At 60.6% G+C, this 114,868-nt stretch carries 108 protein-coding genes and 1 pseudogene (1 of these 109 cut by a window edge); 59 read left to right on the top strand and 50 right to left on the bottom strand.

The genetic code is table 11. The features are described from left to right. From FH08_RS0117085 to FH08_RS0117035, 11 genes are all read right to left on the bottom strand, one after another. Nucleotides 1–408: the start of an SMP-30/gluconolactonase/LRE family protein gene (locus tag FH08_RS0117085; RefSeq protein WP_031359491.1), read on the bottom strand. 495 nt of this gene lie to the left of the window's left edge; 408 of the gene's 903 nt are visible here — the first part of the coding sequence; it begins with the start codon at nt 406–408; its stop codon lies beyond the left edge, outside the window. Nucleotides 409–423: 15 nt separating this feature from the next. Beyond that, the gene (locus tag FH08_RS0117080; RefSeq protein WP_031359490.1) at nt 424–1,374 is read right to left on the bottom strand and encodes a 3-hydroxyacyl-CoA dehydrogenase; all 951 of its coding nucleotides are present in this window, start codon (nt 1,372–1,374) and stop codon (nt 424–426) included. A gap of 18 nt (nt 1,375–1,392) precedes the next feature. Continuing rightward, nucleotides 1,393–3,492, bottom strand: coding sequence for an ABC transporter permease subunit (locus tag FH08_RS0117075; RefSeq protein ID WP_031359489.1), 2,100 nt, complete (start codon nt 3,490–3,492; stop codon nt 1,393–1,395). Between the two features lie 39 nt (nt 3,493–3,531). Then, nucleotides 3,532–5,076, bottom strand: a complete 1,545-nt coding sequence (locus tag FH08_RS0117070; RefSeq protein ID WP_051888327.1) for a sugar ABC transporter ATP-binding protein — start codon at nt 5,074–5,076, stop codon at nt 3,532–3,534. Between the two features lie 17 nt (nt 5,077–5,093). Next, nucleotides 5,094–6,221 carry a sugar ABC transporter substrate-binding protein gene (locus FH08_RS0117065; RefSeq protein WP_031359487.1) on the bottom strand — a complete coding sequence of 376 codons (1,128 nt, stop codon included), beginning with the start codon at nt 6,219–6,221 and terminating at the stop codon, nt 5,094–5,096. A 57-nt stretch (nt 6,222–6,278) separates the two neighbouring features. Continuing rightward, the gene (locus tag FH08_RS0117060) at nt 6,279–7,025 is read right to left on the bottom strand and encodes an N-acyl homoserine lactonase family protein (protein ID WP_031359486.1); all 747 of its coding nucleotides are present in this window, start codon (nt 7,023–7,025) and stop codon (nt 6,279–6,281) included. 79 nt (nt 7,026–7,104) lie between these two features. Further along, complete coding sequence (locus FH08_RS0117055; RefSeq protein WP_031359485.1) at nt 7,105–8,037, bottom strand: 3-keto-5-aminohexanoate cleavage protein; 933 nt, start codon at nt 8,035–8,037, stop codon at nt 7,105–7,107. Nucleotides 8,038–8,068: 31 nt separating this feature from the next. Beyond that, complete coding sequence (locus FH08_RS0117050; protein WP_031359484.1) at nt 8,069–8,875, bottom strand: SDR family oxidoreductase; 807 nt, start codon at nt 8,873–8,875, stop codon at nt 8,069–8,071. A 57-nt stretch (nt 8,876–8,932) separates the two neighbouring features. Continuing rightward, a complete protein-coding gene (locus FH08_RS0117045; RefSeq protein WP_051888333.1) occupies nt 8,933–9,583 on the bottom strand; it encodes a GntR family transcriptional regulator in 651 nt (216 codons plus the stop codon). 215 nt (nt 9,584–9,798) lie between these two features. After that, nucleotides 9,799–12,081, bottom strand: a complete 2,283-nt coding sequence (locus FH08_RS0117040; RefSeq protein ID WP_051888326.1) for a xanthine dehydrogenase family protein molybdopterin-binding subunit — start codon at nt 12,079–12,081, stop codon at nt 9,799–9,801. Beyond that, nucleotides 12,078–12,554: a (2Fe-2S)-binding protein gene (locus tag FH08_RS0117035; RefSeq protein WP_031359481.1), complete on the bottom strand. Its 477-nt coding sequence runs from the start codon at nt 12,552–12,554 to the stop codon at nt 12,078–12,080. Before FH08_RS0117035 ends, FH08_RS0117040 begins: the two co-directional genes overlap by 4 nt. A gap of 114 nt (nt 12,555–12,668) precedes the next feature. On the opposite strand from FH08_RS0117035, the gene FH08_RS0117030 reads away from it, so the two are divergent. Further along, nucleotides 12,669–13,562: a LysR substrate-binding domain-containing protein gene (locus FH08_RS0117030; RefSeq protein WP_031359480.1), complete on the top strand. Its 894-nt coding sequence runs from the start codon at nt 12,669–12,671 to the stop codon at nt 13,560–13,562. Here the strand turns inward: FH08_RS0117030 and FH08_RS0117025 are convergent. Then, nucleotides 13,531–14,460 (bottom strand): LysR substrate-binding domain-containing protein, encoded by a 930-nt coding sequence (locus FH08_RS0117025; protein WP_051888325.1) that lies wholly within the window; start codon nt 14,458–14,460, stop codon nt 13,531–13,533. The genes FH08_RS0117030 and FH08_RS0117025 overlap by 32 nt on opposite strands. Before the next feature lie 230 nt (nt 14,461–14,690). Here FH08_RS0117025 and FH08_RS0117020 point away from each other — a divergent pair, with 230 nt between their 5' ends. From FH08_RS0117020 to FH08_RS0116990, 7 genes are all read left to right on the top strand, one after another. Continuing rightward, the gene (locus tag FH08_RS0117020) at nt 14,691–15,611 is read left to right on the top strand and encodes an amidohydrolase family protein (RefSeq protein WP_031359478.1); all 921 of its coding nucleotides are present in this window, start codon (nt 14,691–14,693) and stop codon (nt 15,609–15,611) included. Further along, nucleotides 15,608–16,513, top strand: coding sequence for an amidohydrolase family protein (locus tag FH08_RS0117015; RefSeq protein ID WP_031359477.1), 906 nt, complete (start codon nt 15,608–15,610; stop codon nt 16,511–16,513). The genes FH08_RS0117020 and FH08_RS0117015 overlap by 4 nt, the downstream gene beginning before the upstream one ends. An 81-nt stretch (nt 16,514–16,594) precedes the next feature. Then, nucleotides 16,595–18,001 (top strand): UbiD family decarboxylase, encoded by a 1,407-nt coding sequence (locus tag FH08_RS0117010; protein ID WP_031359476.1) that lies wholly within the window; start codon nt 16,595–16,597, stop codon nt 17,999–18,001. Then, entirely contained in the window at nt 17,998–18,594 is a 597-nt protein-coding gene (locus tag FH08_RS0117005; protein WP_200878758.1) for a UbiX family flavin prenyltransferase, read from the top strand. The genes FH08_RS0117010 and FH08_RS0117005 overlap by 4 nt, the downstream gene beginning before the upstream one ends. A 59-nt stretch (nt 18,595–18,653) precedes the next feature. Next, nucleotides 18,654–19,721, top strand: coding sequence for a CobW family GTP-binding protein (locus FH08_RS0117000; protein ID WP_031359474.1), 1,068 nt, complete (start codon nt 18,654–18,656; stop codon nt 19,719–19,721). Nucleotides 19,722–19,835: 114 nt separating this feature from the next. Continuing rightward, a complete protein-coding gene (locus tag FH08_RS0116995) occupies nt 19,836–21,173 on the top strand; it encodes a nucleobase:cation symporter-2 family protein (RefSeq protein WP_031359473.1) in 1,338 nt (445 codons plus the stop codon). A gap of 70 nt (nt 21,174–21,243) precedes the next feature. Next, nucleotides 21,244–22,626, top strand: a complete 1,383-nt coding sequence (locus FH08_RS0116990) for an amidohydrolase family protein (RefSeq protein ID WP_031359472.1) — start codon at nt 21,244–21,246, stop codon at nt 22,624–22,626. Nucleotides 22,627–22,754: 128 nt separating this feature from the next. On the opposite strand, the gene FH08_RS54400 is transcribed toward FH08_RS0116990, so the two are convergent. From FH08_RS54400 to FH08_RS0116970, 4 genes are all read right to left on the bottom strand, one after another. Beyond that, nucleotides 22,755–23,081, bottom strand: a complete 327-nt coding sequence (locus tag FH08_RS54400) for an FAD-dependent oxidoreductase (protein WP_419178013.1) — start codon at nt 23,079–23,081, stop codon at nt 22,755–22,757. Continuing rightward, on the bottom strand, nt 23,030–23,374 hold the full coding sequence (locus FH08_RS0116980) for a hypothetical protein (protein WP_235210384.1): 345 nt from the start codon (nt 23,372–23,374) through the stop codon (nt 23,030–23,032). The genes FH08_RS54400 and FH08_RS0116980 overlap by 52 nt, the downstream gene beginning before the upstream one ends. 67 nt (nt 23,375–23,441) lie before the next feature. Continuing rightward, nucleotides 23,442–23,858, bottom strand: a complete 417-nt coding sequence (locus tag FH08_RS0116975; RefSeq protein WP_031359469.1) for a universal stress protein — start codon at nt 23,856–23,858, stop codon at nt 23,442–23,444. A gap of 94 nt (nt 23,859–23,952) precedes the next feature. Further along, nucleotides 23,953–24,552 (bottom strand): lytic transglycosylase domain-containing protein, encoded by a 600-nt coding sequence (locus FH08_RS0116970; RefSeq protein WP_235210383.1) that lies wholly within the window; start codon nt 24,550–24,552, stop codon nt 23,953–23,955. A gap of 250 nt (nt 24,553–24,802) precedes the next feature. Between FH08_RS0116970 and FH08_RS48465 the strand changes: the two genes are divergently transcribed. Continuing rightward, nucleotides 24,803–25,024 carry a hypothetical protein gene (locus tag FH08_RS48465; protein ID WP_035566421.1) on the top strand — a complete coding sequence of 74 codons (222 nt, stop codon included), beginning with the start codon at nt 24,803–24,805 and terminating at the stop codon, nt 25,022–25,024. Nucleotides 25,025–25,088: 64 nt separating this feature from the next. Here FH08_RS48465 and kdpE read toward each other — a convergent pair whose 3' ends face one another. The 6 genes from kdpE to FH08_RS48460 form a co-directional block, all read right to left on the bottom strand. After that, the gene (kdpE, locus tag FH08_RS0116960; protein ID WP_031359467.1) at nt 25,089–25,787 is read right to left on the bottom strand and encodes a two-component system response regulator KdpE; all 699 of its coding nucleotides are present in this window, start codon (nt 25,785–25,787) and stop codon (nt 25,089–25,091) included. Then, on the bottom strand, nt 25,784–28,561 hold the full coding sequence (locus tag FH08_RS0116955; protein ID WP_031359466.1) for a sensor histidine kinase: 2,778 nt from the start codon (nt 28,559–28,561) through the stop codon (nt 25,784–25,786). The genes kdpE and FH08_RS0116955 overlap by 4 nt, the downstream gene beginning before the upstream one ends. Next, on the bottom strand, nt 28,561–29,142 hold the full coding sequence (kdpC, locus tag FH08_RS0116950; RefSeq protein ID WP_031359465.1) for a potassium-transporting ATPase subunit KdpC: 582 nt from the start codon (nt 29,140–29,142) through the stop codon (nt 28,561–28,563). Before kdpC ends, FH08_RS0116955 begins: the two co-directional genes overlap by 1 nt. 83 nt (nt 29,143–29,225) lie before the next feature. Beyond that, nucleotides 29,226–31,283 (bottom strand): potassium-transporting ATPase subunit KdpB, encoded by a 2,058-nt coding sequence (gene kdpB, locus FH08_RS0116945; RefSeq protein ID WP_031359464.1) that lies wholly within the window; start codon nt 31,281–31,283, stop codon nt 29,226–29,228. A 129-nt stretch (nt 31,284–31,412) separates the two neighbouring features. Next, complete coding sequence (gene kdpA, locus FH08_RS0116940; RefSeq protein ID WP_031359463.1) at nt 31,413–33,221, bottom strand: potassium-transporting ATPase subunit KdpA; 1,809 nt, start codon at nt 33,219–33,221, stop codon at nt 31,413–31,415. Further along, the gene (locus FH08_RS48460) at nt 33,218–33,313 is read right to left on the bottom strand and encodes a potassium-transporting ATPase subunit F (RefSeq protein WP_035566418.1); all 96 of its coding nucleotides are present in this window, start codon (nt 33,311–33,313) and stop codon (nt 33,218–33,220) included. Before FH08_RS48460 ends, kdpA (FH08_RS0116940) begins: the two co-directional genes overlap by 4 nt. A 401-nt stretch (nt 33,314–33,714) precedes the next feature. On the opposite strand from FH08_RS48460, the gene FH08_RS52960 reads away from it, so the two are divergent. The 5 genes from FH08_RS52960 (at nt 33,715) to FH08_RS0116910 (ending at nt 37,648) form a co-directional block, all read left to right on the top strand. Further along, nucleotides 33,715–33,873: a type II toxin-antitoxin system Phd/YefM family antitoxin gene (locus tag FH08_RS52960; protein WP_200878757.1), complete on the top strand. Its 159-nt coding sequence runs from the start codon at nt 33,715–33,717 to the stop codon at nt 33,871–33,873. 476 nt (nt 33,874–34,349) lie between these two features. Continuing rightward, entirely contained in the window at nt 34,350–35,669 is a 1,320-nt protein-coding gene (locus tag FH08_RS0116925) for an Nramp family divalent metal transporter (protein ID WP_031359460.1), read from the top strand. Nucleotides 35,670–35,860: 191 nt separating this feature from the next. Next, on the top strand, nt 35,861–36,241 hold the full coding sequence (locus tag FH08_RS0116920; protein WP_031359459.1) for a DUF2946 domain-containing protein: 381 nt from the start codon (nt 35,861–35,863) through the stop codon (nt 36,239–36,241). A 109-nt stretch (nt 36,242–36,350) separates the two neighbouring features. Further along, entirely contained in the window at nt 36,351–37,274 is a 924-nt protein-coding gene (locus tag FH08_RS0116915) for a hypothetical protein (protein WP_031359458.1), read from the top strand. An 11-nt stretch (nt 37,275–37,285) separates the two neighbouring features. After that, entirely contained in the window at nt 37,286–37,648 is a 363-nt protein-coding gene (locus FH08_RS0116910; RefSeq protein WP_051888322.1) for a copper resistance CopC family protein, read from the top strand. Between the two features lie 97 nt (nt 37,649–37,745). Here the strand turns inward: FH08_RS0116910 and FH08_RS0116905 are convergent, their stop codons facing one another. Both FH08_RS0116905 and FH08_RS0116900 read right to left on the bottom strand, forming a co-directional pair. Continuing rightward, nucleotides 37,746–38,546: a methyltransferase domain-containing protein gene (locus FH08_RS0116905; protein ID WP_031359456.1), complete on the bottom strand. Its 801-nt coding sequence runs from the start codon at nt 38,544–38,546 to the stop codon at nt 37,746–37,748. 64 nt (nt 38,547–38,610) lie between these two features. Then, nucleotides 38,611–39,459 carry an AraC family transcriptional regulator gene (locus FH08_RS0116900; RefSeq protein WP_031359455.1) on the bottom strand — a complete coding sequence of 283 codons (849 nt, stop codon included), beginning with the start codon at nt 39,457–39,459 and terminating at the stop codon, nt 38,611–38,613. A 304-nt stretch (nt 39,460–39,763) separates the two neighbouring features. Here FH08_RS0116900 and FH08_RS0116895 point away from each other — a divergent pair, with 304 nt between their 5' ends. The 3 genes from FH08_RS0116895 (at nt 39,764) to FH08_RS0116885 (ending at nt 43,632) form a co-directional block, all read left to right on the top strand. Next, nucleotides 39,764–41,383 carry a sugar ABC transporter ATP-binding protein gene (locus FH08_RS0116895; protein WP_035566445.1) on the top strand — a complete coding sequence of 540 codons (1,620 nt, stop codon included), beginning with the start codon at nt 39,764–39,766 and terminating at the stop codon, nt 41,381–41,383. Beyond that, nucleotides 41,380–42,381 (top strand): ABC transporter permease, encoded by a 1,002-nt coding sequence (locus FH08_RS0116890; protein ID WP_031359453.1) that lies wholly within the window; start codon nt 41,380–41,382, stop codon nt 42,379–42,381. Before FH08_RS0116895 ends, FH08_RS0116890 begins: the two co-directional genes overlap by 4 nt. Before the next feature lie 105 nt (nt 42,382–42,486). After that, nucleotides 42,487–43,632 carry a substrate-binding domain-containing protein gene (locus FH08_RS0116885; protein WP_031359452.1) on the top strand — a complete coding sequence of 382 codons (1,146 nt, stop codon included), beginning with the start codon at nt 42,487–42,489 and terminating at the stop codon, nt 43,630–43,632. 150 nt (nt 43,633–43,782) lie between these two features. On the opposite strand, the gene FH08_RS0116880 is transcribed toward FH08_RS0116885, so the two are convergent. From FH08_RS0116880 to FH08_RS0116860, 5 genes are all read right to left on the bottom strand, one after another. Next, nucleotides 43,783–45,027 carry an MFS transporter gene (locus tag FH08_RS0116880; RefSeq protein ID WP_235210389.1) on the bottom strand — a complete coding sequence of 415 codons (1,245 nt, stop codon included), beginning with the start codon at nt 45,025–45,027 and terminating at the stop codon, nt 43,783–43,785. Between the two features lie 287 nt (nt 45,028–45,314). Then, complete coding sequence (gene glyA, locus FH08_RS0116875; protein ID WP_031359450.1) at nt 45,315–46,574, bottom strand: serine hydroxymethyltransferase; 1,260 nt, start codon at nt 46,572–46,574, stop codon at nt 45,315–45,317. A gap of 72 nt (nt 46,575–46,646) precedes the next feature. Further along, nucleotides 46,647–47,858 carry a M24 family metallopeptidase gene (locus tag FH08_RS0116870; protein WP_031359449.1) on the bottom strand — a complete coding sequence of 404 codons (1,212 nt, stop codon included), beginning with the start codon at nt 47,856–47,858 and terminating at the stop codon, nt 46,647–46,649. A 134-nt stretch (nt 47,859–47,992) separates the two neighbouring features. Further along, the gene (locus FH08_RS0116865; RefSeq protein WP_051888331.1) at nt 47,993–49,012 is read right to left on the bottom strand and encodes a GlxA family transcriptional regulator; all 1,020 of its coding nucleotides are present in this window, start codon (nt 49,010–49,012) and stop codon (nt 47,993–47,995) included. 82 nt (nt 49,013–49,094) lie between these two features. Next, nucleotides 49,095–49,520 carry a GNAT family N-acetyltransferase gene (locus FH08_RS0116860; RefSeq protein ID WP_051888321.1) on the bottom strand — a complete coding sequence of 142 codons (426 nt, stop codon included), beginning with the start codon at nt 49,518–49,520 and terminating at the stop codon, nt 49,095–49,097. 267 nt (nt 49,521–49,787) lie between these two features. On the opposite strand from FH08_RS0116860, the gene FH08_RS0116855 reads away from it, so the two are divergent. Beyond that, on the top strand, nt 49,788–50,987 hold the full coding sequence (locus tag FH08_RS0116855; protein ID WP_031359446.1) for a cytochrome P450: 1,200 nt from the start codon (nt 49,788–49,790) through the stop codon (nt 50,985–50,987). Nucleotides 50,988–51,367: 380 nt separating this feature from the next. Here FH08_RS0116855 and FH08_RS0116850 read toward each other — a convergent pair whose 3' ends face one another. Then, a complete protein-coding gene (locus FH08_RS0116850; protein ID WP_031359445.1) occupies nt 51,368–52,258 on the bottom strand; it encodes a LysR substrate-binding domain-containing protein in 891 nt (296 codons plus the stop codon). 182 nt (nt 52,259–52,440) lie between these two features. Between FH08_RS0116850 and FH08_RS0116845 the strand changes: the two genes are divergently transcribed. From FH08_RS0116845 to FH08_RS0116810, 8 genes are all read left to right on the top strand, one after another. After that, nucleotides 52,441–53,304 (top strand): alpha/beta fold hydrolase, encoded by an 864-nt coding sequence (locus FH08_RS0116845; RefSeq protein WP_031359444.1) that lies wholly within the window; start codon nt 52,441–52,443, stop codon nt 53,302–53,304. A 66-nt stretch (nt 53,305–53,370) separates the two neighbouring features. Beyond that, the gene (locus FH08_RS0116840) at nt 53,371–54,117 is read left to right on the top strand and encodes an SDR family NAD(P)-dependent oxidoreductase (RefSeq protein WP_031359443.1); all 747 of its coding nucleotides are present in this window, start codon (nt 53,371–53,373) and stop codon (nt 54,115–54,117) included. Nucleotides 54,118–54,210: 93 nt separating this feature from the next. Continuing rightward, on the top strand, nt 54,211–54,858 hold the full coding sequence (locus FH08_RS0116835; protein WP_031359442.1) for a glutathione S-transferase: 648 nt from the start codon (nt 54,211–54,213) through the stop codon (nt 54,856–54,858). Between the two features lie 70 nt (nt 54,859–54,928). Then, nucleotides 54,929–56,044: an alkene reductase gene (locus tag FH08_RS0116830; RefSeq protein WP_031359441.1), complete on the top strand. Its 1,116-nt coding sequence runs from the start codon at nt 54,929–54,931 to the stop codon at nt 56,042–56,044. Nucleotides 56,045–56,103: 59 nt separating this feature from the next. After that, complete coding sequence (locus tag FH08_RS0116825; RefSeq protein WP_031359440.1) at nt 56,104–57,093, top strand: zinc-dependent alcohol dehydrogenase family protein; 990 nt, start codon at nt 56,104–56,106, stop codon at nt 57,091–57,093. Nucleotides 57,094–57,196: 103 nt separating this feature from the next. Next, nucleotides 57,197–57,946, top strand: a complete 750-nt coding sequence (locus FH08_RS0116820) for an SDR family NAD(P)-dependent oxidoreductase (protein ID WP_031359439.1) — start codon at nt 57,197–57,199, stop codon at nt 57,944–57,946. Between the two features lie 29 nt (nt 57,947–57,975). Continuing rightward, nucleotides 57,976–58,296, top strand: a complete 321-nt coding sequence (locus tag FH08_RS0116815) for an NIPSNAP family protein (RefSeq protein WP_031359438.1) — start codon at nt 57,976–57,978, stop codon at nt 58,294–58,296. Between the two features lie 83 nt (nt 58,297–58,379). Continuing rightward, nucleotides 58,380–58,874: a DUF3237 domain-containing protein gene (locus tag FH08_RS0116810; protein ID WP_051888330.1), complete on the top strand. Its 495-nt coding sequence runs from the start codon at nt 58,380–58,382 to the stop codon at nt 58,872–58,874. 54 nt (nt 58,875–58,928) lie between these two features. On the opposite strand, the gene FH08_RS0116805 is transcribed toward FH08_RS0116810, so the two are convergent. The 4 genes from FH08_RS0116805 to FH08_RS0116790 form a co-directional block, all read right to left on the bottom strand. Then, nucleotides 58,929–59,645 carry a dienelactone hydrolase family protein gene (locus tag FH08_RS0116805; protein WP_031359436.1) on the bottom strand — a complete coding sequence of 239 codons (717 nt, stop codon included), beginning with the start codon at nt 59,643–59,645 and terminating at the stop codon, nt 58,929–58,931. Between the two features lie 348 nt (nt 59,646–59,993). Then, nucleotides 59,994–60,248, bottom strand: coding sequence for a hypothetical protein (locus FH08_RS0116800; RefSeq protein ID WP_031359435.1), 255 nt, complete (start codon nt 60,246–60,248; stop codon nt 59,994–59,996). Nucleotides 60,249–60,301: 53 nt separating this feature from the next. After that, nucleotides 60,302–61,222 (bottom strand): PTS sugar transporter subunit IIA, encoded by a 921-nt coding sequence (locus FH08_RS0116795; RefSeq protein WP_081889497.1) that lies wholly within the window; start codon nt 61,220–61,222, stop codon nt 60,302–60,304. 202 nt (nt 61,223–61,424) lie between these two features. After that, nucleotides 61,425–61,748 (bottom strand): hypothetical protein, encoded by a 324-nt coding sequence (locus FH08_RS0116790; protein ID WP_152602856.1) that lies wholly within the window; start codon nt 61,746–61,748, stop codon nt 61,425–61,427. A gap of 565 nt (nt 61,749–62,313) precedes the next feature. Between FH08_RS0116790 and kdpF the strand changes: the two genes are divergently transcribed. From kdpF to FH08_RS50465, 4 genes are all read left to right on the top strand, one after another. Continuing rightward, on the top strand, nt 62,314–62,394 hold the full coding sequence (gene kdpF, locus FH08_RS54395) for a K(+)-transporting ATPase subunit F (RefSeq protein ID WP_063771206.1): 81 nt from the start codon (nt 62,314–62,316) through the stop codon (nt 62,392–62,394). A 37-nt stretch (nt 62,395–62,431) separates the two neighbouring features. Beyond that, the gene (gene kdpA, locus FH08_RS0116775; protein WP_031359432.1) at nt 62,432–64,234 is read left to right on the top strand and encodes a potassium-transporting ATPase subunit KdpA; all 1,803 of its coding nucleotides are present in this window, start codon (nt 62,432–62,434) and stop codon (nt 64,232–64,234) included. Between the two features lie 65 nt (nt 64,235–64,299). Further along, the gene (gene kdpB / locus FH08_RS0116770) at nt 64,300–66,459 is read left to right on the top strand and encodes a potassium-transporting ATPase subunit KdpB (RefSeq protein ID WP_031359431.1); all 2,160 of its coding nucleotides are present in this window, start codon (nt 64,300–64,302) and stop codon (nt 66,457–66,459) included. 43 nt (nt 66,460–66,502) lie between these two features. Next, nucleotides 66,503–67,519 carry a potassium-transporting ATPase subunit C gene (locus FH08_RS50465; protein WP_031359430.1) on the top strand — a complete coding sequence of 339 codons (1,017 nt, stop codon included), beginning with the start codon at nt 66,503–66,505 and terminating at the stop codon, nt 67,517–67,519. Between the two features lie 50 nt (nt 67,520–67,569). On the opposite strand, the gene FH08_RS0116760 is transcribed toward FH08_RS50465, so the two are convergent. Next, on the bottom strand, nt 67,570–69,540 hold the full coding sequence (locus FH08_RS0116760; RefSeq protein WP_031359429.1) for an APC family permease: 1,971 nt from the start codon (nt 69,538–69,540) through the stop codon (nt 67,570–67,572). Between the two features lie 198 nt (nt 69,541–69,738). Then, nucleotides 69,739–70,629 (bottom strand): LysR family transcriptional regulator, encoded by an 891-nt coding sequence (locus FH08_RS0116755; protein ID WP_031359428.1) that lies wholly within the window; start codon nt 70,627–70,629, stop codon nt 69,739–69,741. A 103-nt stretch (nt 70,630–70,732) separates the two neighbouring features. Here FH08_RS0116755 and FH08_RS0116750 point away from each other — a divergent pair, with 103 nt between their 5' ends. Both FH08_RS0116750 and FH08_RS0116745 read left to right on the top strand, forming a co-directional pair. Then, complete coding sequence (locus FH08_RS0116750; protein WP_031359427.1) at nt 70,733–71,800, top strand: alkene reductase; 1,068 nt, start codon at nt 70,733–70,735, stop codon at nt 71,798–71,800. Further along, complete coding sequence (locus FH08_RS0116745; RefSeq protein WP_031359426.1) at nt 71,797–72,720, top strand: NADP-dependent oxidoreductase; 924 nt, start codon at nt 71,797–71,799, stop codon at nt 72,718–72,720. Before FH08_RS0116750 ends, FH08_RS0116745 begins: the two co-directional genes overlap by 4 nt. An 87-nt stretch (nt 72,721–72,807) precedes the next feature. On the opposite strand, the gene FH08_RS54390 is transcribed toward FH08_RS0116745, so the two are convergent. The 5 genes from FH08_RS54390 to FH08_RS0116720 all read right to left on the bottom strand — a co-directional run bounded on the left by FH08_RS54390 (nt 72,808) and on the right by FH08_RS0116720 (nt 78,613). After that, a complete protein-coding gene (locus FH08_RS54390; RefSeq protein ID WP_031359425.1) occupies nt 72,808–73,263 on the bottom strand; it encodes a DUF2934 domain-containing protein in 456 nt (151 codons plus the stop codon). Nucleotides 73,264–73,529: 266 nt separating this feature from the next. Continuing rightward, nucleotides 73,530–75,011 (bottom strand): amino acid permease, encoded by a 1,482-nt coding sequence (locus tag FH08_RS0116735; RefSeq protein WP_051888320.1) that lies wholly within the window; start codon nt 75,009–75,011, stop codon nt 73,530–73,532. Between the two features lie 54 nt (nt 75,012–75,065). Then, nucleotides 75,066–76,451, bottom strand: coding sequence for a glutamate decarboxylase (locus FH08_RS0116730; protein WP_031359423.1), 1,386 nt, complete (start codon nt 76,449–76,451; stop codon nt 75,066–75,068). Between the two features lie 740 nt (nt 76,452–77,191). Next, the gene (locus FH08_RS0116725; RefSeq protein WP_031359422.1) at nt 77,192–77,869 is read right to left on the bottom strand and encodes a CBS domain-containing protein; all 678 of its coding nucleotides are present in this window, start codon (nt 77,867–77,869) and stop codon (nt 77,192–77,194) included. 129 nt (nt 77,870–77,998) lie between these two features. Next, nucleotides 77,999–78,613: an OmpW family outer membrane protein gene (locus FH08_RS0116720; RefSeq protein ID WP_031359421.1), complete on the bottom strand. Its 615-nt coding sequence runs from the start codon at nt 78,611–78,613 to the stop codon at nt 77,999–78,001. Between the two features lie 319 nt (nt 78,614–78,932). On the opposite strand from FH08_RS0116720, the gene FH08_RS0116715 reads away from it, so the two are divergent. Together FH08_RS0116715 and FH08_RS51905 are read left to right on the top strand one after the other, a co-directional pair. Further along, nucleotides 78,933–80,078, top strand: coding sequence for a PAS domain-containing sensor histidine kinase (locus tag FH08_RS0116715; RefSeq protein ID WP_081889496.1), 1,146 nt, complete (start codon nt 78,933–78,935; stop codon nt 80,076–80,078). 21 nt (nt 80,079–80,099) lie between these two features. After that, nucleotides 80,100–80,369, top strand: coding sequence for a hypothetical protein (locus tag FH08_RS51905; RefSeq protein WP_152602854.1), 270 nt, complete (start codon nt 80,100–80,102; stop codon nt 80,367–80,369). A gap of 78 nt (nt 80,370–80,447) precedes the next feature. Here FH08_RS51905 and FH08_RS0116705 read toward each other — a convergent pair whose 3' ends face one another. Continuing rightward, on the bottom strand, nt 80,448–81,485 hold the full coding sequence (locus tag FH08_RS0116705) for a zinc-dependent alcohol dehydrogenase family protein (RefSeq protein WP_031359418.1): 1,038 nt from the start codon (nt 81,483–81,485) through the stop codon (nt 80,448–80,450). A gap of 332 nt (nt 81,486–81,817) precedes the next feature. On the opposite strand from FH08_RS0116705, the gene FH08_RS0116700 reads away from it, so the two are divergent. Both FH08_RS0116700 and FH08_RS0116695 read left to right on the top strand, forming a co-directional pair. Next, complete coding sequence (locus FH08_RS0116700; protein WP_031359417.1) at nt 81,818–82,657, top strand: universal stress protein; 840 nt, start codon at nt 81,818–81,820, stop codon at nt 82,655–82,657. A gap of 39 nt (nt 82,658–82,696) precedes the next feature. Further along, on the top strand, nt 82,697–83,212 hold the full coding sequence (locus FH08_RS0116695) for a universal stress protein (protein ID WP_063771205.1): 516 nt from the start codon (nt 82,697–82,699) through the stop codon (nt 83,210–83,212). A 65-nt stretch (nt 83,213–83,277) separates the two neighbouring features. Here the strand turns inward: FH08_RS0116695 and FH08_RS0116690 are convergent, their stop codons facing one another. Continuing rightward, nucleotides 83,278–83,754, bottom strand: a complete 477-nt coding sequence (locus FH08_RS0116690; protein ID WP_031359415.1) for a universal stress protein — start codon at nt 83,752–83,754, stop codon at nt 83,278–83,280. Nucleotides 83,755–84,000: 246 nt separating this feature from the next. On the opposite strand from FH08_RS0116690, the pseudogene FH08_RS0116685 reads away from it, so the two are divergent. The 19 genes and pseudogenes from FH08_RS0116685 to FH08_RS0116595 form a co-directional block, all read left to right on the top strand. Next, nucleotides 84,001–85,206: pseudogene (locus FH08_RS0116685) on the top strand (PAS domain-containing sensor histidine kinase); the annotation flags it as partial. Continuing rightward, nucleotides 85,203–85,850: a response regulator transcription factor gene (locus FH08_RS0116680; protein ID WP_031359413.1), complete on the top strand. Its 648-nt coding sequence runs from the start codon at nt 85,203–85,205 to the stop codon at nt 85,848–85,850. The pseudogene FH08_RS0116685 and the gene FH08_RS0116680, both read left to right, overlap by 4 nt. A 153-nt stretch (nt 85,851–86,003) precedes the next feature. After that, a complete protein-coding gene (locus tag FH08_RS0116675) occupies nt 86,004–86,402 on the top strand; it encodes a response regulator (protein WP_031359412.1) in 399 nt (132 codons plus the stop codon). Between the two features lie 84 nt (nt 86,403–86,486). Then, nucleotides 86,487–87,275, top strand: a complete 789-nt coding sequence (fnr, locus tag FH08_RS0116670) for a fumarate/nitrate reduction transcriptional regulator Fnr (protein WP_031359411.1) — start codon at nt 86,487–86,489, stop codon at nt 87,273–87,275. Nucleotides 87,276–87,290: 15 nt separating this feature from the next. After that, on the top strand, nt 87,291–88,040 hold the full coding sequence (locus FH08_RS0116665) for a YoaK family protein (RefSeq protein ID WP_031359410.1): 750 nt from the start codon (nt 87,291–87,293) through the stop codon (nt 88,038–88,040). A gap of 216 nt (nt 88,041–88,256) precedes the next feature. Further along, the gene (gene acs, locus FH08_RS0116660) at nt 88,257–90,233 is read left to right on the top strand and encodes an acetate--CoA ligase (RefSeq protein WP_031359409.1); all 1,977 of its coding nucleotides are present in this window, start codon (nt 88,257–88,259) and stop codon (nt 90,231–90,233) included. Nucleotides 90,234–90,346: 113 nt separating this feature from the next. Continuing rightward, the gene (locus FH08_RS0116655) at nt 90,347–90,958 is read left to right on the top strand and encodes an acetate uptake transporter (protein WP_031359408.1); all 612 of its coding nucleotides are present in this window, start codon (nt 90,347–90,349) and stop codon (nt 90,956–90,958) included. Between the two features lie 314 nt (nt 90,959–91,272). Next, on the top strand, nt 91,273–92,751 hold the full coding sequence (atpD, locus tag FH08_RS0116650; RefSeq protein ID WP_031359407.1) for a F0F1 ATP synthase subunit beta: 1,479 nt from the start codon (nt 91,273–91,275) through the stop codon (nt 92,749–92,751). Then, nucleotides 92,748–93,191, top strand: a complete 444-nt coding sequence (locus FH08_RS0116645) for a F0F1 ATP synthase subunit epsilon (protein WP_031359406.1) — start codon at nt 92,748–92,750, stop codon at nt 93,189–93,191. Before atpD ends, FH08_RS0116645 begins: the two co-directional genes overlap by 4 nt. Nucleotides 93,192–93,238: 47 nt before the next feature. After that, nucleotides 93,239–93,511 carry an AtpZ/AtpI family protein gene (locus FH08_RS0116640; RefSeq protein ID WP_200878759.1) on the top strand — a complete coding sequence of 91 codons (273 nt, stop codon included), beginning with the start codon at nt 93,239–93,241 and terminating at the stop codon, nt 93,509–93,511. Further along, complete coding sequence (locus FH08_RS0116635) at nt 93,508–93,789, top strand: ATP synthase subunit I (protein WP_031359404.1); 282 nt, start codon at nt 93,508–93,510, stop codon at nt 93,787–93,789. Before FH08_RS0116640 ends, FH08_RS0116635 begins: the two co-directional genes overlap by 4 nt. Continuing rightward, nucleotides 93,786–94,484: a F0F1 ATP synthase subunit A gene (locus tag FH08_RS0116630; protein WP_031359403.1), complete on the top strand. Its 699-nt coding sequence runs from the start codon at nt 93,786–93,788 to the stop codon at nt 94,482–94,484. Before FH08_RS0116635 ends, FH08_RS0116630 begins: the two co-directional genes overlap by 4 nt. Next, nucleotides 94,481–94,729: a F0F1 ATP synthase subunit C gene (locus tag FH08_RS0116625; RefSeq protein WP_031359402.1), complete on the top strand. Its 249-nt coding sequence runs from the start codon at nt 94,481–94,483 to the stop codon at nt 94,727–94,729. Before FH08_RS0116630 ends, FH08_RS0116625 begins: the two co-directional genes overlap by 4 nt. Nucleotides 94,730–94,742: 13 nt before the next feature. Continuing rightward, the gene (locus FH08_RS0116620) at nt 94,743–95,477 is read left to right on the top strand and encodes a F0F1 ATP synthase subunit delta (protein ID WP_031359401.1); all 735 of its coding nucleotides are present in this window, start codon (nt 94,743–94,745) and stop codon (nt 95,475–95,477) included. Further along, the gene (locus FH08_RS0116615; protein ID WP_051888318.1) at nt 95,474–97,066 is read left to right on the top strand and encodes a F0F1 ATP synthase subunit alpha; all 1,593 of its coding nucleotides are present in this window, start codon (nt 95,474–95,476) and stop codon (nt 97,064–97,066) included. The genes FH08_RS0116620 and FH08_RS0116615 overlap by 4 nt, the downstream gene beginning before the upstream one ends. Continuing rightward, nucleotides 97,063–98,037 (top strand): F0F1 ATP synthase subunit gamma, encoded by a 975-nt coding sequence (locus FH08_RS0116610; RefSeq protein WP_063771203.1) that lies wholly within the window; start codon nt 97,063–97,065, stop codon nt 98,035–98,037. The genes FH08_RS0116615 and FH08_RS0116610 overlap by 4 nt, the downstream gene beginning before the upstream one ends. Continuing rightward, complete coding sequence (locus FH08_RS0116605) at nt 98,030–99,337, top strand: NRAMP family divalent metal transporter (protein WP_031359398.1); 1,308 nt, start codon at nt 98,030–98,032, stop codon at nt 99,335–99,337. The genes FH08_RS0116610 and FH08_RS0116605 overlap by 8 nt, the downstream gene beginning before the upstream one ends. Nucleotides 99,338–99,563: 226 nt before the next feature. Beyond that, complete coding sequence (locus FH08_RS0116600) at nt 99,564–100,505, top strand: DnaJ C-terminal domain-containing protein (protein WP_031359397.1); 942 nt, start codon at nt 99,564–99,566, stop codon at nt 100,503–100,505. Nucleotides 100,506–100,517: 12 nt separating this feature from the next. Next, nucleotides 100,518–100,841, top strand: a complete 324-nt coding sequence (locus FH08_RS0116595) for a chaperone modulator CbpM (protein ID WP_031359396.1) — start codon at nt 100,518–100,520, stop codon at nt 100,839–100,841. An 86-nt stretch (nt 100,842–100,927) separates the two neighbouring features. Here FH08_RS0116595 and ydiK read toward each other — a convergent pair whose 3' ends face one another. The 3 genes from ydiK to FH08_RS0116580 form a co-directional block, all read right to left on the bottom strand. After that, the gene (ydiK, locus tag FH08_RS0116590; RefSeq protein ID WP_031359395.1) at nt 100,928–102,058 is read right to left on the bottom strand and encodes an AI-2E family transporter YdiK; all 1,131 of its coding nucleotides are present in this window, start codon (nt 102,056–102,058) and stop codon (nt 100,928–100,930) included. A 357-nt stretch (nt 102,059–102,415) separates the two neighbouring features. Further along, on the bottom strand, nt 102,416–102,658 hold the full coding sequence (locus tag FH08_RS0116585; RefSeq protein WP_235210382.1) for a hypothetical protein: 243 nt from the start codon (nt 102,656–102,658) through the stop codon (nt 102,416–102,418). Nucleotides 102,659–102,914: 256 nt separating this feature from the next. Continuing rightward, complete coding sequence (locus FH08_RS0116580) at nt 102,915–104,432, bottom strand: sensor domain-containing diguanylate cyclase (protein ID WP_081889495.1); 1,518 nt, start codon at nt 104,430–104,432, stop codon at nt 102,915–102,917. A 361-nt stretch (nt 104,433–104,793) separates the two neighbouring features. Between FH08_RS0116580 and FH08_RS0116575 the strand changes: the two genes are divergently transcribed. Beyond that, nucleotides 104,794–105,297 carry a hypothetical protein gene (locus FH08_RS0116575; protein WP_152602853.1) on the top strand — a complete coding sequence of 168 codons (504 nt, stop codon included), beginning with the start codon at nt 104,794–104,796 and terminating at the stop codon, nt 105,295–105,297. A gap of 201 nt (nt 105,298–105,498) precedes the next feature. Here the strand turns inward: FH08_RS0116575 and FH08_RS0116570 are convergent, their stop codons facing one another. Then, a complete protein-coding gene (locus FH08_RS0116570; protein WP_031359391.1) occupies nt 105,499–106,398 on the bottom strand; it encodes a LysR family transcriptional regulator in 900 nt (299 codons plus the stop codon). A 125-nt stretch (nt 106,399–106,523) separates the two neighbouring features. Between FH08_RS0116570 and FH08_RS49515 the strand changes: the two genes are divergently transcribed. Together FH08_RS49515 and FH08_RS0116555 are read left to right on the top strand one after the other, a co-directional pair. After that, the gene (locus tag FH08_RS49515) at nt 106,524–106,994 is read left to right on the top strand and encodes a cupin domain-containing protein (protein WP_051888317.1); all 471 of its coding nucleotides are present in this window, start codon (nt 106,524–106,526) and stop codon (nt 106,992–106,994) included. A gap of 490 nt (nt 106,995–107,484) precedes the next feature. Next, nucleotides 107,485–107,994 (top strand): DUF1993 domain-containing protein, encoded by a 510-nt coding sequence (locus FH08_RS0116555; protein ID WP_031359389.1) that lies wholly within the window; start codon nt 107,485–107,487, stop codon nt 107,992–107,994. Nucleotides 107,995–108,116: 122 nt separating this feature from the next. Here the strand turns inward: FH08_RS0116555 and FH08_RS0116550 are convergent, their stop codons facing one another. From FH08_RS0116550 to FH08_RS0116540, 3 genes are all read right to left on the bottom strand, one after another. Beyond that, nucleotides 108,117–109,817, bottom strand: coding sequence for a methyl-accepting chemotaxis protein (locus FH08_RS0116550; RefSeq protein WP_031359388.1), 1,701 nt, complete (start codon nt 109,815–109,817; stop codon nt 108,117–108,119). A gap of 413 nt (nt 109,818–110,230) precedes the next feature. Then, nucleotides 110,231–110,539: a hypothetical protein gene (locus tag FH08_RS0116545; RefSeq protein ID WP_031359387.1), complete on the bottom strand. Its 309-nt coding sequence runs from the start codon at nt 110,537–110,539 to the stop codon at nt 110,231–110,233. A 17-nt stretch (nt 110,540–110,556) separates the two neighbouring features. Next, the gene (locus tag FH08_RS0116540) at nt 110,557–112,002 is read right to left on the bottom strand and encodes a PLP-dependent aminotransferase family protein (protein ID WP_051888316.1); all 1,446 of its coding nucleotides are present in this window, start codon (nt 112,000–112,002) and stop codon (nt 110,557–110,559) included. A 160-nt stretch (nt 112,003–112,162) separates the two neighbouring features. Here FH08_RS0116540 and FH08_RS0116535 point away from each other — a divergent pair, with 160 nt between their 5' ends. Further along, complete coding sequence (locus FH08_RS0116535) at nt 112,163–114,481, top strand: FdhF/YdeP family oxidoreductase (RefSeq protein WP_031359385.1); 2,319 nt, start codon at nt 112,163–112,165, stop codon at nt 114,479–114,481. The last annotated feature ends 387 nt before the right edge of the window (nt 114,482–114,868 follow it).

Genomic DNA, 114,868 nt, shown 5'->3' with positions numbered 1-114,868 from the left:
CCCGCCGCTGCGGGTCGGACGCTGGCCGCGATCGGCGTCGTAACGGTCGAAGTCATACGCCATCGTGCCAGCGATAAACCGCCCTCGCCGGTCCACTTTGCCGTCGTTGAATCGCGTCTCGGGGTCGTCGCTCTCCGGGTCGGCAATGAGCTTGACCGTCTGCGTCTCGAAGTCGTAGAAATGCAGGCCGTTCGCGAGCGCAACCACCGCGCCGCCGCGCTCGCGCAACGCCATCGAACCAATGTGGCGCGGCACGAAATAGCGCCGTATGTCGCTGCCGTCGGCGCGGCAACTGCTGATCTCGGCAGCAGTGCTGTCGATCCAGTAGAGGCGCTGTTCCTTCACATCCCACAGCGGTCCCTCGCCGAGATGATTGTTGGCATCGACGATCAGACGGGTTTCGATCATGGCTGTCTCCGGTTATCAACTCTTGTCGTCATCGGACTTCGACGTTGCGCGGCGATGCGCGAGCAACGCCATCAGCCGCCGGTCGCGCCAGTGGCTACGGTTTTCTATCTCGTCGAGCGGCAACACCTCGCGACGCTCGGCATCGAGTCTTGCGATGCTGTCGGGCGACCAGTCGAACGGCACGCTGTCCTTCGCGAACGAGCGGTACATCGCGCCATAACGCGCGGCATAATCTGTCACGCCGCCGGGCGCGTTCAGGTCGATGGTTTCAAATGGTCCCATGAACGACCAGCGCAGTCCGAGGCCGTCGCGCATCACGGTGTCGAGATCGGCGGCGCTTGCATAACCTCGCGCATAAAGGCTCAATGCTTCGTCGAGAAGCGCCCCTTGCAGGCGGTTCAGCAAGAAACCCGGGATCTCGCGTGCAACGGTCACCGGCCGCTGACCCGCTTCTTCGTACAGCGCACGCGCACGGGCCAGCGTGTCCGGTGACGTCCACGGCGCACCGCATAGCTCGACCAGCGGCACGAGCGAAGGCGGATTCACGGGGTGCGCCACAAGGCACCGTGCGCGGCCCTCCAGCGCCTCGGTGAACGTGGAGGCAGGCAAGCCGGAGGTCGAACTGGCCAGCAGCGTATCGGGGCGTGTCAGCTTGTCCAGTTCGGCAAACAACGTGCGCTTGACCTCCACGATCTCCGCAATGTTCTCCTGCACCAGGTCGACATCGCTCACCGCGACCGCTAGCTGTTCACATGCCGTGACACGCGACACGATCTGCTCTTCCGGCTCGTCGATCAACCCATATTCGGCGAGATCCGACACACTGCGGCGGATAGACGGAATCGCGCCGCCGAGCATCGCGCGGTCGGCATCATGCAGCCTGACCCCGAAACCCGCACGCGCGAACACAATTGCCCACGCGCGGCCTATTCGTCCCGATCCAATCACTGCAACGCGTCTGCGCATGGGTAGCTCCATCGATAATCAAGCTTTTTTATCGCGCAACGTAATCACGGCAGCCAGTACAACAAGGCCGTTGATGATGTCGCGCACGGCCGGCGGCACCGTGGTGCCGGCGAGTAGCGTACCCAGCGCAGTCAGCAGCAACGCGCCGCCGAACACACCGAGATAGTGACCTCGGCCGCCGGTGATCAACGCGCCGCCCACGACCACAACAGCAATGGACGGCAGCAGATACGGATCGCCCATGCCGAGGAACGCCTGGCTGCTGAAGCCTGCAAGCAACAATCCCACCACAGCGGAACACAAACCCGAAAGGCAATATACCGCGATCAGGGTGGCGCCGACACGCACGCCTGACAGCTTCGCCGCGACCTGCGAGTTGCCGACCGCATAGACGCGACGCCCGAAGGCCGTGCGATGGAGCAGCAACAATGCCAATGCAAGGAACAACGGCACGCACCACGCGGCAAGCGACAAGGGACCCACACGCCCGTTTGTGAAATTGCTGATCGCCGACGGCGCCCAGCCTTGCGGCGAACCGTTGCAATAAATCAGCGTAATGCCCTGCAACAAGCCGTTAGCGGCGAGTGTGACCACAATCGGCGGCAAGCCCAGCACCACTACGCCCACGCCATTGAACACGCCTACAGCCAAGCCTGCGCACAGCACCAGCGGCACGGCCCACGCCGCGGCTTCGTTGACGCCATGCGTCAGCCCGGTCAGCAACACGCCCGATAGCGTGATGAGCCAGGGCACGGAAAGATCGAGTCCACCGGTCAGGATCACCGCGCCTTGCCCAAGCCCTAGAACAGCCAGGAACAAGGTCAGCGTCAGCAAGCTCGTATAGAAGTTGGCGCTTACGAGCACGCCCGGGCCATAGACCACGCCGGTAATCGCGATCACCGCAAAGAACAGCAGATACGCCGGCACGATGTACTTGACCCATTCGCGATTGCGTTCGATCCAGTCGCCCAGCACGTGCCCCTTGAGCTCCGTGTTTTCTATCGGACGGAAGTTCTCCACTTCGAACTTCACGCGCCGCGCGCCCTGGTCATTGCGTGCACGCGTTCCGGTGGTCCACGCGGTGAACCATCGTCCGGCGTAGCGCGCGCAATGATGCGCCGCCGACTGCTTGCCGACCGACGACCCGAGCACCGCCAGGATCAGGATCACCGCTTCAGCGATCGTCGTAAAAAACGCGGATACGTTGAGCACCAGCAGGATATTGACTGTGATCATCAGGGTCATCGCAGCGAACACCGTGCCCACGCAGCCGCCTCGTCCGCCGCCTAGCCATGTGCCACCCAGCACGACAGCCGTGAACATGGAGAGCAGCAACGGCCGGCCCACGAGCGGATCAGCGGACCCCGTCTGTGCCGATACATACAAGCCCGCAGCCGCGTAGAACATGCCGGCGAGCGCGTAGGTGGCGATCCGGTAGCCTCTGACAGGCATGCCGTTCGCATAAGCGCCATCGGGATCGCTGCCGAGCGCATACAGGCCCACGCCGAAGCGCGTACGTTTGACGAAGGTCCACACAAGCAGCGCGACGACCAGCACGGCCGCTGACATGGGGACTTTATCGGGCACGAGATCGGAGGTGATGAAAGCGCCGAACTGATCGCCGATGCTGCCGCCCGGTTTGTTCTGGATCAGCAGCGTCAGGCCTTGCACCATGAACATGGTGGCAAGCGTGACCACGATCGACTGGAGCCGGAACCATGCGATCAACGCGCCGTTGACGAGTCCGATGCCTCCGCCAATCGCAAGAATCAACGCGACGCCGCCCCATTGTTCGATCGGCGTGCCCTGCACGAAGCGCACCGCGAGCACGTTGGACAACGACACCACTGCCGATGCGGACAGATCGAAACCACCGCTCAATACAACGATGGTCTGTCCAATCCCGGCGAGCGCAAGCGTCGTGCTGCTGGAGATCACGGAGCCGACGTCGTACAGCCCGACCGGCGTGGCCGATAACGATATCCACGCGATCATCATCGCGAGCAGCGCACCGATCGCGATGATCAAGCCACGATAATGATCCACACGCGCCCGAAAACCGACATGCGCACCGGGTCGGACGACCTCGCTTTCGGGCGGTGCTATTGCAATTTTCATGGTCAACCTCTGATTGCCTGAACGAGCTTCATAAGCCCATCAACTTGAAAGCATCTTGCGCATCACGTTCTCTTCGGTGAGCGTCTCGCCCGCCAGCTCCGCGACATTGCGCCCGCGATACACCACCGACACGCGGTCGCACACATTGACCAGCTCCGGCACGTCGGTGGAATAGAACAGCACTGAGCCGCCGGCCGCCGCGAACGCACGCATCAGCACGAAGATCTGATGCTTGGTTCCCACGTCAACGCCGCGCGTGGGGTCGAACATGAGCCACGCGCGGCTTTGCGTCAGCAGCCATTTCGCCATGGCGATCTTCTGCTGGTTTCCGCCCGAGAAGGAGAGGCATGGCTTGTAGACTGCCCGCGAATTGACTTCCATTTGCGCGAGCGCCCGCTTGATGGCGGCCTGCTCGCGTTTTCTGTCGATCAGGCCGAAGCGCGTGAAGCGCTTGATGACCGGCAGCGAGATGTTCTCCCCACCCGGCAGACGCAAGAACAAACCTTCGGTCTTGCGATCTTCCGGCAGGAAACTCGTCGATACCCCGGCCTTCAGCGAATCGGCGGTCGAGGTCAGCGTGACTCGTTTTCCATCGATCAGGATCTGACCCGCGTCGATAAACTCGGCACCGAACAACGCCTCGAAAATCTCGCGCTGTCCCATGCCTTGCAGCGCTGCGATGCCATGCACTTCGCCTGCCTTCAACGTCAGGTCGAAGTCGTTGACCACGCCATCCACCTTGATGCCGCGCGCTTCCATTGCCGGAGTCTGAAGCGTTGACGGGGTGGCCACTTTAGGCGGATATTTGGCGTCCATCGAACGGCCGATCACGAGACGGATAACTTCGTCGTCCGAGATCGAATCGGTATCGAAAGCACCCACGTCGCGGCCGTTTCTATACACCGTGAGGCTGTCGCAGAACTCGCGCACTTCCTGCATCCGGTGCGTGATGAACACAAAGGTCACCCCACGCGCCTTCAATTCCTCGATCCTTCTCGACAACCACGCAACGTCACGTCCGGAGAGCGCGGACGTAGGTTCGTCGAGTAGCAGCACTTCAGGCTGGCGAACCAGCGCCTTCGCAATCTCGATCTTCTGGCGCACGGGTAGCGCGAGATCGCGGATATAGGCACCCGGGCGGATATCGCCCAGTTCGAGCCGTTCGAGCCATTGCGCGGCCTGCTTTTGTGATTCACGTTGCCGGATCCGGCCAAACCAGCCAGTCGGTTCGTAAGACATCAACAGGTTCTGCGCGACGGTCAAGTCCCGCACCAGGGTCATCTCCTGGAACGCCGTCTGCACGCCTGCACGATGCGCGTCCCTGGGACCGCGCATGTTCACGTTGCGGCCCATGATCGAGATGCTGCCCGCATCCGGCTGCATGAGACCGGACAGCAGCTTGACGGTCGTCGACTTGCCAGCGCCGTTCTCGCCGAGCAACGCATGAACGGCGCCGCGCTTGACGCGGAACGACGCGTTGTCGAGCGCGACAGTAGCGCCGAACCGCTTGGTGACCTTCGAGAGATCGAGCGCCCAACCATTGCTGCCCGCGTTGCTCGTGTTCTCTGTCCCTGCACTCGACATGGCGTATTCCTCGATTCTTAGTCCGGCTTGCCGGTCAGCGCCGCATTGAAACCAACTTCAGTGGTCTCGGCCGAATAAATGTCCGCAAACCAGCCCGGCGGCACCTTGTCCGGCATGAACGCGGTGCATCCGTTCTTCAGTTCCTCGATGGAACCGGTCGCGCACAGTTTCGATTGCGATGTCAGTACCAGCGGCAACTTGAGCGTCACGTGTGCCGGGAAGTCCTTGCCGTCGAGCTTGTCCACGGCCATCTTCAGCGCCAGCGCACCGGAATAAGGCGGCGAGCCATACGAGATGGACCGGTAGCCAATCGAGCGATAGCCACCGTCGCCCTTCACCGTCCCGGGCGGCAGCATCTGCACGCGGTGACCGTTCGACGATTCACCCGCGCACGGCTTGACCTTGTCGTCCGCTATGCCGGCTTCGAGCTGCATGGATGCCGCGGTGAAGCAGCCCACCTGCATCCATAAACCATCGATCTTGTCCCAGCTATTGGTGGCCAGGATCTTCGACAACTCCGTCTTGGCCGTTGCCTGACTCCACATGCCCGTGCCTTCCGCGACGATCTTGATCCCCGGATACTTTGCGAACACGGCCTTCGCAGCCTCGGTGCGCGCACGGTCCACGGACGTGCCCGGCACGCCGTTGATCAGCACGATGTTGCCCTTGCCGTTGATGGTCTTCGCGAGCCATTCCGCGGTGACTGTACCGGCTTGCTTCTGGTCGATCGTCACGTTATGGGCGCAAGGTTCGGTCACTTCGCCGTCATAGGCTGCCACCACCACGCCCTTGGAACAGGCGTTCTTGATGGCGCGATTCAACGCGGTCGGCGAGATCGGATAGATCACGATAGCTTTGGCGCCCGCCTGGACCATCGAGTTGATCTGCTGGATCTGTTTCTGGGCGTCCGTGCCGGCAACCTGTACTTCAAGGTCGACCTTGTCCTTCAGCCCCGGCGTGGCGGCCATCGCCTTCACCATGTTGGCGGCCTCGGTTTGCCAGTCATTGCCGACATAACTCATCGACAGGAAAATCTTGTATTTACCCGCCGCCGAGGCCTGTCCCGAGACGGCCAGCGTCGCGAGAAGCGCGGCGCCCAGCGCAAGCCGGGCCCCCCGACGGATGGTGTTCGTCAGTGCGTTCATGTCTTCCTCCGATTCTGCGTATGGTTATATGATTCGCTTCGTTCAACGCTCGTAGTACTAACCTTCCACGTGCTTCAGTCGTGCACTGGCGGGCAGTTCAATGCCCGCTGAACCCGCCACGACATTGGGGTCGTGGCCCGGAATGACAAAGTCCGCGATCTGCCGGATACGCTTAAGCGATGCCAGCTCGGCGGCCGTCTCGTGGACAATGCCGACCGGCACCAGATCGACAATGTTTTCCATGCAGCTTGCGCAGTCGCCGGCAATCAGGACCACGCCGTCGGCAGTATCAACGGCAACCGATTGATGCCCCGGCGTGTGTCCCGGTGTTGGCACAACCCGCACGCCGGGTGCGATATCGGCGACACCGTGCACGAACTGCCAGCGAAAATAGGCGAGCGGTTCGCGGCCGATCAAGAACTCCTGATAGAACGTGGACTGCGTCGGCAAGGGCCTGCCTGCGTATTCCCACTCGCTTGCCTGGACCACGAAACGTGCGTTCTTGAAGAGCGTATTGCCGCCGGAATGGTCGTAGTGGAGGTGGGTGTTGATGACAATATCCACGTCGTCCGCATTCCAGCCCACATACTCTTTTAGCGCACGTTCAAGCCGCTCTTCCGGCGCCTGTTCGCAGGGACAGACGAAGCTCGACACCCAGCCCGGATCGTGAATCCCCGTATCCACCACAATTTTCTTGTCGCCGCCTACAATCGCCGTCGACCACACCGGGACCTTGATCTGCTGGCCATAGTAGCGGCCATAGATCTGCGATGAACGATCGACAGTCAGCCAGCCCGTAGGCATTGCCACGACCTTGAGTTTCGACACAGCCACGATGGTCTCCACCGTCAAAGGTTGAAGGAGTTGCGTCCTTTAAGACACTTTAGAAATTCGTGTTGTCCGCGCCCTTGAGTCCGAGCATTGCACGTGCCTCATCCGGAGTCGCAATATCCAGCGACAGGCCTTCGATCACCTGCCGAATCTTCACGACCTGTGCGGCGCTGGATTCAGCCAGCTTGCCGGCCTCAATCCACAGCGAATCTTCCAGCCCGACCCGCACGTTCGATCCCTGCGCCACGCCAAGCGTCGCCAGCGGAATCTGGTTACGTCCGGCACCGAGGATCGACCACACATAGTCGCTTCCGAACAGACGGTCGGCCGTGCGGCGCATGTGCATCAGGTCTTCCGGATGGGGTCCGATACCGCCAAGCAGCCCGAACACGCTCTGTACGAAGAACGGCGGTTTCGCGAGACCGCGGTCAACGAAATGTGCGAGGTTGTACAAGTGCGAGATGTCGTAGCACTCGTATTCGAAACGGGTACCGTTCGCGCCGCATGACGTGAGGATGTATTCAATGTCCTTGAACGTGTTCTTGAAGATCAGGTCGCGGCTATTCGCCAGATGCTGGCGCTCCCAGTCGTGCTTGAACTCCTTGAAGCGGTCGAGCATGGGATAGAGGCCGAAATTCATCGAGCCCATGTTCAGCGACGCCACCTCCGGCTTGAAATGGTGAGCCGGTTTTAACCGCTCCTCCACCGTCATGTGTGGACTGCCGCCGCTCGTGATATTGATCACCGCGTCGGTTTCAGCCTTGATACGCGGCAGGAACTGCTGAAACACGGCAGGGTCTTGCGTGGGCCGGCCGTCGTTGGGATCGCGTGCATGCAGATGCAGGATTGCTGCACCTTCTCGCGCGGCAGCGAGTGCTGCATCGCCGATCTCTTGCGGTGTGACCGGCAGATACGGCGACATCGACGGAGTATGAATCGCGCCCGTGGGTGCACAGGTAATAATAACTTTACGCTTCGTTGCCATGCTGTAAGCCCTCGTCGGATAAGAAAAGCGTTCAGAGCACTTCGACGTTCCCGCACACCGAGATCGCCTGCCCCGAGATGCCGCTGCCTCCCGGCGAACACAGGAACAGCGCGGTCGCCGCCACTTCTTCCGGCGTGGTCATGCGGCGCAGGGAGATTTTCGCGAGGTATTCTTTTTCCATCTGTTCGTAGGAAAGACCCAACTGTTCCGCCCGCGCGGAGATCACGCGTTCGATTCGCGGACCCTTCACAATGCCCGGCTGGATGGCATTGACGCGAATGTTGTCCGGTCCCAACTCGATGGCGAGGCTTTTCGTCAGGCCAACGACCGCCCACTTGGTGGCTGAGTACGGTGTACGGTACGCGTAGCCGAGCCGCCCCGCCACCGATGACAACGCAATGATCGACCCGCCGTCGCGGGCCTTGCGCAACATTGGCACCGCGCGACGTGCGAAGTAGAACTGAGCATTGAGGTTCACGTCTACGGTCTGTTCCCAGTCATCCGTGTCCATCTCGTCGATACCGCCCGTGGGACCTGCGATCCCCGCGTTGTTGATCAGCACGTCGAGACCGCCAAGCTGCGCGTCCACATCGTCGAATACACGGTCGACCGCCGCACGGTCCGACACATCCGCGAGCGTGTACGTGATCGCATTCATCTCTGCGCTTTGCTCGGCTTCATTGAGCTCGTCGATAGCTTGCCGGCTCGAGTCGCAGACATGCACGCGCGATCCGGCGTCGACGAAAGCACGCGCGATCACAAGACCAATACCCGACGCGCCGCCCGTGACCAGCACGCGCAACCCCGCGTGTGGCTTCAACATCTGTAGAACTGACATGTTTGTCTCCCTCGTTATTTTTTGGTCCAGCTTACAGGCTAGATTCACAGGCCCAAGTCAGCCTGAGGCCCTGGCCGCTTCCCTGCTCTGCAAGCGTTCCCGCAAGTCCGCCGCGGCGCCGCCGATGTCCTCCTCAATGCCCGCGCGCGCGCCTTCACCGTCACCCTTCCAGAGAGCATCGACAATCTTGCGGTGCGCCGCCATCGACAACCTCATATGCGGGATGTCCGGCGCCACGAGGTTCAGGAACGGGCCAATGCGCATCCAAAGATTCTGGATGGTCGCGAGCGTCAGGTCGCTTGCGCCATGCGTATAGATTGCTATATGGAATTCGAAGTTACTGCGCAGGTATGCGGGGACATCGCCGGCTTCCACGTGCGCATCCATGGTGTCGAACACGGCTTGCAGTACGTTCAAATGTTCCTTGGTCATCCGCGATGCCGCCCGCTTTGCCACGCAGCCTTCAAGGGCAATCCGCACGTCGCGCAATTCTTCGAGCAGGTCCAGCGTCATGGGCGGCACCATCAGTGCGCGGCCCGGACCGTCGATCAACGCGCCTTCAGCTTGCAGGCGCGTGAGCGCGGCGCGCACCGGCATGGTCGATGAGCCGACTGCTTCGGCCACCCCGCGCAAGCTCAGCGCCTGACCGGGTGCAAAGCGCCCCGTCATGATCGCCTCGCGCAACTGGGCATAGACTCGCCCCGCCATGGTTTCGCGCGCCACCAGCTCAAGCGGCAGCGCGTCCGCGCTCGTTTCACGTGTCGGCAATTAAACAACTCCTTACGAGATATGTGACCTGTGATCACACTACGGGAAGAAGTTTGGTGCTGTTGCGGTCCTGAGTCAACCTTCAAGTCATAGGGGAAAACGCGACTGCCGTGGGATCGTTAGGGCAAACGCGTCGCCCTCCCCACCGGCGGTCCTCATGCGGTTTTTTTGTCGTGGCCCCGGGGCTGCATATCGCGCAGATCGAACGGAGTCGACCGCTTGCGTTCCCCGGTCAGACGATAAATGGCATTGGCAATAGCGGGCGTCACCGCCGGGCTCGACAGCTCGCCTACGCCACCCGGTTTGGCGAGATCCCCCTGCACGATGTCGATATCGACGGCCGGCATGTCGCTCATCCGCGCCACCCGATAGGTATCGAAGTTGTGTTGCACGACGTGGCCGTTACGGATGTCGATCTGGTCGAAGCTCGCGTGTCCGAGGCCCCACATCAAGCCACCATAGAGTTGCTCCTCCACGCCACCAGGCGAAACCGCCAGACCGCAATCCGCCACGCAGGTGAGCTTCTCTATGACGATCGCTCCATCCTTCTTCACAACACGCGCGACGACCGCGACATAACTGCCGTATGCCTGATTGGTGGCAATGCCCAACGCCGCGCCTGCGGGCAGCGGGTCATGCCATCCTGCGCGCTCCGCGGCTCGCCTCACGACCGCCGCATGGCGAGGCTGGTCATGCATGTTCGCCAGCCGGAACAGCAACGGGTCGAGCTTCCCGAGGTGGGCCGCTTCATCGATGATCGACTCGACCGCGAACACATTGGAGATATAGCTGACCGCTCTGTACCATCCTGTCGGGACACCCGTTTCATGACGCACCCAGCCAATGTCCAGATGCGGGGCACGGTACGTGAACTCGCGTGCGTTGATCGCCTCGGTAGTGCTGTAGTCCATGCGATCCGCGCGATCGAAATAACCCGGCTCCCATTGCTCCGGCGAAGCCGGCGAGACAGCGCGCAGTTGCAACGCGGACAAGCGGCCGTGCTCGTCGAGCGCCGCCTTCGCGCGATGGTACGTCGCCGCGTGATGAAACAGCGCGCCCATCTCGGTCTCGCGGCTGTTCATCAGCTTGACCGGTTTGCCGGTCTTTATCGCGAGGTAGGTGGCTTCGAGCAGCCAGTATTTGGATTCGCGCGCGCCGAAGCTGCCGCCCGATACGAGCTCCTGCACCGTGACCTGATCTGCCTTGAATCCGCCGATCACTTCGGCGGCCTCCTGCGCCGTGGAAGGGACTTGGATACCTCCCCAGTAGGCTATGGCGTCCTTCGTTGCCCATGCGGTGACGTTGACAGGTTCCATCGGGTTCTGGGCTTTGTACGGCATCGAATACGATGCTTCTATCACGCGTGCCGGATGCGTCCACGCGACCTTTGCATCGCCGGATTGAATGGTCGGCACCACATGCGCCGCCGGGCTGTCGAGCCACGCGGCCTGATGGCCTGCGAGCGCGTCGCTGTTAAAACTTCCGAAGGGGCTGTCGTCCCACTCGATCTGCAACGCCGCCTGTCCCTGATGCGCCGACCAGTAGTCATCCGCAAGAATCGCTACGCCCGCCTGATTGCCGCCCAGCACATCCGGCCGCCCCGGAATCTCGATCACACTGCGCACGCCCGGCAGCTTAAGTGCGTTGGTTGCATCGATGCTGCGCACGCGCGCGTCGATCACCGGCGCGCGCGTGATCACGGCGACCAGCATGCCGGGCAGATCGACGTCGATGCTGTATTGAAACGTCCCTGCGACCTTCTGCGCCGCCCCGCGCTTTTTTTGCAGCTTGCCGATGTACTTGAACTGCGCGGGATCCTTGAGGGCGACATCCTTCGGCGCGGGCTCGCGTGCGGCGGCGTCGGCAAGCGAACCGTAGTTCGCACGGCGGCCGCTCGCCGCGTGCTCGACATAACCGTTCGCAGTCGAGCACGCTGCAGCCGGCACGTTCCACTGGTTCGCGGCCGCAGCCACAAGCATCGCTCTTGCGGTTGCGCCAGCCAGTCGAAGTCGATCGTATTCAAGCGAAACGCTGGTGCTGCCACCGGTTGAAAACACCTTCCACAATGGATGAATGTAGACCATGTAGAACGGATTCTCGGGCGTGATCACGTCGACCGCGAACGGATCGACATCGAGCTCCTCCGCCACGATCGCTGCCAGCGCGGTCCGCGTTCCCGTGCCCGAATCATGTTTGTGGACCACGAGCTTGATCGTGTCGTCGGGCAATACACGGACCCATGCGTTGGGTTCGAATTCGTTGGCCGCGCTCGTTGACGCAGCGGCGCCCAATGCTTCATTCGCCCGTGCGTCTGGCAGACGAAAGCCGACTGCAACACCCGCGGCGAACAACGCCGAACCCTGCTTAAGGAAACGCCGGCGGGAGACCTCACGAGACTCGACCAGCGCCACGGCCGGTTTGCTTGCATCGCGCATCATGCCTCCTTCTCTGGCGACAAGAGTTCGGGAGCGGCGCGTTTGATCGCCCTTCGAATGCGCGCATAAGTGCCGCAGCGGCACACGTTGCCCGACATGGCTGCCGTGATCGTTCCGTCGTTGACTTCAGGTTTGCCGTTGAGGAATGCTGCCGCCGACATCAACTGCCCGGGCTGGCAATAACCGCATTGCGGCACGTCTTCTTCAACCCATGCACGCTGCAACGGATGCTCGCCGGTCTTCGACAAACCCTCGATGGTCGTAATGCGATGCCCCGCTACCGCCCCCACCGGCAGCACGCAAGAGCGCATCGCGTTACCGTCGAGGTGCACGGTGCATGCGCCGCAAAAACCGCCGCCGCAACCGAACTTCGTGCCGGTGAGTTTCAGGCGGTCGCGCAACACCCACAACAGCGGCATGTCTTCCGGTACATTGTCGAGCGTATGCCGCTCGTCGTTGACGATGATCTCGATCATGGGTGTCTCCCTTCGCTTGTCGCTTGTTGTCCAGCCGTCGGCCGATTATTGAAAGCCGTTAAATCCCGCGCCAGCGACAATTTCTTCCAACGGCTGTCAGTCCGGCTAACAGGCATGTTCAAACGCTACCCTTCCATCCAGTCGATGCAGGCCTTTCTCAACGCGGCGCGCGGCGGCAGCTTCTCGAGCGCAGCAAGGCAGCTCGACCTCACGCATAGCGCGATCAGCCAGCAAATCCGGACGCTGGAGGAATTCGTCGGGCAACCGTTGTTCGAACGCAAGAATGGGCGCGTCATGCTTAACGACGCCGGCGTGCTCTTCGCCAACCTGCTTGGCGACGGCTTCGAGCAGATCGACCGTGCGCTGTCTTCCGTGCAGGAGCGGCTCGTCGCCCACTCCCTGACGCTCGACGTCGATCCAGAGTTGTCGCAGCACTGGCTTAGCTCCCGCCTGGCAGGGCTGATCGAAGCGTTGGACGGACGTGCGCTGACTGTACTGTCCACGCCTCGCCACGAGCGCACGGCATTCGAACGCGTCGATATAGCGTTGCGATACGGCTATGGCGAATGGGAGGGCTATGAAAACAAGCTGATGTGCAGCGACCGGCTGACGGTGATGGCCTCACCGGCGCTGGTGCAAAAATTCGGTCTGAGTTTTCCGCTCGCGCCCGAAGCGGTGCTCGAGTTGCCGCTGCTCGGCTACACGAAGCGATCATGGATTCCGTGGCTCGAGGCGGCCGGCTTGGCGGCGCTCGAACCTTCGAACGTGCTAGCCGTTTTCGACAACGCGGCGAGCCTGATTGAAGCCATGGCAGCCGGCGTAGGCGTCGGGCTCGCACGGGGTTTGCTCGCGGCGGATGCGCTACGTGCAGGGCAACTGGTGGTGTTGACCGAGATCGCCATTCCAACGCATTACAACTTGTACGCGGTGTGGCCGCAAGGCAAACGCGAGAAGGTGGCGGACGTGGTGGAGACGCTCAAGGCGCTGGTTGCGCAGAGCCTTGAGTAAGACGTGCTTCAAGAACAGGCGCTTCGGCGCACTGGCGCACGGTATCAAGAAACAGCCGTAGCACCGGCGACGTATCGCCTGTCCGATAACGCGCATAGAGCGACACCTCCGGCGGTTGTCCGCTCAACGGCTTGAAGACCACACCGCCGGTCGTCAACTGCTGCGACGAGGACGGCACAAGCGCCACGCCGAGCCCTTGCCTCACCAGGCACAGCAACGTCTGCACTTCGACCACCTCCTGCTCGATCTTTGGCGTAAACCCGGCTTCAATACAACAGTCCCGTAAGTACCTCGCAAGCTTTGACTGCGTCAGGCCAAACGACACGAAGCGCTCCGCGTGCAACTCCTTTAACGCTATCTCCTGTCTCTGTGCGAACCGGTGTCCCGGCGGCAGCACGGCCATTGCACATTCCCGCACGACCACCTCGCTCTGGATCTCGGGGTCGTCATGGGTCATACGAAAGAAACACACGTCCAGGCGGTGCTCCTTGAGCGCTTGTATCTGCGCGGCGGGCGTCATTTCGTGCAGCGTCCAGCGTACGGCCGGATAACGCTCATCGAACGCGCGCAGCGCGAGAGGAATGGCGTCGACCATCGCGGAACTGATGATGCCTATCTCGAGGTTCCCTACTTCTCCTCGTCCCGCGCAACGCGCCAGATCGATCGCCCGTTCGAACTGCGCGAACACCAGGGGCACCTGTTCCTTCAGTGTTTTCCCTGCCTCCGTGAGTTCCACACGATGTTGCGAGCGCGTGAAAAGAGCCGTGCCCAGCTCCTCTTCAAGCAGCCTGATCTGCTGGCTCAAAGGGGGCTGGGAAATGTGCAGGCGCGCGGCTGCGCGGCCGAAATGCAACTCGTCGGCAAGCACCGCGAAGTAACGCAACAGCCGGATGTCCATATCGCCTACGTATCAAGAGTCACGTTAAAAAATATTGTACAGAGCGCTTCGCTTTGAAGAGACTGCGAATCAAGCAGCAGTGCACATCAGTGTGACACTCGATGCCGGCGAGGGGAAAGCGCTAAAAAAATAGTGCTTTGCAAAGGGCCGCAATGCACATCCGCAGATGCGCCTGCCAGCGATCCGGCAACTGGTTAATGCCAGTTCCTCTGTTATGGGAGATCGAGTACATGATCATCGACACAAGCTGTTACCCGACCAACCTGGTCGACCTCGCCTGGCGCCACGACGGCGAGCCGTTCACGGGCGAACGCCTGCTCAAGACGCTCGACGGGCCATACGTCATTAACGGCAAACCGCGCCGCATCGACAAGGCTTTTATCCAGCCGCCCCAGGGCAACACCATCTATACGTGGACCGACGGCGAGCGTTCCGGCCGTGAATCGATCGACGACTACATGGCCTACACCGTCGAGCTGGTTCAACGCTACCCCGACCGACTGCTCGGCTGCTTCGTCTACAACCCGCGTTGCGGTCCTGAGAACGGGGCCAAGGCTATCGAGTTCTATGCGAAGGAACACGGCTTCAAGATGGTCCAGTTGCAGGCCAATATGCACGCCTACCGGCCGGACCGCGCGCTCGACTGGTTGCGCCCGGCCTTGCGCAAATGCGCCGAGCTTGGCTTGCTCGTCAAGCTTCATACCGGCGATGGTCCATACAGCATTCCGACCGAGTGGTATCCGTTGATCCGCGAGTTTCCATCGGTGAATTTCATCATGGCGCACTTCGGCGTGCAGACCGGTGGCGTGTATTGCTTCGAGCCGTTCCAGATGGCGATGGATACCCCCAACGTCTATTGCGAGTCGAGCTGGTGCCTGCAATCGCGCATTGTCGAATTTGCGAAGGTGCTGCCCACGCACAAGATCCTGTATGGCTCCGACACGCCGCCGAACGAACCGGGCATGTGGCTGCGCCTGCTCGAAGTCCTGTGCCACGAGCCGCCGCAGGGTCTCAATCTCGACGAGGACACGCTCGAGGATTACCTCGGCAACAACCTCGCGCGAATGATCGGCCTCGAACCGAGTCCGCCGCCGCGCAGTGTGGAGCAAGCACACGATTATTTGAACCAGTTTGCCGGAGTCCGCGCATGATCATCGATACCCATCTGCACCCGACCAATCTCGTCGACGAAGCCTGGCGTCATACCGGCGAGCCGTTCACCGGCGAGCGCCTGCTCAAGATGATGGACGGCCCGTACATGATCAACGGCAAGCCGCGCCGTATCGACATGGGGTTCATCCAGCCGCCGCCCGGCAACACGGGTTATCGCGACGGTAACCGGCGTGGCCGCGAAGGTATTCGCGACTACATGGCGTACATCGCCGAACTAACGCAGAAATACCCCGACAGGTTCATCGGCAACTTCACGTACAACCCGCGCTGGGGCCCGGAAAACGGCGCGGCCGAACTCGAGTTCCATGTGAAGGAGTACGGCTTCAAGATGTTGAAGCTGCACGCCAACATGCATGGCTACCGGCCTGATCGTGCGCTCGACTGGTTGCGTCCCGCCATGAAGAAATGCGCGGAATTGGGCGTGGTCGTGTTGATTCATACCGGCGACGGACCGTACACCATCCCGACGCAGTTTTATCCGATCATCCGCGAATTTCCGATGGTGAACTTCATCATCGGCCACTTCGGGATTCAGACCGGCGGCAATTATTCATTCGAATCCTTCTGGATGGCGATGGACACGCCGAACGTGTATTGCGAGTCGGGCTGGTGTTATCAGTCGCGCATTGTTGAGTTCGCGAAAGAGTTGCCGCGCGACAAGATCGTGTTCGGCACGGACTCGCCCCCGAACGAGCCGGGCATGTGGTTGCGTGAACTCGAGATGCTGTGTTCGCCCGCGCCGCAAGGCATGGACCTGGACGAAGACGGACTCGAAGACTACATGGGCAACAACATAGCGAGGTTGGTCGGCATCGAGCCGAGCAAACCGCCGAAAGATCTGGCCGAGGCTGAGAAGCGCCTCAAGGCGAGCTATGTGTAGTTGATGGGGGACCGCGGGCGCCGTATCCGTATCTGCGCCCGTGGTCGTCTCACCTCTCTTGTTCACACGCCGGAGCCCACCATGGCCGATGCACGCTTGCACGAACTCGCGGGTACGCAGGACTTTCACGCGTTCGTGTCCACCTATCGCGACCTCTTTCCCGATGACGTGCTGACGATCAGGCAGCCGTTGTCCGCCGATCAGCATGTGACTGCGCTGGTCGCGGAACTCGCGGCGCGAGGCCGGCACGAGATGCTGGTTTGCGAGCAGGTCGATGGTTTGGACACGCCGCTGGTCACTAACGTCTTTGCGTCGCGCAGTCGCATTGCGCGGTTGTTCGGTGTTGAACCGCCGCAGTTGTTTGAAGCCTATCAACGCCGTGCGAATGCGCCGCTTGCGCCGCGTTTCGTAGCGAATGGCCCAGTGCTCGATCAGGTAACCGAAGGCGATGCAGTCGACCTCGATCACCTGCCAATGATCCGGCATTTCGATACCGACCGCGGCCCCTACATTACCAACGCGGTGATCGTAGCCGAAGATCCGGTGACGGGCATCGCCAACCTGAGTTACCACCGTTCCATGCGCCACGCGCGCAGTGCACTCGCCACCAGCCTGCATTCACGCGGCCACCTCTGGCGGATGCTGCAAAGCGCGCAGCAACGCGGCGACGTGCTCCGCGTTGCAATGGTGATCGGTGCTCATCCGCTCTTCATGCTGGCAGCTTCCGCGCGGGTACCGTTCGGCACTGACGAGCGTTCGATTGCCGGGGGCCTGTTTAACGCGCCGCTTGAACTCGTGCGTACACCGCGTTACGGCATAGGCGTACCCGCTGCTGCCGAGTTCGTGCTCGAAGGCACGATCGATCCGGCCGAGCGCGCCGAAGAAGGTCCGTTCGGGGAATTCTCCGGTTATTCGTCGGACCGCTCGACCAACAATGTGCTGCGCGTCGACACCATGATGCGCCGTCGCAATGCATGGCTTGTCGATGTGGTCGGCGGTCCGTATGCCGAGCACCTGACGCTCGCGCGTTTGCCGCGGGAGGCGGAAATGAGCGAGAAGTTGATGGCGCGTTTTCCATCCGTGACAGCGCTTCACTACCCGAATTCCGGCACGCACTTCCATTGCTATGTCGCACTGAACCAGTCGCGCGACGGTGAAGCGCGCCAGATCATGCTCGCATTGCTCGGCTGGGACCCTTATCTGAAGAACGTGATCGCGGTGGACAGCGACATCGACATCAGCGACGACACACAAGTGTTATGGGCGGTCGCCACGCATTTCCAGCCGCATCGCGACCTGTTCATCATCGACGGCTTGCCGGGCAGCCCGCTCGATCCTTCTTCGTCAGCTTCAGGCACGACCTCGCGCATGGGTATTGATGCGACTCGCGGGTCCACGTTCGATGGCGTTCGCGCACGCATTGGCGAACGTGCGATCGATCATGCGCGTTCATTGCTTGCCGGTATCGAACACGGAGTACAGGCATGACGATCGATAAAAAACGCCGCATGGTGGTCGGCATCAGCGGTGCATCGGGATTCATCTACGGCGTGCGCTTGCTTGAATTGCTGCGAGAACTGGATGTGGAAACGCATCTGATCATCTCTCGCGCTGCCCTGCTTACGATGACGCACGAGACCGATTACAAACTCGCCGACGTCAGCGCGCTCGCTACCAGGACACATCGTTGCGACGATCTCGCAGCAAGCATCGCAAGCGGCTCGTTCCGCACGATGGGGATGATTGTCGCCCCCTGCTCGATGAAGACCCTTGCCGAAATTGCTAACGGCATGTCGCTCGGCCTCATTTCAAGAGCAGCCGACGTGACGCTGAAAGAACGCCGGCCGCTTGTCCTGCTCGCGCGCGAGACACCGCTCACGCTGGCGCATCTGCGCAACATGACCGCCGTCACCGAGATGGGCGCCATCGTGGCACCGCCCGTTCCCGCGTTCTACACCCGGCCGCAATCGCTCGAACAGGTGATAGATCACACGCTCGGCCGTGTGCTCGATTTGTTCGGGCTCGAGACCGGCACCGTTACCCGCTGGCGGGAAGCCGTCGAAGAACCGCTTACTGCATGAGGTTCCGCATGAAGGCTAGCCAGGCATCAGCAGTCAATACGACCACCAGGAGACGATCGATGAACACCATCCACATGACCCATCACGAAGCCGAAAAAATTCCGGTCACCATTTTGGCCGGCTTCCTTGGCGCAGGCAAAACAACGCTGTTGAACTACATCCTGCGCGAAAACCACGGCCGCAAGATTGCCGTGATCGAAAACGAGTTCGGCGAAATAGGCATCGACGGCGGTCTGGTGCTTGAATCGACCGAAGAAATCTACGAGATGACGAACGGCTGTGTCTGCTGTGTCGGCGCGGTGCGCGAAGATCTGGTGCGCATCGTACGCACACTGGTCGAGAGGCCCGAGCGGCTCGACCACATTATTGTGGAGACGAGCGGTCTTGCCGATCCGTATCCGGTCGCGCAAACCTTCTTCCTCGACGATCCAATCGCGAAACAGGTCACGCTTGACGCAGTCGTGACAATGGTTGACGCCAAGCATATTGCGGCGCATCTGGACGACATCCTCCTCGACGGTTCTGACAATCAGGCAGTAGACCAGATCGTGTGCGCGGACCGTATTGTGATCAACAAGGTAGATCTTGTGAGCGAGCAGGAAGTTGCCGCCCTGACCGCCCGGATTCGTGGATTGAACGCCACCGCCGACATCGTCCCGTCAAGCTATGCGCTGATCGACCTGGGGAAGATCCTTGGCGTGGGCGCCTCCGAGTTCTCACAGCAGTTGGTCGAAACGGGGGGACTTTCCGAGCATGAGCACGGGCATGAGAATCACGAGCACAACGAGCACGCAGATGAGCACGAACACGAACACGACGCCAGTGTCTCGTCGGTCTGTATCGAGGTATCCGCCGAGGTCGATCTCGATGCATTGCAGGACTGGCTTGCTCAACTACGCTCGTCGGATGCGAGCCAGCTGTTTCGCATGAAGGGAATCCTTGCCGTGCGAGGGCAACCCTGCCGCTACGTGCTTCAGGGCGTGCACAACGTTATTGAGCTGCGCGCGGCGCAGGCCTGGGGGTGCGAGCCACGGACCAGCCGCATTGTTTTTATCGGCCGCAATCTCGATCGTGCCGATCTGACCGACCGCTTCCATGCCTGTCTCGGCGCACCTATAACGGCCTGACGGGTTGAATAGCCGGCCCGCGGATTACTCGTGGCGCGACTGCTGCCAAAACAGCGCGTGCACACGTGCCGCGGGCCGCGTGCTGGTCAATAACGAAAATTCAGGAGACATTCGATGAACACCGCCCCACACCCTGTCGATCAGCGCCTGCCGAAGCGCCAGTTGATTACGCTCGGACTTCAGCACATGCTGGTTGCTTATATCGGCGCGATTGCGGTGCCGCTCATCGTCGCGTCGGCGCTCAAGATGTCGTCCGCCGACACGACCATCCTGATCAGCACCGCGCTTTTTTGCTCGGGTATCTCGACACTGCTGCAAACCATAGGCTTCTGGAAATTCGGCGTGCGTTTGCCGATCCTCCAAGGCGTTGCGTTCAGCAGTGTCGGACCGGTGATCGCCATTGGCTCGAATCCGAATGTCGGCTTCGCGGGCGTGTGCGGCGCCGTGATCGGGGCGGGTTTGTTCACTCTGTTCGCAGCACCCCTGGTCGGCCGGCTGCGACGCTTCTTTCCTCCCGTCGTGACCGGTTGCATCGTGACCGTGATCGGCTTGCAATTGTTTCCGGTGGCCTACGAGTGGGCAGCAGGCGGACGGCAGAACCCCCAATTCGGCGCATCGCCGTTCCTGATGGTCGCGCTGTTCGTCGCCCTCGTGATACTCGCGGTCAATCGGTTCGGCTCGCCGTTCCTGCGCAATCTTTCAGTGTTGATCGGGCTCATTGCCGGCGGGATTGTCGCGTGCCTGCTCGGGATGGGGAACTACAGCGGCGTCAGGAGCGCGCCGTGGTTCACAGTACCCTATCCTTTCCACTTCGGCACGCCGGTATTCGCCGTCGTACCGGTGCTGACCATGATCGTTGTCATGGTCGTGCAGATGGTCGAGTCAATGGGGCTCTTCATCGCGATCGGCGGCATTGTCGACAAGCAGGTCACCGAAGAGGAAGTTGTGCGCGGCCTGCGCGCCAACGGCCTTGCCAGCGCCATCGCCGGAATGTTCGCGGCGTTTCCGTTTATCGCGTTCATGGAGAATGTCGGGCTCGTGATCCTCACCGGTGTGCGAAGCCGCTGGGTAGTTGCCACCAGCGGTGCGCTGATGTGCGTCGTGGCCCTGGTGCCGAAGATAGGCGCGGTCGTCGCAGCGACGCCTGCCGCCGCGCTCGGCGGAGCTGGGATCGCGATGTTCGGCGTCGTCGTCGCAGCAGGCGTGCAGACGCTCTCAAAGGTCGACTTCGAAAGCAACCGATACAACGTGTTGATCGTGGGCTTCACGATCGCGACAGCGCTGATTCCCGTGATGGCCCCCGAGGTATTCAGGCAGATGCCCGAGTGGACCCAGCCGTTCCTGCACAGCGGCGTCGTGCTCGCCTGTCTCGTCTCCGTGGCCCTCAATGCGGTGCTTAACGGCGCGCACGAGGAGGTCGTGGTCGAGGCACATCAACTGGTCCGGGAATAAACCAGACCGAATCGTGTGGCGGCCGTCTCTGCGCCACCGCACAGCATAAGCGTTGCAAGGAGAGACAAAAGTGAGTACCCGAAACGAAGCCCTGTTGATCAGGAATCCTATCGCTGTCATGAGCGGCCTGCGCGGCGAACACGCCCGTCTCGGTCAAGTCGACCTGCGCATTCGTGCGGGACGAATCGAGGAGATCGGTCCGCAACTCGTGGCGAGAGAAGATGAAAGAGTGATCGACGCCAGTTCCTGCGTCGCCTATCCCGGGTGGGTCAACACGCATCATCACCTGTTCCAGAACTTGTTGAAGGCGGTCCCCGCCGGTATAAACGCCGATCTTCAGGAATGGCTTGCTGCGGTGCCGTACCCTCGCCTCGCGCGCTTTACACCCGACCTGGCTCGCATCGCCGCCCGTCTGGGGCTGGCGGAACTGCTGCTCTCCGGTGTGACGACCTGCGCCGATCACCATTATCTTTACCACGCAAAAGGCACGACTGAAACCGGCGACCTGCTGTTCGAGGAAGCCGCCGCGTTCGGCATGCGCTTCGTGCTGTGCCGCGGTGGCGCTCTTCAGGCGGCGGGGGACCATCCGGGGTTTGCGAACAGCGTGTTGCGGCCGGAGTCACTTGACCAGATGCTCGGCGATATCGAGCGCCTGAAGTCCCGCTATCACGATGCCCGCCCTGACTCCATGCGCCGGGTCGTGGTCGCGCCCACCACGCCGACCTTTTCGTTGCCGCCCGAGCTGTTACCGGAAATCGCACGCGCAGCGCGCGGCATGGGCTTGCGTCTGCACACGCACCTGTCCGAGACGCGTCGTTACGTCGACTTCTGCCGGGAGAAATTCGGCATGCTGCCCGTCGAGTTTGTCGCTGAGCATGAATGGCTTGGGCCAGATGTATGGTTCGCCCATCTGGTTCATCTGGAACCCGGCGAGATCGCCATGCTCGCGCAAACACGGTCCGGTTGCTCGCATTGCCCGGTCAGCAATGCGCGGCTTGGCAGCGGTATTGCGCCGGCGCCGCAGATGGCGGCAGCAGGCGTGCCCATGTCATTGGGCGTGGACGGCGTGGCCTCGAACGAGTCCGGGAGCATGACCAACGAAGCGCATTTCGCATGGTTATTGCACCGTGCTGCGCAACAGGCATCCGCCACTACCGTGGAAGAAACCATTCACTGGGGGACGGCCGGCGGCGCAGGCGTACTCGGTCTGGATGCGGTTGGCACGCTGCAAGTGGGCAAGGCGGCAGACCTGGTGCTGTACGACGTCGACGCGCTGCGTTTCAACGGCTTTCACGATATGGCGATCGCGCCCGTGGCGGCCGGCGAGCCAACAAAAGTTCGATACAGCATCGCGAATGGCCGCGTTGTTGTCGACGACGGAGAGATCCCCGGGCTGGATCTGGATAAGCTCCGGCGGGACGCCAGAGAGGGAGTAAAGCGTCTGCTCGGATAGGCTGGAGCGGGTATGAAAGGTGTGTCCCTGGCTGCGTTCACTTGCGCTCTTTTAACGCGCAAGTGAACGCGGCCACGGCAACGAGTCTGGCTTTACGGGCCGCTGAAGTAGCGTCGGAGGTCACGTTTTCAGCATTTCATAGGGTTGAACTCGAACAATTTTCGGGCACTCCGCTCAGAGGCATCATTCGCCTCGGTTGCCCTGACCCGCATGTCAACTTCATAGCTTGATATGACGCCACCCAACGGCTTTCGTTGGGCGACGACATCAGTCAGGAGGGTCGCCAGCACGGCCGCATCTTGCAGCGCCGTATTCGCCCCCAGGCCGCCCGCCGGGCTCATTGCGTGAACGGCATCGCCAAGTATCGTAACGGGCCCCGCCTTCCAGCTTTCAGCCCAGCCGCTCAAAGCCCCACCGCAGCCGGATTCATTTCGATGTGCAGCACCACCAGCCACAACTTCGGACAATCAGGCGCGATCTTGAGCGCCGGGTTGGTCTTGTCCACGGGCGTGATACAGCCCTTCTCGCGCGCCAGCAAATACGCGCGCCGTGCATCTGACTGCAGCCATATGCTCACGAGACCGCACGTCAGGAAACTGAAAATGGTCGTGATGATAGTGGGTGCACTCGGGTCCAACTGCTGCACCACATAGGCAAACAGGGTAGTCAGCACCTGGTTCGCCACGATAGCGACGCATACCACCTTCGCCGTGCCTCTGATCCGCATGGCCGTATGAAGCTTCAACACGATTTGTGTACTCTTGACTGAACGCTGGTAAATGTTAGTTGATTGTCGTGCTTATGGTCGTCTTTACCTAGTGAACCATCGTCACCGGTGTTTGCATGCTCCGCCACAACTTGTTCATCACCCACCATCGGGTAAGAAAGCTGAGGTGACTGGCATCGACTAAGACAATGTCCGAGCGTTTTTCAGCCGCACCCGCTGCGATCGTTCGCGCCATAGGCCCGAATACCCGTGACCAATGATACGGAACGCCCGCATCGTCCAGGATCGCGCGGGTCTGGCTGAGCGCGCTCAGCATTGCGCGCTTTTCCTGCAAGCGCAACGCACCACGGGAATGAAACGCACTGGCGCGCCCCTGGTCCGGAGGCTCGAGCACCTCCATCAACTCGACCTCGGACACGCAGTGCTCGGCGAAAAGAAATGCAGCATGCCGTGCGGCCTGAAGCGCGCCTTCCTTGCTTATCACCGGTATCAGTACCCGTAACATGAGCATCCCCGTTTAAGCTGTCACTACACCTTGATTACAGCAGGTCCCGTGTTAAACCCGAGCAGAGTTTCGCGCCCGCCGTGTAAAAATTGTGTCAAGGCGACCCTGCAAGCGCAACCCTGGCTGCATCGTCCGATGGCGTGTGCAGACTGGCCGAGAACTCCTTCATGCGAAAAACCACGCGTTGGGCGTATCCCTTGCCGCCGCCGCTGTAGCGTTTGAGCGCGACGCCCAAGTCGCCGCCCGACGCATCGAGGTACTCACGCAGGATCGAAGAACCTATCCGCACATTCTCGGCGGGCTCGGTCATATCGTTGCCCGATGCAAATACCTGCGGATGAGCAGCCGGGAGGATCTGCATCAGCCCCTGTGCGCCGGCAACGCTGACCGCCTGCCGGTCGAACCCTGACTCGGTTGCAATGACCGCGAGCAATAGTGCAGGCGACATTGCATATTCGTTTGCCGCGCTGATGACCGCGCGCGCAATCAGCGTGGCCTCCTGCCGGGCCACTCGGAACTGCCGCCATAACACGGCCGCTACATCTGCAACCTGCGGCGATTCGCCGGATGAGGATTCGATACTCACCGGCACTTGCCCGTCAGGCACTGACCGGTCATTGGTTGCATTGGTTGCATCGGATGCGTATGCCGCGCTTGCGGCCATGAATGAAAATGCGCAGAGGGCAAGTTTCACCCGCAAGATTCGCCTTGATTCCTTTAACTGGTTCTCATGCATCACGGTCCCTTCTCGTTTGCTTCCGGGAAGGCTACGCCGCACGGCGTATCGATCGGGATAAAAACCGACGATGCCGTATCAAGAACGCGTCAAGACGTGATCGCTCAGCACCGATTTGATGAAAGCTATACGCTCTCCTACGCTATTTAAACGCGGTCATTGCGCAAGTAAAGCGACACTTTTGGTCTTCTTCAAAAGAGTCGACAACATGCACGCCCTGATGTTCTGGAAGCGCACTCCCAGACAAAACGAGCCGGACAATAAACGCACACGATCGAACATCGCTGGACAACAGACGCGTCGGCGAACGCTGCTTGCCGTATCGCTGGGCGGTACGGTGGTTGCAGCGATCGCCATAACCTTGGGACTGCCCGCGACCGGTCTGGCGGTTTATATCGCGGCTACGCTGCCGTTTGCGCTTTTCCCTTGACCAGCGTTTGCGTCGCCAGCGGTGCGCGATGCGAGAGCATCACTAAATACTCGTAAACAAAGCGCTACTGCGCACCCACAAGCCGGTAGCCCACCCCGGTCTCCGTCAATATATGAACCGGCTGCGCAGGATCAAGCTCCAGCTTATGGCGCAGGTGACCCATATAAACCCGCAAGTAGTGCTGGTTCTCCACATAAGCCGGTCCCCATACTTCGCGCAGCAATTGCTGATGCGTGATCACTCGCCCGGCATGACGTACTAGCGTAGTCAGCAGCCTGTATTCAATCGGCGTGAGATGAATCACTGCACCGTCACGCGTGACACGCCTCTCCGACAGATCCACCGATACCGGCCCAAACCGAACCTGCGGTGTCTCCTGCTGCCCGCCGCGGTTACGCCGCCTTAGTTGCGCACGGATTCGCGCGAGCAGCTCCGACACACCGAAGGGCTTCGTCAGATAGTCGTCGGCTCCCGCATCCAGCGCCGCCACCTTCGCGTCTTCGTGGGTGCGTGCCGAGAGCACGATCAACGGTTGTTCGGTCCAGGTACGCAGTTCGCGAATCACATCGATACCGTCGGTGTCTGGCAAACCCAGGTCAATAACGATTAGATCGGGCAAGCGAAAGGCCGCTTCGCGCAAACCCTGTTGCCCGGTTTCTGCTTCGAACACAGTCATGCCCTGCGCTTCAAGCGTGCTTCTTACGAAACGACGAATCTGCTTGTCGTCTTCTATGACGACAATGGTCAACGTAGGCTCGCTCATGGCGTATCCGTATGCACGTCGCCATCTTCCTCAGGAAGCGCCTCGAAGGGCGGCGTCTGATCGGCCGGCAACGTGAACCAGAACCTTGCGCCCAACACCTTCCCTTCACCATCCACCCTGTTCTCAGCGCCTATCTTTCCGCCATGCGCTTCCACGATCGCCCGGCAGATTGCCAGACCCAGACCAATCCCCGGCATGGCGGATTCCTTCTCTCCACGGGTAAATTTATCGAAGAGCGTTTGCTGTATTCCTGGAGGCAGACCCGGGCCGTTATCGTCGACGCAGACCCTCACGTAGCGCTCGCCCGATTGCTGCTCGACCGCTGCGTGAATCGACAGCGATGAATCGCGCGGCGTGTATTTCGCGGCGTTCTCGAACAGGTTGGCGAGCAGCCGTTCCATCAGAACCGCGTCCAGCTGGATCAACGGAAGATCGGGTGGAACGCGAACCTGCACCGTGTGCCCGGCGAGCGTGCGGCGGCATACGGCCAGCGCCGCGCCAACCACCTCTTCCAGCATCAACCACTGCCGGTTCAAACGGATGCTGCCCGCCTGGAGCCGGGCCATGTCGAGCAGATTCGTCACCAGCCCGCTCATGCGCAGTGCTTCCTCGTGGATCGCGTGAACCAGGTCGCGTGCACTGTCGGCCGAACCATTGGGAATGCGCTGCTGCTCCTCCAGCACCGAAGCGAATCCGACGATCGAGGTCAGCGGCGTGCGCAGGTCGTGCGAGATGGCGGATAACAGCGAGTTGCGCATGCGCTCCGACTCCATGTTGACCAACGCATCCTGCGCGATCTCGACGTAGTGGACACGTTCAAGCGCAAGCGCGATCTGAGAAGCGAACGTGTCGATCATTCGTTGCTGTTCAGGGACCGCTAGCTCGGCTGCATGAGCAGTGATGATGGCCAAGACACCGCGTGTTCGCATCGGTGCCTTAAGCGGAAGATAAAGCGCATTGCTGGCCGGCAGCGTGTCCGTGCCGCGTCCCGCAGGCTTTTGTTGGTCGTATACCCATTGGCCGATGTCGAGGTCGAGATTGGCGGCATCGAGCGTGAATTGCGGATTGGGATCGTCGACCTTCTGGCGGATCTTTTCCGCGCTATCAGGCAGCAGGATCGCGACCTTGGCCTGGAAGATTTCCCCCACGTGGCGCGTCCCTATTTCGATGATCTGTTCGGTCATCAACGCGCCGCCCAGTTCACGCGTCATGGCATACATCGCGCCCGTGCGCCGCTCGCGTAACGAGGCTACACGCGCCTGACGCCGAAGATTCGAAGTCAGGTGGCTGATCGTGAGTGAAGTCAGCAACATCACGAAGAAAGTCAGCAGGTACTGCGTATCTGAAACAGAAAAGGAAAATTGTGGCGGCACAAAGAAGAAGTCAAACGCCGCGACGCTCAGGAATGAGAGAAGGACGCCGGGACCCCGTCCGAGTCGAACCGCGGCAAAGACGACGCCCAGCAGGTACAACATCACGAGGTTCGTGAGGTCGATATGGCGCGACAGCAGGCTCGCGAGCACTGTGATCGCAACGCCGATTGCAGCCGCGTAAAAGTAGGCGTTGGGCGAGGAGCGGGCCTCGTTGCGGACAGCGGCGAACACCGGGGTGCTTGCATCGCGCTCGCGGCCTTCCTTTGCCGCTTTCACGCCCACCAGCGTCACGTCGATATCGTGTGCATGGTGCACCAGTGCTTCAGCCACGGGGCGGTCAAACACACGTCGCCAGCCGGGCGCGTCCGACGCCCCCGCCACGATCTTGGACACATTGCGCATGCGCGCGTACGCGACCAGCGTGGCGGCCGCGTCGGCGCCGTCAAGGGTAACTGTCTCGGCGCCCAGCTCGGACGCGAGCTTGAGCGCATCCAGCGTGCGTTTGCGCCATGCGTCAGGCAGGCGCTGCAGCTTCGGCGTTTCAACATAAACCGCGAGCCAGTCCGCCTTGAGGCTTGCAGCGAGACGCGCGGCCGAGCGCACCAGCGTGGCGCTTTCAGGCCCGGGCCCGATGCAGGCGATGAGTCGCTCGCGGGCCTGCCAGATCCGGCTAATGGACTGATCGGCACGATACTCACGCATCTGCGCATCCACGCGGTCGGCCGTTCGACGCAGCGCCAGTTCGCGCAACGCAATCAGGTTGCCTTTTCGGAAAAAATTCTTGACCGCGTTTGCCGCTTGCTGCGGCATATAAACTTTTCCGTCCCTCAACCGGTCGAGCAATTCTTCGGCCGGCAGGTCCACGAGCGTGACTTCATCGGCGAGATCGAACACGCGGTCAGGCACGGTTTCCCATACGCGAATACCCGTGATCTGCCCGACGATATCGTTCAGGCTCTCAAGATGCTGGACGTTGACGGTGGTGTACACGTCGATACCGGCATCGAGCAACTCGTACACGTCCTGCCACCGTTTAAGGTGACGTGCGCCCTGCACGTTCGAATGCGCGAGTTCGTCGACGAGGATCAGTTGCGGCTTGCGTGCAAGCGCTGCGTCGAGGTCGAATTCGGGCAGCTTGCGGCCGCGGTATTCATACAGCGTCAGCGGGACGGCGTCCAGCCCCTCCACCAGCGCAAGCGTCTCCTTGCGGCCATGTGTCTCGACAATCCCGACGACCGTATCGATCCCTTCCTCACGGCGACGGTGCCCAGCCTGCAACATGGCATAGGTCTTCCCCACACCAGCCGATGCGCCGAAGAAAATCTTCAGCCTGCCACGCTGCTTTTTCTCTTCGTCACGCTGGATCTTGTCGAGCAGCTCGTCGGGATCGGGCCGGTCCATCAGCTTGCTGGCTTCATATTATCTAGCGCCAGGTTCAGCTTCAGCACGTTCACGCGCGGCTCGCCAAGGATACCGAACTGACGGCCGACCGTTGCTTGTTGAACCAGTGCATCGACATCGTTGTGCGACAGCTTGCGGGCCTTTGCAACGCGGTCGATCTGATAGGCGGCGGCAGCCGGGCTGATCTCGGGGTCCAGTCCACTGCCTGACGATGTGACGAGGTCAACCGGGATCGGCGCCGTATTCGTCGGGTCCGCATCGTGCAAGGCGCTGATGCGTCCTTTCACTTCATCTGCGAGCGCCGGGTTCGTCGGGCCAAGATTCGAAGCACCCGAACCTTGCGGGTTATACGGGTTCGGCGACGTGGCCGAGAGACGGCCCCAGAAATAGCCGGGGGCATCGAATTGCTGGCCCAGCAGTTCCGAGCCGACCAGCTTGCCGTTCTTCTCGATCAGGCTGCCGTTTGCCTGGCTCGCAAAGGCGGCATGCGAGACCGCGGTGACCACGATCGGATAAACCAGTCCGGTCGCGACCGTCAATGCCGTGAACAACACGAGCACAGGGCGAAGGATATTTTTCATGATGATTCAATCCAGTAAGATTGTATTGAGGCCCAGGGTGGCCGGGTATGCATCTCGCATACCCGGCGCACGCTCCGTGCAGGTCAGGCCCAGCCGCATGCCGTCAGAATCATGTCGATGATCTTGATGAACGGGAACGGCAGCAAGATCCCGCCAAGGCCGTATACCAGCAGATTGCGACGCAACAGCGAAGCAGCGCCCAGCGGCCGATACTTCACGCCCTTCAGTGCCAGCGGGATCAGGAACACGATGATCAACGCGTTAAAGATCACGGCGGACAAGATGGCGGACGAAGGCGACGTCAGATGCATGATGTCGAGCACACGCAATTGCGGGTACGTCGACGCGAACGCGGCCGGAATAATGGCGAAGTACTTGGCCACGTCGTTGGCGATCGAGAACGTCGTCAGCGAGCCGCGCGTCATCAGCATCTGTTTGCCGATCTCGACAATCTCGATCAGCTTGGTCGGATTCGAATCGAGGTCGACCATGTTGCCGGCTTCCTTCGCCGCCTGCGTGCCGGTGTTCATTGCCACCGCTACGTCGGCCTGCGCCAGCGCCGGTGCGTCGTTGGTGCCGTCGCCGGTCATCGCTACCAGCCGTCCTTCCGCCTGATAACCGCGGATGGTCGCCAGCTTCGCTTCAGGCGTAGCTTCCGCGAGGAAGTCGTCAACCCCCGCTTCAGCCGCAATCGCCGCAGCGGTCAGGCGGTTATCGCCCGTCACCATCACGGTCTTGATACCCATCTTGCGCAGCTCGGCAAAGCGCTCCTTGATACCGCCCTTGACGATGTCCTTCAGCTCGATCACACCCAGGACACGCGCACCTTCTTCGCGCCGGTCGGCAACCACCAGCGGCGTGCTGCCGCGACGGGCGATTTCATCGACCGCATTCGATACTTCCTGCGGATAACGGCCGCCATGACGCTCAACGTAGGACTTGACCGCGTCGGCCGCACCCTTTCGAATCTCACGATCGGGCAAGTCGACGCCGCTCATGCGCGTCTGTGCAGTAAAGCCCAGGAAGGTCGCATGGAGCGTTGCCATCTCGCGTTGGCGAATGTTGAAGCGCTGCTTGGCGAGCACGACGATACTGCGCCCTTCAGGCGTTTCGTCGGCCAGCGACGAAAGCTGGGCAGCGTCGGCCAGGTCCTGCTCCGAGAGACCCGGAGCGGGTACGAAGCTGGATGCCTGACGGTTGCCCAGCGTGATCGTGCCGGTCTTGTCGAGCAACAGCACGTCGACGTCACCCGCTGCTTCCACAGCACGGCCGGAAGTCGCGATCACGTTGGCCTGCATCATCCGGCTCATACCGGCCACACCGATAGCCGACAACAGTCCGCCGATGGTCGTCGGGATCAGGCAAACCAGCAAGGCGGCGAGCGCGGTAATCGTCACCACGTGACCCGCCTTCATTGCACCGACCGAGAAGATCGAGAACGGCAGCAGCGTGGCAGTCGCGAACAACAGCACCAGGCTCAGTGCCACGAGCAAGATGGTCAACGCGATTTCGTTAGGCGTTTTTTGACGCTTGGCGCCTTCCACCATCGCGATCATGCGGTCGAGGAACGCCTCGCCCGGATTGACCGTCACGCGCACCACGATCCAGTCCGACAGCACGCGGGTACCACCGGTCACCGCAGTAAAGTCGCCGCCCGATTCGCGGATCACCGGGGCGGATTCGCCCGTGATCGCGGACTCGTCGACTGAAGCTACGCCGTCGATTACCTCACCGTCCGCCGGGATCACGTCACCCGTTTCGATCAGCACGATATCGCCCTTACGCAGCTCCGTTGCCGTTGTAATGCGCAACGACGACTTCGGATTCGCGTTTTCCAGCTTCTTCGCCATCACGTCGCGCTTGGCGCTGCGCAGCGACGCTGCTTGCGCCTTCGAACGACCCTCGGCCAGTGCCTCGGCGAAGTTCGCGAACAGCACCGTGAACCACAGCCACAGCGAGACCGCGAGAATAAATCCCGCCGGTGCTTCAGCCTGGCCCGAGAGGGCCGCGAGCCACAACACCGTGGTCAAAATACTGCCGATGTAGACGCAGAACATCACCGGGTTACGCAACTGCGTACGCGGGCCCAGTTTCCTGAACGAGTCCGCAATCGCCGGCATGACGATGGCGGGGTCGAACATCGAACGGGCTGCCGAACGTGAATGGCCGCCCGAACCACTCGGCTCCGGTGTTTTCTCCGGTGCCTTGTTCGGCGTTTTCACTGGCGGTTTGACAATTGTGTTCATACTTTCCTCTGTATCAGTGACCGCTTATTTGCCCGAGAGCATCATCAGATGCTCGACCACGGGACCCAGCGCGAGCGCGGGTACATATGTCAGCGCGCCGACCAGGACGACTGTGCCGAGCAGCAACACGACAAACAGCGGACCGTGAGTCGGCAAACTGCCGGCCGTGGTGGCAATACGCTTTTTAGCGGCAAGCGCACCGGCAATGGCCAGCACCGGGATGATCGAACCAAAGCGGCCGAACCACATGGCAATGCCGGTCGTGATGTTGTAGAACGGCGTGCTGACCGTGAGGCCCGCGAAGGCGCTGCCGTTGTTGTTGGCGGCAGAGCTATAGGCGTAGAGAATCTCGGAGAAGCCGTGTGGCCCGGGGTTCGATATGCCCGCCTGGCCCGCTGCCGTCAGCACACCGATCGACGCACCGAGCAGCACCAGGAACGGCGTCAGCAACACGACGATCGCCACCATCTTCATCTCGTACGACTCGATCTTCTTGCCGATGTATTCAGGCGTGCGACCGATCATCAGGCCGGCGACGAACACCGCGAGCATGGCGAAGACCAGCATGCCGTATAAGCCCGAACCCACACCACCGAAGATCACCTCACCGAGCTGGATCAACAACAGGGGGACGAAGCCGCCCATTGGCGTCAGCGAGTCATGCGCGTTGTTTACAGCACCGCACGATGCAGCCGTAGTGGCGACCGTGAAGATGCCCGACTGCGCAATACCAAAGCGTGTTTCCTTGCCCTCGGTGTTGCCGCCTGACTGCATCGCGGAAGCGCTTTGGTCCACATGCAGCGACGCGAACAGCGGGTTGCCTGCCTGCTCGAATGAGATCTCACCCCAGCACGCGATGGTGAACGCTATGGTCATCGCAGCGAGGATTGCGTAGCCCTGCCGCTTGTCGCCCACCGTTCGCCCGAACACCACGCACAGCGCCGCCGGAATGACGAGCATGGCAAGCATCTGGACGAAGTTAGAGAACGGCGTTGGGTTTTCATACGGATGCGCGGAGTTGGCGTTAAAGAATCCGCCGCCGTTCGTGCCGAGCATCTTGATTGCTTCTTGCGAGGCAACCGGGCCCATCGCGATGGTCTGCTTGTCGGCCTTGTTGTCCACCATCACCGGATTGCCCTTGGCATCCTTGACCGCATTACCCTGCGCGTCGGTCTTCGGCGTCTGATAGGTCGTCACTTGAAGCGTGCCGACATCCTGGTACGACTGGAAGTTCTGGATCGCGCCCTGGCTCACGAACACCAGTGCGATCACCGTTGCCAGCGGCGCAAGGATATACAGAGTGATACGCGTCAGGTCGACCCAGAAGTTGCCGATGGTCGTGGCGGTATGACGTGCGAAGCCGCGAATCAGCGCGACGACAACGGCAATGCCGGTAGCAGCCGACAAGAAGTTCTGCACGGTCAGGCCGACCATCTGCGAGAGATAGCTGGCGGTCGACTCAGGCGTGTAGTCTTGCCAGTTCGTGTTGGTCACGAAGCTGACGGCCGTGTTGAACGCGGCGTCCGGAGTCATGGGACCGAAGGCCTGCGGATTGGACGGCAGCCATTGTTGCAAGCGCAGGAACCCGAACACGACGAGCGCGCCGAGTGCGTTGAATGCAAGCACGGCGAATGCGTAGTGCTTCCACGACATTTCCGACTTTTCGTCTACGCCGGCAAGCTTGTAAAGCAGCGCTTCGACTGGACGGCCGATGCGTCTAACAACTACTGACGAACCATCGAGCACGGAGGTCATGTATCGGCCGAGCGGAATCGCGAGCGCGATCAGCACGACGATAAAAAGACCCGTTTGAAATACGGTATTGGCGTTCATTCCAGATCCTCCGCACGCAGTAGTGCGTACACGAGGTACACGAACAAGAGCAGAGTCGAAGCACCTGCCAGCAACAGCATCCAGGTGGTCATGGGCGACCTCCCGGGGCGCGACGCAGCTTGTCGCAACCGATGGCAAGAACCGCGCACACTGCCCAGAAGGCGATGATGCCGGCGATATATAACAGGTCCATTGTTTTGATCTCCCGTAGCGGATTCGGACGTGCTGAAGGTTAGTTGATCGCGCGTAAACGGCCGGAAAAGAGAACTGCCAGGGATATAAAGAAAGTGTAAAGACGCGGGGAGAGACAGGTGGGGCGCGGGGGTATGTGAAGGGCTTGCGGGTCTGTCGGCGCGTGGAGTCGCGTTTGGCTGGCAGCGCTCTTGTCAGGCGCGGCATGACCGATGAAGGCGCAATAGAGGAATAAGACCGGCGTGGTAACTTACGCGTCGATAACCGTGTATGACCAGGGCGTCAGCCCATTGGGAGCAGTATGCAAACCGTCAATATTCACGACGCCAGGACGCATTTTTCGATGCTTGTCGATGCCGCGGCAAACGGTGAAGAAATTACCATTACGAAGGCCGGCAAGCCCGTCGCCAGGCTGGGCCCATTCAGGGTGACCGGGCTCCGCGCCGTTTTGGTGGTTTGAAAGGAAGGCTGAGTGTTCGCAGCCGGCTTAACCGGCTGCCCTTCGATCAGGAAGAACTGGCGCCATCTGAAAATAAGCCAAGCCGAATTAGAGCGCCTGGCATGGTCAGTCTGGATTCGGTGCGTACACCGGCGCTTTTAACCCTCGCCGCTGTGCGAATCGACAAAGATCAGATCATTTGATACCGAGTCGGCGACAGCCTGACTGTCGGGACGTCCGCCGTATCCGCTAGCGCCACGCCAAGAAGAGCAGGCCAACAACAGCCATTCCCGAAAGGCTTCTGATTGCAGCGGTAAGCAAATTGAAAGAAATTAACAACGAGAATACCCAAAAAAACCAAAACTGTGCTTTGATTGCTTAACGCGTTAATCTGCCGCCGAGTAAAGCAATTAATGCATTGCACGCGACGCCGCCATGGCGACCGCAATCCGGTCCGCGCAAAGCGATCCATTTTCTCTAACGTATTGAGCCAAGCAATGGATGACCGCGTCCGCCCGGAAACCAGCCGATCAATGAGCGACAGTACGACTCTCGCCATGCGTGATGTGCTGGAAGGCCGCCGCACCGGCTGGTCGGTGCTCCTGCCCTTTGCCGGACCCGCAGTGGTGGTTTCTGTCGCTTATATGGACCCGGGCAATTTCGCGACCAATATCCAGGCCGGCGCGCGATATGGGTATGGATTATTGTGGGTTGTGCTGCTGGCTAACATCATTGCGATGTTATTCCAGTCACTTTCCGCAAAACTGGGAATTGTCACCGGGCGCAATCTCGCTGAGCTATGCCGGGATCATTTGCCCAAGCCGCTCGTTTATGTCATGTGGGGAGTCAGCGAAGTTGCGGCCATGGCCACCGACCTGGCCGAATTCCTCGGCGGTGCGATCGGCCTGAGTCTGCTTTTTCACATGCCATTGTTGATCGGCATGATCGTCACGGCAGTCGTGACCTACGGCTTGCTGTTCTTCGAGAAAGCAGGATACCGGCCCCTGGAGCTGATTATTGGCGCACTGGTCGGGATCATCGGCTTGTCTTACCTCGCGGAGCTGTTCATTGCGCCGGTAGCCTGGGCGCAGGTCGGACTGCATCTGTTCAAGCCGGACTTGCCCGATGCGCAAGCGGTGACCATCGCGGTGGGTATCGTCGGGGCGACGGTCATGCCGCACGCACTCTTTCTTCATTCGGGACTCACCCAGGGCCGCCATCCCCCCAAGACTGAGGGCGAACGCAAAAGGCTGCTCACGTTCTCTAACCTGGAAGTGATCATTGCGCTGACCATTGCAGGCCTGATCAACATGGCCATGGTCATCATGGCGTCGGGAGCCTTTCACTCGGGTCATCCGGAAGTGGCCGAGATTGAAACCGCCTATCACACGCTTGCGCCGCTGCTGGGCATTGCCGCTGCGGGCATTTTCCTGCTGTCGCTGATCGCATCGGGCATTTCCAGTTCGGTCGTGGGAACCATGGCCGGTCAAATGATCATGCAGGGGTTTGTCGGATTCCGCATCCCGCTATGGCTGCGTCGCGCAATTACGATGGTGCCGAGTTTCGTCGTGGTCTGGCTGGGTGTGAATGCTACGCAAGCGCTGGTCATGAGTCAGGTCGTGCTCAGTCTTGCGCTGCCGTTTCCGATGGCTGCGCTCGTTTGGTTCACCTGTCGGACGGACGTCATGGGTTCATACAAGAACAAGACGCTGGTGAAAGCCTTGGCCATTGTTGCGGCCTTCGCTGTGCTGACCCTCAACGCGATCCTCTTGCTGCAAACATTCGGCGTAGACATTCCTGGCCTACCGAGCGCTTGAGCGGCTAACGCCTCGCGTGGGGCAATACCCCTGCGCCTAAACCCGTAGTACGACCGCACACGGTCACTTCGGACAGATTTTCAAGCAGCTCGATGGCGCATGACGAGTATTGCGTTTTGAAGTGATTAACAAGCTATAAACGCGTGGCATAATCGGCGCCATATCATCGACTGCCCGGTGTTGATCACAGCATGTTCCGCCGTCGTTTACTGAAGATCGGAAGTATCCTGGGATTGCTAGCAATCCTGATGACTTCTATCGCGCCGACGGTCTCGCATGCGCTAGCCTCGCATGACCGGCTAGGCCAAGCGCTCAGCACCTATTGCTCGGCTGACCCGGCCTTTAGCGAAACGGGCAACGGCGACTCCTCCTCGCACTCCGGTGCACTGCATTCTCAGGCTTGCGCTTATTGCGGCCTGCTCGCTCATTTCCCCATCCTGACCGGTTCGTCAGTGGCCTTTGCCGCCGCTGTGTCGGTGACCAGTGCTCCCCTTCCCGTGGTACGCGCAGCCGTTCGCGCGGTGCCGCGTTTCATTGCTGCCCAGCCTCGCGCGCCTCCCGTCGTTTCCTGACCCTTTCGTCTCTATTGCTTGCACCGCTGACAGCGGCGCGGTGCCGTCACGTACCAGACACGACGGCGTGCAATAGCGCGCTCACAACGATCATGACAAAGGAAACACAATGCGTACGCTTCTTAAGCGGCACGCGGCGCCTGCACGCGCCGCGCTTATGTGGGCGGCTGGCGCCGCCTGCCTGACCGGATCATCACTTGCATGGGCGCATGCGGTGGTCGGCGACCGGGTCTTCCCCGCGACAATGGCCGTGGACGATCCCGGCGTCGGCGATGAATTCGACTTCCAGTACGGCCACATCAAAAGCCCGACTGACGATGGCGACAACATGAACGTCAATACCGCCTCGTTCGAATGGGACAAGCTGATTACGTCGAATCTGGCGTTCAGTATTGGCAGCGCCTACGTCACACAAAATGCACCCAACGGCGGCTCCGCGAAGGGCTTCGACAACGTCACGCTCGGCCTGAAGTATCTGGCTTACTCCAACGCTCGCCATGAGTTCATGGCATCGGTCGGCGTAAATACTGAACTGGGCGGCACAGGCGCTCGCGCGATTGGCGATTCGTCGTCCACCATCACGCCGACGGTCTATTTCGGCAAGGGCTTCGGCGACCTTCCTGAGAGCCTCGGCTTCTTGAAACCATTCGCGATCACGGGTGAAATCGGACCTAACCTGACGACGTCCCGATCATCACCGAACTCACTCGACTGGGGCACGACGCTGCAGTACAGCATTCCATATCTGCAGCAGCAAGTGAAGGACCTCGGCTTGCCGCAGCCGCTCGCCAACCTGATTCCGGTGGTCGAGTTCCCGATGAACACCTGCACCGCGGGTCCGTGTTCCGGCCATACAACCGGGACCATCAACCCCGGTTTTATCTGGCTCAACCGCTATGGTCAGCTAGGTATTGAAGCGCAGATTCCGGTCAATCGCGCGACGGGCAGCCATGTCGGCATCCTGCTTCAGGCGCACCTTTATTTCGACGATATCCTCCCTAATTCTGTCGGCAAGCCACTCTTCAAGCCATGAAAATCGCCCTTATGAACTCTGCAACCGTGCGTACGTTGATCGCCGTAGCCGCTCTCGCGAGTGCGCAGCTCGCTCAAGCACACGCCTATCCACAACATCAGGAGCCGGGTGCGGGATCCACCGTGTCGACTTCGCAAAAGGAAGTGGCGATCGAGTTCGACGATGGGCTCGAACCCGCGTTCAGCTCGATCGCTGTCACCGATGCACAGGGCAAGCCTGTCACCAGCGCAAAGTCAGTGGTTGATCCGGCGGACAAGAAACACATGGCGGTCGCGCTGAATGCGTTGACGCCCGGCGTTTATTCGGTCGCCTGGATTGCCGTCGCCGACGACGGACATCGCACCCAGGGGCATTACAAGTTCACGGTCAAGTAGGCTAAGACCGATCGCCATGGCGAGTCACGCAAGCGCGTGACTCGCGATCGCTGAACCGGACCACGCTGCGATCACGAGCGCGAGGCCAGATGCCGGTTTAGTGTTGCCCCACGCCCTTAAAGAACGTATAGCAAAACACGCCATCGTCTTGCGTGGTCCTGTGCAGATCCCTGATACCGTCATCGAAATCTTCCGGCTTGATCAGCCCAGCCGATATTGCCGATGCCCGCACGCCCTCGATCATCGCGGTAAAGGTGTTTGTTGTGAATCCGTCCACCAGATCGGGCCGGCTCGAGTCTGCGTACACCATGCGCGGCGACACGCGAACTTGGTCGAAACCTGCCGCGTTCATCAGCGGATATAACTGCCTGCCGAGAAGCGCATTGCCGCCCGCTTGCTGCTGCAAAGTGATTTGACACTGAATGGCAGCCCGGGCCGCAAAGCTGTCCGGATGAAAATAGGTCGAGCCGTGATCGCCTTCAATGACCGTAATCGTGCCGCCGGGCTTAAGCAACCGCTTAAGCCGCGTAAGCGCTTCCATCGGCTGCTCGAGATGCTCCAGCACGAAGCAGACAAAAATGTGGTCGAAAGACTTAGGTTCGAATGGCAGCGAAAAGATATCGGCTTGCTGGAACGTGACGTTCGTCAGTCCAGCGGCGCGGGTCTTTTGTTGCGCTGCGTCGAAAGACTGAGAGCTGATGTCGATAGAAGTAAATCGCGCAGCCGGGCTGCGCGCGGCTAGCGTAACCGTCTGCGCACCGACGCCGCATCCGGCCTCCAGCACGGTGTGACCGGCGGGATAAAGCGTGTCGAAGTGGAGCAGGTCGGTTAGCGTTCGCGCCTGGTTTTGCAGGCGTTCGTTCTCGTTCGGCTGATAACCGTGTACGTACGCATCCATGAATCCAGACCTCCTTCAAGTAGGTGGCCCAGTGTCACGATTCACCCGGCGCGCGTCTTGAACGTTATTGCAGCGCGCGCACGGCAGCTTTCTGCCATGCACCGGGCGTGAATCCAAAGTGACGGATAAAAAGCCGGGTCATGTGGCTTTGATCCGCGAAACCACAAGCCGCCGCGGCTTGCGCCAGGCTTAGTCCTTGGCGAATCAGGCCTCGCGCCTGCTCTGCGCGCTGTTGCAGCAGCCAGGCATGCGGCGGTACACCATAGGTCCTTTCGAAGCGGCGCAGCACCTGGTATTTACTAAGGCCGGCCATGGCGGCTAGTTCAGTGAGCGTTGGTGGATTAAGGAGGTCATCGCCCAGCCGTTCGCGAACCCGTCTGAGGTCACCCCCGATCTCCTGGACCGGTGAAGTGGTCGAATGGACGTTCAACAAGAGCGCGCAGGTCTGGACCAGGGATTCTTCACACGCGAGAACATGGGTGTTGGTCGAGTGCTGTCCGGCGCCGCAACTCTCCACGCGGTGAAACAGTTCCCGCAGCGCAGCACCGAGTCTCGCGTCTTCTATAACAGGACGCGTGAGGGCTACATCCGCAGCAGCGCGAGACTGAGGATCGCCTAACATTGAAGCGATCACCGCGGGCTCCAGGTACACCATGCGCCACCGACGCGAAGCGCCGCCGATCGGCCGGCCGTCGTGCACTTCACCGGGGTTGGTCGTGATGAGATTGCCTGCGTAAGCCTCGACCTGTCCCTGACCGCTAGCGGAGCTCTGCGCACCGCTCTCCAGCAGCCCGAGACCAAACGTTGCGTGCCAGTGTTTGCCGTAGTGGCGAGCGCTATTGATGTCCGTGCAATAGACGTCCGCCCAAGGCGAGCCGAAAACGCGACAGGTGTGATCCGGATTGACCTTCATGTCTCGAAGACTACCGCAAGTTGAGCAGCAAGTTGAGCAGCGAGTTAAAGCGGAAATGCGATAAACCGCTCACTAACAGCAGTGAGTCGATTTCAAGCCGGGTTTACCAGAAACGGAATGATAGTGACATCGAAAGATACGATCATCACATTTAAACGCCCTTCATAACGTCCTGATGCCCGCAAATGTTATTGACTCGCCATTTGGCTGATGAGAAGATCACAACATTGTTTTGCGATGAATGGCAAAAAAATCGCAAAAACCATAAAAGAATTTCGTCATGCAGACGAAGGAGACAAGCGAGATGAGTGAGCCGGTTGCGGCCGCATCATCGCCTCAGGTTCCGTTGATCCGTGTTGCGGGCGTCACCAAGCGGTTTGGCGGCGTGCAAGCGCTTCGCGGGGTCAACCTCGAAGTACTTCCCGGAGAAGTCCATGCGTTGCTGGGCGAAAACGGAGCCGGGAAGTCAACGCTGATCAAGATCCTGAGCGGTGTTCATGCCTACGATGAAGGGTCCATCGAGATCGCGGGCGAGAGAGTCGCGTTCGACTCCCCGGCGCAATCACGCGCCGCCGGCGTCGCGGTCGTCTACCAGGACCTGAGTCTGGTCGAGTCCTTGTCGGTCGGGGCCAACCTCATGCTGGGACGAGAGCCGCGCACGCGTCTCGGGTTCGTCAAGAAACGCCAGCTCATGGCGATGGTCAGCGACTTTCTGCGAGCCCACGGCATTCCACTCGATGCACGCACCCCTGTAGGTTCCCTCCCCTTTGCTTATCGCCAGATGACGGAGATCTGCAAGGCGTTGATGGGAGACGTGCGCATACTTATTCTCGACGAGCCCACCTCGGCGCTGACTGGCGGTGAGGAACAGATTCTCTTCGACGCCATTCGCACGGTGACCAGTCGCGGTGTGGGTGTCATCTATGTGACACATCGGTTAAACGAGGTCTTTCGTATTTCGCAGCGCGTCACCGTGTTCCGTGACGGCATGAATGTCGGGATGTTCCCAACGGCGGAAACCGACATGAAGCAACTGGTGGCGGCAATTATTGGCCCCGGCCATGCGGCCTTGCATGCGCGGGAAAGGACCGCTGTGGGTTCGGCGAGCGATTTTCCTACCCAGGAGAAGAAGAACGTTGCCGTAGTCGCCCAGCCCGTCCTTACGTTGTCCAAAGTGTGCAACGACCGCCTTCGCGATGTGGACCTCACCGTCAGCAAGGGCGAAGTCCACGGACTCGCGGGATTGATCGGCAGCGGCCGTACCGAGATACTGGAAACCATCTTCGGTCTCAGGGCAGTCGATACCGGCAACATTGTGATCGGCGATCAGGCGATGTCACGAATAACACCGGCGCGAGCCATCAAACTTGGCGTCGCGCTCGTGCCGGAAGACCGCCACGTGCAGGGCCTGGTTCTCGATCATTCCATTGAACGAAACCTCACTTTGCCGCGGCTGCCGCAATTTTCCCGCTGGGGTTGGCTGCGCAGCCAAGCTGCCGTGCAGCAGGCGCAAAGCTCGATGAAAAAGCTCGCTGTCAAAGCACCCGGATCCTCCACGTACGTCAAGTTCCTGTCCGGCGGCAATCAGCAGAAAGTGGTGTTCGCCAAGTGGGATCACCCGCGGCCCAAGCTTCTTTTACTCGACGAACCCACGGTCGGCGTCGACGTCGGCGCGCGCGAGGAAATATACGGTGTTGTGCAGGACGCCGCCCGGGCCGGTACAGGTGTCCTTGTCGTGTCGTCGGATCTGGATGAGCTTCTGCGTCTGTGCGACCGGATCTCGATTGTCGTCAACGGCCGCATAGTCAATACCCTGGATCGCGCGCATCTCGGCAACGCCGAAGCGCTGCATCACCTGATCCAGCTTTCACGTTCTTCCAACGAGTCCCCCAAGGGGACTTCCTCCGGGGCGCACGCAACATGAACGACTCTGTCTCAACGCCCGCGACCGACGGGCAGGCAGCCCAACAGCGGCGCAGCCGCAAGTCGCAGTTAATACGCATCCTGTTGCAGGGCGACCGGCCCTACGCGCTGTATTTCGCGTTTGCTATCTTGCTGGTCGTGTTCAGCTTTGCGTCGCCGTGGTTCCTCTCCATCGACAACTTCCTGAACATCGGCCGCCAGACCGCGCTGGTTTCTATCATCGCGATCGGCATGACGTTCGTGATCATCGCCCGGCAGATCGACTTGTCCGTGGGGTCCGCACTGGCGTTGTCCGGCATGTCCGCTGCACTCGCGATGGCGCATATTGGCGACAACTGGATCATCGGCGCTATTGCCGGCATTGGGACCGGCGCAATCGTGGGCGCGATCAATGGGTTCGTCGTCACCCGCCTGAATATTCCTTCGTTCCTGGTCACGCTGGGGACCCTCAGCGCGGCGCGCGGGCTGGCCCTGCTGGTCACCACAACGCGGCCGGTCATCATCACCAACGACTCCTTTGTCTCGATCTTCGGCGAGGGCGACATCTTTGGCGTGCCGGTGCCGATCATCTGGACCGTGCTCGCGGTGATCGCCGGCATCCTGCTGCTTCACTACAGCGTCTTTGGCCGGCAGATCTATGCGGCCGGCGGCAATCCGACCGCAGCGCTTTATTCAGGGATCAACATCAAGCGCGTCACCACGCTTGCGTTCATCCTCACCGGCATGCTTGCCGGGCTCGCCGCGCTCGTTCTGTCGGCGCGCTCTCACGCAGCGCGGCCCGATGTCGTGCAGGGACTCGAACTCGATGTGATCGCCTCCGTGACGCTAGGTGGTTGCAGCCTGTTCGGCGGCAGAGGGTTCGTCCTCGGCACGCTGCTGGGCAGCCTGATTATCGGAACGCTCAATAACGGTCTTGTGTTGCTGGGCGTGAGTTCATCGCTCCAGCTAGTCATTAAGGGGGCGATCATCGTCGCGGCGGTCGCCTTTACAAAGAAGTGACGGGGGCATGCCGATCACTCGCGATGCAAGGAACCCTGGCCAAGGACGGCCAGGGTTCGGCAGCAGGCAGGGGACGAAGTACATCAAAACCAACGGAGGAGAATCATGAAACATCGTCGTGGCTCAAGAATGGTGTTGGCCGGCATGATGGCAGCGGCAGGCGTTGCGGCCCTGTCTTCTTTGGACGCCAGCGCGCAGTGCGTGACCGGATTACCGGTTGCATCGATAGGACCAAAAACGATCGTCGGGCAAGGACCGAATGGCGAAAAAGCGGCGTCCGTGGATACGGTGAAACTGAGCGATGCTGACGTGGCGAAGGTGAAAGCCGGTAAGTTCAAGGTCGGCATTTCGATGCAGACCATGAATCTCGACTGGTCGCAACTGCAGGTCCAGGGCATTACCGACACGCTGAAGAAATACGGCGTGGAGGTCATTGGCACGGCGTCAGCCGAGTATCAGGTCGACAAGCAGATTGCGGATATCGAGAACACCATTCAGCGCCATCCGGACGGCATCATTTCCATTCCGGTCGATGGAACCGCGACCGCGGCAACGTACAAGAAGGTGTCCCAGGCCGGCATCAAGCTGGTGTTCATGGACAACGTGCCGGCCGGCCTGAAGCATCCGGAACAATACGCGTCCATGATCTCCGCCGACAGCGAAGGCAACGGCCAGATCGCGGCCAAGGTTCTTGCATCGTGCGTAGCCAAAGGCTCGACCATTGGACTGGTCAATTTCGGCGTGGACTACTTCAGCACGAAGGAACGGACCAAAGCGGTTAACGACTGGATGGCAAAGAATCGGCCCGACCTCAAGATCAAGCAAGTGGACTTCACCGACCCGTCGAAAGTCGGGCAGATCGCGGGGGACTTCTTGACGGGCAATCCTGACGTCAAGGGACTGTTCGCGGTGTGGGATCAACCGGCGTTGGACACGCTGACATCGATGCGGGCACAGGGCGTGAACATTCCGGTGACCACAGTCGACCTTGGGCTTGAGTCCGCGATCGAGATCGCCAAGGGCGGACCGCTGAAGGCAACCGGTTCGCAGCGTCCCTATGATCAGGGCGTGGCCGAAGCGATGGCCATGATGAAGGCGCTCATTGGACAGACGCCGCCGGCGTGGATCGGCGTGCAGTCGTTGGCGGTGGTTCAGTCCAACGTGCTCGAATCGTACAAGACCGTCTTCAAGAAAGATCCTCCGGCTCAGTTGGCGGACGCTTGCACAAAGGCGAAGCCGGCTTGCGGCTGATGTGATGGTTGAGTGATGCTTAAGTGATGCGGGCGGAGCGCGCTTGGGTGGCGCTTCGCCCGTAAGATGATTGTCACGCAGGCGAAGCATGACGACGGCAAATCGATTGGACCGCTTCTGCCGGCGGTCTTTACCCTCGGAAAGAACGTCTTAGTCGTCTGCAAGCGGCTCGCGCGATGTCTCCCGGCTTGCAAGCATGGCGACCAGCGCAACCACGGCCGCCCCAACCATGTACCACGCCGGGGCCAGCTTGCTGCCGGTCGCATGGATCAACCAGGTCGCAACGAATGGTGCCGTCCCACCAAATAACGCGTTCGCCGCGTTGAAGCAGAAAGCGAATCCGCTGTAGCGCACCCGTGTCGGGAAAATCTCCGAAAGGAAGCAGGGAAGCGTGCCGTCATTCATTGTCAGCAGCGCACCAAACCCGATCTGGATCATCACGATCGTCAGGAAACCGGCGCCGACCAGTCCCTTGAAAAGCGGCACCGTCAGCAAGGCGAACAGGATGGAAGCTCCGATCAGCATCGTCTTGCGGCCGACACGGTCCGACAGCGCTCCCATGATGAAAATGAAGCCGATATAAGCGGTAAGAGAGATAGTTGCGGCAATAAAGGATTCTGTCTCGCCCATGCCCATCTCCGTGGACAGGTAGGTCGGCATATAGCTCAGCACAAGATAGAACGCCACTGCGTTCAAGCAGGTAACGCCGAATGCGATCAGCATCTTGCCGCGATGCACGCTCAGCAGTTCCCTGACCGGCGCGCGTGCCAGGTGATGAGAGATTTCGAGCGCCTTGAACTTGGGCGTATCTTCCAGGCGCACGCGAATGTAACGCCCTATCAGTCCGAACGGCGCAGCAAGCAAAAACGGCAGGCGCCAGCCGAAGGACTGAATCTGTTCCGTGCTTAATACGGCATGCAACACCGCCACGAATATCGAACCAAACAGAAGGCCCGCCGCCGTGCTCGCCGGCACGATGCTGGTATAGAGGCCGCGCTTGCCCTCCGGTGCATACTCAGCCAGGAACGCGGAGGCCCCCGCGTATTCTCCAGATGCCGAGAACCCCTGGATCAGCCGGACCAGCAGCAAAAGAATTGGCGCCATCACGCCCACCTGCGCATAGGTTGGCAGGAAGGCAATGACAAAAGTCGAAGCCGACATGATCAGGATGGATAGCGACAGCGCCGTCCTGCGGCCGATCTTGTCGCCGAAGTGTCCCCAGACAATGCCGCCGATTGGCCGCACGATAAACGAGATCGCAAAGACCGCGTATGCCGCGAGCAGACCCGTTGCGGGGTCGGTCTTCGGGAAAAAGACCACGGCGATAATGGTCGCCAGATAGCCGTACGACGCATAGTCGAACCACTCGACGAAATTCCCGATGAAACTTGCCATCGCCGCGCGCTTGAGCAAACGCCCGTCGGGGGCGTGAGCCACCTGATCGTTTCCCGGCGGAAAGGATAGGCCGGCCTGCGAGATGCCGGCGGTTGCCGCTCGCCCTGAAACCGCTTTCCTGGTATCCATTAGTTTCTCCAAACATGACGTTAGATTGCATCGTTGCCGGAGGCGGCTCTCGTGGCCGCTTCGCCGGGCTGTTCTCACTTGATTGCTTGAGTACTTTATTCAGTACGACGATTCGATACCGTTACTGGACAGCGAGGGCGCGGCCGGCCCGGACGAGCCTAGAGTCCGGAGTACACCGGCAAGCGCTTGCACAACACGGCCACCCGCTCACGAACCGTTTTCTCGATCCGGGCGTCGCCGGGATGATCCAGCACATCGCACATCAACGACGCAGTCAGCACCGCGTCGGCCTCGAGAAAACCGCGCGTGGTAATGGCCGGCGTTCCAATTCGGATTCCGCTGGTCACGAATGGCGATTGCGGATCATCGGGCACGGCGTTCTTGTTGACGGTAATGTGTGCACGGCCCAACGCGGCGTCCGCGTCTTTTCCGGTCAACCCCTTCGCGACCAGGTCAACGAGGAACAAGTGGTTGTCGGTGCCGCCGGACACGACGTCATAGCCGCGTTCGACGAACACCGAAACCATGGCTCGCGCATTCGCGATCGTCTGCTTCTGATAGTCGACAAATTCCGGCCCAAGGGCTTCCTTGAATGCAACGGCCTTCGCTGCAATCACGTGCATCAGCGGCCCGCCCTGGGTGCCCGGAAAGACCATCGAGCTGAGTTTCTTTTCGATCCCGGCGTTGCTTCGAGCCAAAATCAGGCCACCGCGCGGACCTCGTAAAGTCTTGTGCGTGGTTGTCGTGACGATATCGGCGATCGGCACGGGATTCGGGTAAAGCCCCGCTGCGACGAGTCCCGCCACATGGGCCATATCGACGAACAAATAGGCGCCGACCCGGTCCGCAATCTTCCGGAAGCGCGCAAAGTCGAGCACGCGCGAGTACGCGGAGAATCCGGCAACGATCATCCGGGGCTTGTGTTCAATCGCAAGCCGCTCCACTTCGTCATAGTCGATCAGGCCGGTCCCTGTATTCACCCCGTACTGGATCGCGTTGTACAGCTTGCCCGAGAACGACACCTTCGCGCCATGCGTCAGGTGGCCACCATGCGCGAGGCTCATCCCGAGAATGGTGTCGCCGGGAGTCAGCAGTGCGAGGTATACCGCCGCGTTGGCCTGCGAACCGCTATGCGGCTGTACATTGGCGTAGTCCGCCTTGAACAGTTGTCTGGCCCGCTCGATCGCCAGCGACTCCACGACGTCAACGTGCTCGCAGCCGCCGTAATAGCGTTTGCCCGGGTAACCTTCCGCGTACTTGTTGGTCAGCACGGAGCCTTGTGCTTCGAGCACGCGCGGGCTGGCGTAATTCTCTGACGCGATCAGTTCGATGTGTTCTTCCTGCCGCCGCCGCTCAAGCGTCATGGCATTGGCAAGGTCCGGATCGAATCCGGCAATTATCTGTTGTACTGAGAACATTAAAAACCGCTCCTGCTTGGCTTGCTCAAGCTGCTTGTCCTGCAGCTTGAGCCGCAGGACCGTTCGAACTACCTAACCCTTGATGATGTTCTTCTCGGGTCCGTACGGGAAACCCGTGATGTTGGTTGCGTCCTTCTCGCCAATGACCAGGATGTCGTGCTCGCGGTAGCCGCCTGCGCCCGGCATGCCTTCGGGCAGCATGATCATCGGCTCCATTGAGACGACCATGTTCGGTTCAAGGATAGTGTCGATATCTTCGCGCAACTCGAGTCCCGCTTCGCGGCCGTAGTAGTGCGACAGCACGCCGAACGAATGGCCGTAGCCGAACGTGCGGTATTGAAGCAGGCCGTATTCGGCGTAGATCTTGTTCAATTCGTGGGCGATGTCGCTGCATCGTGCGCCCGGCTTGATGAGCTTGAGACCCGCTTCGTGCACTTCCACGTTGACCTTCCACAACCGCAGGTGTTCGTCCGGGCAGTGATCGAAGAACATCGTGCGTTCAAGCGCCGTGTAATAGCCCGCGATCATGGAAAAGCAGTTCAGGCTAAGGATGTCGCCCTTCTGCACCTTGCGCGTTGTAACGGGATTGTGGGCGCCGTCGGTATTGATGCCTGACTGGAACCACGTCCACGTATCCATCAACTCCGAATCGGGAAAACGGCGTGCAATTTCACGCACCATGGCCTGGGTCGACGCAAGGGCGACTTCGTGTTCCGGCACACCGTCATGTACGGCGGCAGCAAGCGCGGCGCCGCCAATATCGCAAACATTCGCACCGTGCCTGATCACCGCGATTTCTTCCGCCGACTTGATCATGCGCAAGCGCATGGTCGGTGCGCCGATGTCGACAAATTCGACCTCCGGCAGCGCTGCTTTCAGTTTGGCCAGAACGTCGACCGGCACGTGATCGAACTCAATACCCACGCGTCCTTTGTTGTCGACTTCGGCCTGCACTGCGCGGAAGAAGTTATCGCGCTGCCAGTCGGTGTAGACCACGTTGTAGTCGCCTACGGTGCGCCGCCACGGCTGGCCGCCGTCGATGTTCGCCGAGATCGACACGACCTTCTTCTGCGTCACCACGAGTCCGTACTTGCGGCCGAACGAGCAATACACGAAGTCCGCGTAGTAATTGATGTTGTGATACGACATGAATAACACCGAGTCGATATTCTCGCGCCCCATCAGCTCGCGAAGCTTGCCATGCCGGCCTGCGTATTCAGCGTCCGAGAATGTGTGCTTTACCTTTTCGCCGTTCTCGATTCGAATCAGATTCTTCAGTTCCATCCACTTGCTCCTTGGTGACGAGATGAGTTCGTGGAGCAAATAGTAGAAGCCTGGAGAATGAACAAATTTCCAGATTCGACGTAATTGTTTTCGTTTTCGACTTCAAGGGTAAACGCCAGCCGGTAGCGCTTATATCAAAGAGCGCTTTGGTAACGCTTGCGGTCTGCAATGGGTGAGACCTGAAACTGCTCTCTGTAGCGTGTGGAGAAATGAGTGATCGATGTGAACCCTGTGCGGATGCAAATCTCTTCCAACGGTCGCGACGTGCGCAACAGAAGCTGGCGCGCACGCAAGAGACGAATTTCGAGGTAGGTCTGCGCGGGAGTCTTGCGAATTCGTTCGTGAAACCAGCGCTCGAGTTGCCGCTGTGACACGCTTATAAAGGCGGCGACCTCAGCAACAGTCAATGGCTCCTCCACGTTGCTTTCCATGAGTTGCAGGGCTTCCTCCAGCTTCGCGTGTTCAGCGCCTATGTACTGCCGCAACGAAGTCCGCTGGCGCTGCTCGTGACTGCGCCTGTCTGCTACAAGAAGTTCGAGCACCCGCGCGGACAGGTCGGCACTTCCCGGCGGCAGTCCCAGCAAGTGGATCATCATGTCGAGCGGCGCTATGCCGCCGCTGCATGTGAAACGGTCCCGGTCGACTTCGTACAGGCGGTTGGATACCGTCACCTTCGGAAATTGCTCGACGAGCACGTCGCGATCTTCCCAATGAATGGTGCACCGGTAGCCATTGAGCAGTCCCGCGCGGGCAAGAAAATAACTTCCCGTATCGAGCCCGCCGATTGCGACTCCCTTGCGCGCTTGCAGCCTCAGCCAGTCCAGCACGACACCAATGCCCCGACGGGGTATCGGGTTGGGGCCTACGACAAACACAGCGTCGAACGTCTCGCCGTCGAGGAACGTGGCGTCAGCCAACAGCCGCATGCCATCGCTGGAGCGTACTTCCTGGCCCTCGGCCACAATCATCTTGTAGTCGTAAACGTGTCGGCCAACCACCATGTTTGCTATGCGCAGCGGATCGACTGCGGCGCTCAATGCCAACAGCGAAAAGTTCTCGACCAGCAGGAAGCCAAACCTTCTCACGCGAAAATCGTGCAGCCCCGCGGAGTATGAGGTGTCAACCGTAGCGGCACGACCAGAAGGTTTGCTCATTTTTGCATTGGACGTAAATTGGTTCATGCGGGGCTCCGGCGGGGCTCGTGGAACTCCTCCGACGCCGGGAAAGCTCACATACCTAAAGCGCGCGCGATAGCCGCGTCAGCGTATCAACGGGGTGCCAGCCGGCCTTTTCCCAAAAGGCCATGGCGGCCTCGTTATCAACAACGACATCCAGATGTACCCAACCCAGATGATGTTCCCGGAGGCGCTCGATACATGTGTCGATCATTGCCCTGGCCAAGCCTTGACCGCGCGAAGCCGGTGCGACCACGACGTGCTGGAGGAATCCACGGCGGCCATCGTGGCTAGCCAGGGCGCAGCCGACCAGTTCGCGATCATTGACGGCAACGACGCTCAGACCCGGGTTTCTGGCAAGCAGACGTTCAATCCCGTCGCGGCTGTCAGTAATGGGACGAATGTCGACCCCTGGCGTACTCTTCCACAAGGTAACGACAGCGTCATAGTCCGCCAATACCATCTCTCGAATCTGTGCGCCCATCATCCATCCTCTCAAGAGCGATTGTTTAGCGTCGGGTAGTGCTGCCTGGCGGCAGCCAGATAAGCAATCGCGCCGGCCCCCAACGCGGAATTTTGCAGCGTTACCCTGCTACTCGCGCTCAACATTCTATCTATCCGCCTTTCCATTTCTCAATCGCCCTGCCGGCCGCGAAAAAACGCGATGGAATAAACCGGTCCGCCCATCTGTTCTCGGTGCGTAAGGTGCAGGCCTTGCCTCGCTCCGCGGCTTCCCCACTCACGCACGACTCCCATGAAATTCAGCGACCTATCCTCCCCTGCTTTCTTTGGAAATCCCTACCCCTTCTACGAACAGCTTCGCGCGCAAGGCGCGCTGGTTCCGCTGGCGCCCAACATCATGATCACCGGCCACTATGCAGTGATTGATACGCTGCTGCGCGATCGGCGCGTAGGGAAGACGTATATGCCAAGCGTAGTCGCGCGCTACGGCGAAAGCGGACCCGAACAGCCGGTGTTCCAGGCGCTCAGCCGCATGTTCCTGATGATGAACCCGCCCGTGCATACGCGACTGCGCAGTCTCCTGATGGCGGCTTTCAATGCGCGTCAGATCGACCTGCTTCGCGAAGTAACGCAAAGCATGGCGGATACCTTGATTGATGCGTTCGAGCCAGGCGCGCCATTCGACCTGGTCCGCGACTATGCATTGCCCTTGCCGGTGAACGTCATCTGCCGGTTGCTCGATGTACCTGTCGAAGATGGCGTAAAGCTCGGTTCTGCGGCGAGCCACTTCGGCAATGCACTGGAAGCAGCGCCCATGGACGCTGTGCACCTTGCCGCGGCGAACGAAGCAACGCAAACACTGGAGTGCTACTTTAAAAGCGTGGTCGAGGAGCGGCGCGCGAAACCCGGCAACGACCTCGTGTCCGCGCTGCTTCGTGCAGAGGAAGCCGGTGAATCGCTCACTGAGGACGAGATCATCTCGAACGTGCTGCTGCTATTCGTGGCGGGGCATGAAACGACGTCGAACATGCTGGGTAATGCGCTGATTGCATTGCATCGGCACCCCGGGCAACTTGCACGGCTCAAGGGCGACGCGTCGCTGTTGCCCAAGGCTGTCGGCGAGTGTCTGCGGTTCGACAGTTCAGTGCAGATGATTGTGCGCACGGCGTTTGAGGATGTGGAAGCGGCGGGCCACTCGATCGCGCGCGGCACGATCGTGTTCATGCTGCTCGGGTCCGCCAATCGCGATCCAGGTCAGTTCGAGAAGCCGGATGAACTGGACATCGGACGCACGCTCCAGGGGCGGCTGCTTTCATTCGGCGCCGGCGTTCATCACTGCCTGGGCGCGCGGCTCGCGACGCTGGAACTCGAAACGGGGCTCGGCAGCCTCATCTCGCGGCTGCCGGACCTGCGCATCACGAATCTCGACGCGCTGCAGTGGCGGCAACGCAATACCCTGCGAGGGGTGGAATCGTTAAAGGCGCTGCGTTAGCGGCCGGGTAATTTCCGTGCACCGCCGGATTGATACGCATAGGTAAAAAAATCGGACGCGCCACAAGGTCAAGCCTGATGCGACGGTCCGATTAAAACCCACACTGAGCGAAAAATCGTACGCGACGCTCTCGTGGCGACGTTGACTTAGATCAATGCTTTACGTCACTGGCTCAAGTCGATGAAACAGCGGCAGCGACCGGCTACCTTCGCGGCCCGATTTATGTTGTTCGGTAATTTTTTCGCCGTCGCGTCGATATCGATCCAGCAGGTGGCGACCATCCAACATGACGGAGCAAGACAGACACGACCCCTGTCAGGACACGCTGTTGTCATCTCCCGGCGGCGGGGCGTGTCACGCGCACAGCTTGCTCACCGGCATCAAGTGGGAGCGTGCATCATCAACTCGTCTGCTCTCGACAGAAACAGCTTCAGGACGGGAGAGGTGTTCGACTTGCTGTAGCCGATAACAAGATCGATCGTCGGTGTCTCACCTTCAAGAGGGCGGCTGACGACCGACCACGGCAAGAGGTTGTTTGCATACTCCGGCATCAGCGCCAGCCCGCGCGTTGATGCGACGAGCGACATGGCCATCGCCAAATTGTCGACGCCGTGTTCGGGCGTGATGTTGACCCCGTTCTGTTCCAGATACCGCTCGATTACAGCGTGCAGCACCGTCGCCTTGTTCGAAGCCATGATGAAGGGCTTGCCTGCGAAGTCCTCTGGACGGATCGTTTTTCGCTCGGTAAGCGGATGATCGCTTGGCATCAACGCAATAAGCTTTTCGCGGCTGACTACGCGATAGTTCAGATCAAACCCCGGTTCGGCACGCAGAAACGCGAGATCGAGTTTGCCGCGTGCGAGCGCATCGGCGAGGTCCGGCGAATAGTGGCTCGATACCGTCACGTCGATGTTCGGCAGTTCATCGCGCAGCACCTGCATCGCGCGCGGCAGCCAGGTCATTTCCTGACCGGTCAGGAAGCCGAGCGCGAAAACCTGTTTCGTGGGTTGCGCGGCGCGGCGCGCAGCCTCGACCGCGGCATCGACTTGTGTAAGCGCCAGCCGTGCATGGTCGAGGAAAGCCTTGCCCGCAGCCGTCAGCTCAACCCCACGCGCACTACGGTTGAACAGTTCCGCTCCAACCTCGTCTTCCAGATCACGGATTTGCCGGCTAAGCGACGGCTGCGACGTGTGCAGGCGGCGCTCAGCCGCAACGGTCAGGCTGCCGGTCTCCGCGACGGCCAGGAAATACCGCAAATGTCGAAGCTCCATACGCTCCCTTCAATTTGGTCATGCCTGACAGGCATGCCCGCCAGCCTACAAAGTCTTTTTACTTTACGCAAGACCCCACTACATTACCCATCAGGCAGCGACGAACCGGCAACAGCCACTTCACTCGCAACGACTCGAAATCCAACCCGCTCCATGCCTTTCATCTATATCGGAGAATCGTCATGACCAGCCACACGCACCAAACCGCCCCGACGCAATTCATTGACGCAAACGGCATCCGCTTCGCCTATCGGCGCTTTGGCAAGACAGGCGGTGTGCCGCTCGTGTTAAACATCCACTTCACTGGCACGATGGATCACTGGGATCCGGCTGTCACCAACGGTCTTGCGCAGGGTCGCGAAGTGATCCTGTTTAACAACGCCGGCATCTCCAGCACGTCAGGCGAGGTACCACAGTCAATTGAAGAGATGGCTGCCAACGCTGCTGCCTTTATCAAGGCACTCGGGATCACGCAAGTCGACGTGCTCGGTTTTTCGATGGGCGGCCTGATCGCACAGGAACTGGCGGTGGCCGAACCGCAACTCGTACGCCGCCTAATATTGGTGGGTACCGGCCCCCGTAGCGGCGAAGGCATGGCATCGCTCACGCCGGAAGCACAGGAGATTTTCGGCGCGACTTACGAGGAGCCGGATCACTTGTGGCTTCGCGTGCATTTCTCGCCGTCGGATGCGAGCCAGGCAGCCGGCCGCAAGTTCCTGCAGCGCTTTCGCGAGCGCACCGAAGGCCGGGACCCCGAAGCCAACGATAAGGTCGCACCGGCGCAACTCGCCGCACTCGGCAAATGGGGCGCACCGCGCGAGAACCCTTTCGATTATCTGGCGGCGCTCGCTCAGCCCACGCTCGTGATCAACGGCGATAACGACGTAATCATCTACTCGATCAACTCGTGGATCCTGCAGCAGAACATTCCGAACGCGCAGCTGATCATTTACCCGGATGCGAACCACGGCTCGCTGTATCAGTACCCCGAGCGCTTCGTGACGCATGTGGCGCAGTTCCTGTCCGAGAGCGACGAACACGCCTGAGCCATCGCTCATGTTCGTGCGCTGAAATCGTCAGATCGTTTTCAATCAACCTACAGGAGTCTGATCATGACCAACCTCACCGGAAAGACCGCTCTCGTCACAGGCGCTTCTCGCGGCATCGGCCGGGCTAGTGCCCTTGCACTGGCAAGCCAGGGCGCGCAAGTGCTGGTTCACTACAGTAGCGGAGAAAAAGAAGCGGATGCTGTCGTTGCCGAAATTCGTGCGGCCGGCGGCAACGCTCAAAAGGTCGCAGCGAATCTGCGCGATGCAGACGGCCCGCATACGCTCGCCAAACGTGTACGCGCCGTGGTGGGCCATCGCCTGGACATTCTGGTGGCGAACGCCGGTGTTTCGAAGTCGGCGAGCATCGAGGAAACGACAGTCGAAGATTTCGACAACCTGTTCGCCGTGAACGTGCGGGCGCCCTATTTCCTCGTGCAGCAATTGCTGCCGGTGATGTGCAAAGGCAGCAGCGTGGTTCTGCTGTCGTCGCTCGCAGCGCAGTCGGTAGTCGGCAAGCTGCCTGCTTACGCAGCGACCAAGGGTGCGGTCGACACCCTCGTCAAGCATTTCGCCTCCGCACTTGGCGAACGCGGTATTCGCGTGAATGCGGTGGCGCCCGGTGTGGTCGCAACCGACATGTCGAGTTTCACGAAGACTGAAGAAGGACGCGCGGTTGCGATCGGCATGCAGGCGCTAAAGCGGGTCGCGCAACCCGATGACATCGGCAGTGCCGTCGCGTTTCTCGCATCGGATGCGGCTCGCTGGATTACCGGCGAAACGCTGAGTGTTGACGGCGGCTCGAAGCTCTGATCTGAACCAGTTCAAGCATATTTTCAGCGTGGGTGAAAAGCCTTATTGCTTAGGTATCCACATTTAAATGAAACACGATAAAGGAAGATTCAAATGACATCCGCCGCCCCCGTATTGTACGAATCAAAAGGCTCGCCGAACGCACGCCGTGTTCGCATCTTCATCGCGGAGAAGGGTATTGAACTCCCGATGAAGCCGGTCGACCTGGGAACCAAGGAACAGTTCTCCGACGCCTACCGCGCAATCAATCCGCGCAGCCAGGTGCCGGCACTGGCTTTAGCCGATGGAACGGTCATTACTGAAGTGCTCGCCATCTGGCGTTATCTGGAAGAAGCGTACCGCCAAACCCCGTTGCTGGGGACGACGGCCGCGTCGAAGGCGCTCGTCGCAATGTGGGAACGCCGCGCAGAACTGGACGGCTTCGCGCCGGTCATGGAAGGCGTGCGCAACGCGGTAGCCGGACTGAAGGGCCGCGCGCTGTCCGGGCCCCACGCCTATGAGCAGATTCCCGAACTGGTCGAGCGTAGCAAACAGCGCGTGGCGAATTTCTACACCGACTTCAATGAACGGCTCGAGACGGTCCAATTCGTAGCCGGCAATGAATTCTCGGCAGCGGACATCACCACTCTGGTCACGGTCGACTTCGCAACCAACGCGTTGAAGATGCCGATTCCGGCAGAGCACACGGCGTTTCGTCGATGGTACGACGAGGTCTCTGCCCGGCCGAGCGCCAGCGCATAAAACTCTTGCGCCGTGCTGACGGACCGGCGCGTAAGAAATCCACGTTTGATTACCCGCTAAAGGAAAGATCATGGCTCACTTGTTCACACCCAAGAAAGTTGGCGCCTATGCCCTCTCGCATCGTGTTGTCCTTGCGCCGATGACCCGCCTGCGCACCATCCAGCCCGGCGACATCCCCAGCCCGATGATGGCCGACTTCTACGGCCAGCGTGCATCGAATGGCGGGCTTGAAGTCATTGAAGGCGTCAGCATCTCGATCCCTGCCCGCTCGTACCTGGGCGCGGCGAGCTTCTATCACGACGGCCAGACAGAAGGCTGGAAGGCGATCGCCAATGCCGTTCACGCCAAGGGTGGCCGCGCCTTCATGCAGCTCATCCACGGCGGCCGTCAAAGCCACGTCGAGATGACCGGCGGTGTTGACCCGCTCGCGCCTTCGGTCGTTCCGTTCGATGGCGTCGCGCTGACCAAGGACGGCTTCGTTCCCGCTTCGCCACATCGGGCGCTTGGCATTGAAGAGATTCCGGGCATTGTTGAAGAGTTTCGCGTCGCGGCACAACGCGCGCTCGATGCCGGTTTCGATGGCGTCGAGCTCCACGGTGCGAACGGCTACCTGGTGGATCAGTTCATCCAGGACGGCTCCAACCAACGCACCGACGCTTACGGCGGCCCGATCGAAAACCGCGTCCGCTTCTTGCGCGAAGCTGTTGAAGCGCTCATCTCCGTGTGGGGCGCAGACCGCGTTGGCGTACGCATCTCGCCGTCAGGCGAATGGGGCGGCGTCTCCGACAGCAATCCCGAGGCAACCTTCAGCTACGTCGCGAAGGTGCTCGATGGATACAAGATTGCGTATCTGCACGTGATCGAGCCGCGCATCAAGGGCGATGAAACGCTGCATGAAGGGCAGGCGCCTGTTGCAACGAAGTATCTCCGTGCGCACTTCTCGGGTCCGATCATCGCGGCTGGTGGTTTCGACGGCGACAGTGCCGAAGCAATTCTGGCGTCCGGCGATGCAGACCTGGTCGCATTCGGCCGGCATTTCTCATCAAATCCTGATTTGCCGTATCGTCTGCAACACAAGCTGCCGCTTACACCGTATGTCCGCGCCGCGTTCTGGGGCGGCGATGAAAAGCATTACTCGGATTTTCCTGCTTATTTACCTGCTGCTGAAGCAGCAGAAACCGTGTGAACCCAGCGGCGCTTCGCTGGATGAACGCAAGTTGAACCCAATTTACTCTGGAGAGTTTCATGTCACGTACGATCAAATTTGCTAAAGCCGGCGGTCCCGAAGTCCTTGAATTCGTCGATGCAGAGGTACCCGCTCCGGGCCCAAGCGAAGTTCGCATCAGCGTCAAGGCGATAGGCATCAATCGCGCCGAGGCAATGTGGCGCGTGGACGAGTACATCGAACCCGTCAAGTTCCCGGCCGGTCTTGGGTACGAAGCGGCGGGTATCGTCGACGCCGTGGGCCAGGACGTGACCGGCTTCGCGCCGGGCGACAAGGTCAACCTGATTCCGTCGTTCTCGATGAATCAGTACCACACATACGGCGAAGTGATCATTGCGCCGGCCCACGCGGTCGTTAAGCATCCGGAATCGCTTTCGTATGCCGAGGCAGCATCGGTCTGGATGATGTTCGTGACGGCTTACGGCGCGCTCATCGAAGATGCAAAAGTGGGCAAGGGCGATTTTGTCATCATCCCGGCAGCGTCGAGCAGCGTCGGCCTCGCGGCGATCCAGATTGCCAACTACGCCGGCGCAACGTCCATCGCAACTACGCGCACGGCCGACAAGAAACAGCAGTTGCTCGATGCGGGCGCGGCGCACGTCATAGTCACGGACGAGACCGATCTGGTCGAAGAAGTCACGCGCATCACGGGCGGCCAGGGTGTGCGCGTCGTGTTCGATCCGGTCGGCGGTCCGAACTTCCCGAAGCTGATTTCCGCGCTGTCGTTCCAGGGCATCGCGTATATCTACGGCGCGCTCAGCCCGAGTGTGACGCCGTTGCCTGCGCTTGACATGATCGCCAAGATGATCACCGTCAAGGGTCACAACATCTGGCTCACGAGCGGCGATGAGACACGTCGGAAGGCCGCGGTGGAGTACGTGCTGAAGGGGCTTGAAAGCGGCGCGCTCAAACCGGTGATCGATCGCACGTTCACGTTCGACGAAATGGTCGACGTGCATCGCTATCTGGAAACCAATGGTCAGTTCGGAAAGATCGTGGTGACCGTGTAAGCAAAAGCGCCGGTGTCCTGTCACGGGCGGCGGCACCTCATGAGCGGCAGTGCGATCAGCAAGACTTGCTTTCGCACTGCCCGATCAAGGATATGCAAACGAAATGTCTAACCCTCCTGTTGTACTTATCACGGGCGCGCTGACCGGCATTGGCCGCGCCGCCGCCTTTGCATTCGCCCGCGACAATGCGCGGATCGTCGTGTCGGGGCGCCGCGTTGAAGAAGGCCGGACGCTCGCCGCAGAACTGATCGCACTCGGCGTAGAAGCTGAATTCCTTCAGGCGGATGTCCGCTTCGAAGACGATGTCCGCAATCTCGTCGACGGCACCGTGGCCCGCTTCGGCCGGCTCGACGTCGCCGTCAACGCCGCAGGCTCCGAAGGCGAGTCTGCGCCTGTGACGGAGCAGACGCCCGAACGCTACGCAGCCGTCTTCGACACCAACGTGCTCGGCACGCTGCTGGCCATGAAACACGAACTGCGCGTGATGACGGGGCAAGGCAGCGGAAGTATTGTCAACATCTCGTCGACAATGGGCGCACGTGGCGCGGCAGGCGCGTCCCTCTACGTGGCCAGCAAACATGCGGTCGAAGGCCTGACGAAATCCGCCGCGCTCGAAGCTGCCGCGTTCGGCGTGCGCGTCAATGCCGTTGCCCCCGGTCCCGTGGAGACGGCAATGCTGAATCGGCTCCTCGCAGATCCGGAGCGCAAGGCGGCCTTTCTCGCGGCCGTCCCGCTCAAACGCGCTGGTACGCCCGAAGAAATCGCGGACGCTATTGTGTTCGTTTCGTCTGACAAGTCGAGCTTCATGACCGGCGAAGTGCTGAGGGTCAATGGCGGACGAACCGCGTCGTAACCGATTTTTTATTGCCCTGGAGATAACCGATGCTTTACGAAATCCGAACCTATACCTTCAAACCTTTGCGCGCTGCTGAATGGCTTGCGTTGTACAAAAGCGAGGCTCTGCCGCTTCAAAAGGAATTCCTCGGCGAACTGATCGGCTTCTTCACGACCGAGATTGGCGACATCAGCCAGATCGTTCATATCTGGGCGTACAAGAGCCTGGACGACCGGCTTGAGCGCCGCGACAGGATGGCTGCCGACAGCCGCTGGCAGGCATTCGGCAGCAAGGTGAAAGCGCTCGATATTCTCCTCAGCATGGAGTCGCGGATCATGCGGCCCACGGACTTCTCGCCGCTTCAATAACGCACCCAATCAAAGGCACACGCAGCCGGTCAGGTTCGTCATGCGGACCGGCGACGCTGCCCACCATAGCGATGGTGAACACCATGTCTACTCCGCTTTTCGATGATCTCCCCACGCCGCTCAAGAGCGTGCAAACCCGCCCTCTGTTCGTCATCCGGCTCGACGTCAAGCCGATAGTGATTGTCGGCGAAACGCCGGGGTCATTTCGTCGCGTGGGAATCGTACCGTCAGGAACGTTTGCCGGCGAGCGGCTGTCAGGCAAGGTGCTGGACGGTGGCGCCGACTGGCAAACCGTTCGCGGCGACGCAAGCACCACGCTCGACGTGCGCCTGATCCTGCAAACCGACGATGGCGTGAACATCATGATGGCGTATCGCGGCTTGCGACACGGCCCCGCTGACGTCATTCAACGATTGGAAAAAGGCGAGGATGTTGATCCGGCAAGCTACTACTTCCGGATCAACCCGATGTTCGAAGCACCCACCGGAAAGTACGATTGGCTGAACCGGATCATCGCCGTGGGTACGGGACATCGGTTCGCGAATGGACCGGTCTATAGCGTGTTTGAGGTCTTGTAAGCAAGACGCTCGACCTGGCGGGCGCACCAGTACCCCGCTAGTCGCCAGGCAATGCTAGCCGGCGTGCGGCCACAGCGTGCGGCCGAAGAAGGTCAGCGTCCGGTCCCACGCCAGCTGCGACCACACCGGGTCGAACTGGGTCCTGGCAATACGGCCCGGCCCGACCGCTGTCTCGTTGGCAAACGCATGATGCGCGAGGTAGCGATGAAACTCGACATCGACCTTGCCCTCGGTCAGCTTGCTCTCCAGTGCGTCGACCGTTTCAGCCGGGAAGAACGCGTCCTGGTCGGCCCAATGACCGAGCACGGGCGCCTTGATCTTCGATGCGTCGATGTATTCGAGCGGCGGGAAGCCGTACCACACCACGCCGGCGGATATGTCAGGGACATGACTTAGCGCCAGCAGCGTCAGCGCGCCGCCCATGCAGTAGCCGGTCACGCCGACCCGATCCGACTGCGTCTTGAGGTACTTCACGGCGCCTGCGATGTCCTGGCCGGCGGCATCGGCGAAATCGAGTGCGCCTAGCAGGTGGTTCGCCTCTTCTTCCTCAACGGTGGTTTTCCCGCGAAAAAGATCGGGGACCAGCGCCAGATAACCAGACCGTGCAAAGCGGTCTGCCACGCCGCGGATCTGGTCGTTCAAGCCCCACCACTCCTGAATCACGACAATGGCGGGCGCGCCCTCCAGTTTCTGCGGTTTGGCCAGGTAACCCTGGACGTCCTTCCCGTCAGGGCGCTGGTAGGTGATCATCGATCCTGGTGACTGTTTCATGACATGGTCCTCGGTTGGGCGGAACCGGTAGCATAGCGCCAGTGGCGCGCGCTCGCTTACCCGCCTGCCGATTGCACCGTCCGTCAATTGGCAGAAGACCGGCGATGGATTGGCAAAGAAATCGTCGACTCCCGGTAACCGGCGTCATGGTGCAATCTGCGCGTCCGTCTTCGAAGTAAGCGGCAATCAAGAATGTTCTCGCACCGCCTTGGAAAAGCGCGTCGACCCGGTTGATCATATCCGGCATCAATTTTTTCGTAAGGATAGGATTCCTTCCTTTTAATCGACGACTCCCGCTCTCAGGCAAAACCGCTTTCGACACCGAATGTACGCAAATCTTTCCCGTTTTTACACTATTTTTTTGCGACGTCCTATAGCTTTGGTAAAGCCTGCCAAGACAGGCCATAGAGCCTTCGCCAACACGTCGGCGCCCAGTGCGAGGAATGCTTTCTCCGGTCCGTAGCATGCCGATGACAATTCGTTCGCACCGAGTCCCGCCGACGCAAGCACAGCAGTCAGCAGGAGACCGCGGCGCGTGCCGGGGTCGACGGGATCGCGCGGCGGCCCCACGATCCACTGCGGGAAGTGTTTCAGCTTGAACACGGTCCACCACCTGTTGTTCCGCGGTCCACGAGGCAAACCGCCGACGCCCCCTATCAGCCTTGACCCAACAATTTGGCCTCTGCATCAGGACGGCCGACCAGGTCGGCATCTGGTGCGTTGTAGCCAACGAACAACTGGCACACGGCCCGTGCGTCGACACACGCATGGAGTTGTTCGCGGAAGTGGTGGTCGCAGAAGCGCTGTGCTACATCAGCCAGCAGATGCAGATGCATGCTAGTGGCCGATTCCGGGACCAATAGCACGACCACGTCGCTCACGGGATTTCCGTCGGGCGCATCAAACGGAATGGGAGCCGTCGGACGAACATATAACGTTATGGCCTGACGCAGCCCCTTGATTTGACCGTGCGGAACGGCGACCCCCTGACCGAGCGCGGTCGAGCCTAACGATTCGCGCGCCTCGAGGCCCGCGATCACGGTCGCCGCCGGCAGCCCGAAGCGTTGTTCACAGAAACGGCCAAGATGCGCGAAAAGTGACTCCCGGCTAGCAAAGTCCAGGCCGAGCAGGACGTGATCCTGGGCGAGCAATTGCGCGAGAGAATCGTTTCCAGCAGCCATTTCGTCCGATTGACCGGCCGGGTCAACACTCGGAGGAGACGCGAGATGCATCAAATCCCGCCAGGCCTCGGTGGGGGCATGAGGGACCTCAAACAGTTGCCCTAGCTCGGCAGTCGGTACCAGATGCGCGACTCGCTGGATCGCCCCGCTCACAGCCTCCTTGGGGAGATATAGCGATAGACGCACGCGGCCCGTTCCGTACAGCGGCACGAGACGAATGGTCCACGGCTGACCGGCGCAATCACGGATCAGCGCCTGACGCAACGGGGTCGCGTGTTGCGCGTCAAGCGTCACGTGCATCATCACATTGCGGCCAGGCGCGGGAGGTAACCGGCGGTGCGCGGGGGGCTTGCCCGATGTGAAAAGAGCCCGCAGAGCCCCCAGTGTATGCGTCATACTGCCCTCGTTTTCCGTTGCATACTTCAAGGCTATCAAAATCGGCGTTAAGGTTCCGTAAAAAGTTCCGTAAAAATCGCTGTCTCAACAATCGAAACTGACACGGAGAACCTGGAGCGGTTAATTCATAGCGAATACTCCCGGAAGGGGTAAACATCTCGCACGGGAGGTAATCGGAATGGTGATGCCACCTCGCAAATCCCTACAGGCCGACCAGACCGGGCTTCAGCTCTATATAAAGAACCACGAGCCATCGCTTCGGGCAGTTGGCCGCAATATGCGGCGCTCGATTTGTAGTGTCGACGCGTGCTATGTAGCCTCCGTCGCGAGCGAAAAGATACGCTCGCCGGGCATCTGACTGAAACCAGAAGCCCACCAGTGCACACGTCGCGAAGCTGAATACGGAGGCCGCGATAGGCGGCAATTCAGGATCGATTCGTTGCGCGACATACATGAACACGGAGTTCAGGATCTCATTGACGGCACCGGCGATCAGGATGACTTTGACCGCCCCCCTCATACGCATGAGCCACTTCGTTGGCACCATTGCCCTTTCGGACATGCCTGCCGGTTTTCGATTGTGCTGTTTCACGATTCGTCATGCCGCGCGAAGGACCGATGCGGCCTCAGCGTCAACCCCTCGAACGAAACGTACGCCGGATCGAAACACCTCAGTACGACGCTACCCATACCTCGACGCACATAGTTCACCGACCCGTGGCTTGCAGCTGCTATCGGTTGCTTGGACATGACATCTCCGGCGGCGTTGGCTCATAAAAGCGTAGGATTCCTTGTCTGTTTATAACAGGAAAAACTGCACAATCACTCGACGTTTACACCGAATGTACGCAAACCCTTTCCGGTTTTACGCCATTTTTATTCGCGACGTCCTATACCTTTAGTAGAGCCTGCCAAGACAGGTTATAACGCCGTCGCCAACACGTCGGCGCGGGGTCTTGTCGTCTGTGAAAAACAGGGGGCTGCTGTGAACTTGTTTATCTGGCTACCACTCGGGTTCGTTCTTGGGCTGGGCAGTCTCGCGCTCTGCTTCGCGTTCATCGAAGCGTGCGACAGGATCTGAGGAGACCATCATGGCCTGGCTCGCTGTCGCGGTCTCCGCGCTGACCTTCGTCTATCTTTTCGTCGCGCTCATCCGGCCCGAGTGGTTCTGACCGGCCTGGTGCCATTCCGGGTTAAAAGGGGAAGCTCATGTGGACCCTGCCGCTCATCATCCTTGTCACGGCTATCGCCGTTTCCATACCGCTTAGCCGCTACATGGCGTGGGTCATGGACGGCCGCTACCGGACACCTCGCCCGCTGCGCTGGTTCGAATCGAAGGTCGACAGCGGCCCTCAGGACTGGAAGCAGTACACGGTCGCACTGCTTGTCTTCAACGCGGTCCTGTTCGTGTTCGGTTTCGTCGTGTTGTCGCTGCAGCCGCTGATGCCGCTCAATCCGCTGGGCCGCGGCATGCTCGCGCCGTCGACCATCTTCAACACGGTCATCTCGTTCATGACCAACACGAACCTGCAGCATTATTCAGGCGACCAGCATCTTTCGAATTTCAGCCAGATCTTCTTCATCCTGCCGAACATGTTCCTGTCGGCGTCGGTGGGCTTGTGCGCGTTGACGGCCATCATCCGGGCCCTGCGCGGCGAGCAGCTGGTCGGCAATTTTTTTGTCGACATGTGGCGCGTCGTGGTCTACATGTTCGTGCCAATCGCTTTGATCGTGGGCGTGATCTTCATCCACCAGGGCATGCCGATGACCTACGCGAGCGCCCAGCAAGTCACCACGCTGGAACCCGCTGCCATGGGCACCGCCGACAACGGCCAGCCCAAGCAACAGACGCTGGTCGTCGGGCCGGTCGCGGCCGTCATTCCGATCAAGATGCTCGGCACGAATGGCGGCGGGTTCTATGGAATGAATTCGGCGCACCCGTATGAAAACCCGAGCGCCGGATCGAACTTCGTCACCACGCTTGCGATGATGATCTTCCCGTTCGCTCTGGTGCTGATGTATGGGCGGATGCTGGGCCGCCTGCGCCACGCGGTGGTGATCTATACGGTAATGCTCTCCATGATGATCAGCCTGATCGCGTGGACCGTGTACTGGGACACGCTCAAGCCGAATCCCGCCTTTACCGCCCATGCGGTTGCGCGCAGCTATGAACTGCCCGGCGCGCATCGCACGCTGACTATCGCGCCCGTCGCTGCATTGCCGGTCGAGCAGCATCTCGGCAATCTCGAAGGCAAGGAGCTGCGCTTCGGCACCTCGGCGGGCGCCACGTTCGCCGCGATCACGACCGATGTCACTTGCGGTGCGGTCAACGCCGAGCATGACAGCCTGAACCCGCTGGCGGGCCTGTCGCCGTTGATCGGCATGTGGATCAATTGCGTGTTCGGCGGCAAGGGTGTCGGGATGATCAACTTGCTGCTGTTCCTGATCATCGGCGTGTTTATCGCGGGGCAGATGGTGGGGCGCACACCCGAGTATCTCGGGCGTAAGGTCGGTGCACGCGAAATGAAGCTCGCGATGATCGCACTCCTCGTGCATCCGATCTTGATCCTCGGCCCGAGCGGCCTGTTCTCCGCAACCGACTGGGGCACCAAGGCCGAGAACAACCCGGGTGCGCACGGCTTCAGCGAGATCACTTATCAGTTCTCGTCGGCGTCGGCCAACAACGGCTCTGCATTCGACGGCCTGTCAACAACCTATGGGCTGAACAGCAACCCGAATCCAGCGCCAACGGCAGTGCAATGGGATACCGCAACCGGGCTCGTGATGCTGTTCTCGCGCTACCTGCCGATCGTCGCACCGATCGCCATGGCCGCCTATCTCGGCCGCAAGAAGGCCGCACCGGCGACGCTCGGCACGATGCGCGATAACACCGCGACGTTTGGTTTCCTGCTGCTCGGCACGATCCTGATCGTGGGCGCGCTGCTGTTCCTGCCCATCGCCGCGCTCGGACCGCTTGCGGAACATCTGGGGCCGATTCCATTCGGCGGATAAAGGGTGGTTCGCGGGTAGTTCGCGTTGGGATCAAGCAGTCTTTAGTCGATCGAGGAGTCGTCATCATGGAAACCGCAAAGGTCGCGCACGCACCGGTGCCGTCGATATCTGGCGGTCCCCGTCCGCCGCGCAAATCGCCCGCGGGCGGGTTGTTCGCATCAGCGCTGGTCCGTGCAGCGCTGCGACAGTCGCTGATCGCATTGCGTCCGGATATCCAGTGGAAAAACCCGGTGATGTTCGTCGTCGAAATCGGTGCAGTGCTGACGCTTGTGTTCATCGTGCAGATGGCCTTCGGCGCTGCCCACAGCCAGGCGCCGCTGACGTATTTCATTGCGCTCGACGTGTGGTTGTTCCTGACTGTCTTGTTCGCAAACTTCGCTACGGCTATCGCCGAGGAACGCGGCAAGGCGCAGGCGGATTCGCTGCGCCGGGCGAGGCGCGATACGGTCGCCTACCGCTTGCGTGAAGACGGCTCGCGCGAAACGGTGTCGTCTATCAAACTACTGCGCGGCGACCGGGTCATCGTGCGCGCGGGCGAAACCATCCCGAGTGATGGCGAGATCATTGAAGGTGCAGCAGCAGTCGACGAGTCCGCGATCACGGGTGAATCCGCCCCCGTGATCCGCGACGCCGGCGGTGACCGGTCGGGCGTAACAGGGGGCACGACCGTGCTGTCCGACGAGATCATCGTGCGGGTGTCGGCGGAAGCAGGCGAGACCTTTCTAGACCGGATGATCGCACTCGTGGAGGGCGCGGTGCGGCAACGCACGCCGAACGAAATCGCGCTCACGCTTGTCCTGTCGGCGTTCACGCTGATCTTCCTGATTGTCGTCGTGCCGCTGTGGGCCATGGCGTTCAACGCCGAGCAGTACATGACGAGCTATCTCAGCCTGTCCGAGCCGCTGCACAGCCTCGGCACCGACGTGCCCACGCTCGTCGCGCTGCTCGTCTGTCTGATCCCGACGACCATCGGCGCGTTGCTCGCCGCCATTGGTATTGCGGGCATGGACCGGGCGTTGCGGGCGAACATTATCGCCAAGAGCGGCAAGGCGGTTGAAGTCGCGGGCGACATCGACACCGTCGTGCTGGACAAGACCGGCACCATCACGATCGGCAACCGCCGGGCGACCGGCTTCATGCCGCTTGGCGCCTATGACGAAGGCGAGCTCAAACGTCTCGCGGCGCTCGCCTCGTTCGGGGACCAGACGCCCGAGGGCAAGAGCATTGTGTCGGTGGTGTCGGCGCTTGCGCCTGCCGCGTCGGGGAACGCCGTGCCGCGCGACGCGAAGGTGATTGCGTTCAGCGCGCAAAGCCGCATGAGCGGAGTCGATATGCCCGACGGACGGACGATCCGCAAAGGCGCGCCCGATGCGGTGATCGCCTACGTGCGGCAACTCGGCGGCGAGGTGCCGTTCGGGCTCGACCCACTGCTGCGGCACGCCGGCGACCAAGGCGCCACACCGCTCGTTGTCGCAAACGGGAACGAGATCGCAGGCGTCGTGATCCTGGAAGACATCCTGAAGCCGGGCATCCGCGAACGCATCCAGCATTTGCGCAAGATGGGCCTTCATACGGTGATGATCACCGGAGACAATGCGCTGACGGCCGCTACGCTTGCGCGGCTCTCCGGGGTCAACGAGTACATCGCCGAAGCAACGCCGGAAGCGAAACTCGACTATCTGCGCCGCGAACAGGCTGAAGGCAAGCTCGTCGCGATGATGGGCGACGGCACCAACGACGCGCCCGCACTCGCCCAGGCAGACGTCGGCCTCGCGATGAATTCCGGCACGCAGGCCGCGAAGGAAGCCGGCAACATGGTCGACTTGGACAGCGATCCGACGAAGCTCATCGAGGTCATTGAGATTGGCAAGCAACTGTTGATGACGCGCGGCGCACTGACCACATTCTCGATCGCAAACGACGTGGCGAAATACTTCGCGATTGTCCCGGCGCTGTTCGCCGGCACGCTGCCGTGGCTGGGCGCGATGGATGTGATGCACCTGCATTCGCCGACCTCGGCCATCCTGTCGGCGGTGATCTTCAACGCGCTGATCATTCCGCTGCTGATTCCGATTGCGCTCAAGGGTGTCAAATACCGCGCGCTGGGCGCCGACGCGCTGTTGCGCCGCAATCTGCTGGTGTGGGGACTGGGCGGCGTGATCGTGCCTTTCGCGGGGATCAAGCTGATCGACCTGGTCATGGTCGGGCTACATCTGGTCGCTTGAAAGGCCACATGAGGTTTGCATACGGTCGCGCAAGGAGGAAATCATGCTGCGCTATCTGTCGAAGAGTATCTGGCTGCTGGGATTCGTTACCGTGCTTGTGTGCGGTATTTATCCGGCGGTGTTGTGGGTCGTCGGCCAGACTGCGTTTCCGTTCCAGGCGAACGGCAGTATTGTCGATGGCCCGGACGGCAAGCCGGTCGGTTCGCTGCTGATCGCGCAGCCGTTCACGAAAGACGAATATTTCCAGTCGCGCCCGTCGGCGGTGTCATATGACGCGTCGGCATCCGGCTCGTCAACGCTCAGTGCGACGAACTATCTGCTGCGCGACCGCGTGGCGCGCATGCTGGGGCCGATTGCACGCTATGCCTCGGGGCCGCAGGCCGGGCAACTCGTCGCGCCAGATGTGGAGCGCTGGTTCCAGGCCGACCATGCGGGCGGACAGCCGCATCTCGTTGCGCAATGGGCCGACGCTCATAACGGACTTGCGCAGGCTTGGGTGAGCGCCGATCCGTCGCATGCAAAATACATCGATGACTGGGTGAAGCAACATCCGAATGTGGTGAAGCATTGGGTGGCCGCGAACCCCGCCACGCCGAACCCGAAGGCGGCGGATCTGGCCGTGGTGTTCTTCGAAACGTTTTCGGCCGAACGCCCCGGACAGTTCCCTTCGAGCGTGACGCACACCGGCAGTGACGGCAAGAGCGTGAGCGGAATCGAACCGGTGAAGGACGGCGCCGATGTCCAGTCCATCTTCTTCGACATGTGGCGGCAGGATCATCCGAACGTGGCGCTGCAGGACGTGCCGGGCGACTTCGTCACAACATCGGGATCAGGACTTGACCCGGACATCACGCTGGCGAATGCGACTTACCAGCTCGATCGCGTGGCGCAGGCGTGGGCGAAGGATACGAAGCGCGCTCCGGCCGCGGTCCGCGCCGATATCGCCGCACTATTGAGCCAGCAAGCGAGCGCGCCGTTTGGCGGTCTGGTAGGAGAGCCGCTGATCAATGTGCTCAAGGTGAATCTGGAATTGCGCAGACTGTATGGCGCTCCGGCGTAGGGGTAACGCGGGCTTAATGGCCCGCGTATGCCGTTACGGCTCATGGATTGTCACCCCACGTTCATCGGCAACAGCACCATTTGCTTGCCCTGTTGATGCAGGCGCGTCTGGATTTCCAATGGCGTCTGGTTGTGCAACCACGCTGTCAGGAAATTGACACGCTTGAAGATCAGCTTGCTGGCAAAACACACGCTGTTCGGAAATTCGTCCAGCGTAGCCTCGGTGAGCTTCATGAATTCGCCTATCGGATGTGTGCCGAAGGCAGTCCGGTATTCGGCCGGAATGCCATGCCTCCGGCAATACGAAACGTAATACTCTAGCGATGACTGGATCGTTTTCTGCAGGCGCTCCAGGTGCTCAGTGCCTTCGTAACTTTGCGCATCGACTTCGCCCACGGCAAGGAAGATGAAGTTCTTGAAGTGGCCTGGGAACAGACGGTTGACCCACAAAAGCGCGTGCATGCTGGCCCCGCGATGCTTGCCGACCAGCAGGATCGCAGTAGGTTGGGACGGGTCCGGCTTGGGTACGTCGGGCTCACTGGCGATGGCAGGCAAGTCCGTGAAAAGTGAATCTTCGCGAGCGAGTTGCGAACGCGTGTCGCTGTAATGGCGCTTGATCAGGAAACACGCGGCGATCACCGCACTGGTCACCAGCACCGTCAGCCAGCCGCCGGCCGTAAATTTCTCGATCAGCGTGATCACGAGCACGGTACTCGTCACCGCGAGGCCCAGCGCCGACAGCGCGAACGGCCTTACCCAACCCTTGCCGTCGTGACGATGACGCCACCAGTACGTGCACAAACCGAGCAGCGACAGGCTGAACGTCAGGAACACGTTGATGCTGTACAGCACGACGAGGATGTCCACGTTGCCTCTTGTCCACATCAGGATCACAAGGCTTGCTATGCCCATGACCACGATGCCGTTCTGCCGGACGAGGCGCGTGGACAGGTCACGGAAATGGCGCGGCACCCATGAATCCGAGGCCATGTTCGACAACACCGCCGGGCCATCCAGAAAGCCCGTTTGCGCACCGACCAGCAACAACCCCGCTTCGAGCGCCAGCACGGCCGCGAGCAATGCATGACGCGCGAACGCTGAGCCAAGTCCCAGATGCTCGATCACGCTGCCGAACACCACGGCGTTAAGCGTCTGGCCTTCGACCGGCTGGGCATGCCACAACATGTAGAGCAGGATGATGCCGCCCGCCGTGAACGCCAGCGACGTCGCCATGTAGAACATGGTCACCTTGCCGTTCGGTACGCGCGGCTCGGCCAGCATGTTGACATTATTCGATACGGCTTCCAGCCCCGTGTAAGTCCCGCCGCCCAGCGAGAACGCACGCATCAGCAGCGCCACGACCACCAGCGGCCCGAGCGTATGCGACATGGTGTGCGCTTCCGCCACGGCGCCCGGCACGACAGCCGCCAGATGATCGCCGTGAACCGCTACGCCATAGATGATCAGCCCGAGATGGAGCACGACAAAACCGAGGAAGATCGGCAACAGCACAAGGATCGATTCCTTCATGCCGCGGAAATTCAGGCCGGTCATCAGCACGATCAGCGTGAGCTCGGTTGCGAGCTTGAATGCCTGCGCGCTGACCGGCAATAAACTGAAAAACGCATCAACACCGCTCGCGAGCGATGTCGCGATTGTCAGCACATAGTCGACCAGCAGCGCTGCCCCCGAGACAAGCCCCGGGCTTGACCCGAGTAACGCAGTCGCCACGCGATAGCCGCCTCCGCCAGTGGGAAACAGCTCGATGACCTGGTTGTAGCCGAGCGCGATGATGAAGACGGTCGCTGCGGTCGCCAAGGCAAGGATCAGCGCAAGCGACGTGTGCTGACCCAGCGCCAGGAATGCTTCTTCGGGACCGTAGCAGGAGGAGGACAGGCCGTCGGCACCCAGGCCGACCCACGCGAGTAGAGGCGTGACAGCAATGGCATGGCGCGTGCGTGGATCGAGAGGATCGAGCGGCTTGCCGACCAGCACACCCCAGATCTTTTGAACGGCAGTCATGGCGTCTCCCGGTTGATCGAGAAGCGGCAATACCATTGCGGATGAGAACGTTGAGGCCCGGTTTCCTTTCTCTTTTCTTACTGTCTGAGCGAGCGCACACGCTGGCTCATGTGCTCAACGAGAAAGATGTGGGGCCGGTCCATATGGTACGCCGGCCGCTGCTACGCGGACAGAAGATCTGACGTGCCAATGCTCCCGCTAACTCATCCGGGCCTTGATGAAATCGATGAACAAGCGAGTCCTTGCCGGCAAGAGTCGCGTGTCGGTAATCGCGTGCACCTGAACCGACTTTAGACACCAATCCGGCAGTACACGCCGCAGGCGGCCCGACGCCACATCCTCGCGCGCAAGCTCCGTATCGAGCACGGCGATACCCACACCCAACATTGCCAGCGCGCGGCTCAGGCCAACGCTGTTCATCCTGAAGCGCGACGCAATCATCACGTTGACCACCTCTTCCCCGCGATAAAACGTTCTCCGAGTCTCCCCGGGGCTGGTCGCCCCTTCCCCGATGCACAACACGTGTCGGGTCAGGTCGTCGGGATGAGTGAGCGGCGCAGCCGCCTTGAGATAGTCGGGCGATGCATAGAGATACCGTGTCAACACCGCAATCTGCCGGGCGACAAGCGTTGACGGAGTCGTCGGCGGCGCGCCGATGCGAATGGCGAGATCGAACGGATCGCTCTGCAAGTCCACGGGGCGCGGCGTCAGGTCGAACTCGAAACTGATCAGCGGATAAGTCTTGGCAAACTCTCTCAGGATCGGCGCGAGATAACCGGTCGCGAGATCGGCCGGCATCGATACCCGCAGCGTGCCGCTGGGCCGTTCCACCACATCGAGCAGGGATTCGTGTGCGATGCGCGCTTCTTCAACAATGCTCTGGCAGCGCTTGAAATACACCTCGCCCGCGGCGGTGAGTTCGACCTTGCGAGTCGAGCGATGCAGCAGTTGTAGGCCAATTGTCTTTTCCAGCTCCGATATATGCCGCGACAGCGTTGAATTGGGCATATCGAGCGCTTCGGCCGCGCCCCTGAAGCTTTTGGTCCGCGCCACTTCCACGAACACACGCATGTAACTCAACAGTTCCACGATGATTGTTCCACTGGTGGATCACTGTTTTCAATTATAGCTATTTATCCCTTGGGTGGATCAATGCAATATGTCTCCACACCTCCTCAACCAAGGAATCGACATGAACCCGCTCTTCAGCACTACCCGGATTGGCCGCTATACGCTTCGCAATCGCCTCGTCATGGCGCCGATGACCCGCTCACGCGCTCACGACACCACGGGCGTGCCCTCGCCCATGACGGTGGACTACTACAGCCAGCGCGCCGGCGCCGGCCTGATCATCACGGAAGGCACCTATCCCGCACCGATGGGCAAAGGCTACGTGCGCACGCCGGGCATTCATTCCGACGCGCAGATCGAGGCATGGAAGCATGTCACCGATGCAGTGCACGCCAAGGGCGGCCTCATCTTCCTGCAGCTCATGCATACCGGTCGCATCTCTCATCCGAGCCTCTTGCCGAGCGACGCAACGCCGGTTGCGCCTTCGGCCGTCAAACCCGCCGGTACGGTATTCACCGCAACGGGACCGCAGGAGTTTGTGCAACCGCGCGCCCTTGAGACCGACGAGATAGCGGATATCGTCCAGGAGTATCGGCTTGCCACACACAACGCGATGGCGGCCGGCTTCGACGGCGTTGAATTGCATGCGGCCTCGGGGTATCTGCCCGAGCAGTTTTTGTCATCGGGGACGAATCAGCGGACCGATCTTTACGGCGGCTCGGTCGCGAATCGCGCGCGCTTCATCCTGGAAGTACTGGGCGCAATGTCTCAGGAAGCGGGCAGCGACCGCGTCGGTATCAAGATCGCGCCTGAAATGGGCTTCAACGATGTAACCGATGCAACACCGCAGGATACCTATCGATATCTCGTGGAGAAGCTCGCTGTTCTCAAGCTGGCGTATCTGCACGTGGCGAAGACCCAGAGCAAATTTGATTACCGCACGCTCCTGCGCCCGTTGTTCAATGGCGCCTATCTGGTGGGCGGCGGGCTGACCAGCGAGAGCGCGCAATCGCTGATCGAGCAGGACAACGCCGATGCAACCGTGTTCGGCAGCCTGTATCTCGCCAATCCGGATCTGCCGCAGCGCTTGCTCGTCGATGCACCGTTCAATGCGCCTGAGCGCAACACGTTCTATTCGCCCGGAGCGAACGGGTATATCGACTATCCCGCACTGGAGACAGCTCAATGAACCGCGCGCTTCGTATCCATGTCTACGGCGGTCCTGACGCCCTGAAGATTGACAGCATCGCGATGCCGACCGCCGCTTCAGGCCAGGTAGTTGTTCAAGTTCGGGCCGCGGGAATCAACGGTCTCGATTGGAAGATCCGCGACGGCTGGTTGCAAAACGATTTCCCGTTGCCCCTCCCCGCCACGCTCGGCGTTGAGTTCGCCGGTGAGGTGATTGAAGTCGGTCAAGAAGTGAACGGGTTCGCCATCGGCGATCGGGTCATGGGTCCTATGAGTGGACTTGGCGCCTATGCCGACTTTGTGGCGATCGCATCGAACGCGTTGGTTAGGATACCTGCCAGTTTGACCGACGAACGTGCCGCGGCCATCCCGGTTGGCGCGCTGACCGCATGGCAGGCGTTGTTCGATGCGGGAGAGTTGAAACGCGGCCAGACCGTGTTGATTCATGGCGCGGCCGGCGGTGTTGGGAGTTTCGCCGTCCAGTTCGCGCGGCGCGCCGGAGCACGTGTGATAGCGACGGCTCAGGGCATCAACGCGGGTTATCTGCGCGGCCTCGGTGCGGATGAGGTCATCGACTATCGCACTTCTCCGTTCTGGGAGCGGACCAAGGACATCGATCTGGTGCTTGATCTGGTGGGTGGCTCAGCGCTGGCCAATTCGTGGCAAGTGATAACCGATACGGGAAAAATCGTGAGCACGGCCGCACCGGATATTGCAGCGCATACACCAGCGGGCAAGCATGGCATCTGGTTTCAGATGCGACCCGATGCGGCACAACTCGCAGAGATTGTGGGCATGGTCGATCAGGGCGCGGTGAAGGTGGAAGTATCGGAAGTCGCCGCATTGAGCGACGCTACCGCTGCGATCGAGCGCAACAAGACGGGACATGGACCGGGGAAAGCGGTGATCGTGTTCCAATAAATAATGACTTCGCTGCGGGGAATCGCAGCGAAGTCATCGTGAACGCTTCGGGTGATCATGACCCGACCATGGGCACGAAGCCCCAAGTCATTGAGCCTCGAATTCCCTTAGCCGATACCAGTTTTCATCGGCACGTCCTTCCGGACGACCTTCTTGTTGCCAGAGCACATACGCGCGCTCGCGCAGGTGCTGGTCGGATGCGCGTTGCCAATAGTCGTCGGCTCGTCCCTCCGGGCAACCATCCTGTTCCCACAAAAGGTAGGCACGCTCGCGGATATCCTGCTCCAGGCCTCGTTTCGTTTCCGAACGACTGTCCAGATCGTCGCCATAAGACGCCAGTTGACCACCCCGACCCACGTGGACCCTTGCGCTCAGGCTTGGCAGCTCGGCATCGGACACCAAACGCCCGTGGGCGGCTGCCTCCAGCGCCTTCGCTTCGTATAGAACATCATCGGCGGTGTCAGCGTCCTGCCCAAGCGTGACCGGGTAGGTATGAATGACCGTTCCACTGCCGTCCAACACATCAATCAAGCGCTCCGCCATCGCAGTGCTCCCTAAAGGATATTTGCCGAACATCGCTTTCAAAAGAACCGGGTAACCTGGAGATAAACACCATGTAGCCTCAAGCCCTGTGCTGCTCGCCAATCACATCTGCTTCCTCTTCCTCGAGGGACCGATGTTTGCTCGCCTCACCTGGAGACGACTGCGCAAGGATCGATCCACGTGAACAGAATTCAGCATCAAACCGCAGGCGAACCCACCCGAACCGCTCAGGGTGCCACGTTCGCCACGCGGGTTCAGCTTCCCGCCTACTTCGCAGCGGCGGCCGCTGCCAACACCGGCGCATCTGCCGGCGCAGCCCAGTTACTGCGGCGCAAATGATGGATGATCAGCGGAACCCCGCCAAACACCACAATACCCAGCGTCACCAGCCCGATATACATCGCCGGCGAACCCACCGGCAACTGATCGGGCGGGAAAAACGACACCACGAAACTGAACACCACACCCGCGAGGCCCACGCCCGCAAAAATCCACATCCCCACGATGCCGCCTGGCACCGTGAACGGACGCTTGAGATTGGGGGCCGAATAGCGGAGTTTTATTGCTGCTGCATACATAAGCATGTAAGCGATCAAATACAGTGCAATAGTCATTGCCGAGATCAGGAAGAACGCCACCGATACGTCCTTGATGACGAAGTAGAAGCAAGACATCAGGGTAACAATCACGCCTTGCACCAGCAGGATATGCGTGGGCATTCCTTGTTTGTTTTTGGCCTGCAGCACTGGAGGCAGTTCACCTTCGTGGGCCGTTTCAAGCAGTCCGCGTGAAGGGCTGCCAAGCCACGCAAGCACACCGCTTATGGCGCCCACGCCCACCAGCAGCGACAGGACGGACACCAGCCATTGCATGTGCCAGATGTCCGTGATGACCGCGGCGAAGGTATCGAATACGCCGGACTGCAGCGAGATCTTTTCGTACGGAAGAATGCCGGCGATCGGCAGCGCGCCAAGCGCAAAAATCAGGATCGAGATGATCGCGCCCAGACCGATTGCGGCCGGGTAACCTCGGCTCGGGCTGCGCATGTCCATCACATGCACGGCCTGGACCTCGACACCAGCGAACAGAAGCACAATGCCCGCAAGAAACGCGATGGTGCCAAAGCCATGGATCGCGGGCCAATAACGCGCATGGCCTGCTTCCGAAAGCGCCGGGTCCTTAATATGCTGCCAGCCGAGTGCGTGCCCCGTATAGATCCAGTACGCCAGCAACGCGAGCAATACGAACCCCGGAACGATCGTGCCGATAATAAATGTCCAGTTGGCGATCCGCGCGAAGACCTCCACACCCTGGAGCACCACCCAGGTAGCGAGCCAATACGCAACGATGCAAAACACGCCGACATAGACGCCATTGGTCGCCAGCTCCGGACGGCCGATCGTATAAGCGATGGCCGCGGCACCGAACGTCAGTGCAACCGGATACCAGACCACGTTTTGAATCCATTGCAGCCAGATCGCGAGGAAGCCCCATCGATTGCCGAAGGCCTCTCCCACCCATGTATAGATTCCGCCGCGCCGGTCGGCGAAAGCACCGCCCAGTTCGGCGGAGATCAGTGACGCCGGGATCAGGTAGAAGATCACGGTGAACGCGAGATAGACGAACATCGTCATCTCTTCCTTCGCGAGCAGCGGCAAGCCGCGCAAGCTGGTCACCACGGCGGCCGCTGTCATCAGGCCGATGGAAGTAGCACTCAGGTAAGTGCCTTTCTTTGCTGTCGCAGTCATATCAGACCCTTGGTCGTAAATTCATCAACTAAGTCGTCAACTAAGCCATCAATGTCAGTCATGGTGAAAGCCCGGTCCCGCCTTCGAATTAGGCATTGGGTTTTCCAGCAGATGTGCTATTGCGGTCTTGATGTCGTTCAGCAGCAGTACCGCCATGTCTCGCGTGATACCGCGGCGAATCAGGATGCGCTGGACGATCGTTTCCTCACGGTCAGCGGGAAGCTTGTAAGAGGCGATTTGCCAGCCCCGCATGCGAACTCGATCCGACAGATCGAAAAGCGAAAAGCCGGCGGTATCGGGGTGGCGTAGCTTGTAGCAAACCGCAGGCAGCGCACCGCGGCCGTCGTACACCATTTCTATCGCGCTGAGCTTGGCGAGGCCGTCTGCCAGGAATTGCGCCGTGTCCGCACATTCCTGCTGGATGCGCCTGTACCCTTCATGACCTAGCCGGAGCAACAAGTAATACTGCGCGATGATCTGTCCCGCCGGCCGCGAAAAATTGAGCGCGAACGTGGGCATGTTGCCGCCAAGATAGTCGACCATGAAGATCAGGTCGTCAGGCAGGTCCTTCACGCTGCGCCATACCACCCAACCTACTCCGAGCGGCGCCAGACCATATTTATGGCCCGAGCTGTTAATGGACTTCACCCGTTCTATGCTGAAGTCCCATTCCAGATCGGGCTGGATGAAAGGCGCGACAAATCCCCCGCTGGCGGCATCGACGTGGATCGGAATGTCCAGGCCAACATCCCGTTGCAAAGCATCCAGAGCGCCAGCGAGGGCCTCGACGGGTTCATAAACGCACGTGAAGGTAATGCCGAGGGTGGCGACCACACCGATGGTGTTTTCATCGCAATAGGCGGCAAGCTGCTCCGGTTGCAAGCCAAGCGAATCGCCGCTAAGAGGGACCTGGCGAAGCTCGACATCGAAATAACGGGCGAACTTGTCCCAGCACACTTGCACCGGTCCACACACAATATTGGGCTTGTCGATCGATTTGCCTTCAGCCAGGCGGCGCTTCTTCCATTGCCATTTGAGAGCGAGCCCACCCAGCATGCAGGCTTCGCTTGAACCGGTTGTCGAGCATCCTGTTGTCTCCCACGAACGCGGCGCATGCCACAGGTCCGCAAGCATATGGACGCAGCGTTTTTCAATCTCGGCGGTCTGCGGATACTCGTCCTTGTCGATCATGTTCTTATCGATCGACAGATCCATTAAGCGACGGACTTCATCGTCTGCATAGGTCGTGCAGAAAGTGGCTACGTTCTGACGCGAATTGCCATCCATGAAAAGTTCGTCGCGAACCAGGTCAAACACCGCATGAGGCTCCGAGGGCATTTTCGGAATGCGATATTTCGGCAATGACGCGCCAGAGATAGTGGTCGAATACTCGTCATTATTCGCTTCGGCGCTGCTGAGCGCGGGCTTAAGAAATGTCATTGACCATTCCGATGGAAAGATTGAGCGGAGATGCCAGGCGTGCGGCGCTTAAAGCCAAGTGGCTTCGTCGCGAAGCCCTGCGGTTGATTGCAACCACGTAAAGACGGGGAGTCTTGCGGCTGTTTTAAGAGCCGTTCAAAGATCAGGCTTGCGGTTCAGGCAGCAACCGTTTCGCGCGGCTTAATACCGTTATATCCCGCTGATCCGAACGGTCGTTGACCTGTGTCATGCGCATGGCGAGCAGGTCTTTAATCCCTCAAGCGGCTTTGGTTATCGGTTACATGCGCCTTTCGAAGACGCTTGCGCATCAGTTTTGTAGCGAGGGAGATTTTCATAGCGGTCCTGGCGGACACGCCTTAGGCGAACTACGATGTCTCGGAACGATGTATTTCCGTCACCTGCCGTTCAAGCACATCCGGAGAATGACACGCAGATGATTCGGTGCCAGAGCGGTCGCTGGTGCAGCCACAGCTTAGGTGTGAAGTTACTTTGGCCGTCAGAGCTTGCCAGGGCGGAATGCAAGCCGACAAGATGACAAGAAATGTTCGGTAGCTCACTGGGGCGAGGCTGCCCGACTGAGTGATTAAACATACCGAAAACGCAGCCGAGTGCTGTTTACGGAGTGTGGCCTTGGGCAGGCGCCACACGCCACACACTTCCTCGTTTGGCCACGCATTTGCCATGACATCTGTCGAACCAGGTCACGATGCCCGGCTCGATCAACGATTACATCGCGGGAATCACCATAGGACTTCGGTATGATCTTCCACGCGCTTGACGCCGGGCACATTCTCCGCTGCGACGCACATGGCACGCGCTTGCTCGGACGACGTAACGACACCCCATAGATGAACCGCGCCGTCATTCACAATCACGTTCTCCGCCGCCACGGCCCAATGGTGAGCGCCAAGCTCCCGGATGACCGCGTCGCGCAACGTCTGGTCAGGGTTCGGCGTGGTCACGCCCGCGTCGTCTGGAACGCTTGCCAATGCCTTCACCAGATTCGCCCGGCTGACAATTCCCATCAGTTCTCCGTCGTACAACACCGGAACCCGCTTGATCCTATGCCGCTCCAGAAGATCGGCTATTTCACTCACCGGCGTGGTCTCCTTGACGGTAATCACCTTGGGTGTCATGACATCCTTGACCAGGCGCGCGTTCTCCTTGATATACGTTGCGGCAAGATTCTCCGTCGACGCAAAAAATTCAAGCCACCATGAACGTCGCCGGGCTTGCGTGCCGATCTCGGCTCTGTGGATGAGGTCACCCTCGGTGAGCATGCCAAGCAAGCGGCCCTCATCGTCGACTACCGGTGCACCGCTGATGTGATTGTCAGCAAACAGGCGCGCGGCCTCGCGCACAGTCGTGCCGGGCCCCACGGTAATCACCTTCCTGGTCATGACATCGACGGCTCGCATATTCTTCTCCTCAATGTGATTGGGCGAGCGCCTGACAAGGGTCCAACTGCCCTTATCAGAACTCGCCTATATTAAGAATGCTAGTTAAGGATTTCGCCGCGGACTTGACTCAGGTCAAGCCTGCCGCCATCAGAAACGCATGCCTACGCCAAGGCCGACTACCAGCGGATCGATCTTGAGCGACCCAAGCGATGCGCCGTCCACCGACGCGCTGGTGCGCATCCAGATTTTCTTGATGTCGAAGTTGACGAACAGGTTGCGGGCGACCTGCACATCGACGCCCGCTTGCAACGCGGGGCCGAAGCTCGAGTTCTTGATCGATACGGGCGTATCTCCGGCGTGCAGCCCGTTGTTATAGAACAGCGTGTAGTTCACGCCCGCGCCAACGTAGGGGCGAACCTTGCCGGCCGCGTTGAAATAGTACTGAAGCAAGAGTGTGGGCGGCAGGACGTTCACTCCGCCAAGCGCCCCGGAGTTAGACGTTACCTGATGACGCGACGTGGCAAGGATCAACTCGATGCCAATGCTCGGGCGCACCATATAAACAAAATCGAGCTCGGGAACGATGCTGTTGTTCACCCCCGTCCCAATGCTTCCCAGTGTGCCGCCCGCAGAGACACTGGGCTGGATGCTGATTGCCCTGACGCGAGCAAGAATGTCGCCCTGATCAGCCTGTGCCGGCAGGCATACCGCCGATAAAGCCGCGCCCAACAGCGCCGCCGCAAATAGTGAATGTTTTCCCACGGATTTTTCCCTGTTTTTTCCGGTCGCGAATGCGTTTTGCCGTATCGGGATTTTCCGAATGCAGACAATACTGCGCCATGATTTGGATCAGCAAACCGGCATCACAAGGGTGCGACGTATTGCGCTTTCCGCGTGAACTGCACCGTCCACATCAATAGCCTTATGCCGGGCTCATTCCGTGCTGTCTGACTGGCGCGTACCTCACCGTATACAATCGACCCAGGCAAACACGCTCTCCGCCCACTCCACGCTTCGCGCGCGGCAGCCCGGAGGATACGAACGACTTGAGCAACCCGAGCAATTCGAGCCGGAGAACCACGTGCCAAGCGACCGACCTTCCTCACCTCTGCCCAGCAGCTCGCAGCCAAGCGACGAGCTCGCCAGCAGCGCATTTCCTCTTACCCTGAGCGACCCCCATTTCGGGGCGCTTATCGACGCAGTACAGGACTACGCCATCTTCATGCTGGATCCGGACGGGCGTGTCGTGAGCTGGAACCGCGGGGCGCAAAGCATCAAGGGCTACACGGCCGGCGAAATCATCGGGCAACATTTTTCGGTTTTCTATACACCCGACGATGTTGCGAGCGGGAAGCCGCGCACGGAACTGTTGCTTGCCGCATCGGAGGGCCGAATTGAAGACGAAGGCTGGCGTGTGCGCAAGGATGGTTCGCACTTTTGGGCAAATGCAACCATCACCGCGATCCGCGCGCCCGACGGCTCGCTTCGCGGCTTTGCCAAAGTGACGCGGGACATGACGGATCGTCTGCGGCTGGTCGAGCTTCAGCATGCGAGCGCGTTGTCCTCGCACGTGCAGAGCGCGCGCGAGGAAGAAAGAACTCGGATCGCGCGCGAGCTTCACGACGACCTCGGCCAGCAACTGGTCGCACTCAAGATGGATGTCGCCTTGCTGGATCAGGCCGCGACGGAAGACGGCAAAACCGCCCGCCATACCATTGCGCAGACGATTGCGTTGCAAGTGCAAATTGATTCGATCATCGCCTCGGCCCGGCGCATTGCGGGTGGTCTGCGTCCGCCCATGCTCGACGACCTGGGCCTGGGGGCTGCACTCGAATGGCTTGCTGCAGAATTTCGCAATCGCTACGGGCTCGCCGTCAGCGTCCAGAACGCGGCGGATCAACTGGCGTTATCGCCGACGGCTGCAACCGCCATTTTTCGCATCGCGCAGGAAGCCCTGACCAACGTTACACGTCACGCTGAAGCCACGCGGGTGCGCGTTCAGATGCGTGTCGAGCAAGATGAATTGCGGATGCACGTTGAGGATAACGGCAAAGGGACAACGCTCGACCGCAATCGGGGCAAGGAGAACTTTGGATTACTCAGCATGCAGGAAAGAGTTCGCCAGTTACATGGCCGGATAACATTCGACAGCGCACCGGGCGACGGATTTCGAATCGACATCTGTTTTCCCATCGACGCTGTCAAGGCGAACCAGGACGACAACTAGCCATTGCGGGTCGCACTATAGATGAATCGTTTCCGCACGCTTCAGGCCGATCCACACCGCGCCCTCGCGCAAGCCGTCGAGTACCGAATCACACTCGGTGGCAAAGATTTTCGAGTGCCGGAACTGATGCTTGAATTCACCGGCCGCGCCGCCATGGGCAACATGTACTTCACAGCAAAAGCCGCCGTCGACCGGGATGCTATGGGTGCAAACGGTCCAGTCGTCCCCGGTCACTTGACCCGTGAGTGCCATGTCATTTCTTCCTTATTCGACGATTACTCAACGACCTGACGGACTCTCCTTGTCAGCGCGGCCAAACATTAACAGCGCCGCATCCTGGCCCGCATCGGCGGAACGCCTTCAGCTTCCTTACGCTTCGATAATCACCTTGAGCGCATGCGTATCGGCGGCCTGGGAGAAGGTCTCGTACGCCTTCAAAACGTCGTTCAACGCAAAGTGGTGAGTGATGAGCTTGCCCGCTTCCAGACGCCCGGAACCGACGGTCTTGAGCAGCATGGGTGTGCTGACGGTATCCACCAGCCGCGTCGTAATCGTAATGTTGCGGTCCCACAGGCATTCCATGTGCAGATCGACCTTCACGCCATGTACGCCCACATTAGCGATGGTGCCGCCAGGCGCAATGATCAATTCGCATAGCTCGAAACTGGCCGGCACACCCACCGCTTCGATTGCGCAATCCACGCCAATGCCCCCGGTCAGTTTCATGATTTCAGGCACCGGGTCGCCACTTGCATTATTCACGCACGCGGTCGCGCCGAAGGCTCGCGCCACTTCCAGCCGGTTCGCATCGCGGTCGATCATGATGATCTGCGCCGGTGCGTAGAACTGCGCCGTGAGCAACGCGGCAAGGCCAATAGGACCCGAACCGACAATGGCAACCGTGCTGCCCGGCTGCACTTTTCCGTTCAGCACGCCGCACTCGAAACCGGTCGGAAGGATGTCGGAGAGCATGACGAGCGCGTCCTCATCGGCACCAGCGGGAATCGGATACAAGCTTGTTTCCGCATGCGGGATACGCACATATTCGGCTTGCGTGCCGTCGATCTTGTTGCCAAGAATCCAGCCACCCGTCGTGCAATGGGAGTACATGCCGCGGCGGCAATAGTCACACTTGCCGCACGACGTAATGCAGGAAATAAGGACGTGATCACCTGGTTTGAACGTCGAAACCGCGGCGCCAACCGCCTCGATGACACCCACGCCTTCATGTCCCAGGATGCGGCCCGGTTCACAAGTCGGCACGTCACCTTTCAGTATGTGCAGGTCGGTGCCGCAAATGGTCGTGCGCGTGACCTTGACGATTGCGTCCGTCGCCGAAAGGAGCTTCGGCATCGGTCGTTCGTCGAGGGATTTAATGCCGGGTCCGTGATACACGAGTGCCTTCATCGTCAATCTCCTTTTTGCCTGGACATGCCTGGAAACGGGGCTTCCACGACAAAATTTTAGGCTCGCGAACGCGGACACGGTTGACCTGCATCAACCGATAAGAACATGGATGCGGAGGTTTCCGTAGTGACCATCACAGGGCTGCACGCCATTGAAGAGAAGACGCACCGGGATGCGGCTCCTTGATCTGCATCAACGGAAAAACAGCGCGAACTCATAGACTTTTTGTAAGCGCCGGGCGATCTGGACCCCGATTCCAGGACCGATTGGGGAGCAACGCCATCCGCTCACTGCGTCACTGCCGCCAACGACCCACTAACGGAGCACCTGCGATGAGCTACAAAAGCATCGTCGTTCAACTCGACATGAGCGCGCGCGCCCATTCACGCCTCGAATATGCGTTGCGTCTCGCCAGGCAATTCGACGCGCACCTGACCGGCGTGTTCTCAGCGTTCAGTCCGGATCCGCGTTCTTTCTATGTCATGGCCGGAACGGCGGACTACTACGAAGAGCACCGCAAAGCCCGTCAGGAACGCCACGGCGCACTCGAACGGATCTTTCACGCGGAATTGCTGCGCGCGGGGGTGAGGGGCCAGTGGGTCGACTACCCTGACTCCCAGGGTCAAGCGATTCCTCGCTATGCCCGTTACGCGGATCTGGTCGTGGCGGGGCAGGACGATCCGGATGATCCGGAAGGATTTATCGCCGATTACTTCCCTGAAACGCTCGTCATGACCTCGGGCCGCCCCGTGCTGTTCATTCCCTACACCGGGGTGTTTCCGACGATCGGCGCGAACATCATGGTCGCGTGGAACGGCAGCCGCGAATCAGCCCGCGCTGTTCAAGACGCCATGCCGCTGCTGCAGCGCGCCGAAAGGGTCACCGTCGTCAGGCTAAACGAACTGAAAGACGAGCCGGGCGCCAACCGCATTCCTGGCGCCGATATCGCGCTCCTGCTGGCACGGCACGATGTCAAGGCCGAAGTGGCGGCGCTCGATGGTGTCAACGACGTCCCAATGGGCGACATGCTGATTTCACGCGCATCGGATCTGGGTGCGGACCTCGTCGTCATGGGCGCGTACGGTCACTCGCGCTGGCAGGAACTCGTGATGGGCGGTGCGACGCGCACCATGCTGGAGTCCATGCCCATACCCGTATTGATGTCGCATTGATGTTGCTTTGATGTTGCTTTTGGACCAAGGAGATTCTTCATGTACACCCGCATTCTCGTTCCTATCGACGGCAGCGAAACATCTGCGCACGCCCTCGACGCCGCCCTGGAACTCGCTCACGAACACAACGCGGAACTCAAGCCGGTTTATGTGGTGGACGTGCCGCAATTGATGTATTCGGGGCCGGCCTGTGACCCGTCGCTCGTACGCGAAGCCTTTGTCAAAGAGGGTGCGCTAGTGCTGGCCGACGCTGCCGCCAAGATGCTGCGCGCGGGTGTCAAAGGCTCGACGCTGGTCGTTGAAGTCGATCCCCTGGGTGACGATATCGCCCAAAGGATCACAGCCGCCGCGAAAGATTTCAGCGCCGATCTCGTGGTCATGGGCACGCACGGGCGGCGCGGCTGGCGAAGGCTCGTGCTGGGCAGCGTGGCCGAGCGTTTCTTGCGGATTTCGACCCGGCCGGTGCTGCTGGTGCCGCTGCATTCCGCGGAAAAAAAGGAACCACGCAAAGTGAGCACGGTGAGCACGCCGGACGTTGCGGGCGCGTCTATATAAGCAGCGGGACGGTCCCGATCCGTCCCGACGCCTGAGCGCCGCCGGTCGGGCCGTTAGGGAATGCGCTAGAGCGCGAATGCCTCATCGTGTTTATCGTCGCGCTGATCGTCACGAACGGTGAGGACCGGAACATGACTCGAACGCAAAACCGTTTCCGCGACGCTGCCGATCAAATGCCGGCGCACGCCACGCGGCCCATGCGCGCCCATCACGATGAGATCCGCATCGAATGCCTGGGCTGCCTGCATGAGCGCGCCCGGGATGCTTGCGCCGTGTGCATCGATGATCTGAGTAATACAGCGCACCCCGCAGCGCACTCCGCTGCGCTCGCACAAGTCGCGCGCATGATCGAGTTGCCGGTGCGCGCCGGCATCACCCGCCTCTTCTCCGACAACCCCGCCTACGGGATCGCAAATGTCGTGCGAGACAACGCACGCCACCATCAACATCGCATCGGCCGCGTGCGCCAGCTTGAGCGCCTCTTCAAGCGCAAGGCGCGCGCTGACGCTGTCGTCGAGTGCTACCAGAATTCGTTTGTACATGACCCGCTCCACGGATGTCCTTCGTGCTTCAGTGTCCGCGTGCAGGCCTGCCGGTCACTTGATCCACATCAATTCACGCGGCCGGGGGTACGCCGCACAAATCACGTCCGGAGCGGCGCGGTATGATCCGCACAAGCTCGGCAACACAAATTTCCACACTTATCCGGAGACTCCATGCCCGCGCCCCGGCGTAACACGGCATCGCATCAAGGCACCGGTCGACAGGCTCACGTAACCGGCTTGCTTGGCATGGCCGGCGCCCTCCTGCTCACCGCGAGCGCCGCTTTCATGACGCTCAGGCGCCACGGCACGAAGGCCGCTAAGCCCACGCCACCGGCTCCCACACGGCTTGACGAAGCGCGGCTGCTCGGCATCATCCGGTCGTCGATGGAAGCGATCATTACCATCGACGAAAACCAGCGCATCGTCATGTTCAATCCGATGGCGGAACGTCTGTTCGACTGCCCGGCAGCCGACGCGCTCGGTACCCCGCTCTCCCGTTTCGTGCCCGAGCGCTTTCGCGCTGGTCACGAAGCCCATGTGCGCCAGTTCGGCGTGACGGGCGTGTCCGACCGGCAAATGGGCGGGCGGCGCATACTGTATGGCCTGCGCGCGACCGGCGGTGAGTTCCCGTTCGAAGCATCGATCTCTCAGTTCGGCGATGAAAACGGCAAGCTGTACACGGTAATGCTGCGCGACATCAGCGCGCAAGTCGCCGCCGAACGCTCGCTGCAGCGCTCGCATGAGGAACTGCGGGAGCTCTCCGCGAATTTGCTGAATATCCGCGAGGAAGAAAAGTCTCGTATTGCAAGGGAGCTGCATGACGACCTGGGCCAGCAATTGACCGCGCTGAAAATGGATATATCGTCGCTCGAACTGAGCGCCGCAACGAACGCCGAGGCACGCACGCAATTGCGCGGCATGCAGCGCCTGATCGATGCAACCGTCGCCTCGATGCGCCGGATCGCCGCCGACCTCCGCCCGGTGATGCTCGATGACCTGGGACTGGTCCCGGCCATCGACTGGCTGGCGATCGACTTTACGAACCGGTACGGTATTGACGTCGAGCGGCGGATCGACGCGAGGCACACCATTTTCAGCCGCGACGGCGCGACCGCCGTGTTCCGGATCGTGCAGGAAGCGCTGACCAACGTGGCGCGCCATGCGCAAGCTACCCGTGTCGATCTGGCGTTATATCTAGAGGGTGATCGCTGCATCCTGCGCATTGCTGACGACGGCATAGGCGCCCATGAGCGTGCCGATACCGGGCGCAAGTCGTTTGGTCTTATCGGCATTCGCGAGCGGGCGCACGGGCTGGACGGGTCGGTTTCGATCGAATCCGGCATTGGACAAGGGTTCGCAGTGACCGTGACATTCCCGCTCTCGACCTTGCAACTAGACGACGCTTTCTCCGACAATCCGGACAACACCGAGGAAGAACCGCTGCAATGACTCGAGTATTGATCGCCGATGACCACGCCCTCGTGCGTGACGGGCTACGCCATATCCTGCTCAGCGCGAACGGCCTGGAAGTCGCTGGCGAAGCCAGCGACGGCGCCACCACCATGGCAATGATCCGTGCCACCCCGGCGGACGTGCTGGTTCTCGACCTGTCGATGCCCGGCAGGAACGGCGTCGAACTGCTCAAGCAGATCAAGGACGAGAAACCGGCGCTGCGCATCCTGGTCCTGACGATGCATGCCGAACAGCAATACGCGGTGCGTGCGTTCAAGGCGGGGGCATCGGGTTATTTGACCAAGGAAAGTGCAAGCGCTGAACTGGTCACGGCAGTGAGCAAGGTCGCTGCAGGCGGTGTGTACGTGAGCCTCGCCATGGCCGAGCGGCTCGCACAAAGCCTGAACGAACCGGCCGACGACCTGCCGCACCGTCGGCTTTCCGACCGCGAATTCGAAGTCTTCCGGCGGATTGCAGCGGGTGAAACGATCACGCAGATCGCCCAGGCGCTGTCGGTGAGCGCCAAGACTGTCAGCACGTACAAAACCCGCATTCTCGAAAAAATGCAGATGCCGCACGACACCGCACTGGTCCGCTACGCCATGCGCCACAAGCTCTTCGACGACGACTGCGACGCCTGATAGCGCGCCCATACACAAGCGGCAAGCACCAAGCGTGTAGTCCAACCCCTACAGCCCCTCCCAAACCCCTACATCATGTCTGGCCGCTTGCCGATTTTATTTTGAGATAGCCCCGACCATACTTCGAGGCATGAACTCAAACGGTTGCGCGCCATGCTGAAGATCTTCCTTGTTGATGACTCGAGCCCGGTGCGCCGCCGCCTCTCCGCGCTGATCGGCGCGCTGGCCGGCGTGGTGATCGTGGGAGAGTCGGAAGAAGCGGACACGGCGCTGGGGTGCATCCGCATGACCCGCGCGGATCTCGTGATCGTCGACCCGCATCTGGCGGGTGGCAACGGCATGGGGATCGTCGAGTCGCTGGCGCGTGCCACGCCGCCGGTGCCGACCATGGTGTTGACCGATCATTCCGGACCGGCGTTTCGTGCCGCGTGCCAGCGCGCCGGCGCCCGCTATTTCTTCGACAAGACCTGCGAATACGAACTGGCTCGCGACGCGATTCAGCAGATGGCCAACGCGCCCCGCCCTGAGCCAACACCGTGCGAGCCGGCATGACCGCGTTTAAGTCGATCCACGCCCGATGCGCACAGCTCGTCAGTAAATCCATTCAGTGATCGTCCGACTCTTCTGGAGACAGGCATGACCTCAGCTACCGCTTATGCGCCCGCCGCTTCAACAACGGTGAATCCTCTCGTGTACATGACGCGTTCCGCCAGCACGAGCCCGCCACCGCCGGGCCCCGTCGCGGGCACGAATTGCTCCGACTGTTCGTTGCATTCCATCTGCATGCCGGCTCACCTGAGCGCGACGGAGCTGGCCCGGCTCGATGCCATTGTGTGCTCCACGCGGATCGTACGACGCGGCGAGACGCTATACCGCGCCGGCGATAAATTCAAAAGCATCTATGCGGTGCGCGTCGGCTGCTTCAAGACGGTCATCACGCATCGCGACGGCCACGAGCAGGTCACCGGCTTTCATATTGCGGGCGAACCGCTCGGACTCGACGGCGTGTGCTCCGATGAACAGAATTGCGATGCAATCGCGCTCGAGGACAGCAAGGTATGTGTCATCCCGTTCGATTTGCTCGAGGACCTTTGCCACGATGTGAAGGCCATGCAGCAGCATGTGCATCGGATGATGAGCGGCGAAATCGTGCGTGAATCCGGACTCATGATGATGCTCGGCACCATGACCGCGCAGCAGCGTGTGGCGGCGTTCCTGCTCAATTTGTCGTCGAGGATGAAGAAGCGCGGCTACTCTTCCGCGGAATTCAACCTGCGGATGACGCGGGAAGAGATTGGCAGCTATCTCGGGCTGAAACTCGAGACCGTCAGCCGGATGTTCTCCAAGCTACAGCATGCAGGGGTGATCGATACGAACGGTAAGCAGGTACACATTCTCGATAGCGAGAGGCTCGCCGGCGTTTGATCGAAGCGAACGGACATGCCCATAGAGTACCTGCGAGGTTTCGCGCGGCCGCAGCGCACCGACCAGAATAACCGGCGCCTTGGACGCTGGCTTGCGTTTATCGCGGGCGCGGCCAACGCGGGCGGCTTTCTTGCCGTCGGGCAGTACACCTCGCATATGTCGGGGATCGTATCGGCACTCGGCGATAACCTCTCCTTAGGCGACCTTGGCCTTGTCATCGCAGGATTAAGTTCACTCGCCGCATTCACGACCGGCGCTGCCACCTCCGCGATCATGATCAACTGGGGCCGGCGCAGGCGGGCACATAGCGAATACGCGCTGCCGTTGATGCTTGAGGCCGTACTGCTCCTCGTGTTCGGCCTGCTTGGCTCGAATCTGGAAAACAACCGGTTCCTGTTCGTGCCCGCGACGGTAGGGTTGCTCTGCTACGTCATGGGCCTGCAGAACGCGATCATCACGAAGATATCCAAAGCCGAGATCCGCACCACGCATATGACCGGCATCGTCACGGATATCGGCATTGAACTCGGCAAGCTCTTTTATTGGAATGTGTCTGAGTCCGGGCCCGGCGTTACCGCTGTCCGGGCGGACCGGTCGCGGCTCCGGTTGCTGGCTTCACTGCTCGGCATGTTTTTCATTGGCGGCCTTGCGGGTGCGCTGGGTTTCAAGTACGTGGGTTTCATATCGACCCTGCCGCTCTCGGCAATGCTGGTCGTGCTGGCAGTCGTGCCGCTGATGGACGATCTGGTCGGGCAGCGTAGGTGAAACCACGGCACTGACCTGCCTCGTTGACCTGTATCAATGAGATATCCACCGGACATCTCATAGTCATATAACGGCAGCGATTTTTCGATCAGGTGCAGCCGGTGCACTCCCTCTGCATCATCGGGCCATCAAGAGCCCTTTATCAAAAACCCTTCCCCAAGCGACGACCCCTGTTGGCTCGCCGATCTCATGATCCATGACTAAAGCGAGGAGACCATGTCTACCATCGAATCAACCCCTCTCGTCCCTGCCCAGGGCATTCCTCCGGCAGGCCGCAGCACCGCAATTGAAAGCATGGACGCCTACCGTGCGCTCGTGGCTGAGGCTGCTCAGGATCACGAAGCGTTCTGGGCACGTCTTGCGCGCGAGCATCTGACCTGGCGCCGCCCGTTCACGCAGATTCTCAACGACCGGGACGCGCCGTTCTACAAGTGGTTCGAAGACGGCGAACTGAATGCGTCGTACAACTGTCTCGACCGCAATCTGGCCAGCGGCAATGCGAACAAGACCGCGATCATCTTCGAGTCCGACGACGGCCGAGTTTCCACCGTCACGTATCAGGCGTTGTATCACCGGGTATGCCGGCTCGCGAATGCACTGCGGGCACGCGGCGTGAAGAAAGGCGACCGCGTCGTCATCTATCTGCCGATGTCAGTCGAAGGTGTTGTCGCGATGCAGGCCTGCGCGCGCATTGGCGCACCGCATTGCGTCGTGTTCGGTGGCTTTTCCGCGAAGTCACTGCATGAGCGCATCACGAACGTTGGCGCGGTAGCCATCATTACCGCCGACGAGCAGGTTCGCGCCGGCAAGACGCTGCCGCTGAAAAGCATTGTGGACGAGGCGCTTGCAATGGGCGGCACCGACGCCGTGAAGACCGTCGTCATCTACCGGCGCACGGGTGGCCGGATTCCATGGATCGGCGGCCGCGACGCGTGGCTGCATGAGCTGGAGAATGACCAGCCGGATACCTGCGAGCCCGAGTGGGTGAGCGCCGAGCATCCGCTGTTCGTGTTGTATACGTCAGGGTCCACCGGCGCACCGAAGGGCGTGCAGCACAGCACGGGAGGTTATCTGCTGTGGGCCGCGGTCACCATGAAGTGGACCTTCGACATCAAGCCCGACGATGTCTTCTGGTGTACCGCCGACATCGGCTGGATCACGGGGCATACGTACATCTGCTACGGGCCGACCGCCGTTGGCGCAACCCAGGTCATTTTCGAAGGCGTGCCCACGTACCCGAACGCCGGCCGCTTCTGGGACATGATCGAACGCCACAAGGTGTCGATTTTCTACACCGCGCCGACTGCCATCCGCTCTCTCATCAAGAGCGCTGAAGCGGATCGCGCGGTGCATCCGGGAAGCTTCGACCTGAGCACGTTGCGCATCCTCGGCACAGTTGGTGAACCCATCAACCCGAGCGCGTGGAACTGGTATTCGGAGCATGTTGGCGGTGGCAAGTGCCCCGTGCTCGACACGTTCTGGCAGACCGAAACAGGCGGTCACATGATCACGCCGTTGCCGGGCGTAACCCCGCTTGTTCCTGGCTCCTGCACGCTGCCGCTGCCCGGCATAGATGCCGCGATCGTCGATGAAACCGGCAACGAGGTCCCGAACGGACAAGGCGGCGTGCTGGTCATCCGCAAGCCCTGGCCGTCGATGATCCGCACCGTCTGGGGCAACCCGGATCGCTTTCGCAATGGCTATTACCCGGAGGAACTCGGAGGCAATCTGTATCTCGCCGGAGATGGCGCGATTCGCGACGCCGACACAGGTTATTTCACGATCACCGGCCGTGTTGACGATGTGCTTAATGTATCGGGTCACCGCATGGGCACGATGGAAATCGAGTCGGCGCTGTCGGCGTGCCCGCTGGTCGCCGAAGCGGCGGTCGTTGGTCGCCCTGATGAAACATTCGGGGAAGCCATCGTCGCATTCGTCGTATTGAAAGGCCCGCGCCCTACCGGCACCGACGTGAAGCGCATAGCCGATGAATTGCGCGCATGGGTCGGCAAGGAGATCGGTCCAATCGCAAAACCGAAGGAGATCCGCTTCGGCGACGCGATGCCAAAAACGCGTTCCGGCAAGGTCGTGCGCCGCATGTTGCGCTCGGTCGCGAAGGGCGAAGAAGTCTCGCAAGACACGTCGACCGTTGAAAATCCGCAGGTGATCGCGCAGTTCGCCGATCCTGCTTAATGAGCGCTTAAAGACCGCATATCGAGAACGTTCAACCCTAAGCTTGCGTCGCGCAACCGTTCATTCGTCCAGACTGCTGCGCGACAGATTTTGTTTCCATCAGGAGACTCATCATGAACTTCAAGACACCTAACCCCGCGTCGCTCGGGCTCGCCGGATTTGCTCTGACAACCTGGCTGCTCAGCATGATCAACGCCGGCTGGTTCACAGGCGACGCCATGGGCATGGTGCTCGCCGTCGCCTTCGCTTACGGCGGCACAGCACAGGCAATAGCAGGGATCATGGAAATACCGCGCGGCAACACGTTCGGCGCCACCGCTTTCCTCAGCTACGGGGCATTCTGGTGGTCGCTCGCGCTCTTTGTGCTGTTCCTGCACGACAAGGTGCCGGCCGCTTTTATTGGTTGGTACCTGTTCCTGTGGGGCGTATTCACGCTGTACATGTGGGTCGCGACATGGCGCTCGGCACGTGCGCTGCAATTGGTGTTCCTCGTCCTTTGGATCACCTTCTTCGTGCTGGCCGCAAGCGAATGGACCGGACTCGTGTGGCTGCATCACGCGGGCGGCTATTGCGGCCTGGTCACTGCAGCGCTGGCGTTCTATCTGTCCGCTGCGGAAATCATCAACGAGACGCACGGGCGCAGCGTACTGCCTGTGGGAATAGCCGGCGGGGCGATTGTGGGGTCGGTATCGGTTGATTCAGCCGGGAACCTCCAGCGAAGCTGACCGACAGGTGACGGCGGCGCCAAGGTCTTGCGCGCCGTCGTTGCAACGGAGCGGGTCACTGCCGGAAATGCTGCTCCGCTAACGCTGCGAACGCGCCTCGTCAACGATTGATAAAGATCAAGGGTCCTCACCCCTCAGACGATAGAGTTGACTCGAGCACGCGCCGTTCTTCTGCAGTCCCTCGCGTCCACATCACTTTCACGACATGTCACCGGGCGCATGCACTGCCCCCGTTTGGTTGGTGGGAATGCAGTCTGTCTGAAGGAATCAAATTGAACACTCGCCCGCCGGTCGCCCCCACCGAAAACCATCCCTTGACGGACGGTGTGGAGAACGCGAGTCCGGTTGAAAAACCCCAGGGCCGGGTAGTCGCCGTGCGGGGTGCGATCGTCGATGTCGCTTTCGATAACGCTGCGTTGCCGCTCATCGAAGAATCGCTTTCCATCTTCACCGATCGCGGACCGCCGATCATCGCCGAAGTGCAGGCTCATCTGGACGAACACACGGTGCGGGCGCTGGCCTTGCAGTCGACCGACGGGTTAAATCGCGGCACGGCCGTGCGCGCATCGGGCGGGCCGATCCTCGTGCCAGTCGGTGAAGCCATGCTTGGACGTCTGATCGATGTCACCGGCACGCCGGGAGACCGCGGCGCCCCCTTCGCCGACGATGTCCCGCGCCGCCCGATTCATCGCGCCCCGCCGCCGTTTGCGTCGCAGAGCGCTGCCACCGAGATCTTCTGGACCGGGATCAAGGTCATCGATTTATTGACCCCGCTTGCGCAGGGTGGAAAGGCTGCCACCTTCGGCGGTGCCGGGGTCGGCAAGACCGTGCTCGTGATGGAACTCATCCATGCAATGGTCGAACGCTACAAAGGCATCTCCGTCTTCGCCGGGGTCGGCGAACGTTCGCGGGAAGGCCACGAGATGCTGCTCGACATGCGCAACTCCGGCGTGCTGCCGCGCACCGTGCTGGTCTACGGCCAGATGAACGAGCCGCCCGGCGCGCGCTGGCGAGTGCCGCTGACCGCGCTCACCGTCGCCGAATACTTCCGCGACGAACGTCACCAAAACGTGCTGCTGCTGATGGACAACGTCTTCCGGTTTGTCCAGGCCGGCGCTGAAGTTTCAGGCCTGCTTGGACGGCTGCCCTCGCGGGTTGGCTACCAGCCGACGCTCGCAAGCGAAGTAGCCGCGCTGCAGGAGCGCATTGTGTCGGTCGGCGGCGTGTCGGTGACCGCGATCGAGGCCGTCTACGTTCCGGCGGATGACTTCACCGACCCGGCCGTGACCACCATCGCGGCGCATGTGGACAGCATGATCGTCCTGTCGCGTTCGATGGCCGCCGAGGGCATGTATCCCGCCATCGATCCGATCGCTTCGTCGTCCATCCTGCTCGATCCGGCTTTCGTCGGCGACGAGCACGCTGCGATCGCTATCGAGGTGCGCAAGACCATCGAACATTATCGGGAACTGCAGGACGTGATCTCGCTGCTGGGTGTCGAGGAACTGGGCGTGGACGATCGTCGCATCGTTGGACGGGCGCGCCGCCTGCAGCGTTTCCTGAGCCAGCCGTTCACCGTCACGGAGGCGTTTACGGGTGTGCCCGGCCGCTCCGTAGCAGTCGCCGATACGATCGCCGGCTGCAAGGCGATCCTCGCCGGCGACTGCGACAACTGGCAGGAAAGCTCGCTCTACATGATCGGCACACTCGATGAAGCCCGCGCTCGCGAAGCGGCCTCTTCACCGGCGGCTGCGGCCAAGGCCGAACCAGCAGCGGAGCATGTCGAATCATGAGCGCGCTCCTGCATCTGACCATCGCCACGCCGGCGCGCGTGCTGTTCGACAGCGCAGAGGTCGTCGCGCTGCGCGCTGAAGATGCTACCGGCAGTTTCGGCATTTTGCCCGGCCATGCGGCGTTCCTGACCGTGCTTGCGCCGTCCGTGCTGCGCTGGCACGCAGCCGACGGCATCGAACAATTTTGCGCGGTGAAGGAAGGCGTGCTGCGCGTGTCGGGCGGACATGAGATATCGATTGCGTGCCGCGAAGGTGTGATGGGCACAAGCGGAAAATCGCTCGAGGTACTCGAGTCGCAAGTCGATGCCGCGCGCGCGGCACAGCTCGATGCAGTGAGGCGTGCTCGCGTCGATGAAACCCGTCTTCATGCACAAGCCGTGCGGCAGTTGTTGCGGTATCTGCGCCCGAGCGCAAGACCGGCGGACGGAGCCGGATCGTGACCCAGCCCTCACCTGACGATATCGATCCCAAGCGCGAAACGGACCGCATGGCGCATGCCGCCCGGCAAGCCGTGCAGCGCAAACGCGAAGCGCAGGAAGAGCCGGAACCATCGCTCGGTGTCCGCCTCGGTCAGATCGGGATCCTCGGCTGGACCATCGTCGTGCCGACACTGCTTGGGCTCGTCATTGGCCACTGGCTCGACCGGCACTTCAACACCGGCGTGTTTTTCTCAGCGCCGCTACTCATGGCCGGTGCGGCCGTCGGACTGTGGTCCGCATGGAAATGGATGCATCGGCAAACCCGGAGAGATCGGCAATGACCTACCACTTACCGCTCGCAGCCCAGATCGCGATTGGTGTGAGCGTCGGCCTCGCGGCCGGTGCAATCCACTTCTCGACCTTGCACTGGAACATCCGGTTGCTGGTCTCCGGCACGCCAGCCAAAGCATTCGGCCTGCAACTCCTGCGCCTCGCAGGCGTGGTCATTCTGTTCGGTATCCTGGCGAAACTTGGCGCGTGGCCGCTGTTATGCGGCGCGGCCGGTTTGTTGCTGGCGCGCAGCGTCATCCTGCGGCGAGTGCAGGTCAGCACGCCATGATTGCCTCGCCGCTCGTCACTGCCACGCTGTTCCATATTGGGCCCATCGATGTATCGGCGCCCGTAGTCGCGACGTGGGTCATCATGGCCCTGCTTGGCGGAGGCGCCGCGTGGTACACGCGCCGCTTGTCGCTCACGCCATCGAAAGTACAGACGGTGCTCGAACTGTTGGTCAGCACCATAGACGACCAGATCCGCGACACCATGCAAGCCGAGCCTGAGCGTTATCGCTCGCTGGTCGGCACGCTCTTCCTGTTTATCCTGGTCAGCAACTGGTCGTCGTTGCTGCCGGGTGTCGAACCCCCTACAGCTCATGTAGAAACCGATGCCGCACTCGCCCTGATCGTGTTCTGCGCGACGATTTTCTACGGCGTCCGCACGCGCGGCCTGGGCCGTTACCTCGCCACCTTCGCCGAACCCACCTGGATCATGATCCCACTCAATGTGGTCGAGCAAATCACGCGGACCTTCTCGCTGGTCGTGCGCCTGTTCGGCAACGTGATGAGCGGCGTATTCGTCGTCGGCATCGTGCTGTCGCTCGCCGGGTTGCTCGTCCCCATCCCGCTGATGGCGCTCGACCTCCTGACCGGCGCCGTGCAGGCGTACATCTTCACGGTTCTCGCGATGGTCTTCATTGGCGCCGCGCTAGCCGAAAACCCCACAAAGACTTCCAGCAAAGAGGCAGGCCAACAATGAACAATCTGATCCAGGTAGTGAGCATTCTCGCCGCAGCGCTTGCGGTCTCGTTTGGTGCAATCGGGCCGGCGCTCGGCGAAGGCCGCGCGGTTGCGGCCGCCATGGACGCGCTCGCGCGGCAACCGGAATCGGCCGGCACAATCTCGCGCACGCTGTTCGTCGGCCTGGCGATGATCGAGACCATGGCAATCTACTGTCTGGTGATCGCCCTGCTCGTGCTGTTCGCCAATCCGTTCGTGAAGTGAGCGCACACTGATCATGCACATCGACTGGTGGACTCTCCTGCTGCAGACCGTCAACGCGCTCGTGCTCGTGTGGTTGCTGGCGCGCTTTCTTTTTCGCCCGGTGGCAAAGATCGTGGAGGAGCGCCAGCATGCAGCCGCAGCGCTGATGGCCGATGCCGCCGCAGCCAAAGCCGCGGCCATCGGTGAGCAGCAGAAGGCCGCCGCTGATAGTGCTGAAGTTGCCGCGCAACGCGCGCACCTGCTCGAAGCGGCGACGGCCGAAGCCGCGCAACTCAAGACGTCACTCGAGAACGCGGCACGCACCGAGACGGACCAGATGCGCACGGCGGCGCAAACCGCAATCGACGCCAGCCGCCGCGAGGCCGCCGCAGCGGACTCCGATCGGGCGTCGCAGTTCGCACTCGATGTCACCGCGCGGCTACTCGATCGCCTGCCTGCCGAGGCACGGATCGCGGGGTTCATCGATGGACTGGCGCGCGAGCTCGCCGCGCTGCCCGAGGCTACGCGGGGACAACTGACTGGCGACGAAGAACCGGTCCACCTGATCGTGCCACGCGCTCTCACCGACGATGAACTGGCGGCATGTCAAACCGCGTTCACGCAGGCGCTGGGGCATCCTTTGCAGGTTCAGGTCAAGGTCGATCCCGCCGTGATTGCAGGACTTGAACTGGAAGCGCCGCACGCACTCGTGCGCAACAGTTTTCGCCACGATCTCGCCGGCCTGAAAACGGAGCTCCTCAGCTCATGACACCCATCGAAACCGACCTCGCTACAGGAGACAAAGTAGACAGCGACTGGCTTATCAGCAGCCGCGCCGCCCTCGCCCGCACTCAGTTTGCACCCCAAGCGGAAACGGTCGGGCGCGTTGAACACGTGTCCGACGGCATTGCTTCCGTCTCCGGCCTGCCCGATGTGCGCCTGAACGAACTGCTGCGCTTCGAGGGCGGCCGGTTCGGCTTTGCGCTCACACTGGACGCCGATGCTATCGGCGCGGTTCTGCTCGACGACGGCGATGCGATTTCCGCCGGCTCTCGCGTCGCCGGGACGGGGCAAGTAGTGGAAGTGCCGGTCGGTCCCGGGCTGCTCGGGCGAGTGGTCGATCCGCTCGGCCGGCCGCTCGACAACGATGAACCCGTGGCGGCTGAAATGCATTTGCCGATAGAGCGGCCCGCACCTTCCATCATCGACCGGGATCTGGTCGCGCAACCGGTCGCCACCGGTATCCTGTTGATCGACGCGTTGTTTGCTATCGGCCGTGGCCAGCGCGAACTGATCATCGGCGACCGGGCTACTGGCAAGACCTCGATTGCCATCGATACGATCGTAAACCAGAAGCACACCGACATGATCTGCGTGTATGTGGCGATCGGTCAGCGTGCTACCGCCGTGCAGCGTGTAATCGACGCAGTGCGCCGCCACGGCGCGCCCGAGCGATGCGTATTCGTGGTCGCGTCGGCGGCAGCTTCCCCGGGTTTGCAATGGATCGCGCCGTTCAGCGGTTTCTCCATCGCCGAATATTTTCGTGACCGTGGGCAACATGCGCTTATCGTGATCGACGATTTGAGCAAGCATGCCGCAACGCATCGCGAACTCGCGTTGCTCACGCGCGAACCACCGGGCCGCGAAGCGTATCCCGGCGATATCTTCTACCTGCATGCGCGGTTGCTGGAGCGCGCGGCGAAATTGTCCAAGGAATTGGGCGGCGGATCGCTCACGGCGTTGCCGATAGCGGAGACCGATGCCGGCAATTTGTCCGCCTACATTCCCACCAACCTGATCTCGATTACCGATGGGCAGATCATGCTCGACGCTGCGCTTTTTGCTGCCAACCAGCGCCCTGCCGTGGACGTCGGCCTGAGCGTGAGCCGGGTCGGCGGCAAGGCGCAGTTGGCGGCGTTGCGCAAGGTATCCGGGCGCTTGCGGCTCGATTATTCGCAGTTCCTTGAACTTGAAATGTTCACGCGTTTCGGCGGTGCGATGGAGCCAAGGGTCAAAGCGCAAGTGGATCGAGGCCAGCGCATTCGCGCATTGATCACGCAGCCACGTTTTGCGCCGCTGCGCCCCGTCGATGAAATCGCGTTGCTGGCCGCGCTCGCCGACAGCGTGTTTGACACGCTGCCGGTCGGCTGCATTGCGACGGTTCGCACGCGTCTTGCCGCGCATCTGGATGCGCATGGTGGCCCTGCGGCGAGCGCCGCGCTAGTTGCCACAGGGACGCTAGATGAAGCAACGCTGAGCGGTCTGGTCGCGGCAGTACGCGACCTTGCAGTACAAGTCAGCGCGGCGCCTGAAGCTGAAGCCAGGCAGGAAACCAAACCCGAGGCCACTTCGACATGAGCAACAAACTCAGCGAAGTTCAGGCGCGCATGAATGGCGTACATGGTCTTGAGTCCGTGGTCGGTGCAATGCGCGGTATCGCTGCGGCACGCTCGCGTGAAGCGCGTAGCCGTCTGGATGGCATTCGGACCTGCGCGCGGATAGTCAGCGCGGCGATCGGCGACGCGTTGCTGCTGATCGACGACCACGTGTCACCCGAAACCTCAAACGCGCCCGCAAAGCAGGATGCCGCTATGGTGATCGTCCTGTGCGCAGAACAGGGTTTTGTCGGCACGTTCAACGAGCATGTAATCGATGCAGCGCTTGCATCGAGCCTCGGATCCGCGCGCGCTTCATCGACGGAATACCTGCTGCTCGGCGACCGGGGGATCGTGGCGGCGACGGAACGCGGGCTGAATGTCGGCTGGTCGGCGCCAATGGTCACTCATGCCGACGAAGTGCCTGCACTCGCCGATCGCCTCACCGGCGTGTTGTTCCAACGCCTGGTCGCTGGGCGAACCACGAGCGTGAGCGTGATTCACGCAACGCCGAACCCAACGGCTTCCGTCCAGACCGTCGAGCAGATCCTGCTGCCGTTCGACTACGCACGCTTCTCGGCTGCGTCATTGAAAACGCAGCGCCGCAATCCGCCGCTCATTACGCTCCCACCGCAACGCCTGTTATCGCAGCTTGCGGAGGAATACATCTTCGCGCAGCTTTGCGAGGCCATCATGCTGTCGTTCGCTGCAGAAAACGAAGCGCGCATGCGGGCGATGATCGCTGCACGCACGAACGTGCATGACAAGCTCGAAGCATTGACCGGAGATTATCGACGGCTGAGGCAAGAGGAGATCACGTCGGAGATCGTGGAGCTTTCCGCAGGAAGCATCGCCGCCGGCAGACCTTCAAAAAAATCGCGCCCTAAACCGACCCGGGACTGCGGGGCGCGGCTCCATCCCCTCTTTCTGACATCCCCAAACCATCATGGATGAGCCTTCCGAGGAATACGATGCAGAGGGCCGCGATCCGGTGATCGGCCCGACCAAACCCCATTTGCTCGGCGTGTTGGGGCCCGGCCTGATCACAGGCGCCTCTGACGACGACCCCAGTGGCATCGCCACCTACAGTCAGGTCGGCGCGGCCTTCGGCTATGGACTGTCGTGGACGCTGTTGTTCAGCTACCCGCTGATGGTCGCCATCCAGATGATCAGCGCGCGCATCGGCCGCACGACGGGACACGGCATAGCAGGCGTGCTGCGTCTGCACTACTCGACGTGGCTGTTGCAGTGGATCGTGGTGCTCCTGCTGATTGCGAATATAGTCAACCTGGGTGCGGACCTCGGTGCCATGGCCGATGCCCTCGCGCTGTTGCTGCCCGGCCCCAAATGGCTCTACGTGCTGCTGTTCTCGGTGATCTGCGTCGCCATGCAGCTCTTGCTGCAATACACGCGCTATGTGGCGGTGCTGAAGTGGTTCACGCTGTCCCTCTTTGCGTATTTCGCCGTGCTGGCGGTGGCGCACGTTAACTGGGGCCAACTCGCCAGCAACCTGCTCCTGCCGCGGCCCGTGTGGACATCGGCGTATCTCACTGCCGTCGTGGCAGTGTTCGGCACCACGATCAGCCCCTACCTGTTCTTCTGGCAATCGGATGAGGAAGTCGAGGACATGCACGTGCATCCGCGCCGACTCGATCTATTCGATGCACCTGAACAAGGTCCTCAAGCGCTGCATCGTATCGAGGTCGACACGCTTGCCGGCATGGGATTGTCCAACCTGGTCGCGCTGGCCATCCTCGCGACGACGGCGGCAACCCTCCACGCAGGCGGTATTGTCGATATTGAAACGTCGGCACAGGCCGCGCAGGCCTTGCGGCCTATTGCCGGCCCGTTCGCCGCGCTGTTTTTCACGGTCGGGCTGATCGGAACCGGTTTGCTGGCCGTGCCTGTTCTTGCGGGATCGGCGGCATATGCGATTGGTGAAGCGCGGAGCTGGCCGGTGGGCTTCACGCGCAAAATGCAGGAAGCGAAGGCCTTTTACGCGACCATCGCAGTGGCTACGCTGATCGGCATGGTTATCAACTTTACATCGATCAACCCGATCAAGGCGCTCTACTGGAGCGCGGTGCTCAACGGCGTAGTCGCCGTGCCGGTGATGTTCGTGATGATGAAAATAGTGTCCCGACCGGACATCATGGGAAAGTTTGCGGCCAAGGGCTGGCTGCGAGCGCTGGGCTGGATGGCCACGGCGGTCATGCTGGTGATTTCGGTGGGCATGGTAGTGACCTCGATCTGATGTTGCGCTGCTGTGTCTCTGCGGGTGCGCGGCTTGCTCCTGACCGCGTGCCAGAGCTATCAGGCACTTGTTTGCTGTTTCCCGCCCTGCGCCGCATTGACCTAAACTTATCAGGCGACGTGACTGACTGGGGACGCTAAATAACGCGACCGGGCAAACGCGATACCCGCCGTCGCGACGCATCAGTTCAGACGAAAACTCCTTCCACTTTTATTTTGGGTCTGAAATGAAATTCAAGGACTATTACGAAGCCTTGGGAGTCGAGCGCACCGCGACACTCGCGGACATCAAGAAGGCGTACCGCAAGCTCGCTCACAAATATCATCCCGACGTCTCCGCCGAACCGGACAACGAAGCGAAGTTCAAGGACGTCGCCGAAGCCTATGCCACGCTGAAAGACACGGAAAAGCGCGAAGCTTACGACAACCTGGGCAAACATCCAGCCGGCGAATCGTTCACGCCGCCACCGGACTGGCAGCAACATTTCCATACGGGCGATGCCGGTCTCGACGACGTCGACCTCGCCGATCTTTTTGCAGCCTTTGGCCGAGGCGGAGCCGGTGGCAGCGGGGGTGGTCATCGTAGACAAAGCTTTCCTGTCCCCGGGCAGGACTATGAGATCGCCGCGCCGGTAACGCTCGAGCAGATCCATCGCGGCGACGAGATCGAACTGAGCGCCGAGCTTCCCGAGTACGACGCCAATGGCCTTGCGCATCGCGTGCCGCGGACCTTTCGAATCACCATTCCCAAATCGGCCGCAAACGGCCAGCGCCTGCGGCTGGCCGGCAAGGGCGGCCCGGGCTTTAACGGCGGACGGCCCGGCGACCTGTATGTGTCGCTTCAGTTGCAACCGCATCCGCTTTATCGGCCCGATGGCCGCGACCTGTATATCGACCTGCCGCTCGCGCCCTGGGAAGCCGTGTTGGGGGCGAGCGTACACGTCCCCACCCTTGCGGGAACGGTGGAACTCAACGTGAAACCCGGCACGACTGCCGGGCAAAAATTGCGGCTCGCCAAACGCGGACTGGCATCGGCCGATGGCAACGTCGGGGCGCTGTATGCGGTGGTCAGGATAGAAGTGCCGAAGACGGTGAGCGCTCGTGAACACGAGTTGCTGGAACAACTGAAGGCGGCATCGAACTTCAACCCGCGCCAACATTTCGCGTAAGGAGAAAAAGCCATGAGCACACCATTGAGCGAGTCGGTCTGGCTTAACGACGTGGACGTTTGCCAGGTTGAATATCTGGCCGAGGTGTCGGGTTTATCGATTGAGGAAATTGAAGACCTCATTGATACCGACGTCATCAAGCCGGTGGACACCGGCACACCTACGCGCATGTTCCAGCTTCGTTATGTTGTCACCGTGAAGACGGCACGGCGGCTACGCGATGACTTCGAACTCGACCGGCGAGGTCTTGCGCTGGCGCTATCGTTGTTGCAGCGCATAGATGAACTGCAAGCGGAAATACACGCGACGAAAGCGCGGCTCGGACACCCGCGATGATCGCGTGGACGGGGTTGAGTCCGGTTCATGGCGGATAGCCATGAACCGGCACACCGCAGTGCGGAGGTACCTTCAAGCCCCTGCTGCTAGGAGAAGTCTTTCGGATTCCCTGCTGTCGTTACCCGATCGCTTTCCGCAACATCGACAACGACCACGGGCGGAGGTTCGTTCATCCACGCTTCCAGCAGCGTCGACGCTACCGCCAGAATCACCGGGCCGACGAACAAACCTACTATCCCAAACGCGAACATGCCGCCCAACACGCCGGCCAGGATCAGCAGCATCGAGAGATTCACCCCACGCCTGATCAGGACCGGCCGCAACAGGCTGTCAAGCATGGCGACCGCGACTGACCAGATCAGCAACAGGATCGCGGCGACGGTTGCGTCATGCATGAAAAGCCATGCGACGCCGCCGAGCAAGGGCAGCAGCGGGCCGATCTGGGCCAGGCATAACATCAGCATCACCGCGGTCAGAATTCCGGCAGCAGGAACGCCGGCGACCCACAGACCGATCCCGCCCAGCGCGGACTGCGCCACCGCTGTCACGACAATCCCGAGCGCGACCGCGCGAATGGCCAGCCCCGCCAGCTTGACCGCTGACGCGCCGCGCTGAGCGGCCAGACGGGTTGCGAAACGCGTCACGAAGCGCCCCGCTGCTTCGCCCTGGGTATAGAGAATGCCCGCGATGATGATCGTGACGAACATGTGGATCACGAACACGCCGACAGCCGCTGCATGGCCAAGCATCCAGCGCGCGACAATCGTCAGGTACGGTTCCAGCTTCGCCAGGATGCCACCCGGCCCGGCGTCCGACAGGGTCTGCCATTCATGCGCGACGCGCTGCCCGGCCAGCGGAATATCGCCGACCCAGCCGGGCGGTGGCGGCAGTGCATAGCTTGGAAGAAGCTTGATGGTTCCCATGATCTCGGTCGCGTGCAAGGCGAGCGTCGAAACGGCTTCATAGAGCGGTAGTGCAATGACGACCAGAAGGATGAACAGCATTACCACGGTGGCAATCCATCGGCGATTGCCGACGCGGCGCTGCACTGCGAGCATCACGGGCCAAGTTGCAACCACAATGGTAGTCGCCCAAATAAGCCCAGGAATGAAAGGCCGCAGAACATAAAGGCTGCCGATCGTCAACGCGGACAGGATGACAATAACGAACAGAATGCGGGCAATATCGACGGGTGGACGCGGGGTCGTTTCATTCATTTCGTGCTCCTGACAAGAATATCCTGGCTGTGCTTGAACGCGCGCACCGGACACCCGACATCGGATCCGGCTGCACGAGCCGCACTGCGAGCCCGATGCATGATCTAGTTTACCGGCTATTGGTTTGCAACAGTGTGTCCGGTCTGGACATGCGCTGTCGACTGCTTCCGCGGGGAGCAAATCACCCCATGCGCGCGGCGAAGCGACTTTGACAGGCTTCGCCCCGGATGTCGATATGTCTCAGGAACTGAATGCGGGCATGTTGTCAAACTTCATTGCATTGGCTGCGACGGTCGACGCGTTCGCATCACCTTATACAGGAAATGAGGCCACGACCGCCAGTCACCGGCACACGTCTTAATGCGCGGCCCACCACTGCGTTGCCTTCTCCTTGTCCCACGCCGGCAGCACTTCGCGGTCGATCGATGCGTCCCGCAACGCCGGAAAGTCCTTGCGGAATTCGCAGGCGCCACGCTCGATATTCACGACGATGGGACTCGGTTGATAGCTCGTGTGATAGGCGTTCTTGAGCGTGACGGTCATCAACGCATACGACTGCGATGTGGTGTCCAGGGACTGCGTGGTCGTCGTTGGTGACATGCTTGAAACGGTCGCACAACCAGACATCAAAAGCGCCGTCATAACAGCGCCGAGCTGCAGATACTTTCTCATTCTCGTAGTCACATGAAGGGTTGAGTGGATTTTCTCGACACGTACCAATCCGGCCAACGCAGCGCGGCTTTCCCCTCCCGAACCGCCGCGAATACCCTGGACCCGACGTGGCGCCCTTCATGTTAACGCTAAATGTAGCAAGAACTTAAATCAAACGTGACGCACGAGGCCGTGACCCGACGCCTCAGGCTTCAGCGGTCGACACCTTGTTGCGGCCCGTCGCCTTGGCGTAGTACAAGGCTTCGTCGGCGGCCTTGATGACCGTCGTCAGTTCGTCGTCCATCTGCGGCTCACGGCTCACCGCGCCAATACTCGCGGTCACGCATCCATACTCACTGCCCACGTGCTCGATATGGCATGCGCAAATAGCGGAGCGGATCTTCTCCGCGATCAGCGAAGCGCCAAGCGCCGAAGTATCGGGAAGCACGACAATGAACTCTTCTCCTCCATAGCGCGCGGCGCTGTCGGCCGGACGCCGGATGTTGTCGGCAATGCAGCGGGCGACGGCCGCCAGGGTATCGTCGCCGGCCTGATGTCCGTAGGTGTCGTTGTAAGCCTTGAATCGATCGATATCGACGAACAGCAGCGACAGCACACTCTGCGAGCGCTTCGCACGCCGCCACTCGAGTTCAAGTATCTCGCCAAGACTGCGGCGGTTGTTGAGTCCTGTCAGGCCGTCCGTTCTCGCCAGTAATTCCAGCTCCGACTCGGCCCGCACGCGCCGCCGCAACTGCGCGCCAAGCAAAATGGAGAGCCCGACGAACGCTGCGCCGAACACGGCCATCAGCGACCCGATCGTGAGAGCCCGGCGCCGCCAGGAAGCGTAGATATCCTCCTCGGACGACGCCGCCATGATGATGAGAGGCGCGTGCGGGAAGTTGGCAAACCAATAGAGCCGGCGATTGCCATCGATTGACGACTTTTCGCTGAAGCTCCCCTCCGGCACTAATAAAAACTGCTTGAACGTGGCAGCGTCCTTGATGTTTCGCCCGATCACCCTGGGATCGTAAGGCTGCCGCATGAGCATTGAGCCGTCCCTGCTGATCAGCGAAAGCGATCCATGGGGCCCAAGCGTCAAACCGGCGAACAAGTCGTGGAAGTACGCAATATTCACCGCCAGCAGCACGATCCCCGCAAACGATCCGTCCGGGTTGGAAAGCCGTCTGCTCAGGCCGATGCTTGGCGTGCCGTTGCGCAAGCGAGACAGGTACGGGTCGCTTATATAGAGACCCGCGTGGGGATTGTCGCGTTGAACCGTGAAATACGGCCTGTCGCTGAAATTCCCGGTTCTTGGCGTGTCGCTGCCGGAGTCGATGACAACGTTACCTTGCGCATCCATCACCAGCATGGAGCCCAGATATTTCGCGCTGGCCGCTCGGTCGAAGAGTACCTCCCGGCGCATGTGCGGCGACAAGGCCATCACGTCCGCTTGTTGAAGCCCGTCGACCACAGCTTGCAGCGACAGTTCGTAAAGTTCGAGATTGCGTTCGATATCGCGCTGTGCGATGACTGCGATATCGCGCAAAGTGTCGCGGGTATGCTCCAGCGCATCCTGGCGACTCTGATACAGGACCACACAGCACAGGCCCACCATGACAACTGCTGTAAAAACGCCAAACGAAACGACAACAACGGACGTCGACAGCCCTCGTTTGATGCGGCTCACGATGCCGACGCAGCTGGATTGCTCTGCTTTTGTCATTGTGGTTGCGGTCTTTTCTACTTGATAGGAGACGGTTCTCGTCCCTGGTCCCGCCGGATCAGCCTCGATGCATCCGCGGATCTCTCGTTCAACTAATGTCTGACCGACATCCCGCCGCCGAACCTCCATTCGAAAGGCATCATTACCCGGTTCACCCCTCGCGTCACTATCAGTATTACTACTAGCTACTGGGCCGGCCGTTCATTTGCCATGCCGTTATGCACACGCCATTATTGGCGAGCGGGTTTCCAACGGAGAATGTGCCACCGAATGTTTTACCGAATGCGTCATCCAATGTGTCACCCCCGCCGCTGTTTCCCGCGTTACGAATCATATTCCATCAACCCCGTCCGGTGTGTTCGTGGAAAACCAGGCCCATAAGGAGGCGTCGATGTTCCAACGGCTATATCAAGTCCATGAAGTGACGCAAGACACCCAAGTGCTGGCGACCGCCCGCAAGATTGCGGCGATCGTCGCAGCACTAACCATTCCCACCATTGCACGGTCAGAGCTTGCTTGCCGCACCCTGCCCGTCGACCTGGAAGCAAAGCTGGTTGGTTATCTCCAGGGATTCTGCGGGCCGATTTGCGCGGCGTGGCAAATTGACGATTCCGATGTTCCGCTTGCAGCCACCGGCCTCGTCATCAATTTGATTTTTCCTGACGGCCACGCATCGCTGAGCCATGTGATCGACAGCGCGATCATGAGCTCGGAGGCTTTTGGCAAAGGCATGGAGGCGGGCTGCCGCGACGGCGAACTTTATCGCACCACCGGGCGCAAAGGCACCGCGCTATTGCAAATCCTGGCGAACGATTTCCGGGAGTTTTGCGACTATTCAAAAGTTGCCGCCGACGTACCCGCGTAAGACGATGTAATCCTTCGCGGTTATCGGGAGTGGCGCTCGGGGAGATCGAAGCATGGACGATGCTTCGAGGGATGGGTGTCGCCCGCCGTTTCGATGTTGATCGTTGATTGCCCATTTAGTCGGCGCGCGCTGTAGACGCCACGCCGTCATGCGTTTGTTCGCGATGCACATTGACTCGCCGGTGCCGGCCGTCATCGCGATTCACGCAACGCTCACGCTCTTTTCATCCAGCAAGGCATCGATGAATGAACGCACTCTTGGCGGCATCATTCGCGCGCTGGACGTCAACACGCTGACCGGCAGCGGGGCCGGACGATATCCGGGCAACTCCTCGACCAGCGCCCCCTGCCTGATGTGGTCCGCCACCATGTGCTCAGGCACCTGTGCTATTCCGGCACCCTGCAATACCGCTTCGACCATGGCGTCTCCATGACTCAACGCAAAGCGCGATGGTGGCCGGAGTTGAATCTGTTCCCCGCCATGCAAGAACTCCAGCGGGCGTTCCCGGCCGGAGGTAGGCATCCGGAACGCAATGACCGATCGCGTCTCGACCTCCTCGACAGTACGCAATGCGCCGTGGATTCTTATGTAAGCGGGACTGGCGCAAAGCACGAGATGCTGACGGTCGAACAGGCGCGCAACCAGACCGGAGTCGTCCAGCGAACCTATGCGGATCACCGCATCCAGGCCTTCGTTCACCAGGTTCACCCGCTCGTCTGTGAGGCGCATATCGACGTTGAGCGCGGGATAAGCTTGCAGCAAGCGGTTCAACACCGGGACAATCCTGCGTGTTCCATAACCTATCGGCGCGCCCACGCGCAACGTGCCTGTCGGCGCTTCGGCCGAGCGTGCCGTCGATAACTCCAGCGAGTCGATCTCTTCCAGGACCCGCGCGCACTTTGCAAACAGAGCGTCGCCTTCCGCCGTAAGCCGGACTGCGCGCGTCGTTCGATGAAACAGCCTGACGCCAAGATCGCTTTCGAGACGCGCCACGCTCTTCGCAACCGACGAGGGTGCAAGACCGAGTTCGCGGGCGGCCGCCGCGAAGCTGCTATTTCTCGCCACCGCGGCAAAACTCAGAAATTGTTTGAGATTTTTCATGGTCGACGGTCAATGATCAATTCACGGTATGTTGCCGTGAATGTTACGGCATCGACGCATCTTTTTCTCGAAAGGCTTGCGATTTATAGTCAATGCCCAAGCCCATGATCTTGTCGAGGAATGCCATGTTTGTATTGAATACCAACCCGCCCGAATATAACTTTGCCGGTACGCGGATGCGTTTGCTGATGTCCGGGAAGGAGACGGGCGGCGCGTTCTGCATGATGGAATTCTTCGGGCCGCCGAACCGGGCTACGCCACTGCACATGCATGAGCGCGAGGAAGAAACGATTGTTGTGCTTGAGGGGGTGGTCGACGTTACGGTCGATGGCAAGCTTGTCAGGGTGCATCCGGGCGAAACGGCTTTGCTGCCGCGAAACGTTGCGCATCGGCTGGCCAACAATACCGACTTGCCGTCGCGGTATTTGATCGTCTGCACACCCGCCGGATTCGATGACTTCGTCGACGCTTGCGCCGACGTACAGGCAGGTCCGGTCACGCCTGTTGCGCCGTTGCCCGAAGATATCGGGCGCATGCGTGAAGCCGCGCCGCGCTTTGGGATCAGGTTTTTACCGGATGGGCAGCATCCTGGTTAGCGGTTCTGCGTTAATGCCGGGTTACCTGCGCGGGCCGACGCTTTAATCGCTCAGCGGCTTGTCTTGCGCGTCGGCGTGCGAAAAACCAAACCGCCGATACTTCGCGCGAGTTCATCATCGAGCACGAAAATTTGAATCGGTCAGCGTGCACGGATTTACGAGCGCTTGACTCATAGCGTCACCCGCTAACGTGCGCGATCGAGCGGGCAAGCGAACGACCCAGCACCGCTAACCCCGAAACCGTGTGCAACCCGGCATTGGCCACAGCGCGCTTATAATCGTGCGCGGCATTGGGCTGGGTGCAGCGCTCTGACTAAGCCACGCGGTTTTGCTCTGAAGCGACCCTGCGTCGCTTGGTGCGTGCCGCATAGGTAAGCGCGTGGCCAGCCGGTTCGATCACGCGCCCAGAACTATCGCGAGATAAACCAAGATAAACAAACCGCCGCGGTCTTATTCGCGCCGGCAACCCCCATCGACTGAAAGAGTGATCATGACCATCTCCATGTACAGCACGTCCGTCCCGGTTTTCAAGCAGATGCTCACCGCCCTGTCCGACGTGCTCAAGAAAGCGGAAACGCACGCCACCGAAAAGAACATCGACCCGAACGCGCTGCTGCAAGCACGCCTGTTCCCGGACATGTTTCCGCTGGTGCGCCAGGTACAGATCGCCGCTGACTTCAGCAAAGGCGTGACCTCGCGCCTGGCCGGCGTGGACGTGCCGTCGTGGGCCGATACCGAAGTCACGTTCGCCGATCTGCAAGCACTGGTGACGAAGGCACTGGCTTACATCGGCACGCTCGATGCAGCGCAATTCGAAGGCAGCGAAAACAAGGAAATCGTGCTGCGCCCGGGTACGCCGAAAGAGAAGAAGCTGCCCGGCAGCGCCTATCTGCAACACTACGGCCTGCCCCAGTTCTTCTTCCACGTGACGACCGCGTATGCAATCCTGCGCCACAACGGCGTGGATATCGGCAAGCGCGATTACATGGGCGCTTATTAATCGAGCCAGATGCATCGAGCGCAGATGCATCAAGCCGGCTGCAAGGGACTCGACACAGTCCGTTGCAGCCGGCTTGATTTCAAACTTCAAACTTCGAATTTCAAGCTTCCAGTTTCAAACGCTCAAAAAGTCTGCCATTCCGGATCCTTGCCGACGACCGGCGCGATCCGGGGCGCAGCCGCCGACCGTTTCGCAGGCTTGGTCTTGCTCGCCGGGCGACTGACCGCCGGGGTTGCTTTCACCGGCGTGAAGGTCTGTGCAACCGGATCGGAAGCACTGATCCGGAACACCGAGACAAGCTCGCGCAAGGTGCCTGACTGAGCTGCCATCGACTGCGCGGCGGCGGACGCTTCTTCGACCAGCGCCGCGTTCTGCTGCGTCACCTCATCCATCTGCCCGACCGCCTGATTGACCTGCTCGATTCCGGTGTGCTGTTCACCCGACGCCGCGCTGATCTCACCCATCAGGTCCGTGACGCGCTTGACCGACTGAACCACTTCGCCCATCGTGCGCCCGGCTTCGTCAACCAGTTGCGTGCCGACCTGCACCCGCTGCACCGACGCGCTGATCAGGTCCTTGATCTCCTTAGCCGCCGATGCGCTGCGCTGAGCCAGCGTCCGCACTTCGCCAGCCACCACGGCAAACCCGCGGCCCTGCTCACCCGCGCGCGCCGCCTCAACTGCCGCGTTCAACGCAAGGATGTTCGTCTGGAATGCAATGCCTTCGATCACCGTGATGATCTGGGCCACCTGTTCCGAGCTGCTGGAAATTTCGCTCATCGTCTGGACCACGCGATTGACGACCTCGCCTCCGCGCACGGCCGTCTCCGACGCGTTGGCCGCCAGCGAATTACCTTGCAACGCATTCTCCGCATTCTGCTTCACGGTCGCGGTAAGTTGCTCCATGCTCGCCGCGGTTTCTTCCAGCGAAGCCGCCTGCTCTTCCGTGCGCTGGCTGAGATCCGTGTTGCCTGCTGCAATCTGCGCGGATCCGGTGGCAATGCTTTCGCTGCTGTTGCGCACGCGGCCCACTACATCGACCAGCCGCTCGTTCATGTGACGCATCGCCGCCAGCAACTGACTGGCTTCGTCCTTGCCCGATACCTCGATGTTCGCGGTCAGGTCACCCAGGGCAACGGTCTCGGCAATCACGACAGCGCGCCTGATCGGAGTGGTAATGGAGCGTGTGATCAACCAGCCGATCGCAATGCCCGCGAATACCGCGACAGCGATCAGCAAGCCTGTGCTCACCATGGCGGTGTCATAGGTCGATACCGCGCGTGCGACCTCCCCTTCAGCGCCCGTGCGGTTGAGTTCGATATCCGTTTCAATCAGCTTGAGCATGTCGGTGAACGCGGCGCCGGCTTCGCCGCTTGACAGCGCACGAGCGTCGTTGAATCCGGCTTCACCCTTGTCGGACAGGTCGAGCAGTTTTGCGTCGAGAGCCGCGTAGCGCGCCCACGCGTTTTTGATGTTGTCGAAAAGTTGTTGCTCTTCAGGCGACGACACGAGCTTCTCGTATTTCGTGAAAACCTCCTGAAGCTTGACGACAGAAGCGTCGTGCGACGCGCGCTGTTCCTGCTTTTCCTTTGGGTCGACTGCCAAGATCGAGCGCAAGGTCGTGCGACGCGCATTGTTCGCATAGGCCTGCATTCTGCCGGCAGCCTGCACGCTGGGGAGCCAGTCGTTGCCCAGCTCCAACGTGCCGGCGTAGATGTGCGACGCCTGCCAAAGCGTCATCCCGCCGACCGTGCATAACAACAGCAGAATTGCCGCGAAACCCGCTCCGAGCCGCGTGCCTATCTTGAAGTTACTTAAATTCATCTCATGCTCCAGTGTGATCAACGATGAACACGATTACGGAGCATTCACAATTTCCTGAAACAACCTTTCAGTTTCCCACCTTGGACGAAAAACATATGAAGAATAGGGTAGATTTTTTAAGTCATTGAATTTATACAGTAATTTTTTTGACGCGATAGAAGGCGAAGTTACTCGGATACTTGAGGTTTCGGTAAAAACAACACCTTTGAGTTTAAAAATCTGTAGCTTATAGCGCTTTCTACCCCACTATCTCAGTTTTCGAGTGTTTTCTACCTAATCACTCCCCACACAAAATAATTCGATATTCCTTACAACCACTTGTCATTTACACCATCGAAAACGCAATAACTCGCGTGATATTGCGACCGACCGCCAATTACCAGCCAATAGCGATCGTGCGGGCGCACGATCGTTCAGAATTTGTCGATCTCCGGGCGCGCCTGGGAGAATAATTGCGCGCATAGCTCGCGACCCGCTTCGCTCAACGCAGCCGTGGGCGCATTTGCCGTGTTTTCACCTTGGAAGTCCGGGCCGGCCGGATTGGCGGAATCCAGCAACGCCGCGTCGGACAGCGCGGTCAGATGGCGAATCAGGCTGCTCATCGGCACGCCCGATTGCTTCGATAACTTCGCGAGCGACCACGCCCGCCCGGGTGTCTCCTGCGCCGCCCGCCATAACTGCGCGAGGATCGCGATCATTGCCGGATCGATCTCATCGTCCATGTTTTTCGTCCCTGTCTTTATTTAGTCTCTGACGAGTCTCTGCTTTCTTCGCGCGCCATGCCGGCGACCAGTTCGCCCAGCCTCTTCACCGCCGCTTCCGTCTGCGTGCTCCAGGGGTAACTGTAGTTGAGCCGGATGAAATGACGGAAGGCATCGCGCGATGAAAACATGGTGCCCGGCCCGATCGTAATCCCGAGCGCGAGCGCTGTTTCATAGAGATCCATGGAGTCGACATTGCCGGGTAACTGGACCCACAGCACATAACCTCCCATGGGCGTGGACATGTGCGTGCCGGCGGGGAAAAAGCGCTTGACCATCGCAATCATGAGCCTCGCCTGCTGCCGGTACACCTTGCGCACATGCCGCAGATGACGGTCGTAACCACCCTGCCGAAGGTAGTCGGCCACCGCGACCTGCGGCACCGAAGGAGTGGTCAGCGTGTTCAGGAACTTGAGTTTCTCCACCTCGCGGCGATAGCGCCCGGGCATCGCCCAGCCGATCCGGTAAGACGCCGTCAAGCTCTTGGAAAACGACGCACAGTGCAGCACGAGGCCCTTTTTATCGAAGTTCTTGAGCGCCGACGGACGGGCTTCGCCGTAATACAACTCCTGGTACACATCGTTTTCGATCACCGGGATTTCATGCGCGGCGAGCAAGCCGACAAGCCGCTCCTTGTTGGCATCGGACATCACGAAACCCAGGGGATTCTGGAAATTCGGCATGACCATGCATGCGGCGATCCGGTGTTCGCGGATGATGATCGCGAGTGCGTCAATGTCGATGCCTTCGACCGGATGCGTCGGCACTTCAATCGCGCGCATGCCGAGGCGCTCGATTGCGTGGAGCATCGCGTAATAGGTCGGCGATTCGACTGCGACGGTGTCTCCCGGTTTCGCCACGGCCTGCAGGCTCAGGTTGATCGCCTCGGTGGCGCCGACGGTGATGATGATCTCGTCGGGGTCGACGGGCACGCCGTTCTCCGCGTATCGCCGCGCGATCTGGCGGATCAGTTCGGGGTTGCCCGGCGGCAGGTCGTCCATCAGGTTCCAGCTTGAATGCCGCCGCGCGATCGCGTTCGCCAACTGGTTGATGCGACGCCACGGGAACAGCGACGGATCCGGATAAGGCGACCCCAGCGGCATGGCGTCGTGCGAGCGGATGGAGCGAAGCGTGGACAGGACGAGGCGGCTGACATCGACTTTCGATGCCACCGGCGGTGGCTGCGAGGCCGGAGGTGTGACTGCCTGTGGCGCCGGCAGTTCGCGCACGAAGTAGCCCGACTGCGGGCGGGTTTCCAGCACGCCGCGGCTTTCCAGCAGCGCGTAAGCATGCAGGACCGTCTTGATGCTGACGCCCTGTTGGGCGCTTGCCTGACGCACCGACGGCACACGCTCGCCCACGGCGAACACCCCTCGTCGCACGGCTTCCTCGATCTCGGCCGCCAGTTTTTCGTAGAGCGTCACGGTGGGTGAACAAGCAAAAGAGTGGGAGGAACAGGCTTGAGGCCCAGAGAGCCGTCAACTGTACTCCTCGTTTATCTATTTTTCTGTATACCGCGTCATTTTCGGAACACAGTAGCCTTGCGTCATTGGTGAAAACCCTCAAGAATCCGCGGCAGGCACTGTGAAAAAACCCGAACCTCGCATTGAACCGTACACGCACCCTGCAGCCGGCTGGGGCGCGCTCAAGTATGTGGCCCTCAATCTCCTCAAGGAGAAGGTGTCGGGGGGAAATTACCGCACGCTGTTCGGCCAGAACCAGCCGGACGGTTTCGATTGCCCCGGTTGCGCGTGGCCGGATCGCGAGCACGCGTCCACGTTCGAATTCTGCGAGAACGGCGTAAAAGCCGTGGCCGCCGAGTCCACCAGCAAGCGCGTCACGCCGGCATTTTTCGAAGAACATACCGTCGAACAGTTGATGGCGCAGTCGGATTACGAGCTTGAGCAGCATGGCCGCCTGACCGATCCGCTTGTCTACGATGCAGAGCGTGACCGCTACGTACCCATTGCGTGGGACGACGCGTTCGCGCTGATCGCCGACCACCTGAATCGCCTCGATGACCCTGACCGCGCCGCCTTCTATACCTCGGGTCGCGCGAGCAACGAAGCCGCCTTCCTGTACCAGTTGTTCGTGCGCATGTATGGCACCAACAACTTCCCCGACTGTTCGAACATGTGCCACGAAGCCACCAGCCGTGGCCTGCCGGGAACCGTAGGCGTGGGCAAGGGCACCGTCACGCTCGAGGATTTCGAGCACGCGGATACCCTGCTGCTCTTCGGCCAGAATCCGGCGACGAACCATCCGCGCATGCTGGGAGAACTGCGCGAATGTGCGAAGCGCGGCGCCACGATCGTCTCGATCAACCCGCTGCGTGAACGCGGTCTCGAACGCTTCGCGAGTCCGCAGCATCCGGTCGAGATGCTCACGGGCGGCAGCACGAAAATCAGTTCGGTGTTTATCCGCCCGAAGATTGGCGGGGATTTTGCGTTGATCAAAGGCGTGGCGAAATGCGTGATCGAACTCGACGATGCAGCCCTCGCGGAAAGCTTGCCGCGGGTGCTCGATATCGCGTTCATCGCTGAGCATACGGTCGGTTTCGATGCCTTCGCCGAGGACCTGCGCGCCGAGAGCTGGGATGCGATCGTCGCGGAATCGGGCGTGCCGAAAGACGAAGTCCTGCAACTCGCCGATATCTACGCACGCGGCCGCGCTGTTATCTCGACGTGGGGCATGGGTCTGACGCAGCACAAGAACTCCGTGCCAACCGTGCAACTCCTCTCGAACCTGATGATGATGCGTGGGAACATCGGCAGGCTGGGTGCGGGATTGTGTCCGGTACGCGGGCATTCGAATGTGCAGGGCGACCGCACGGTCGGTATTGAAGAGCAACCGACGCAAGCGTTCCTCGACCGGCTTGGCGCCGCGTACGACTTCGAGCCGCCGCGCGAACATGGCTACGACGTCGTGGGTTCGATCGAAGCGATGCTCGCCGGCAAGCTGAAAGTGTTCATTGGGCTGGGGGGCAATTTTTCGATTGCGACGCCTGATACGCCGCGTGTATGGGAAGCGATGCGCTCATGCGACCTGACCGTGCACATCACGACGAAGCTGAACCGCAGCCATCTGATTCATGGCCGCGATGCGCTGATCCTGCCCACGCTTGGCCGCACTGAAATCGACATGCAGAACGGCGTGGCGCAAGGCGTGAGCGTGGAAGACTCCATGAGCATGGTGCACATTTCGTACGGCATGAACCGCCCTGCTTCGGCGAATTTGGTGTCGGAGATTGCGATCGTTGCGCGCATGGCGCTGGCTACGCTCGGCAGCGCGAAGGTGGACTGGCTCGCGCACGCGAACGACTATGCGCTGATTCGCGACGGCATCGAAAAAGTGATTCCCGGGTTCGAGAATTACAACGAACGGCTCAAGCATCCGGGCGGATTTCATCTGGGTGTGGCGTCGCGTGATCGGGTGTGGATTACGCCTAGTGGAAAGGCGCAGTTCCTGGTGCACGGCATCCAGTTCGATACCCCGATTCATCGTGCCCGGACGATACATGGCGAGCGGTTGATGACGCTCATGACCACCCGTTCACACGATCAGTACAACACGACGATCTATGGTCTCGATGATCGGTATCGCGGCGTGTACGGCCAGCGGAGGGTGTTGTTTGCGAATCAACTCGACATCGAGATGTTGGGGTTCGAAGCAGGTCAACGGGTAGATATCACGAGCGTTTGGGATGACGGCATCACGCGGCGGGCTGACAGTTTCCTGCTTGTGGCGTATGACATTCCGCGTGGTTGTCTGGGTGCGTATTATCCGGAGACGAATCCGCTTGTGCCGTTGTCGAGTGTTGCCGATGGCGCGGGGACGCCTACGTCGAAGTCTATTCCGGTGTTGTTGTGTGCGTCTTCGGTGCAACAGCTCGAGGCGGCTTGAGAGGGTGTTTTGCTCGCGGCGGTGGACGGGTTTTGGTTGGATGGGGGGCGGGGTTCTGGGTTTGCGGTTGGGGTTAGTGCCGGGTTGCCAGGGTCCAGGGTTAGCGGTCGGGGTCTATGCCGGGTTGCTAGGTTCTAGCGTTAGCGGTCGAGGTCATTGCCGGGTTGCTGCTTTCGGCCTTAGTGGTCTGCTTGAGTTGGCTATTTTCTTTATCACTGTTAGCCACTGTGCGTGGCGGCACGTCATTTCTTTGTCCAAAGGTAACTAGTCAGCACTTGTAAACTGCTGCGAAGCTCGGCATGATTCGGAGATGACATTTGTGCCCAACCTTAAAAATCTGACGGACGAGCAGAAAGACGCGCTCATCATTGATTTGGTGAGGCGTCT

This window comes from Caballeronia sordidicola (assembly GCF_000729995.1).
Lineage (GTDB): Bacteria > Pseudomonadota > Gammaproteobacteria > Burkholderiales > Burkholderiaceae > Caballeronia > Caballeronia sordidicola_A.
This window is presented reverse-complemented; position numbering and strand designations above follow the sequence as displayed.

Excerpts from the sequence above, each read along its gene's own strand:
- FH08_RS0116665 (WP_031359410.1), top strand. The coding sequence starts at position 87,291 with ATGCCCATAGAGTACCTGCGAGGTTTCGCGCGGCCGCAGCGCACCGAC.
- FH08_RS0117005 (WP_200878758.1), top strand. The coding sequence starts at position 17,998 with ATGACGATCGATAAAAAACGCCGCATGGTGGTCGGCATCAGCGGTGCA.
- FH08_RS0116585 (WP_235210382.1), bottom strand. The coding sequence starts at position 102,658 with ATGTCACCAACGACGACCACGCAGTCCCTGGACACCACATCGCAGTCG.
- FH08_RS0116900 (WP_031359455.1), bottom strand. The coding sequence starts at position 39,459 with ATGAAGGTCAATCCGGATCACACCTGTCGCGTTTTCGGCTCGCCTTGG.
- FH08_RS0116555 (WP_031359389.1), top strand. The coding sequence starts at position 107,485 with ATGACCATCTCCATGTACAGCACGTCCGTCCCGGTTTTCAAGCAGATG.
- glyA (WP_031359450.1), bottom strand. The coding sequence starts at position 46,574 with ATGTTCTCAGTACAACAGATAATTGCCGGATTCGATCCGGACCTTGCC.
- FH08_RS0116975 (WP_031359469.1), bottom strand. The coding sequence starts at position 23,858 with ATGTTACGGGTACTGATACCGGTGATAAGCAAGGAAGGCGCGCTTCAG.
- FH08_RS0116840 (WP_031359443.1), top strand. The coding sequence starts at position 53,371 with ATGACCAACCTCACCGGAAAGACCGCTCTCGTCACAGGCGCTTCTCGC.
- FH08_RS0116995 (WP_031359473.1), top strand. The coding sequence starts at position 19,836 with ATGAACACCGCCCCACACCCTGTCGATCAGCGCCTGCCGAAGCGCCAG.
- FH08_RS0116625 (WP_031359402.1), top strand. The coding sequence starts at position 94,481 with ATGAACAATCTGATCCAGGTAGTGAGCATTCTCGCCGCAGCGCTTGCG.
- FH08_RS0116695 (WP_063771205.1), top strand. The coding sequence starts at position 82,697 with ATGTACACCCGCATTCTCGTTCCTATCGACGGCAGCGAAACATCTGCG.
- FH08_RS0116925 (WP_031359460.1), top strand. The coding sequence starts at position 34,350 with ATGGATGACCGCGTCCGCCCGGAAACCAGCCGATCAATGAGCGACAGT.
- FH08_RS0116605 (WP_031359398.1), top strand. The coding sequence starts at position 98,030 with ATGGATGAGCCTTCCGAGGAATACGATGCAGAGGGCCGCGATCCGGTG.
- FH08_RS0116815 (WP_031359438.1), top strand. The coding sequence starts at position 57,976 with ATGCTTTACGAAATCCGAACCTATACCTTCAAACCTTTGCGCGCTGCT.
- FH08_RS54390 (WP_031359425.1), bottom strand. The coding sequence starts at position 73,263 with ATGGCGGAGCGCTTGATTGATGTGTTGGACGGCAGTGGAACGGTCATT.
- FH08_RS0117040 (WP_051888326.1), bottom strand. The coding sequence starts at position 12,081 with ATGATGCGCGATGCAAGCAAACCGGCCGTGGCGCTGGTCGAGTCTCGT.
- FH08_RS0117030 (WP_031359480.1), top strand. The coding sequence starts at position 12,669 with ATGTTCAAACGCTACCCTTCCATCCAGTCGATGCAGGCCTTTCTCAAC.
- FH08_RS0116810 (WP_051888330.1), top strand. The coding sequence starts at position 58,380 with ATGTCTACTCCGCTTTTCGATGATCTCCCCACGCCGCTCAAGAGCGTG.
- FH08_RS0116885 (WP_031359452.1), top strand. The coding sequence starts at position 42,487 with ATGAAACATCGTCGTGGCTCAAGAATGGTGTTGGCCGGCATGATGGCA.
- FH08_RS0116790 (WP_152602856.1), bottom strand. The coding sequence starts at position 61,748 with ATGCGTATGAGGGGGGCGGTCAAAGTCATCCTGATCGCCGGTGCCGTC.
- FH08_RS0116595 (WP_031359396.1), top strand. The coding sequence starts at position 100,518 with ATGAGCACACCATTGAGCGAGTCGGTCTGGCTTAACGACGTGGACGTT.
- FH08_RS0116955 (WP_031359466.1), bottom strand. The coding sequence starts at position 28,561 with ATGGACCGGCCCGATCCCGACGAGCTGCTCGACAAGATCCAGCGTGAC.
- FH08_RS0116735 (WP_051888320.1), bottom strand. The coding sequence starts at position 75,011 with ATGACTGCGACAGCAAAGAAAGGCACTTACCTGAGTGCTACTTCCATC.
- FH08_RS0116750 (WP_031359427.1), top strand. The coding sequence starts at position 70,733 with ATGAACCCGCTCTTCAGCACTACCCGGATTGGCCGCTATACGCTTCGC.
- FH08_RS0116545 (WP_031359387.1), bottom strand. The coding sequence starts at position 110,539 with ATGGACGATGAGATCGATCCGGCAATGATCGCGATCCTCGCGCAGTTA.
- kdpA (WP_031359463.1), bottom strand. The coding sequence starts at position 33,221 with ATGAACGCCAATACCGTATTTCAAACGGGTCTTTTTATCGTCGTGCTG.
- FH08_RS0117070 (WP_051888327.1), bottom strand. The coding sequence starts at position 5,076 with ATGTCGAGTGCAGGGACAGAGAACACGAGCAACGCGGGCAGCAATGGT.
- FH08_RS0116915 (WP_031359458.1), top strand. The coding sequence starts at position 36,351 with ATGCGTACGCTTCTTAAGCGGCACGCGGCGCCTGCACGCGCCGCGCTT.
- FH08_RS0117035 (WP_031359481.1), bottom strand. The coding sequence starts at position 12,554 with ATGATCGAGATCATCGTCAACGACGAGCGGCATACGCTCGACAATGTA.
- FH08_RS0116730 (WP_031359423.1), bottom strand. The coding sequence starts at position 76,451 with ATGACATTTCTTAAGCCCGCGCTCAGCAGCGCCGAAGCGAATAATGAC.
- FH08_RS0116745 (WP_031359426.1), top strand. The coding sequence starts at position 71,797 with ATGAACCGCGCGCTTCGTATCCATGTCTACGGCGGTCCTGACGCCCTG.
- FH08_RS0116700 (WP_031359417.1), top strand. The coding sequence starts at position 81,818 with ATGAGCTACAAAAGCATCGTCGTTCAACTCGACATGAGCGCGCGCGCC.
- FH08_RS50465 (WP_031359430.1), top strand. The coding sequence starts at position 66,503 with ATGCTGCGCTATCTGTCGAAGAGTATCTGGCTGCTGGGATTCGTTACC.
- FH08_RS0116880 (WP_235210389.1), bottom strand. The coding sequence starts at position 45,027 with ATGGCAAGTTTCATCGGGAATTTCGTCGAGTGGTTCGACTATGCGTCG.
- FH08_RS0116905 (WP_031359456.1), bottom strand. The coding sequence starts at position 38,546 with ATGGATGCGTACGTACACGGTTATCAGCCGAACGAGAACGAACGCCTG.
- FH08_RS0116690 (WP_031359415.1), bottom strand. The coding sequence starts at position 83,754 with ATGTACAAACGAATTCTGGTAGCACTCGACGACAGCGTCAGCGCGCGC.
- FH08_RS0116910 (WP_051888322.1), top strand. The coding sequence starts at position 37,286 with ATGAACTCTGCAACCGTGCGTACGTTGATCGCCGTAGCCGCTCTCGCG.
- kdpE (WP_031359467.1), bottom strand. The coding sequence starts at position 25,787 with ATGAGCGAGCCTACGTTGACCATTGTCGTCATAGAAGACGACAAGCAG.
- FH08_RS0117055 (WP_031359485.1), bottom strand. The coding sequence starts at position 8,037 with ATGGCAACGAAGCGTAAAGTTATTATTACCTGTGCACCCACGGGCGCG.
- kdpC (WP_031359465.1), bottom strand. The coding sequence starts at position 29,142 with ATGAAAAATATCCTTCGCCCTGTGCTCGTGTTGTTCACGGCATTGACG.
- FH08_RS0116825 (WP_031359440.1), top strand. The coding sequence starts at position 56,104 with ATGTCACGTACGATCAAATTTGCTAAAGCCGGCGGTCCCGAAGTCCTT.
- FH08_RS0116580 (WP_081889495.1), bottom strand. The coding sequence starts at position 104,432 with ATGACAAAAGCAGAGCAATCCAGCTGCGTCGGCATCGTGAGCCGCATC.
- FH08_RS48460 (WP_035566418.1), bottom strand. The coding sequence starts at position 33,313 with ATGACCACCTGGATGCTGTTGCTGGCAGGTGCTTCGACTCTGCTCTTG.
- FH08_RS0116920 (WP_031359459.1), top strand. The coding sequence starts at position 35,861 with ATGTTCCGCCGTCGTTTACTGAAGATCGGAAGTATCCTGGGATTGCTA.
- FH08_RS0116655 (WP_031359408.1), top strand. The coding sequence starts at position 90,347 with ATGAACTTCAAGACACCTAACCCCGCGTCGCTCGGGCTCGCCGGATTT.
- FH08_RS52960 (WP_200878757.1), top strand. The coding sequence starts at position 33,715 with ATGCAAACCGTCAATATTCACGACGCCAGGACGCATTTTTCGATGCTT.
- FH08_RS0117025 (WP_051888325.1), bottom strand. The coding sequence starts at position 14,460 with ATGGACATCCGGCTGTTGCGTTACTTCGCGGTGCTTGCCGACGAGTTG.
- FH08_RS0116795 (WP_081889497.1), bottom strand. The coding sequence starts at position 61,222 with ATGACGCATACACTGGGGGCTCTGCGGGCTCTTTTCACATCGGGCAAG.
- FH08_RS0116610 (WP_063771203.1), top strand. The coding sequence starts at position 97,063 with ATGAGCAACAAACTCAGCGAAGTTCAGGCGCGCATGAATGGCGTACAT.
- FH08_RS0117020 (WP_031359478.1), top strand. The coding sequence starts at position 14,691 with ATGATCATCGACACAAGCTGTTACCCGACCAACCTGGTCGACCTCGCC.
- FH08_RS0116620 (WP_031359401.1), top strand. The coding sequence starts at position 94,743 with ATGCACATCGACTGGTGGACTCTCCTGCTGCAGACCGTCAACGCGCTC.
- FH08_RS0116615 (WP_051888318.1), top strand. The coding sequence starts at position 95,474 with ATGACACCCATCGAAACCGACCTCGCTACAGGAGACAAAGTAGACAGC.
- FH08_RS0117010 (WP_031359476.1), top strand. The coding sequence starts at position 16,595 with ATGGCCGATGCACGCTTGCACGAACTCGCGGGTACGCAGGACTTTCAC.
- FH08_RS0116805 (WP_031359436.1), bottom strand. The coding sequence starts at position 59,645 with ATGAAACAGTCACCAGGATCGATGATCACCTACCAGCGCCCTGACGGG.
- FH08_RS0116630 (WP_031359403.1), top strand. The coding sequence starts at position 93,786 with ATGATTGCCTCGCCGCTCGTCACTGCCACGCTGTTCCATATTGGGCCC.
- FH08_RS0116890 (WP_031359453.1), top strand. The coding sequence starts at position 41,380 with ATGAACGACTCTGTCTCAACGCCCGCGACCGACGGGCAGGCAGCCCAA.
- FH08_RS0116705 (WP_031359418.1), bottom strand. The coding sequence starts at position 81,485 with ATGAAGGCACTCGTGTATCACGGACCCGGCATTAAATCCCTCGACGAA.
- FH08_RS0116855 (WP_031359446.1), top strand. The coding sequence starts at position 49,788 with ATGAAATTCAGCGACCTATCCTCCCCTGCTTTCTTTGGAAATCCCTAC.
- FH08_RS0116640 (WP_200878759.1), top strand. The coding sequence starts at position 93,239 with ATGGCGCATGCCGCCCGGCAAGCCGTGCAGCGCAAACGCGAAGCGCAG.
- kdpB (WP_031359431.1), top strand. The coding sequence starts at position 64,300 with ATGGAAACCGCAAAGGTCGCGCACGCACCGGTGCCGTCGATATCTGGC.
- FH08_RS0116820 (WP_031359439.1), top strand. The coding sequence starts at position 57,197 with ATGTCTAACCCTCCTGTTGTACTTATCACGGGCGCGCTGACCGGCATT.
- FH08_RS0116570 (WP_031359391.1), bottom strand. The coding sequence starts at position 106,398 with ATGAAAAATCTCAAACAATTTCTGAGTTTTGCCGCGGTGGCGAGAAAT.
- FH08_RS0116830 (WP_031359441.1), top strand. The coding sequence starts at position 54,929 with ATGGCTCACTTGTTCACACCCAAGAAAGTTGGCGCCTATGCCCTCTCG.
- FH08_RS0116850 (WP_031359445.1), bottom strand. The coding sequence starts at position 52,258 with ATGGAGCTTCGACATTTGCGGTATTTCCTGGCCGTCGCGGAGACCGGC.
- FH08_RS0116845 (WP_031359444.1), top strand. The coding sequence starts at position 52,441 with ATGACCAGCCACACGCACCAAACCGCCCCGACGCAATTCATTGACGCA.
- fnr (WP_031359411.1), top strand. The coding sequence starts at position 86,487 with ATGACCTCAGCTACCGCTTATGCGCCCGCCGCTTCAACAACGGTGAAT.
- FH08_RS0117015 (WP_031359477.1), top strand. The coding sequence starts at position 15,608 with ATGATCATCGATACCCATCTGCACCCGACCAATCTCGTCGACGAAGCC.
- FH08_RS0117060 (WP_031359486.1), bottom strand. The coding sequence starts at position 7,025 with ATGCCTACGGGCTGGCTGACTGTCGATCGTTCATCGCAGATCTATGGC.
- FH08_RS0117075 (WP_031359489.1), bottom strand. The coding sequence starts at position 3,492 with ATGAAAATTGCAATAGCACCGCCCGAAAGCGAGGTCGTCCGACCCGGT.
- kdpA (WP_031359432.1), top strand. The coding sequence starts at position 62,432 with ATGTGGACCCTGCCGCTCATCATCCTTGTCACGGCTATCGCCGTTTCC.
- kdpB (WP_031359464.1), bottom strand. The coding sequence starts at position 31,283 with ATGTTCGACCCCGCCATCGTCATGCCGGCGATTGCGGACTCGTTCAGG.
- FH08_RS0117000 (WP_031359474.1), top strand. The coding sequence starts at position 18,654 with ATGAACACCATCCACATGACCCATCACGAAGCCGAAAAAATTCCGGTC.
- FH08_RS0116725 (WP_031359422.1), bottom strand. The coding sequence starts at position 77,869 with ATGCGAGCCGTCGATGTCATGACCAGGAAGGTGATTACCGTGGGGCCC.
- FH08_RS0117045 (WP_051888333.1), bottom strand. The coding sequence starts at position 9,583 with ATGGCGGGGCGAGTCTATGCCCAGTTGCGCGAGGCGATCATGACGGGG.
- FH08_RS0116600 (WP_031359397.1), top strand. The coding sequence starts at position 99,564 with ATGAAATTCAAGGACTATTACGAAGCCTTGGGAGTCGAGCGCACCGCG.
- FH08_RS0116645 (WP_031359406.1), top strand. The coding sequence starts at position 92,748 with ATGAGCGCGCTCCTGCATCTGACCATCGCCACGCCGGCGCGCGTGCTG.
- FH08_RS0116680 (WP_031359413.1), top strand. The coding sequence starts at position 85,203 with ATGACTCGAGTATTGATCGCCGATGACCACGCCCTCGTGCGTGACGGG.
- FH08_RS0117050 (WP_031359484.1), bottom strand. The coding sequence starts at position 8,875 with ATGTCAGTTCTACAGATGTTGAAGCCACACGCGGGGTTGCGCGTGCTG.
- FH08_RS0117080 (WP_031359490.1), bottom strand. The coding sequence starts at position 1,374 with ATGCGCAGACGCGTTGCAGTGATTGGATCGGGACGAATAGGCCGCGCG.
- FH08_RS0116835 (WP_031359442.1), top strand. The coding sequence starts at position 54,211 with ATGACATCCGCCGCCCCCGTATTGTACGAATCAAAAGGCTCGCCGAAC.
- acs (WP_031359409.1), top strand. The coding sequence starts at position 88,257 with ATGTCTACCATCGAATCAACCCCTCTCGTCCCTGCCCAGGGCATTCCT.
- FH08_RS0116760 (WP_031359429.1), bottom strand. The coding sequence starts at position 69,540 with ATGACTGCCGTTCAAAAGATCTGGGGTGTGCTGGTCGGCAAGCCGCTC.
- FH08_RS0116675 (WP_031359412.1), top strand. The coding sequence starts at position 86,004 with ATGCTGAAGATCTTCCTTGTTGATGACTCGAGCCCGGTGCGCCGCCGC.
- FH08_RS0117065 (WP_031359487.1), bottom strand. The coding sequence starts at position 6,221 with ATGAACGCACTGACGAACACCATCCGTCGGGGGGCCCGGCTTGCGCTG.
- FH08_RS51905 (WP_152602854.1), top strand. The coding sequence starts at position 80,100 with ATGAATCGTTTCCGCACGCTTCAGGCCGATCCACACCGCGCCCTCGCG.
- ydiK (WP_031359395.1), bottom strand. The coding sequence starts at position 102,058 with ATGAATGAAACGACCCCGCGTCCACCCGTCGATATTGCCCGCATTCTG.
- FH08_RS0116895 (WP_035566445.1), top strand. The coding sequence starts at position 39,764 with ATGAGTGAGCCGGTTGCGGCCGCATCATCGCCTCAGGTTCCGTTGATC.
- FH08_RS0116550 (WP_031359388.1), bottom strand. The coding sequence starts at position 109,817 with ATGAATTTAAGTAACTTCAAGATAGGCACGCGGCTCGGAGCGGGTTTC.
- FH08_RS0116870 (WP_031359449.1), bottom strand. The coding sequence starts at position 47,858 with ATGGAACTGAAGAATCTGATTCGAATCGAGAACGGCGAAAAGGTAAAG.
- FH08_RS0116635 (WP_031359404.1), top strand. The coding sequence starts at position 93,508 with ATGACCTACCACTTACCGCTCGCAGCCCAGATCGCGATTGGTGTGAGC.
- FH08_RS49515 (WP_051888317.1), top strand. The coding sequence starts at position 106,524 with ATGTTTGTATTGAATACCAACCCGCCCGAATATAACTTTGCCGGTACG.
- kdpF (WP_063771206.1), top strand. The coding sequence starts at position 62,314 with ATGGCCTGGCTCGCTGTCGCGGTCTCCGCGCTGACCTTCGTCTATCTT.
- FH08_RS48465 (WP_035566421.1), top strand. The coding sequence starts at position 24,803 with ATGCACGCCCTGATGTTCTGGAAGCGCACTCCCAGACAAAACGAGCCG.
- FH08_RS0116865 (WP_051888331.1), bottom strand. The coding sequence starts at position 49,012 with ATGAGCAAACCTTCTGGTCGTGCCGCTACGGTTGACACCTCATACTCC.
- FH08_RS0116860 (WP_051888321.1), bottom strand. The coding sequence starts at position 49,520 with ATGATGGGCGCACAGATTCGAGAGATGGTATTGGCGGACTATGACGCT.